This window comes from Xanthomonas sp. F1, from assembly GCF_014199855.1.
On record NZ_JACHOK010000014.1, the window covers coordinates 1 to 88,193 of the forward strand.

Annotated in this window: 68 protein-coding genes and 3 pseudogenes; 30 read left to right on the forward strand and 41 right to left on the reverse strand. The window is 70.0% G+C overall.

The window, feature by feature from the left end:
• Positions 1 to 340 precede the first annotated feature (340 nt).
• Positions 341 to 1,519: a benzoate/H(+) symporter BenE family transporter gene (locus GGR71_RS19910; RefSeq protein WP_160961969.1), complete on the forward strand. Its 1,179-nt coding sequence runs from the start codon at positions 341 to 343 to the stop codon at positions 1,517 to 1,519.
• A gap of 21 nt (positions 1,520 to 1,540) precedes the next feature.
• Here the strand turns inward: GGR71_RS19910 and bphP are convergent, their stop codons facing one another.
• The 6 genes and pseudogenes from bphP to GGR71_RS19935 form a co-directional block, all read right to left on the reverse strand.
• On the reverse strand, positions 1,541 to 3,451 hold the full coding sequence (gene bphP, locus GGR71_RS19915; RefSeq protein ID WP_160961971.1) for a bacteriophytochrome BphP: 1,911 nt from the start codon (positions 3,449 to 3,451) through the stop codon (positions 1,541 to 1,543).
• Positions 3,448 to 4,047 (reverse strand): biliverdin-producing heme oxygenase, encoded by a 600-nt coding sequence (locus GGR71_RS19920; protein WP_160961973.1) that lies wholly within the window; start codon positions 4,045 to 4,047, stop codon positions 3,448 to 3,450. Before GGR71_RS19920 ends, bphP begins: the two co-directional genes overlap by 4 nt.
• A gap of 157 nt (positions 4,048 to 4,204) precedes the next feature.
• The gene (locus GGR71_RS19925) at positions 4,205 to 5,455 is read right to left on the reverse strand and encodes an MFS transporter (protein WP_160961975.1); all 1,251 of its coding nucleotides are present in this window, start codon (positions 5,453 to 5,455) and stop codon (positions 4,205 to 4,207) included.
• 558 nt (positions 5,456 to 6,013) lie between these two features.
• Positions 6,014 to 6,949 (reverse strand): annotated as a pseudogene (locus tag GGR71_RS21245) (D-hexose-6-phosphate mutarotase); the annotation flags it as partial.
• Between the two features lie 150 nt (positions 6,950 to 7,099).
• Positions 7,100 to 8,305, reverse strand: a pseudogene (locus GGR71_RS21250) (lytic murein transglycosylase); the annotation flags it as partial.
• Between the two features lie 271 nt (positions 8,306 to 8,576).
• Positions 8,577 to 8,969 carry a YchJ family metal-binding protein gene (locus tag GGR71_RS19935; protein WP_160961976.1) on the reverse strand — a complete coding sequence of 131 codons (393 nt, stop codon included), beginning with the start codon at positions 8,967 to 8,969 and terminating at the stop codon, positions 8,577 to 8,579.
• A gap of 96 nt (positions 8,970 to 9,065) precedes the next feature.
• On the opposite strand from GGR71_RS19935, the gene GGR71_RS19940 reads away from it, so the two are divergent.
• Positions 9,066 to 9,839, forward strand: coding sequence for a TSUP family transporter (locus GGR71_RS19940; RefSeq protein WP_160961978.1), 774 nt, complete (start codon positions 9,066 to 9,068; stop codon positions 9,837 to 9,839).
• Positions 9,840 to 9,932: 93 nt separating this feature from the next.
• Here the strand turns inward: GGR71_RS19940 and GGR71_RS19945 are convergent, their stop codons facing one another.
• From GGR71_RS19945 to GGR71_RS21255, 6 genes and pseudogenes are all read right to left on the reverse strand, one after another.
• A complete protein-coding gene (locus tag GGR71_RS19945) occupies positions 9,933 to 13,754 on the reverse strand; it encodes an ATP-binding protein (protein WP_160961980.1) in 3,822 nt (1,273 codons plus the stop codon).
• 95 nt (positions 13,755 to 13,849) lie between these two features.
• Positions 13,850 to 14,539 (reverse strand): DUF4194 domain-containing protein, encoded by a 690-nt coding sequence (locus tag GGR71_RS19950; RefSeq protein ID WP_160961982.1) that lies wholly within the window; start codon positions 14,537 to 14,539, stop codon positions 13,850 to 13,852.
• Positions 14,526 to 15,995, reverse strand: coding sequence for a DUF3375 domain-containing protein (locus tag GGR71_RS19955; RefSeq protein ID WP_184452257.1), 1,470 nt, complete (start codon positions 15,993 to 15,995; stop codon positions 14,526 to 14,528). The genes GGR71_RS19950 and GGR71_RS19955 overlap by 14 nt, the downstream gene beginning before the upstream one ends.
• Positions 15,996 to 16,026: 31 nt before the next feature.
• Complete coding sequence (gene folE, locus GGR71_RS19960; RefSeq protein WP_160961986.1) at positions 16,027 to 16,626, reverse strand: GTP cyclohydrolase I FolE; 600 nt, start codon at positions 16,624 to 16,626, stop codon at positions 16,027 to 16,029.
• 169 nt (positions 16,627 to 16,795) lie between these two features.
• Positions 16,796 to 18,160, reverse strand: a complete 1,365-nt coding sequence (locus tag GGR71_RS19965) for an MFS transporter (RefSeq protein ID WP_160961988.1) — start codon at positions 18,158 to 18,160, stop codon at positions 16,796 to 16,798.
• A 97-nt stretch (positions 18,161 to 18,257) separates the two neighbouring features.
• A pseudogene (locus GGR71_RS21255) lies at positions 18,258 to 18,386 on the reverse strand (YdeI/OmpD-associated family protein); the annotation flags it as partial.
• Between the two features lie 447 nt (positions 18,387 to 18,833).
• Here GGR71_RS21255 and GGR71_RS19970 point away from each other — a divergent pair.
• The 4 genes from GGR71_RS19970 to GGR71_RS19985 all read left to right on the forward strand — a co-directional run bounded on the left by GGR71_RS19970 (position 18,834) and on the right by GGR71_RS19985 (position 25,070).
• Complete coding sequence (locus GGR71_RS19970; RefSeq protein WP_160961990.1) at positions 18,834 to 20,942, forward strand: methyl-accepting chemotaxis protein; 2,109 nt, start codon at positions 18,834 to 18,836, stop codon at positions 20,940 to 20,942.
• A gap of 232 nt (positions 20,943 to 21,174) precedes the next feature.
• Positions 21,175 to 22,080, forward strand: coding sequence for a type II toxin-antitoxin system RelE/ParE family toxin (locus tag GGR71_RS19975; RefSeq protein ID WP_184452259.1), 906 nt, complete (start codon positions 21,175 to 21,177; stop codon positions 22,078 to 22,080).
• Positions 22,081 to 22,752: 672 nt separating this feature from the next.
• Positions 22,753 to 23,208, forward strand: coding sequence for a hypothetical protein (locus GGR71_RS19980; RefSeq protein ID WP_160961994.1), 456 nt, complete (start codon positions 22,753 to 22,755; stop codon positions 23,206 to 23,208).
• Positions 23,209 to 23,807: 599 nt separating this feature from the next.
• Positions 23,808 to 25,070, forward strand: a complete 1,263-nt coding sequence (locus GGR71_RS19985) for an alpha/beta hydrolase (RefSeq protein ID WP_160961996.1) — start codon at positions 23,808 to 23,810, stop codon at positions 25,068 to 25,070.
• 292 nt (positions 25,071 to 25,362) lie between these two features.
• Here the strand turns inward: GGR71_RS19985 and GGR71_RS19990 are convergent, their stop codons facing one another.
• On the reverse strand, positions 25,363 to 26,064 hold the full coding sequence (locus GGR71_RS19990; protein WP_237474452.1) for a DUF2306 domain-containing protein: 702 nt from the start codon (positions 26,062 to 26,064) through the stop codon (positions 25,363 to 25,365).
• A 270-nt stretch (positions 26,065 to 26,334) separates the two neighbouring features.
• Here GGR71_RS19990 and GGR71_RS19995 point away from each other — a divergent pair, with 270 nt between their 5' ends.
• Together GGR71_RS19995 and GGR71_RS20000 are read left to right on the forward strand one after the other, a co-directional pair.
• Positions 26,335 to 27,159 carry a restriction endonuclease gene (locus GGR71_RS19995; RefSeq protein WP_160961998.1) on the forward strand — a complete coding sequence of 275 codons (825 nt, stop codon included), beginning with the start codon at positions 26,335 to 26,337 and terminating at the stop codon, positions 27,157 to 27,159.
• Between the two features lie 31 nt (positions 27,160 to 27,190).
• Positions 27,191 to 28,750 carry a TIGR04141 family sporadically distributed protein gene (locus GGR71_RS20000; RefSeq protein ID WP_160962000.1) on the forward strand — a complete coding sequence of 520 codons (1,560 nt, stop codon included), beginning with the start codon at positions 27,191 to 27,193 and terminating at the stop codon, positions 28,748 to 28,750.
• A gap of 247 nt (positions 28,751 to 28,997) precedes the next feature.
• On the opposite strand, the gene GGR71_RS20005 is transcribed toward GGR71_RS20000, so the two are convergent.
• Positions 28,998 to 29,321 (reverse strand): type II toxin-antitoxin system Phd/YefM family antitoxin, encoded by a 324-nt coding sequence (locus GGR71_RS20005; protein WP_456362645.1) that lies wholly within the window; start codon positions 29,319 to 29,321, stop codon positions 28,998 to 29,000.
• Between the two features lie 297 nt (positions 29,322 to 29,618).
• Here GGR71_RS20005 and GGR71_RS20010 point away from each other — a divergent pair, with 297 nt between their 5' ends.
• Positions 29,619 to 29,951 (forward strand): hypothetical protein, encoded by a 333-nt coding sequence (locus GGR71_RS20010; protein ID WP_152236469.1) that lies wholly within the window; start codon positions 29,619 to 29,621, stop codon positions 29,949 to 29,951.
• Between the two features lie 224 nt (positions 29,952 to 30,175).
• Here the strand turns inward: GGR71_RS20010 and GGR71_RS20015 are convergent, their stop codons facing one another.
• On the reverse strand, positions 30,176 to 30,742 hold the full coding sequence (locus GGR71_RS20015; protein WP_160962002.1) for a TetR/AcrR family transcriptional regulator: 567 nt from the start codon (positions 30,740 to 30,742) through the stop codon (positions 30,176 to 30,178).
• A gap of 85 nt (positions 30,743 to 30,827) precedes the next feature.
• On the opposite strand from GGR71_RS20015, the gene GGR71_RS20020 reads away from it, so the two are divergent.
• Positions 30,828 to 31,571: an SDR family NAD(P)-dependent oxidoreductase gene (locus GGR71_RS20020; RefSeq protein WP_160962004.1), complete on the forward strand. Its 744-nt coding sequence runs from the start codon at positions 30,828 to 30,830 to the stop codon at positions 31,569 to 31,571.
• Positions 31,572 to 31,871: 300 nt separating this feature from the next.
• Here the strand turns inward: GGR71_RS20020 and recD are convergent, their stop codons facing one another.
• From recD to recC, 3 genes are all read right to left on the reverse strand, one after another.
• Complete coding sequence (gene recD, locus GGR71_RS20025; RefSeq protein WP_184452262.1) at positions 31,872 to 33,860, reverse strand: exodeoxyribonuclease V subunit alpha; 1,989 nt, start codon at positions 33,858 to 33,860, stop codon at positions 31,872 to 31,874.
• 118 nt (positions 33,861 to 33,978) lie between these two features.
• Positions 33,979 to 37,824 (reverse strand): exodeoxyribonuclease V subunit beta, encoded by a 3,846-nt coding sequence (recB, locus tag GGR71_RS20030; RefSeq protein ID WP_160962008.1) that lies wholly within the window; start codon positions 37,822 to 37,824, stop codon positions 33,979 to 33,981.
• Entirely contained in the window at positions 37,821 to 41,228 is a 3,408-nt protein-coding gene (gene recC, locus GGR71_RS20035) for an exodeoxyribonuclease V subunit gamma (RefSeq protein WP_160962010.1), read from the reverse strand. Before recC ends, recB begins: the two co-directional genes overlap by 4 nt.
• 531 nt (positions 41,229 to 41,759) lie before the next feature.
• Between recC and GGR71_RS20040 the strand changes: the two genes are divergently transcribed.
• The 6 genes from GGR71_RS20040 to GGR71_RS20065 all read left to right on the forward strand — a co-directional run bounded on the left by GGR71_RS20040 (position 41,760) and on the right by GGR71_RS20065 (position 45,998).
• The gene (locus GGR71_RS20040; RefSeq protein WP_160962012.1) at positions 41,760 to 42,551 is read left to right on the forward strand and encodes an ABC transporter ATP-binding protein; all 792 of its coding nucleotides are present in this window, start codon (positions 41,760 to 41,762) and stop codon (positions 42,549 to 42,551) included.
• A complete protein-coding gene (locus GGR71_RS20045) occupies positions 42,551 to 43,300 on the forward strand; it encodes an MlaE family lipid ABC transporter permease subunit (RefSeq protein WP_160962015.1) in 750 nt (249 codons plus the stop codon). Before GGR71_RS20040 ends, GGR71_RS20045 begins: the two co-directional genes overlap by 1 nt.
• A 103-nt stretch (positions 43,301 to 43,403) precedes the next feature.
• Positions 43,404 to 43,943, forward strand: coding sequence for an outer membrane lipid asymmetry maintenance protein MlaD (gene mlaD, locus GGR71_RS20050; protein WP_017909944.1), 540 nt, complete (start codon positions 43,404 to 43,406; stop codon positions 43,941 to 43,943).
• Entirely contained in the window at positions 43,940 to 44,605 is a 666-nt protein-coding gene (locus tag GGR71_RS20055) for an MlaC/ttg2D family ABC transporter substrate-binding protein (protein ID WP_160962017.1), read from the forward strand. Before mlaD ends, GGR71_RS20055 begins: the two co-directional genes overlap by 4 nt.
• On the forward strand, positions 44,595 to 44,912 hold the full coding sequence (locus GGR71_RS20060; protein WP_160962019.1) for an STAS domain-containing protein: 318 nt from the start codon (positions 44,595 to 44,597) through the stop codon (positions 44,910 to 44,912). The genes GGR71_RS20055 and GGR71_RS20060 overlap by 11 nt, the downstream gene beginning before the upstream one ends.
• Positions 44,913 to 44,915: 3 nt before the next feature.
• Positions 44,916 to 45,998, forward strand: coding sequence for an MlaA family lipoprotein (locus GGR71_RS20065; RefSeq protein ID WP_160962021.1), 1,083 nt, complete (start codon positions 44,916 to 44,918; stop codon positions 45,996 to 45,998).
• Positions 45,999 to 46,782: 784 nt separating this feature from the next.
• On the opposite strand, the gene GGR71_RS20070 is transcribed toward GGR71_RS20065, so the two are convergent.
• Positions 46,783 to 47,325, reverse strand: coding sequence for a glutathione peroxidase (locus tag GGR71_RS20070; protein ID WP_160962023.1), 543 nt, complete (start codon positions 47,323 to 47,325; stop codon positions 46,783 to 46,785).
• Positions 47,326 to 47,827: 502 nt separating this feature from the next.
• Positions 47,828 to 49,417 (reverse strand): DNA recombination protein RmuC, encoded by a 1,590-nt coding sequence (rmuC, locus tag GGR71_RS20075; RefSeq protein WP_160962025.1) that lies wholly within the window; start codon positions 49,415 to 49,417, stop codon positions 47,828 to 47,830.
• Between the two features lie 383 nt (positions 49,418 to 49,800).
• Here rmuC and GGR71_RS20080 point away from each other — a divergent pair, with 383 nt between their 5' ends.
• The 6 genes from GGR71_RS20080 (at position 49,801) to GGR71_RS20105 (ending at position 55,151) form a co-directional block, all read left to right on the forward strand.
• The gene (locus tag GGR71_RS20080) at positions 49,801 to 50,127 is read left to right on the forward strand and encodes a hypothetical protein (protein ID WP_160962027.1); all 327 of its coding nucleotides are present in this window, start codon (positions 49,801 to 49,803) and stop codon (positions 50,125 to 50,127) included.
• A gap of 126 nt (positions 50,128 to 50,253) precedes the next feature.
• Positions 50,254 to 50,982 carry an MgtC/SapB family protein gene (locus GGR71_RS20085; protein WP_048491932.1) on the forward strand — a complete coding sequence of 243 codons (729 nt, stop codon included), beginning with the start codon at positions 50,254 to 50,256 and terminating at the stop codon, positions 50,980 to 50,982.
• A gap of 45 nt (positions 50,983 to 51,027) precedes the next feature.
• Positions 51,028 to 52,098 carry a sensor histidine kinase gene (locus GGR71_RS20090; RefSeq protein ID WP_160962029.1) on the forward strand — a complete coding sequence of 357 codons (1,071 nt, stop codon included), beginning with the start codon at positions 51,028 to 51,030 and terminating at the stop codon, positions 52,096 to 52,098.
• Complete coding sequence (locus tag GGR71_RS20095; protein WP_160962031.1) at positions 52,095 to 52,715, forward strand: response regulator transcription factor; 621 nt, start codon at positions 52,095 to 52,097, stop codon at positions 52,713 to 52,715. The genes GGR71_RS20090 and GGR71_RS20095 overlap by 4 nt, the downstream gene beginning before the upstream one ends.
• A gap of 265 nt (positions 52,716 to 52,980) precedes the next feature.
• The gene (locus tag GGR71_RS20100; RefSeq protein WP_184452265.1) at positions 52,981 to 54,426 is read left to right on the forward strand and encodes an amino acid permease; all 1,446 of its coding nucleotides are present in this window, start codon (positions 52,981 to 52,983) and stop codon (positions 54,424 to 54,426) included.
• Complete coding sequence (locus GGR71_RS20105) at positions 54,423 to 55,151, forward strand: DUF6882 domain-containing protein (protein ID WP_160962035.1); 729 nt, start codon at positions 54,423 to 54,425, stop codon at positions 55,149 to 55,151. The genes GGR71_RS20100 and GGR71_RS20105 overlap by 4 nt, the downstream gene beginning before the upstream one ends.
• A gap of 45 nt (positions 55,152 to 55,196) precedes the next feature.
• On the opposite strand, the gene GGR71_RS20110 is transcribed toward GGR71_RS20105, so the two are convergent.
• From GGR71_RS20110 to GGR71_RS20120, 3 genes are all read right to left on the reverse strand, one after another.
• Positions 55,197 to 55,598 carry a DUF2628 domain-containing protein gene (locus tag GGR71_RS20110; protein ID WP_160962037.1) on the reverse strand — a complete coding sequence of 134 codons (402 nt, stop codon included), beginning with the start codon at positions 55,596 to 55,598 and terminating at the stop codon, positions 55,197 to 55,199.
• A gap of 427 nt (positions 55,599 to 56,025) precedes the next feature.
• Complete coding sequence (locus tag GGR71_RS20115; protein WP_160962039.1) at positions 56,026 to 57,183, reverse strand: glycerate kinase; 1,158 nt, start codon at positions 57,181 to 57,183, stop codon at positions 56,026 to 56,028.
• 87 nt (positions 57,184 to 57,270) lie between these two features.
• The gene (locus GGR71_RS20120) at positions 57,271 to 58,452 is read right to left on the reverse strand and encodes a class I SAM-dependent rRNA methyltransferase (RefSeq protein WP_160962041.1); all 1,182 of its coding nucleotides are present in this window, start codon (positions 58,450 to 58,452) and stop codon (positions 57,271 to 57,273) included.
• 258 nt (positions 58,453 to 58,710) lie between these two features.
• Between GGR71_RS20120 and GGR71_RS20125 the strand changes: the two genes are divergently transcribed.
• The 5 genes from GGR71_RS20125 (at position 58,711) to GGR71_RS20145 (ending at position 64,226) form a co-directional block, all read left to right on the forward strand.
• A complete protein-coding gene (locus GGR71_RS20125) occupies positions 58,711 to 59,664 on the forward strand; it encodes a TerC family protein (protein ID WP_048491925.1) in 954 nt (317 codons plus the stop codon).
• A gap of 102 nt (positions 59,665 to 59,766) precedes the next feature.
• Positions 59,767 to 60,549, forward strand: a complete 783-nt coding sequence (locus tag GGR71_RS20130; RefSeq protein ID WP_160962043.1) for a rhomboid family intramembrane serine protease — start codon at positions 59,767 to 59,769, stop codon at positions 60,547 to 60,549.
• 417 nt (positions 60,550 to 60,966) lie between these two features.
• Positions 60,967 to 61,797: an acid phosphatase gene (locus GGR71_RS20135; RefSeq protein WP_160962045.1), complete on the forward strand. Its 831-nt coding sequence runs from the start codon at positions 60,967 to 60,969 to the stop codon at positions 61,795 to 61,797.
• Positions 61,798 to 61,968: 171 nt separating this feature from the next.
• A complete protein-coding gene (locus tag GGR71_RS20140; protein ID WP_160962047.1) occupies positions 61,969 to 62,982 on the forward strand; it encodes a TIGR00266 family protein in 1,014 nt (337 codons plus the stop codon).
• Positions 62,983 to 63,194: 212 nt separating this feature from the next.
• Positions 63,195 to 64,226 (forward strand): patatin-like phospholipase family protein, encoded by a 1,032-nt coding sequence (locus tag GGR71_RS20145; protein ID WP_160962049.1) that lies wholly within the window; start codon positions 63,195 to 63,197, stop codon positions 64,224 to 64,226.
• A 224-nt stretch (positions 64,227 to 64,450) separates the two neighbouring features.
• On the opposite strand, the gene GGR71_RS20150 is transcribed toward GGR71_RS20145, so the two are convergent.
• A complete protein-coding gene (locus GGR71_RS20150; protein ID WP_160962051.1) occupies positions 64,451 to 66,652 on the reverse strand; it encodes a TonB-dependent siderophore receptor in 2,202 nt (733 codons plus the stop codon).
• A gap of 232 nt (positions 66,653 to 66,884) precedes the next feature.
• Complete coding sequence (locus GGR71_RS20155) at positions 66,885 to 67,364, reverse strand: Lrp/AsnC family transcriptional regulator (protein ID WP_048491916.1); 480 nt, start codon at positions 67,362 to 67,364, stop codon at positions 66,885 to 66,887.
• A gap of 126 nt (positions 67,365 to 67,490) precedes the next feature.
• Here GGR71_RS20155 and phhA point away from each other — a divergent pair, with 126 nt between their 5' ends.
• Positions 67,491 to 68,381, forward strand: a complete 891-nt coding sequence (gene phhA / locus GGR71_RS20160; RefSeq protein WP_160962053.1) for a phenylalanine 4-monooxygenase — start codon at positions 67,491 to 67,493, stop codon at positions 68,379 to 68,381.
• Positions 68,382 to 68,444: 63 nt separating this feature from the next.
• Here the strand turns inward: phhA and GGR71_RS20165 are convergent, their stop codons facing one another.
• The 11 genes from GGR71_RS20165 to GGR71_RS20215 all read right to left on the reverse strand — a co-directional run bounded on the left by GGR71_RS20165 (position 68,445) and on the right by GGR71_RS20215 (position 78,765).
• On the reverse strand, positions 68,445 to 68,783 hold the full coding sequence (locus GGR71_RS20165; protein ID WP_160962055.1) for a hypothetical protein: 339 nt from the start codon (positions 68,781 to 68,783) through the stop codon (positions 68,445 to 68,447).
• Positions 68,784 to 69,031: 248 nt separating this feature from the next.
• Positions 69,032 to 70,108 carry a cupin domain-containing protein gene (locus GGR71_RS20170; protein WP_160962057.1) on the reverse strand — a complete coding sequence of 359 codons (1,077 nt, stop codon included), beginning with the start codon at positions 70,106 to 70,108 and terminating at the stop codon, positions 69,032 to 69,034.
• A gap of 155 nt (positions 70,109 to 70,263) precedes the next feature.
• On the reverse strand, positions 70,264 to 70,920 hold the full coding sequence (locus GGR71_RS20175; protein ID WP_160962059.1) for an RpiB/LacA/LacB family sugar-phosphate isomerase: 657 nt from the start codon (positions 70,918 to 70,920) through the stop codon (positions 70,264 to 70,266).
• A 131-nt stretch (positions 70,921 to 71,051) separates the two neighbouring features.
• Positions 71,052 to 71,807, reverse strand: a complete 756-nt coding sequence (kduD, locus tag GGR71_RS20180) for a 2-dehydro-3-deoxy-D-gluconate 5-dehydrogenase KduD (RefSeq protein WP_048491911.1) — start codon at positions 71,805 to 71,807, stop codon at positions 71,052 to 71,054.
• Positions 71,808 to 71,863: 56 nt separating this feature from the next.
• A complete protein-coding gene (gene kduI / locus GGR71_RS20185; protein WP_160962061.1) occupies positions 71,864 to 72,718 on the reverse strand; it encodes a 5-dehydro-4-deoxy-D-glucuronate isomerase in 855 nt (284 codons plus the stop codon).
• A gap of 151 nt (positions 72,719 to 72,869) precedes the next feature.
• Positions 72,870 to 73,259, reverse strand: coding sequence for a VOC family protein (locus GGR71_RS20190; protein WP_160962063.1), 390 nt, complete (start codon positions 73,257 to 73,259; stop codon positions 72,870 to 72,872).
• Positions 73,260 to 73,842: 583 nt separating this feature from the next.
• Positions 73,843 to 74,901 carry a LacI family DNA-binding transcriptional regulator gene (locus tag GGR71_RS20195; protein ID WP_010343057.1) on the reverse strand — a complete coding sequence of 353 codons (1,059 nt, stop codon included), beginning with the start codon at positions 74,899 to 74,901 and terminating at the stop codon, positions 73,843 to 73,845.
• A 194-nt stretch (positions 74,902 to 75,095) separates the two neighbouring features.
• The gene (locus tag GGR71_RS20200) at positions 75,096 to 76,379 is read right to left on the reverse strand and encodes a TRAP transporter large permease (protein ID WP_048491908.1); all 1,284 of its coding nucleotides are present in this window, start codon (positions 76,377 to 76,379) and stop codon (positions 75,096 to 75,098) included.
• A 2-nt stretch (positions 76,380 to 76,381) separates the two neighbouring features.
• Complete coding sequence (locus GGR71_RS20205; protein ID WP_048491947.1) at positions 76,382 to 76,900, reverse strand: TRAP transporter small permease; 519 nt, start codon at positions 76,898 to 76,900, stop codon at positions 76,382 to 76,384.
• A gap of 10 nt (positions 76,901 to 76,910) precedes the next feature.
• Positions 76,911 to 77,906: a TRAP transporter substrate-binding protein gene (locus tag GGR71_RS20210; protein WP_160962065.1), complete on the reverse strand. Its 996-nt coding sequence runs from the start codon at positions 77,904 to 77,906 to the stop codon at positions 76,911 to 76,913.
• A 34-nt stretch (positions 77,907 to 77,940) separates the two neighbouring features.
• Positions 77,941 to 78,765 carry a 2-keto-4-pentenoate hydratase gene (locus GGR71_RS20215; RefSeq protein WP_184452267.1) on the reverse strand — a complete coding sequence of 275 codons (825 nt, stop codon included), beginning with the start codon at positions 78,763 to 78,765 and terminating at the stop codon, positions 77,941 to 77,943.
• Positions 78,766 to 79,148: 383 nt separating this feature from the next.
• Between GGR71_RS20215 and GGR71_RS20220 the strand changes: the two genes are divergently transcribed.
• Both GGR71_RS20220 and GGR71_RS20225 read left to right on the forward strand, forming a co-directional pair.
• Positions 79,149 to 80,162 (forward strand): alpha/beta hydrolase, encoded by a 1,014-nt coding sequence (locus GGR71_RS20220; RefSeq protein ID WP_160962083.1) that lies wholly within the window; start codon positions 79,149 to 79,151, stop codon positions 80,160 to 80,162.
• A gap of 146 nt (positions 80,163 to 80,308) precedes the next feature.
• Complete coding sequence (locus GGR71_RS20225; RefSeq protein WP_184452268.1) at positions 80,309 to 81,964, forward strand: carboxylesterase family protein; 1,656 nt, start codon at positions 80,309 to 80,311, stop codon at positions 81,962 to 81,964.
• A gap of 170 nt (positions 81,965 to 82,134) precedes the next feature.
• Here the strand turns inward: GGR71_RS20225 and GGR71_RS20230 are convergent, their stop codons facing one another.
• The 5 genes from GGR71_RS20230 to GGR71_RS20250 form a co-directional block, all read right to left on the reverse strand.
• The gene (locus GGR71_RS20230; RefSeq protein WP_160962069.1) at positions 82,135 to 83,307 is read right to left on the reverse strand and encodes a GGDEF domain-containing protein; all 1,173 of its coding nucleotides are present in this window, start codon (positions 83,305 to 83,307) and stop codon (positions 82,135 to 82,137) included.
• 202 nt (positions 83,308 to 83,509) lie between these two features.
• Positions 83,510 to 85,057, reverse strand: coding sequence for a PepSY-associated TM helix domain-containing protein (locus GGR71_RS20235; RefSeq protein WP_160962071.1), 1,548 nt, complete (start codon positions 85,055 to 85,057; stop codon positions 83,510 to 83,512).
• On the reverse strand, positions 85,054 to 85,326 hold the full coding sequence (locus GGR71_RS20240) for a hypothetical protein (RefSeq protein ID WP_048492534.1): 273 nt from the start codon (positions 85,324 to 85,326) through the stop codon (positions 85,054 to 85,056). Before GGR71_RS20240 ends, GGR71_RS20235 begins: the two co-directional genes overlap by 4 nt.
• Positions 85,316 to 85,606 carry a hypothetical protein gene (locus GGR71_RS20245; protein ID WP_160962073.1) on the reverse strand — a complete coding sequence of 97 codons (291 nt, stop codon included), beginning with the start codon at positions 85,604 to 85,606 and terminating at the stop codon, positions 85,316 to 85,318. Before GGR71_RS20245 ends, GGR71_RS20240 begins: the two co-directional genes overlap by 11 nt.
• A complete protein-coding gene (locus GGR71_RS20250; protein WP_343160841.1) occupies positions 85,606 to 87,861 on the reverse strand; it encodes a TonB-dependent receptor in 2,256 nt (751 codons plus the stop codon). Before GGR71_RS20250 ends, GGR71_RS20245 begins: the two co-directional genes overlap by 1 nt.
• Positions 87,862 to 88,193: the final 332 nt, after the last annotated feature.

Sequence of the window (88,193 nt, forward strand, 5' to 3'; positions counted from 1 at the left end):
AACACCTTTTTGATCAGGTGGTTGACGCCGCTTCTTCGTCCAAACCCGTAGGCTTTTCCTCGAAGCGAGCCGGCCATATTAGCCGACTTTTTCACGCTGTCAACACCCGATATTCGCTAGGTGTTTCCGGCCCTGCCGGCCTCTGTCGTGCCGAAGCTCGGCAGTTGCGTAGCGGGCCGCGCAGTCTAACGGCACGGAAAAAAACGTCAACCGTTTTTTGCGGCTGCCTTGCGGCGCCCGTCCCCATCGCGCTCTTCTGTCTCCGTTAGTGCGGACACGGCACGGCCGATCGCCGGCATTTGGCCGAGAATGCAGCCTGCGCTCCACCACGGGATTCCGCATGACCGCTGCTGCACGCGCGCTCTGGCGCGACGCTTCGTTGCCTGCGTTGATCGCCGGCTTCGTCACCGTCCTGGTCGGCTTCACCAGTTCGGCGGCGATCGTGTTCCAGGCCGCGCGCAGCGTCGGCGCCTCGCAGGCACAGATCGCCTCGTGGATGTGGGCGCTGGGGTTGGGCATGGGCCTGACCTGCATCGGGCTGTCGCTGCGCTACCGGATGCCGGTGGTCACGGCCTGGTCCACGCCCGGTGCCGCGCTGCTGATCGGCAGCGGCGGCGGATTGCCGCTGTCCGATGCGATCGGCGCCTTCGTGGTGGTGGCGGTGTTGTCCACGCTCGCCGGCTTTTCCGGGCTGTTCGAACGCCTGCTGCGGCGCATCCCGCTGTCGCTGGCCTCGGCGATGCTGGCAGGCGTGCTGCTGCGCTTCGGCCTGGACGTGTTCGTGGCGATGCAACACCAGCTCGTCATGGCACTGGCGATGTTCGCCACCTACCTGCTCGGACGCCGCGCCTTTCCGCGTTACGCGGTGATCGCCACGCTGCTGGTCGGCATCGCCGTGGCGGCGGGCAACGGCACGCTGCATCCGGAAGCAGCACAGCTGCGCCTGGCGCAGCCGGTGTTGGTCTGGCCGACGCTGTCGTGGCCGGCGCTGTTCGGGATCGCGCTGCCACTGTTCGTGGTGACGATGACCTCGCAGAACCTGCCGGGCGTGGCGGCGATCCGCGCGTCCGGCTATGCGGTGCCGATCTCGCCGACCATCGGCTGGATCGGCGTGGTCAACACGGTGCTGGCGCCGTTCGGCGCCTACGGGCTGAACCTGGCGGCGATCACCGCGGCGATCTGCATGGGCCGCGAGGCGCAGGAAGATCCGCAGCGGCGCTACATGGCCGCGGTGTTCGCCGGGGTGTTCTATCTATTGATCGGTGTGTTCGGCGCCACCGTGGCCGCGCTGTTCGCCGCCTTTCCCAAGGAACTGGTGATGGCGATCGCCGGGATCGCGCTGTTCGGCACCATCGGCAACAGCCTGGCGTCGGCCTTGCGCGAGGAACACGAACGCGAGCCGGCGCTGATCGCGTTCCTGGTCACCGCCTCGGGACTGTCGCTGTTCGGCATCGGCGCGGCGCTGTGGGGCCTGCTGGCCGGCGCGGCGACGCTGGCGCTGTGGCGGCGCAGCCGCTGAGGCTGCGCCGCCGGACCGGACTCAGCGCGGGTCGCGCAACTGCAGCAGCCAGTGGCTGGGCACGCCGGAGGGATTGGGCAGCGGCTCGAAGTCGAATTGGCGGTGCACCGCGGCAGCGCCGTCCACGCGCAGCGGCAGGGTGACGTAGGCCGCGCGGCCCTGGCGCAGCAGGGTGTCGATGCGCTGGGTCTCCGCCAGTACCGCCTCGCTGGCGTACAGGCGCTCCAGGTCGCAGCCGATCAGGTCGGCGACCTCGCGCTCGTACAGCGCGGCGAAGGCCTCGTTGACGAAGGCCAGGCGGCTGGGCCGCGGGCCGTCGCCGCGCTCGACGATCGCCACCGGCTCGCGCAGCCGCGACAGCGAGGCTTCCAGCAGCGCGAAATCCTGCTGGAAGCGCTTGCGCTCCATCAACTCGATCAGCACCCGCAGGCTGCGCGCCGATTCCAGGCTGATCGGCGACCAGGGCCGCGCGCGACCGCGCACGGTCTCCTGCCAGAGGTCGAAGCTCTTGCGCGGCGACAGCCGCGAGCCGGCGATGTCCTGCAGCTTGGCCAGCTGCGGATTGCCAGCCCAGTTGACCGTGCGTATCTGTTCGCGGCGGGTCCACAGCAGCGCGCTGCGCGCCTGCGGCATCAGCGGCACGAAGATGAAGCCGGCCGCCAGCGGGGCCAGATCGGCCAGCGCCGGGAACGTCTCACCGATCTGGTCCGAATGAAGGGCGCCGACCGCGTCGTGGCGCAGCGCCTCGTGATGAGTGGACTCGATCTGCTCGCGGATCCGCGCCAGGTCCTCGGTCGCCGGCAGCATGCCGTGGCGGGTGACATGGTCGCCGTGGAACACCGCCACGCCGTCGGCATCGACCACGTCGAGCAGGTCCGAGGCCATCTCGTCGAGCATGGGCGCGGTCAGCATCTCGGCGTCGTTGAAGTTGGTGATCAGCTTTTCGCGCACGGTCAGCAGCACCGACTCGGTCCGCGCGCGCGCCACCGCGGTGATCGCGCCGATACGCCCGGCCAGCGCGCGGCTCAACGCATCGGCGACGTCGCGCATCTCGTGGTTGCAGAAGTACGGGCGGTAGTGGTGGCAGGCGATCAGGCCCCACAGCGCGTCGTTGACCACGATCGAGGTCACCAGGGTGGCGGTGACGCCCATGTTGGCCAGGTATTCCAGGTGCACCGGCGAGACGCTGCGCAGGCTGACGTCGCTCAGGTCCACCGGCGCGCGCAGGCGCGGATGCAGGGTGGGCTGGATCGGCGACGGCACGTAGCCGACGTTGGCGATCTGGCGCACGCGGTTGCGCAGGTACAGCGCGCGGGCCTGCGCCGGAATGTCGCTGGCCGGATAGTGCAGTCCGAGATACGGCTCCAGTTCCGCCGCGCGCGCCTCGGCGACCACGTCGCCGTTCCAGTCGTCGTCGAAGCGGTAGATCATCACCCGGTCGTAGCCGATCAGGCTGCGCAGGCTCTTGGCGGCGCGATGGCAGGCGTCCTCGATGCTGTGGTCGCTCTCCAGCCGACGCAGCACCGGCAGCGCTTCGCGCAGGGTGGCATCGGCCAGGGGCGCGTCGCGCGGCTCCAGTTCCAGCAGCCACTGCTCCGGATACAGGTGCCAGGCGCCGACCCAGCGCTGTGTCGCGGCCGCGGCCGCATGCTTGAGGCCGACTTCGACATAGGCCAGGTCGCTGCGCTCGGCCGCGTCCAACAGCCGCCGCGCGCGCGGATCCTCCAGCACGAGCAGGGCGTCGTAGCGCTGCCCCAGCAGATCGTCCAGCGGCCGGCCGAACAGGTCGGCGGCACTGGCGCTGGCCTGGACGATGCACCCGTCCCGCGGCTCGATCACCAGCAGCACGCCATGCGGTTGCACCGAGCCGGGGATATGGATCGGTTCGCGCGCGCATGCGTCCATGTCCAGGGGCACGACGATGTCGCTCATGCGGCGATCTCCAGAGCAAAGTGAGTATGGAAGTGCGCGAACATGGTGCGGGCGCCGTCGACCGCGGCCTGCTGCAGCGGCGCTGTCGGCAAGGCGCGCTCCAGGCGCTGCTGGAAGTGTCGCCAGCCGGTCGGGTCGGCGTGGCCGAGTTCGAAGTAGGACAGCGCCGGCGCGGCGCCGGGCAGGGTCTGGCGCAGGTGCCGGGCGATCACCCGGCCGCCCAGGCGTGAACCCTCGATCACGTAGAGCATGCCCCAGCGGGTACCGGCCTCGGCTGCCGGCGGCAGCGGTTGCGGCGCCGGCGGCGCTGCCTGCAGGGCGTGCAGATCCTGCGCCAGCAGCGGGGTGCGCGGCTGGTACTGCCACTGCCCATCGCCACAGTCGCGCAGCCAGGCCGCTTCGCACTGTTCCCAGCCGGCCAGCACCGCGTGATGGCGGCGCAGCACCTGCACATAGGCGGGCAGCGACAGCGCCGGGTCCATCAGCGCGCGCATCGCCGGCAGGTCTTCCACGGCCTGGTGCTGCTGCGCAGTGGCCTCGCGCAGCAAGCGCGCAGCGGTCAACGGCAGGGCGGTTCCGTCGGGAGGAGACATCATGCGGGCGACTGGTACAGCAGCCGGCCGGCCGCGACGAAAGAGAGGGCACAGCGTAACAATCGCGACCGCGCGGTGCCAGGCGCGGCCGCCCGGGCCACGCCGTCGATGCGCGCGCAAACTGAGCCGTTCATGCCGTCCGCGCCGCCTGCGTTGCGTCTCAGCCGCCGGTCACCGCGGCGGCCGGCACCCGCGCGCGGCGCCAGGCCACGATCCAGCCGCCGCCCAGCAACAGCGCCGCCAGCAGCCACGGCACGCCGGGGAAGTGCAGCAGCGCGCGCGGGCCGATGAAGGCGGCGAACACCCAGGCGTAGAGCAGCGGCCCGATCACCCCGGCCAGGCTGACCAGGCTCATCAGTGCGCCCTGGATGCGGCCCTGCGCATCGGCGCCCACGTGGCGGGTGACGATCGCCTGCGCCGCCGGCCCGGCCACCGCCCACAGCGCGCTGATCGGCACACCGAGCAGGAACAGCGCGCCACTGCCGGCCACGCTGTAGATGGCGAAGCCGATCACGCCGCAGCCCAGGCCGAACAGCAGCGCGCCGCGCTCGCCGAAGCGGCGCACCACCCGCGCCACCAGCACGGCGTTGACCACGATGCTGCACACGCCGACCAGGGCCAGCACCCAGCTGACCTGCTTGGGCCCCCAGCCGAAGCGGTAATCGGCGAACAGCACGAAGATGCTCGGGTAGACGTAGTGCGCCAGGTTGGCCAGGAAGATCACCGCGGCCAGCGCGAACACCTGCGGATAGCGCTGCAGCAGACGCAGCGCGCCGAACGGATTGGCGTGCGCCCAATCCACCCGCGCGGTGCGCCGCTCCGGCGCCAGCGATTCGGGCAACACCCACAGGCCGTAGAGAAAGTTGAGCAGGGCCAGCCCGGCGGCGAACCAGAATGGTGCGCGTAGGTGCAGGCTGCCGAGCCAGCCGCCGAGCAGCGGACCGACCACGAAGCCGACGCCGAACGCGGCGCCGATGATGCCGTAGGCCTGGGCGCGCTTGTCGGCCGGGGTGATGTCGGCGATGTAGGCGTTGGCCGAGCTGAAACTGGCCGAGAACACGCCGGAAACCATGCGCGCCAGCAGCAGCACGGGCAGGCTCTGCGCCAGCGCCATCACCATGAAATCCACGCCCAGCCCGAGGCAGGAGGCCAGGATCACCGGACGCCGGCCGTAGCGGTCGGACAGCGCGCCCTGCAGCGGCGAGCTGACGAACTGCAGCGCGGCGAACAGGAAGCCGAACCAGCCGACCCACCTGGCCGCGGCGGCGAAGTCGCCGCCGGTGAAGCCGCGCACCAGCGTGGGCAACACCGGGATGATGACGCCGAAGGACAGCACGTCGATCAGCAGGGTGACGAAGATGAAGGCGACCGCGGCGCGGCGTGAGCGGACAGCGGGAGTCGGAGCGTGCACGGCGGGCCTCCTGGCGGACGCGGCAGTGTAATCGGCGCACCTGGTGGGTGGCGCGCCTGCAGGTGCGGGAGGGACTGGATTGAGCGGGCGGCGTGCCCGCGACACCGTGGTGGCTTGGCTGTTCGTCGCATGAGCGGCTTCAACCGCGGCCGGTGGGGATCATGGCATCGGGACTGACGTCCCTCCCACAAAGCGCCGGGGCTGGCTGATTGCGAGTCGGGACTCAAACCCATCCTGCACCACCGGCGCGGCTCGACCGCCTGCCGTAGGAGCGGTTTCAACCGCCACCTGAGGGGCCGAGGCGTCGGGACTGAAGTCCCTCCCACAACAAGGTCGGGCGACATCGATTGCGTCTCGGCTGCACTTCACCCTGCACCGAGCGACTCCCCTCTCCCACCGGGAGAGGGGTCGGGGGTGAGGGTACGGCCCAAGCGACAGGGTGGTGAACTGCCGCGCGACATCCGCCACCGCGCACCAGCCGGTGGCGCGTTCAGCAGCGGGCCGGATCAGTTGTCCAACCATCGGGCCTCAGCACGCGGTGCCGCCGCCCGCCAGAGATCACAACGCCACGACGGAAATGGTCTGCTGCAACACGTGCTGGGCGCCCGGCGCCAGTTCGATCACTTCGGGTCCGGCGTTGGCCGCTTCCAGGCACACGAACTGGCGCCAGTGCGGGCCGACGTCGGCCATCTTCTGCGCGCCGGCCTCGCCTGGATTCCACGCTACCAGGGTGCGGCTGCCGGTGGTCGCGATCTCGATGCGGCGCTGCAGGCCCGGGTCCAGCAGGGTGTAGCGGCCGCCGGCGCCGGTGTAGATGCGGTCGCTGCGGCCCGGGTCGCGCGGATCCTGCAGGCTCCAGTCGCCGTGCTGGCGATGCGGCGTGGCGTAGTTCTCGAACTTGTCCAGGTAGTCCAGGCCGTCCAGGCCCTGCACGCGCACCTGGGTGGCGTCGGCGACGCGGAAGTAGTTGTGCAGCGCCTGGGTGAAACGGGCGGGCGCAGTGCCGACGTTGTCGGTGACCAGGCGCTGCTCCAGGGTGGCGCCGATGCGCAGTTGCATGCGCAGGCGCAGCGGCAGGTCGTCGAAGTCGGGCGGGGCCAGGGTCAGCACCAGGCTGCCGTCGGCCTCGCGCCGCGCGTCCTGCAACTGCCACGGCACGGTGCGCACGAAGCCGTGCGCGGGCACGGCGTCGCTCTGGCCCTGGCGACCGAAGTACGGCCAGCACACCGGGGTGCCGCCGCGGATCGGGGTGGGCGTGGGCTGCGCGCTCGGCGACAGCCACAGCGCGTCGGTACCGCCCTTGGGCACGAACGACAACACCTGGCCGCCGAACAGGCTGATGGCAGCGGTGGAGTGCGGGGTCTCCACCAGCAGCGAGGGGTAGCCGTGGAAGTCGCCTGTGCTCAGGCCGGGGACGTCGGACATGGGGTGGATGCTCCGTGGCGCGGGGGATTGGGCGAAGGCCGGGTAGGCGGCCGGCAACCGGAACGCGGTGGGCGGCGTGCCGCCGAACGGCGTCGGTGCGGGCGGCGTGGTGGGGGCCGGCGTCGATGCGGGTGCGGGTGCGGGCGAAGATGCAGGTGTGGGTGGCTGCTGCTGCGGCGGTGTCGGCGCCGGTGTCGCGGGCGCGCCGCCGGCCTCACGGCGCAGCGCGTCGAGAATGCGTTGCCCCGCGCGGCCGTCGGCCGGCTGCAGGCCCAGGCGCTGTTGCTCGGCCTGGATCGCGCGGCGGGTGGCGGTACCGATGGCGCCGTCGGCCTGGCCGATGGCGTGGCCGCGCGCCAGCAGCAGGGTCTGCAGTTCGCGCCGCTCGGGGCGGCCCAGGCCAGGGTCGTCGGTCGGCCAGGCGGCGACCAGCCCGGGCTTGCCGCGCAGCCGGTCGGACAGCAGCGCGATCGCCAGCGCATAGCTTTCGGCGGCGTTGTAGGCGTAGATCGCGTCGTAGTTGCGGAACACCAGGAACGCCGGGCCGTGCACGCCGGCCGGGATCAGCACCGCCGCCGGCGTCTGTGCGGCCAGCGCCGGCAGCGCGCCGCCATCGGCGGCGGTGAGGCCGCGCGCGCGCCAGTCCGACAACGGACGGCGCTGGGTGCGCCCGGCCAGCGCCGGGTCGAAGCCCGCCGGCAACTTCACTTCCAGCCCCCACGGCTGGCCGCTCTGCCAGCCGGCCAGCTTCAGATAGTTGGCGGTGGAGGCCAGCGCATCGGGAATGCTGGCGACCAGGTCGCGGCGGCCGTCGCCATCACCGTCCACGGCGACGCGGGCGTAGGTGCTGGGCATGAACTGGGTATGGCCGAAGGCGCCGGCCCAGGACCCGGTCAGGCCCTCGGGCCGCAGGTCGCCGGCCTGCAGCAGCTTCAGCAGCGCGAACAGTTCGCTGCGGAAGAACGGCTGGCGGCGGCCTTCGCAGGACAGGGTCAGCAGCGACACCAGCAGCGGACGCTTGCCGGCGATGCGGCCGTAGTCGCTCTCCACGCCCCACACCGCGACCACCGTCTCCGGGTCCACGCCGTAGTTCTGCGCCACTTGCGCGAGCAGGTCGCGGTGCGTGGTCAGCATGGCGCGGCCGTCGTCGATGCGCTGGCTGTCGACCAGGCCGGCCAGGTAGTCCCAGATCGGCGTGGTGAACTCGGGCTGGGCGTCGAGCAGCGGCAGCACGCTCGGATCCGGCTGCAGGCCGGCGGTGAAGCGGTCGAAGGAGGGCTCGGCGACGCCCGCCTTCGCCGCGGCCGTGCGCAGGCCGGCCACGCAGGTGGCGAAAGCCGGATCGGGCGCGGACGGCGCCGCCGCAGGCGGGGTCTGCGCGAGCGCGCAGGGCGCCGCCAGCAGCAGGATCCAGGCCAAACGCATCATCGCAACTTCCTCGCCGACGGCAGGGCCGACATCATAAACAACCGCCGCGTGTGCACTCCGCTCACGCGACGTTGGCGGCAGAGGACGCGCGAACGGCAGGTCACTGATCGCGGTGTGGTTGGCAGATCGCGCAACGCGACGCCGCGGCCGTGGCACACAAGGCGTTCGGCATCTATGGCGTTCGGTTCGATGCGCGACAGGAGCAGCCCCGCCTCGCCGACGACCGGCAGTGTTCGGCCAGGCGAGCGCCGGCGCTAGGCGCGCCGGTTCAATCCAGCGCGTCGAGGTAGTACCAGCGCCCATCCTCGCGCACGAAGCGGCTGTGCTCGGTCATGCGCACGGCGCTGCCGCCGCCGATGCGATAACGCGCCAGGAAGGCGACTTCGGCGTTGTCCGTGCCGGTCTGCAGCACGCGCTGCACGGTGAGGCCGAGCCAGACCGTGCGCGGGTCGATCTCCACCTGCGGTGGGCACGTCGAGGGATGCCAGCTCGCGCGCAGGTAGTCGGCATCGCGGCGCACGTAGGCGCTGTAGCGCGAACGCATCAGGCTTTCGGCATCCGGCGCGGCGGCGCCGGCATGGTACGGCCCGCAGCACTGCGCGTAGTCGCGCGGACGGCCGCAGGGGCAAGGATCGGCAAGGCGCGGGGCGGACGGGGGCATATGCCGATTGTGCCGGCTGCGGCGCCACGGCGCACGCCGCGCACGCGTCGCGGCCGGTGGCGGCTATGCTGGCGGCCCCTTGCGCGGAGCGCCGGCGTGCTCGAGTCGATCCCCACCGAACTGCCCTGGCTGCTGTGCATCGCCTTCGTCGCCGGGCTGGTGGACGCGGCGGTCGGCGGCGGCGGCCTGATCCAGTTGCCCGGGTTGTTCGCGACCTTGCCGCAGCAGGCGCCTGCGGTGATCCTGGGCACCAACAAGTTCAGTTCCATGGCCGGTACCGGCACCGCCGCCTGGCGCTACGCGCGCCACGTGCGCCTGCCGTGGCGGCCGGTGCTGTATGCGACCGCGGCCGCGTTCGTGTTCGCCTTTCTCGGCGCGACCGCGGTGAGCCATCTGCCCAAGCAGGCGGTGCGGCCACTGATCCTGGTGCTGCTGATCGCGATGCTGGGCTACACGCTGGTCAAGAAGGACTTCGGCGCGCTGCACCGCCCACGTCACGTCGGCCGCCGCGAACTGGCGATCGCGCTGGCGATCGGCGCGGCGATCGGCTTCTACGACGGCTTCTTCGGCCCGGGCACCGGCAGCTTCCTGATCTTCCTGTTCATCCGCTTCTTCGGCCTGGATTTCCTGCGCGCCTCGGCCGCATCGAAGGTGGTGAACCTGGCCACCAACCTGGCCGCGCTGTGCTTCTTCGTGCCCAGCGGCAAGGTCCTGCTGGCGGCGGCGGTGCCGATGGCCGCGGCCAACGTGGCCGGCGCGGTGACCGGCACGCGGCTGGCGCTGCGCGGCGGCACGCCGCTGATCCGGCAGTTGTTCCTGGTGCTGGTGGTGGTGCTGATCGGCAAGATGGGCTGGGATTTGCTGCACTGAGTGCAGCGCGCGGCGAGATCGCCGCGCATGCCTGCCCTCCCAACGGTGCTGCCGCGCCCGTGCCCGTGGGCACGCGCGGGCGCCAGCACCGACTCAGCCGTCGCGGCGCTTGGTCGCGTGAGGCGTCTTGCGCGCTGCCGCCTTGGCCGCTTTCGCAGGTTTGCTGGCGGTGGCGGCTTTTGCGGTCTTCGTCGAGGCCGACCGCGCGGCCGACCGCGTTGCCGTGGACGGAGGTGCAGCGGCGGCGGCCGCAGCGGACTTGCGTGCCTTTGCTGATGGGGTCTTGACCGAAGGCGTCGCGCCAGCAGTGCGTGCACGTTTGCCGGACGTCGCTGACGGCGTCTTGAGCGTGGTCGGCTGTTGCACACTGTTACCGCGGCCAGCGCGCGCCTTGCCGGACGCACGCGCCGGCGCGGCAATGGCATCTTCGACGGCATCCGTGGTTGCATCCGCTGCGTCAGCCACCAGCGGCGGCGGCGGTTCGGCGCCGGCCTGCTCCACCACCGCCACAGACGACGCCACCGCAGGCGTCGCCGCCTCGTTGCGGCTGCGCTCGGGCAGCTTCAGCCGGTGCGCCTGCGCGTCGTATTCGATCAGCAGCACGCCGGAGTTGTGGCGGCCGCTGATCTCGACGAAGCAGGCGCCGCCGATGAACGGCTCCAGCGTCATCACCGACTTCAGCGGCGTGGCCACCACCATCTGGAAGCCGAAGTTCTCGAAGATGTTCATCGCCAGCGCGGTGAACTCGTTGTCGGCCTTGTCGAAGGCTTCGTCCAGCACCACCGCGGCGTAGCGCGGCAGTTCGCCGTCCTCGCCGCCGAGCTGGTAGCGCAGCGCCGCGGCCAGGCAGGTGGTGGCCAGCTTCTGCCGCTGGCCGCCGGACTTGCCGGCGCCGCTGCGGTAGATCTCCACCTGCGCGCGGCTGTCGGCATCCAGTTCCACGCCGACGAACTCCACGTGCTGGCGTACGTCCAGCACCTGCTCGCGCCAGCGCCGCAGCTCCGGCTCCTGCGCGCCGAGCCGCTGCACCAGCCCGCGCAACATGGCGAACTGCGCCTCGGCCAGCGCGCGGTCCTCGGTCTGCTGGTGGCCAAGCACGGCACGCAACTGCTGCTGGAACTCCTGCACCTCGAGCAGGCGCCGGTCGCTGACCTCGATGGTCAGCAACGTGCCGCGGTTGAACGGCACCTGCTCCAGGCTGGCGTTGACCTCGTCCATGCGCTGCTTGATCGCCTTGTGCGCCTCCGCGGTGTAGCGCTGCAGGGCCAGCAGGTTGTTCTTGCTCTGGGTCTGCAGCAGGTCGAAGAAGCGGCCTTCGTGGCGCGGCAGGCCGTCGCTCTCCAGCCGCTGCAGGCGCGCCAGGAAATCGTCGGCGCTGGCCAGGCTGACGGTGAAGTCGCCGCTGTCCTCCGGCCACTGCTGGCAATAGCGGCGGAAGCAGTCCAGCACCTGCTGGCTCAGCCGCGCGTCCTGTGCCTGGCTCTGCGCCAGTTGCTCGCCGAGGCCGCGCTCGACGCTGCGCAGATGCGCTTCCAGGTTGTCCAGGCTCAGCGGCGGCAGCGCCGCCAGCCGCGCGTCCAGGCCCGCCACCTGCGCCGGACCGATCACCGCGGTGGCCACGCGCGCGGCGCAGGTCTCGCGTTGCGCTTCCAGGCGGGCGCGCTCGCGGCTCACCTGCGCGCGCTCCAGGCGCACGTCCTCGTAGGTACGGCGGGCCTGGTCGCGGCGCGCGCGGACGGTGGCGATCTGCTCGCCCAGCGCGCGCAGTGCGGTATCGCCCTCGCGCAGTTGCAGCAGTTGCTCGGCGATGTCGCTCAGGCGCTGCAGCTTGGGCGCGACGTCGATCTCGTCCCACTCGCGCTCGGCCAGGGTGTGCGCGGCCAGTTGCCGGCCCTGGTCCTGTTCGCGCTGCTTGCGCAGGGCGGCCACGTCGGCATCGCAGGCGGCGATGCGCTGCGCCAGGGCCTGCCCCTCGCGCTCGTAGACCTTGAGCTTGTCGCGGTTGTCGTGGCCGAGCAGCCAGCGCTTGCGGTCGCCGACCGCGTGGCGGTCGTCCTTCTCGTAGCGATCGCCGGGATGCTTGACCTGGCCTTCGCGGGTGATCGCGCGCTCGGCATCGCGCAACTGCGCGACGTTATCGACGCAGGTGTAATCGAAGCGTCTGGCCAGTTCCTGGCGCAGCCATGGCGCATAGGCGTGGTCGCGCAGCTCCAGCTTGCGCAGCAGCGACTTCGCCTCGGGCTCGCGCTGCTGCAGCGGTGCGTTGTGGCGCACCCGGAAGTACACCAAGCGGGTGCCGAGCTGGGTCTTGTTGACCCAGTCGGCGACGCTGGCGTAGTGGCGCTCGTCGACCAGCAGCGACTGCGCGAACCCGTGCAGCACGCGCTCGATCGCACCGCGCCAGGCGGCTTGGTCGGCCTCCACCTGCACCAGTTCGCCGACGAACGGCAGGGCCGCCTCGGACAGGCCGGTCTCGGCGCACAGCCGCGCGCGCAGCGCCTGCATCGGCGCGGGAATGCTCGAGGGCGCTTTCAGCAGCGCCTCGATCTCGGTGCGGATGACCGCGAAGCGGCGTTCGTCCTCGCGGCGCTCGGCCATGCGTTCGGCGATCGCTTCGTCCAGGCTGCTGGCCTCGCCGGCGACGCCGTCGCGCAGCGCGCGCGCCTGCGCCACCTGCTCGGCGAAGCCGCTGGCGCTGCCGGCCAGGCCCATGCCGAGCTGGCGGCAGGCCTGTTCGACCTGGCCGCGGCGGCGCATGCGCTCGTCGCGCTCGCGCTCGACGCGGCCGCGCTCGCGTTCCAGCGCCTCGACCTGTTCGCCGCCCTGCGCGCGCTGCTGCGTCTCCAGCTCGGCCAGGGTCTGCTCGTGGTTGTCCAGCGCTTCGCGACGCTGCCCTTCCTCGCCGGCCAGGCCGCGGTCCTGCGTGTCCAGCTCCTGCAGGCGCGCGTCCAGCAGGGCCAGGCGGCGCTGCTCGCGATAGCCGTCGATGCCCAGCTGCAGCTCGCGCAGCTCGCCGACGCCGCGCCGCAGCGCCAGCAGTTCGGCGTGGTAGTCGCGCGCCGGGGTCAGGGTTTCCACCTGACGCCGCGCGGTTACCACCGCGTGGTGGGCGCCGTCGAGTTCGGCGAAATCATCGACCAGGCGGTCGGCCGCCTCGAAGGTGCGCGGCTCGTCGAGCATGAAGCTGCGCAGGAAGGCGTTGAGGTCGCCCAGGTTCTTCGCCGACTGGGTCTTGTGCAGCAGCCGCAGCGCCATCTCGTTGCCGATGCCGAGCAGGTGGCGAAAGCGCTCGGCGTAGCCGGCGAAGCTGTCGAAGTGGTGCACGTCCTCGCCAAGACGCAGCTTGAGCCGGCGCAGGTCCAGGTCGAAGCCGTCCAGCTCGGCGGCCACGTCGAAGCCGCGCGGCACCACCATGTAGTGCTTGCGCACGTCGGCCGCGGCGGTGCCGCTGCCGGCGATCCAGAACAGCCGCACCAGGCTCACCGCCTGGCCCTGCGCGTTGCGGTACTCCAGCGCCAGCGCCGACCAGGTCGCGCCCTTGCGCAGGTACTGGGTGGCGATCTCGCCGGAGGCGCTGTCCTGCTGGTCGGCCCAGGCGCCGCGCACGTAGGACACCAGGCTGCGGTCGCGGCCACTGCGCTCGGCCTCGCGCGCGGCAGCGTTGAAGTCGACGATGCTCGGCGGCGTCAGCAGCGCCGACATCGCATCGAGCAGGGTCGACTTGCCCGAGCCGGAGCGGCCGACGAACAGGAAGCCCTTCTCGGCGATCGGCACGTCGGTCAGGCCGTTGAAGGTGCCCCAGTTGTGCACCTGCAGGCGGCGCATGCGGTACTGCTGCGCGCGTTGCTCGGCCAGGGTCTCGGCGAACAGGGACGGAGCGACGGGGACGGTGGACGATTCGGACAGGGACGTCATCGGGAACTCATCGGAAAACGGGGACGGCCACCATGGCGGCCAGCGCGCAGGGCCTGGTCGGCGCTAGGCGCGGGCGACGCGCGGGCGCAGGCCGGTCATGGCGCAGTTTCGGCCGCGCCATCGCGCAGGCCGCGGTAGGCCGCCGCCAGCGCCTGCACGTCCTCGGCCGAGAACAGCAGCTTCAGCGCGGGCGAGACTTCGTAGCGGTCCTCACTGCCGCGCAGCTTGGACAGCAGGTGGTTGTCGCGCATCTTGGCGATCGCCGCCAGTACCCGCCGGGCGAAGCCGGCACGGTCGGTGGACACGTTCTTCTCGTACACCGACAGCACTTCCAGCAACTGCGCCTCGTCCACCACCGCGCGCTCGCCGCGGGTGTCGGCCTCGGCCAGTTGCTGGCGCAGGAACAGCAGCAACACCGACTCGATGAAGGTCAGCGGCGCGGTGCGCAGCAATGCCGGGGTTTCCAGCTCGCCGGTGTCGGCCTGGCGCGCGAACGCCACGCCGCCGTCGCGGTCCAGCACCAGCTCCAGGAACAGCTCGCTCAGCACGCGGCGAATCGCGGCCTCGTGGCGCAGCAAGGCCTGCCACAGTGGACCGTGCCGGTAGGCATCGACACTGGGGCCGGACAGTAGCTGGCACAGCGCGCGCCGCGCTTCCAGCGGCAGGCTGCCGCTGTCGCCGGCGAACAGCGCGGTACCGGCATCGGCGGCGGCAGACGTGGCAGCGGCCGCGGCGGCGTCGCCGGCATCCGCATCGTGGCCGTGGAATTCGTCAGACCAGTTCATTGCGTTTTTCCTTGGTGAACCACACCAGCGGGATGCGTGCGCGCCGGACCTGGCCGTCGCCGCCCTCCCATTGCACCGCTTCCCATTCGCCGTCGACCACCACGCCGTGGCGGGTGCCCAGCGCCAGGTAGCCGATCACGCTGCCCAGGCCCTGCGCCGCCGGGCGCTGCCGCAGTGCCTCGGCGATGCTCAGCTGCGGCTGCCGGCCGAGCAGGTCGTGCAGATCGTTGCGCAGGCCGCGCAGGTCGATCTCCGACTGCGCCACCAGGTCGCCGACACTGTCCAGCGAGATCGTCGCCGCCTCGGCCGCCTGCACCCGCCCGTCCACCTGCTGGCTGCGCGGGTCGTGCAGGCGCCACTGCGACAGCGAGCGCAGCCGCGCACTGCTCAGCGGCAGCACGTAGCCGGTGGCGGCGGTGGCATGCAGGTGGTCGCGCAGCTGCAGCGCCTCGCCCTGGGCCTGCTTCAGCAGCTGGTTGAGCCGGCGCTGTTCGAGGTAGCCGCGGCTCTGCACGAAGCCGCGCAGGCTGCGCGCGAAATGCTGCATCACCTCGTGCACCTGGCCGCCGCGTTCGAGCAGGGTGCCGGTGAGCCCGCGCAGGAAGGCGCGTTCGTGGCGGTCCAGGCGGCGGGCGAAGCCGCGCGCCAGCAGCGCCTCCAGCGCCGCATCCAGCTGCACGCTCTGCTCGGCGTCGTTGAGCAGGCTCCAGAACGCCTGGAAACTACGCCCGGCCTCGCTCTCGCCGATCACGTCGATGCCGGCGAACAGCTTCTCCAGCACGTCGCCGCGCGCGCCCTCGTCGTCGATGATGCGCTCGCGGAACTCGCGGTTGAGCCGCTCGAAATCGTCGCGGACGCGGCGGAAATCCTCGGTCAGGTCGTCGGACAGGCGGATGATGTCGCGGGTGCGTTCCAGCGCGCGCTTGCCGTCCAGCGCGGCCAGCTTGCCGGCGGCCACGCGCTCGATCTCCACGTCCAGGCGCTCGCGCTCGGCGCGCAGCGCGGCCAGGCGCGCGTCCGGATCGGTCTCGGTCTGCCCGGCCAGTTGCACCAGCTGCTGGATCACCAGCGACAGCCGGCTCTCGGTGGCGACGCTGGCGCTGTCGCGCACGCCGGCGATGAAGCGGATGGCCTGCGCCGCCTGCCGCGACAGTTCGTATTCTTCCTGCGCATCGCCTTCGGGCAGGCGCCGCTCCAGCCAGCCCTGCGCCAGCCAGTGCGCCACGTAGGCCTGCGCGGTGCGCGGCAGGTCGCGCGACAGCTCGTCGTCCTTCAGCGCATCGAGCTGGCGCTGCAGGCGCTCGTGCAGCACGTCGGCCGGCAGCCGCCGCTGGGCGTCGCCCAGCAGCGTCTGCAGCAGGCCGATCAGCTCCGGGGCATGGTCGGCGGCGAGCAGCTTCCACAGCGGCTGTTCGCGCAACTGGCGATAGCCGGCGATCCGGACATGCGGCTTCATGCAGGAACCGACCGCCACCGCATCCGCAGACTCAGCGCACGCGCTCGATGAAGCGCAGGAACTCGGCGCGGGTACGCGCGTCCTCACGGAAGGTGCCGAGCATCTTCGAGGTGACCATGCTGACGCCGCGCTTGTGGATGCCGCGGGTGGTCATGCACTCGTGCGCGCCTTCCACCACCACGCCCACGCCCAGCGGCTGCAGCACGTCCTGGATGCACTGGGCGATCTGCGCCGTCATCTTCTCCTGCACCTGGAAGCGCCGCGCGTAGGCCTCGACCACGCGCGCCAGCTTGCTGATGCCCACCACCTTGCCGCGCGGCAGGTAGCCGACGTGGACCTTGCCGATGATCGGCGCCATGTGGTGTTCGCAGTGGCTTTCGTACTCGATGTCGCGCAGCACGATCAGTTCGTCGTAGCCGGCCACTTCCTCGAAGGTGCGCAGCAGGTACTCGCGCGGGTCGGCGCGATAGCCGCTGAACCAGTCGCCATAGGCCTCGGCCACGCGCCGCGGGGTGTCCAGCAGGCCCTCGCGGGTGGGGTCCTCGCCGGCCCAGCGCAGCAGGGTGCGCACTGCGTCTTCGGCCTGCGCCTGGGTCACCGGGGAAGTGGAGCTGTTGTCGGAATCGGCCATGGGGGGAACGCCCGTAAGGGGGCTGCATGGTACCCGAGTCGCCTGGCAGCCGCCGCATGCGCGGCGCCCGGGCGGCGGGGCGACCCGGCCGACACGGGGTGCGCCGTTCAGCGTCCGCCTGTGCCACGCCCGGGCGGCGCGTGCACCGCCCGGGCCGGCGCTGCGCCGATCAGCGCCGGCGCGCGTGCATCTCGCCCTCGTGGTCGAGCCAGTTGGACCCCTTGTTGGTCAGGAAGAACATGTACACCACCAGCGACACCGCGATCACCGCCGTGGCGTACCAGACGAAGGTGGTGACGTGGCCGGTCTTCAGCGAGGCCTGGTACAGCAGCGGCGCGGTGCCGCCGAAGGCCGAATTGGCCAACGCATAGCCCAGGCCCACGCCCAACGCGCGGATGTGGGTGGGGAACAGCTCGGCCTTCACCACCGCGTTGATCGAGGTGTAGCCGGTGAGGATGACGAAGCCGGCGGTGAGGATCGCGAACGCGCTCAGCCAGTCGCTCTGCTTGGGCAGTTCCAGCACCAGGAACCAGGTATAGAGCACGCCGCCGATGCCGAAGAACACCAGCAGGGTCTTGCGCCCGACCAGGTCCGACAGCCAGCCGCCCACCGGCTGCATCAGCATCAGCACGGTCAGCGCGACCAGGTTGATGATGGTGCCGGCCATCAGGTCGTCACCGGCGAAGGCGGTCTGGATCATCTTCGGCCCGGTCACCGAGTAGGTGTAGAACGCCACGGTGCCGCCGGCGGTGATCAGGAAGCACAGCAGCAGCGGGCGCCACTGGTGCACGAACAGCTCGCGCAGCGAGCCGGAGGACGTGTCCTTGCCCTGCTTGGCCGCGGCGATGGACTCTGAGGTCAGCGATTCGTCCATCGTGCGCCGCAGCCAGAACACCACCAGCGCGCCGATGCCGCCCAGGCCGAAGGCCACGCGCCAGCCCCATTCGGAAATCTGGCCCTTGTCGAAGAAGTGCAGCATGCCGAACAGCACCGCCTGCGCCAGCACGTGACCGCCAACCAGGGTGACGTAGTGGAACGAGGACAGGAAGCCGCGCCGCCCGGGAATCGCTGCCTCGGACATATAGGTGGCACTGGTGCCGTACTCACCGCCGGTGGCGAAGCCCTGCAGCAGGCGCGCCAGCAGCAGCACGATCGCCGCGGCACCGCCGATGCTGGCCACCGTCGGCGTCACCGCGATCAGGAACGAGCAGGCCGCCATCACCGACACCGACACAGTCAGCGCCAACCGGCGGCCGTAGCGGTCGGCGAAGCGGCCGAAGTACCAGGCGCCGATCGGCCGCATCAGGAAGGTCACCGCGAAGATCGCCCACACGTACAGCGTGGCGTTCTTGTCCTCCTTGGAAAAGAACTGCGACTCGAAGTAGGTGGCGAACACCGAGTAGACGTAGACGTCGTACCACTCCACCAGGTTGCCGGCCGAGCCCTTGAGCGTGTTGGACACCGAGCGGCGCAGGCTGCCCGGTGCGGCGGCGGCGTTCGGAGAGGCGGCGGTCGGAGAGGGAGATGCACTCATGCGGTGGGCCTCATGGATGGACGTCACGGAGTATAGGCAGGCCGTTGCGAGGATCTTGTCGCGACGCCGCATGCGCCAGGCGCACGCCCCACCGCCTTCATTGCGCCTGTGGCGCAGCGAAGGCCTTGCTATACAGGCCCGAGCGGTCGAAGCAGCAGACCCGCCGCTTGCCCACGGCAAGCATGTCGCAGGTGCTGGCGATGCGCTCGAACCGGGTCCGCACCTGCGCGGGGCACGGCGCCATCCGCGAGGCAGCACACGACTGCAGGGCGCCTCTAATAACTCGCTTTGCCGCGACTCGAGCGGACATGTCGTGCCACCTTCGTAGGAGCGGCTTCAGCCGCGACGGTAGCGCTTGTGCAGTTACTGGAGATGCCCAGCAGACGATCCCGCGGGTCACGCGTGGGCAGCGGGCAGCGGGCAGCGGGCAGCGATGCTCGGCCAGGTGCGCATCGCAACCACCATTGCCGTCGCAGACCTGTCCCACGTCACGTTCTGCGCATCCGGCATCGGGCCATGCAGCGCCGCACCTACAGTTCGCCTGCGTGTCGCCGCTATTTCCACGCCGACGCGGGGTGGCGCATGCCGAACGTGCGTAGCGGACACCGGCAACCCTCCGGCCCGTCCACCGTCACCCACCGTCGATCCTTCCACTGCCCCTCCCCCACCTCCAATGCACGTCTTCTCGCATCTGCGCATCGGCCAGCGCCTCGCGCTCGGCTTCCTCACCCTCATCGTGCTGATGGTCCTGCTCACCGTGGTCGGCATCCAGCGCGTGCACAGCATCGACCGGCGGCTCACCGCGATCAACGAGGTCAACAGCGTCAAGCAGCGCTACGCGATCAACTTCCGCGGCAGCGTCCACGACCGCGCCATCGCCCTGCGCGACGTGGTGCTGCTGGACGATGCGGCCAGCCGGCAGGCGACCGAACAGACCATCGACAAGCTGGCCGGGGACTACGCACGCGCCGCGCAGCCGCTCGACGCCCTGCTCGCCGCCTCCACCGACGCCCAGGAGAAGGCCATCCTGCAGCGCATCCAGGGCATCGAAGCGCGCACCATGCCGCTGATCGCACAGGTGCGGCGCCTGCGCGATGCCGGCAACACCGTGCAGGCGCAGGCGCTACTGCTGCAGCAGGCGCGCCCGGCCTTCGTCGACTGGCTGGCCAGCATCAACACCTTCATCGACCTGCAGGAAGCCAAGAACCGCCAGGCCGCCAAGCAGGCGATGGCCACCGCACGCGGCTTCGCCCTGCTGATGGTCGGCTGCACCGTGCTGGCGCTGCTGCTGGGCACGCTGATCGCCCTGCTGCTCACCCGCCGCGTGGTGCGGCCGCTGCGGCAGGCGCTGGGCCTGGCCGAGCGCATCGGCGCCGGCGACCTGAGCAGCCCGGACATGGCCACCACCCACGACGAGGCCGGGCAGTTGCTGCGCGCCATGCAGCAGATGCAACGGCGCCTGCACGAGGTGATTTCCGCGCAGCGCGAGATGGCCGCGCGCCACGATGCCGGCGCCATCAGCTACCGCATGGACGCGCAACGCTTCCCCGGCGAGTACGGGCGTATGGTCGCCGACACCAACGCCGTGGTCGATGCGCACGTGCAGACCCAGCTGCGCATCACCGAGGTGATGGGGCGCTACGCCATCGGTGACCTCCGCCAGGACATCGCCCACTACCCCGGCGAGAAGGCCGCGATCACCGCGGCGATGCAGCAGGTCAAGCAGAACCTGCACGCCATCAACGTGCAGATCCAGACCCTGGCCGAAGCCGCCTGCGCCGGCAACTTCGCCCACCGCGGCCAGCCGGAGAAGTTCGAGTACGCCTTCCGCAGCATGGTCGAGAACCTCGACACCATGATGGCCACCGCCGACGCCAACCTGGCCAAGTTCTCAGCGCTGTTGCGCTGCATCGCCGACGGCGACCTCACCGTGCGCATGAGCGGCAACTTCCACGGCGTGTTCGCCGCCATGCGCGACGACGCCAACAGCACCGTGCACCGCCTCACCGACATCGTCGCGCACATCCAGCGCACCACCAACAGCATCGGCTTCGCCGCCGAGGACATCGCCAGCGGCAACCAGGAACTGGCCAAGCGCAGCGAGCAGCAGGCCACCAGCCTGGAAGAGACCGCCGCCTCGATGGAGGAACTGACCTCCACCGTGAAGCAGAACGCCGAGCACGCCCTGCGCGCCAACCAGTTGGCGCTGGGCGCGGCCGGCGTGGCCAGCGAAGGCCGCGACGTGGTCGGCCAGGTGGTGGACACCATGACCGGCATCCAGGCCGCCTCCAAGCGCATCGCCGACATCATCGCGGTGATCGACGGCATCGCCTTCCAGACCAACATCCTCGCCCTCAACGCCGCGGTGGAAGCCGCGCGCGCCGGCGAGCAGGGCAAGGGCTTCGCGGTGGTGGCCGCGGAAGTCGGCACGCTCGCGCACCGTTCGGCCGGTGCCGCCAAGGAGATCAAGACCCTGATCGACGACTCGGTGCAACGCGTGGCCCACGGTGCCACGCTGGTGCACCAGGCCGGCGCCACCATGGACCAGGTGGTGGCGAGCGTGCAGCACGTCACCGACCTCATGGGTCAGATCTCCGCCGCCTCGCACGAACAGGCCAACGGCATCGCGCAGGTCAACCAGACCATCGCGCGCATGGACGAGACCACCCAGCAGAACGTGGCGCTGGTGGAAGAAGCCAGCACCGCGGCACGCTCGCTGGAAGAGCAGTCGGCGCAGCTCACCCAGGCGGTGGAAGTGTTCAAGGTCGGCGCCTACGTCTGACCTGCGGGAGCCGCGCCGCCGCGTTTCCCACGCCGGTTCGCGGCGCGGGCGAGCCGCGGCCGCCGCGGGCCGGCAGCGACCCAGCGCGTGAACGGCAGGTGTCGGCTGATGCCGGCCGTCGCACCGGCTGCCATGGCCAGCGCCGACACAGGCGGTACGATGGCGGCTTCCCACGTTCGCCCCCTCCCCGGAACCGCATGAAGGCTGGCCTCCCCGACGGCGCCGCGACGGCATGAGCCGCGCGTCGCACCGCGCGCCCGTCGCCGCCGAGACCCGCAGCGAGCGCTGGCAGCGCTGGATCGCCTGGCTGCTCAGCGCACTGCTGCACGTGCTGATGGCCCTGGCCCTGCTGTATGCGGCCAAGCCCACCATGTCCACGCCGCAGGGCGCGGCCGGCGGCAGCCGGATCCGCGTGGATTTCCTTGGCGAAAGCGACAAGCCGGCAAAGCCGCTGCCGCCCAAGCCCAGCCCGCCGCCGGCGTCCGCCACGCCCAAGCGCCACCACGCCACCACCACCGTGCAATCCACCCTGGTCGCGCAGTCCGACGACCCGGTGCCGCCGCCCGATCGCGCCGACACGCCGAAGGCGGCCGACACCCCGCGCACGGCCCCGGTACCGCAGCCGCGTCCGGCACCGCCGGCGCCCACCCCGCCCGCGGACGCCCCGGCGCCGAGTCCGGCGCAGACCGCCGACAGCAATCCGCCGCCGCCGACCGAGCGCCGTCCGCAGACCTGGACCGGGCGCCCGCCCGGCGCCCTCGACACCGACACCGCGCCGGACAACAGCGGCCTGGCTGCCGGCCCCGGCAGCCGCGGCAACCGCCATGACATGGACGCGGCCCAGCCCAGCCTGGAGGTCGGCGGCTACCTGGTCTATTACGACCTGGGCAGCGAGAGCCAGCTGCGCACCTGGCAGCAGCAGGGCATGAAAGAGATGTTCATCCTGCTGCCCGGCACCGAGTACCGCATGGTCTGCCCCCTGGAGATCGCCCTGACCCGCGGCTCCGGCAAGTGCCGCGCCCTGCCGCCGGATTCGCCGGAGCTGAAGAGCATCGGCGACGCCCGCCAAGTCATCACCATGCTGCAGGTCTACCACCAGGGCGAACTGGTCTGGCGCGGGCCGGGCCCGTATCGCTGAGCCTGTGCGCGGAGGCGGTGGGTGCGTCCAACCTCACTGCGTCGGGACTGAAGTCCCTCCCACAATGAGTGACCGGCCTTCAACGCTATCGTCAGGGCTTGCAAAAAAGCCCGGGCTGTCCGCCTGTAGGAGCGGCTTCAGCCGCGACGAGCGAAGCCATTGGCGCATCCGAGTTCACTGCAGCCGGGACTGAAGTCCCTCCCACAAGGAGCGACCAGCCTTCAGTGCTGGCGTCAGCACCTACACCGGGGCAAGGGTTCCGTGCCTGTGGGAGCGGCTTCAGCCGCGACGAGTGGAGCCATCGGCATATTCAACCTCACCGCGGTCGGGACCGAAGCCCCTCCTACAAGGATGACCCAGCGGTCAGCGCTTCAATCAGTACCTACACAGGAAGCAAAGGTTCCGCCCTTGTGGAAGCGGACTCAGCCGCGACGAGCCGGAGCCATCGGCCATCCGATCTCGTTGCAGTCGGGACTGAAGTCCCTCCCACAAGGAGAGACGAACGGTCGGCGCCCCGCGCACCCGACCACCACCGCCCAACGCCCTCACGCCCGCTTTGCATTCGCCGCCGACACGGTTGCTAGAGTCGGCCCGCGCCGCTGCGGCCGCCTGTCCCCCGCTTTGCAGGGTCCGCCGGGCCCGGTGTTTTTCCTCCATTGAAGGAGTCTCGACATGCCCTGGAAATTCCCCCTCGCACCACTCGCCCTCGCCGCCGTCGCCTTGCCCGCGCTGGCCCAGTCCGACCGGCAGGTGGCCGAGAACATGCTGACCCGCTCGGCCAACGTCTGCCCCGGCCACAGCACCGAGCGCACGTCGCCGACGGTGAAGGCCGTGCCGGTGGGCGCGTTGCGGGTGATGCTCGACCGCGGCCTGGTGATGTGCCCCGACCGGCGCCTGGATGCCGCCGCGCCGGCCGTGTTCTACGGCAGGCTCGGCGTCTTCGCCTGGAACCCCGAGGTCGCCGCCGGCTCCAGCGTGATCGTCAAGCAGATCGATGCAATGACCCGCAAGGACGAGTACCCGCCCGACACCCTGGTGTGGGACGCCAAGGGCACCCCGCTGAAGCAGCAAACGGTGCCCGCGTTCGAACCCAAGCCCGGCGCCACCGTGCTGTACCAGGTGCGCTGACGCTGTTCCGCTGGCTCGCGCGCGGGCCAGGACGGTCGATCGACGCCGGCGCGCCCGAAAGGTCCGCCGGCTTTTTTGTCCGGTGCTGCGGGCTCCATCGCGACCACGCATGGCGACGGACAAGACACAGCGCGACCTGCATGGCATCGACGGTGTCCTGCCCTTGTCCTGGCGGCGTCCACCAAATCCATGGTTTCGGACAATCATCGAAACATCCCACGCGATTATCTCCCGCCTATCTTCGATTATCTTAAAATCAAGATTATTAACTTCTGAAAATTCCGCTCCAGAAGCGTAGACAAATTCCTGCAACGTACACGCCATCAGCCGAAACAAGCGAATTCGGCTGGATTCACGCGAAACCATGCGGATGTTTCATCCTTTCCTCGTTGCCACTGTGGCGCAGCGCACGCCGCGGCATCGATGGATCGCGGATTTTTCCAGCGCGATATGTCGCGCAATGCCGTCGCATGCGATGCGAATCAATACCGCAGATAAACATTATCTCGCCGTGTCGTAAAAATAATGCGGACGACATAGTAGCGTCTGCGCCCTCCCCCACCCCCCGGGCGACCGGGATTCGACACGAGGATGTTTCCATGGTCACACAGCGGAATCGGCTGGCACTGCACGCACTGTCCCTCATCGGCCTCGCGGGCGCGTTGTTGCCTCTGGCCGCCACGGCGGCACCGGCGCGCGGCACCGTGCTCAAGAGCAATGTCCTGACCAGCTACACCCACCAGGCGATCGCCACGCTGCTGGCCAACGACCAATCCCCCGACCAGGCCAAGTGCGACGTGCGCGTGGCCGAGTTCACCTACGCCACCATCGGCGTCGATGGCGAACCCACCACCGCGTCGGCCGCGCTGCTGGTGCCGGGCGGCAGCCAGTGCCCCGGTCCGTTCCCGCTGGTGAGCTACAGCCAGGGCACAGAGTCGCAGCGCCGTGCCGAGCAGGCCAAGGAGATCCGCGACGACAAGGGCGACGACACCATGGTCACCCACCTCGCCACCCAGGGCTACGTGGTGGTGAGCAGCGACTACCTCGGTATCGGCCAGTCCACCTACGCGTTCCACCCCTACCTGCACGCCGCGTCCGAGGCCAGTTCCACCATCGACGCAATGCGCGCCGCGCGCCAGGTGCTGCAGCGGCTCAACACTCCGCTGTCGGGCAAGGTGATGCTGACCGGTTTCTCGCAGGGCGGGCATGCCGCCATGGCCACCCAGCGCGAGATCGAAGCGCACCTGTCCAACGAGTTCAACCTGGTCGCCAGTGCGCCGATCTCCGGCCCGTACGCGCTCAGCCAGACCTTCCGCGACAGCTGGAGCGGCCGCAACGCGGTGGGTGAGAACACCTTCGGCATCGTGCTGGCCAGCTACGCCATCGTCGGCATGCAGCACACCTACAAGAACCTCTACCTCGACCCGTCGCAGGTGTTCCAGGATCCGTGGGCCAAGAAAGTGGAGAAGCTGTTCCCCGGCAACCAGAGCCTGACCGACCTGGTGCTCGGCGACACCCTGCCGGGCGTGGACAAGATCCGCCAGTACTTCCAGCCCGGCTTCTACAAGGACTTCGCCAGCAACGCCAACGACCCGTTCCTACGCGACCTGGAGCGCAACGACCTGCTCGACTGGGCGCCACGCACCCCGACCCTGCTGTGCGGCTCGGACAACGACGCCACCGTCCCGCTGAAGAACGCCACCACCGCCATCGCCGCGTTCAAGGCCCGCGGCAGCAACCAGGCATCCGTGCTCGACCTGGGCACCGGCAAGCCCAGCGACAACAGCGCGCTGGAGCACCTGGCGACCGAAGACGCCTGCGCCATCGCCGTGCGCCAGCAACTGTTCGACAAGCTCCGCTGAGGTCGCGGCGGACGATAACGCAGGCGCATTCCTCCCCCGGCGCCTGCGATCGTCCGTCCCGCTGGCTGCCACGCCTGGGCGCAGGCGTGGCAGTGTTTTTCTGTGGGGTGCAGGCGCTGCACGATGCCGGCGCCGATGCTGGGACGACGATGACCGTACTTTGTGCGGAGCTGCGCGACAGCGCGTGCGCGAGCGCTGGCACACCTGACTCGGGATTGGATGACGGCAAGTCGGCGTGGCGATACCGGCAGCGGCAATCACCGGCCGGCACACGATTCCACACACCTGGCCATCATCCCGCGCCGAGACCGGCTCCACGCGGCACCATCGACATCAGCTTTCGTCGACCCCGCGCATCGGCGACCGCGCGACCCACGCCATACACCGACAATGGCACCACCCAACTGGCCCACAGCAGCAGCGCGATCAAGCCCGGCGAAGGCGTCAGGCCCAGGCCGATCGCCGACGGCAACGCCAAGCGGAACACCACCGGCGCCAGCGTCGCCAGATAAGCGCGCACCATCCAGCGCTGGTGCCGCAGCACCTGCCCGCGCCAGATCGCCACCAGCCCGACCGACCCGGTGACCAGCCACGCCAGCGCCGTGGCCGCGAATGCCACCCGGATCAAAGGCGGCGCCGGCGAGGTCGCGATCAGCCCGACCGCCCCGATCATCGCCACCACCATCCCCACGAAATACACCCGCCCCACCCAACGATGCAGCTGCGGCCAGCGCCGCCACCGCTGCGTCGCGAACTGCAGCGCCCCCAGCAACAGGCCGACCGCCCCGCCACCGAGATGGCACCACAGCCATTCGCGGCGGGTCATGAACATCGCATAGGCCGGCGACTGCAGCGACGCGTACTTCAGATAGACCGAATGGACGAACTCCGCGGCGAAAAGGGCCAGGGCGAACCAGAGTAGCCACCAGGCGAGTCGCACGACGAGCTTGGTGCGCGGTGCCGCAGTGTGGCGTCGCGTCGGCTCACTGTTCATCACTGTCCCACGCTGCGCCGGACCCTCGGCAGCGCGACGCTAGCATGGACGTCTCGGCGCCACGGAAGGCGGCGACGGGCGGCGGACAGGAGGGTCTGAGAACGCTGCCGCACACGTCGCTTCTCCGATCGCGCAGGCGATCCGGCTATCGATCGCGACGCCACCACCTAGCCGTAAATGCAACGTGTGTCTCGCTTCGTAGACGACGCAGTTAACAGTACAGACATCTGCCGCGCACAGGTCTATGGTCGATCCGGGGACGGGGGTCGCATGGGACGCAGACAGGGGAAAACCGGATTCGACGCGCTGGCGGCGTTGCCGTGGCCATCGGGAATCATGGCCGGCATCGCCGGCTTGCTCGCCGTGCGCGACGGCATCCCCTGGTGGTTCTCCCGCCACGACGGCGCGCTGTCGCAGGCCCTTGCCCAGCAAGCGGAAGGCGCATTCGCTCCGATGGCGTGGATCCTGCTGCTGCTCTGCTGGATGGCGGCGCTCGCCTCATTCCTCAAGACGCGGCATCGCCGCCGCCTGCTGGACACGCGCACCACCCTGGAAAGCCTGGCCGCCGGCGGCTGGCGCCAGTTCGAACTCCTGGTCGGCGAAGCCTTCTGCCGCCAGGGCTACGCGGTAGAAGAAACCGGCCTCGGCGGCGCCGACGGCGGCATCGACCTGATCCTGCGCAAGGACGGCCGCCGCACCCTGGTGCAATGCAAACAGTGGAAGCGCCAGCAGGTCGGCGTCAGCGTCGTGCGCGAGATGTTTGGATTGATGGCGCACCACCAGGCCGATGCGGTGAAGATTGTTTGTGTTGGCAGTTATACGAATGATGCCCGACGGTTTGCGCAAAGCAAGCCGATCGAACTGATTAGTGGTGAGCGGTTACTGAGGATGATTCAGGCAATGCGGCGAAACAGCGCAGCTGATTCCTCTTTCGTGCGTCATAGCGAGTCGGTTTTATCCCCTGCGATTGACGCTCAAAATGAAGCAACTGCTGCCTGCAGGCGATGTGGGAGCACGCTTGTACGACGAATCAATAGGCATGCAGGCGAAGCTTTCACTGGCTGCAGTCAATTCCCACGCTGCCGCGGAACATGACCCAATATTTCGTCTCCCGGGAGATTAAATCTTGCAAATTATCACTATAACCGTTTTCCTTATCAGGAAAAGTAGCTATCCTGATTTCCTTAGACTCCTTAAGGAACTAGGCAACGGATTTGTTTTGTCCGGCGGGCTTAATGGCTATTTTTATCCCATTGAGGATCATCAAAAAACCCCTGCCTGGGCGAATACTATATCGCAATCACTTGTACCAAGCCATGCAGTCTCCAACTTGAAGTCACAGAGTCCGGCTGGAATCATGTCGTGCAGGATCGGCAAGAAGCTTCTCGCAGTGACTTTCGGCCATGCTTGGATGAAGCTAAAAGGTGACTGGATAGAACATGACTTCGGTAGACGCGTCGCCCTTAATATTCTCGAAGAGGATGACCTCAAGCAAATTCGGTCCGAGCAAGTTCTTGCGAAAAGGCATCGATCAATAGAGAGATCTCCAAACAACGCCAAGCTTTACTCGTTTAACTACGAAAGCGACCGCGATCTAGTTTTTTCAATTGAGGGGATTGGTCGGAGAAAGTTACTTAACGGAAATATTAGAGGCGGAGCGGCGTTTCGATTTGATGCTGAAATCAGCAGCCTCGCTAGTTCATTGTATGAAACCACTAAACTTCTGGGTTACGGCTATCAAAATAAGTTCCCTGATATTGACAATCTTATCTCCGTAACCTCAAAAGACGAGATTATCGATTTAGAGAGTGAATTGGACATGGAAATAGCCAATGGCAACAAATCAAATAAAATAACGATGGCACCTCCTTCGTCACTGGAAACTTTTGACCAAGATATCTATTTCTCCCATGGCAGATGGGCAAAGAAGCATCATACAAAGTCGTGGTCACTGAACTATTCCGAATGGGTGTCATCATTAAAGGGAATTATACCGACACTCGAAATGGCGTCAAAAAGTTTCATAAATGTAGTGGATGCGTCCACGAGCATGCTTAAGACGAAAATTTCTGCCAAAGAATCTTTTTCTTTTGACATATCTCGCTCAAATGGACATTTTTTAATATTCTCAGGGAAATGGTATAAGGCGTCCCCCAACTTAGAGAAAAAGATATCATCATTTTTGAAAGAACTTCAACCACCATCTTATCCTCCGCCTGCATGGAATCAGAAAGATGATGAAAAAAATTACAACCTCAATGCTTGTGCTGTTGCCCCTCATCTATTGCATATGGATGCAAGGATAGTTCATTATGGCGGCAATCAGTCAAAGTTCGAATTTTGTGATTTCGCGGATCACACCCAAAAGATTCTCTATTTTGTAAAGAATCCGAGCTCCTCAGCTGGAATGAGCCACCTTTATGAACAAGCACGCAGAACAAGCGAGTTGTTTTTTGGAATCAACAAGGGCTACATAGAGGCCCTAACTTTAACAATGGCCAAGAATCATCCGGCAGCTGTTATTGATTGGATCAAAAATCCGCCCCGTAGCAGCGAATGGGAGATATGCTTGGTATCAATGGGAAAACCTGCTCACCTACTACCAATGTTCGCGAAGTGCGGATTAATGCGCTTACATCGCGAACTTTCCAAAAGATTCAAGACAGTAACTTATGCGATGGTTTAGCACGAAACCGACACAACCAGAGTAATTACGCATTCGGCGCCAAGTTTAGTAAAAAAGAAGTCCAATATTCTATCCACACAGACAATAAGCTCTCTTAAGCGCTCTGCCTAAAGCCGCTTACAAGTCGCGGATGACCCAGGCAGAAATCCTAAGCTGCCATTTTCATTCACCATCCCACAGCCCAGCGAAAACGTTTCGATCGCGTCGAGACACGTGAGGAAGCTCTCCGTTCGACGCGATGCAACGGTCAACCCTGCTTCTTGGCCGCGCGCTTGCCTCGGCTTACCTCGTCAGGTGTATTGATCGGCGCACGCCGCTGCTGCAGTTGGCCGATGGCCACGTCGGCATCGACCGTGCGACCGGCGGCGATGTCGGCCAGGCCGCGCTTCGCATCGTCGAGCAACAGCAGGTGGATGCGCTCGCGCTCGAGCCGGTGATAGTAGTCCAGCCGGTCGGCGTCGATCAGCGCGACGTAGCTCTCGCCGTTCTTGGTGATGATCTTCTCGGCGCCGGCCTTCGCCTGGTCGGCCAGTTCGGAGAGACCGGCGCGCGCCAGGGTGAAAGGCACCACGTCGTTGACGGAAAAGCCCAGGGCCGGCTCCTTTCACTATTGATTACAGGATTCTGTAGAGGCCGCCTGCATGGTGTTGTTGCGAGCGCACACGGAAGCGCATACGGGCAAAGCCCAATGCGTAGCAGAGCGATGGACAAGGCCGCAACAACGCAGGTTGCATCCCCCTCTTAAGCGCTGTGGGCGTTCCAGCCCGCCGACCGGATTTCTGCGGCTCCGTCCTTCCCCGGAATCTTGACCTCCCATACATCCAGCCCACCGCATCCTCGCCCCGATTCCAACACCGGAGGCGGGGACATGACGAAGTGGATGGGAGCGGCGCTGGCCGCGGCGATGCTGGTGACCGGCTGCGCCCGGGTGGAGGGCGAGAAGTTCGTCGGCCACTGGGTCAACGTGGAGTCGAAGGACGACACGATCGACATCGAGCGCAACGGGGAGTCGTTCATGGTGCGCAACACCACCCCGCGCTTCTTCACCCGCAAGCCCAAGACCGAGAGCTACCCGGCCATCTACAAGGACGGCGTGCTGCAGGTGAGCAACGACGGCGAGACGGTGAACTTCGCCATCGACGAGGCCGATGGGCACCTCAACACCGGCAGCGACGAGTACCAGCGGGTGCCGGCCAAGTAAACGCGTCACCGGCGTGTGTCGTCCCGGATGACGCTACGCCCACAGTGAGATCCGCACTGCGTGCTGCGCCAGCGCGGCGCGCAGCGTCGTCTTGCTTGCACTCGGGGCAGCGTCTGACGCGCACGAGCGCGGATCTCTGCGGTTCTTGCCGGCTTGCGGATGGACCTCACGCATAACACCGGCGGCATCGCTGAAGCCCTGCCCGCGCGCCGCGGGTCCACCGGCTAGGCCCGCGGCGCGGGCGCCGCAATGCCTTCCACGAACAGCCCGATCAGATGCGCGATGCGCGTCTTCGGCGAGCCGAGCTGCTCGGTGGCCAGCGAGGTCGCGGTGGCGACGACCACGAGATCGTCGAACGAGACGTCGCGCCGGACGACACCGGTCTTCTGCGCGCGCCGCAATAGCTGCTGGCCTTCCTTGCTGACGGCCTCGCAGCCCGGCGTGCCGCTCTGCAGTACCGCGCCGAGCGAGGCGGCAAGCCCGCGGTAGACGCTGGTATGCAGCGCCAACTCCTCCAGATACGCGCGCAGCGCGGCCAGCGCATCGAGCGTGCCAGCGCGCGCGTGGCTGGCCGCGGCGAGCGACAGGAAGCGTCCGCTGTAGGCCGCGGCGAACAAGGACTCGCGCGTGGGGAAGCGCCGATAGAGCGTGCCGATGCCCACGCCGGCGCGCTTGGCGACGTCCTCCATCGACGCCTCGGCGCCGCGCTCCAGGAACACCTCCTCGGCCGCCGCGAGCAGGCGCTCGCGGTTTCGTTGGGCATCGGCGCGCAGGGGGGTGTCGGCGGTCAACGGGGCTTTCCGGCGTGGCTTGTGGAAACGGAGGCTACCTCCGTATAGTAAGTGGAGCAATCCTCCACTTATCAAAGGAAGCGAGATGGACAAGCGATTCGAGGGCAAGGTGGTCGCGATCACCGGCGGCACCGACGGCATCGGCCTGGTGACGGCGAAAGCATTTGCGCGGGAAGGCGCGCAGGTCTACATCACCGGGCGCCGGCAGGACCGGCTGGACGCCGCCGTGGCGGAGATCGGTGGCGGCGCAGTCGGCGTGCAGGGCGATGTCGGCGTTCCCGAGGACATGGATCGGCTCTATGCGCGCATCCAGCAGGACCATGGCCGGCTGGACGTCGTCTTCGCCAACGCGGGCGTGTCCGAGTCGGCGGCGCTTGGCGAGATCGACGTCGCGCACCTGGAGCGCCTGCTGGCGACCAACATCAAGGGCACGGTCTTCACCGTGCAGAAGGCGCTGCCGCTGATGACGACCGGCGGCGCGGTGATCCTGGCGGGCTCGGTGGCGGGCAGCAAGGGAATCGGCGCGCTATCGGTGTACAGCGCGACGAAGGCGGCCATCCGCTCCTTCGCGCGCACCTGGACGACCGACCTGAAAAGCCGCGGTATCCGGGTGAACGTGGTGTCGCCCGGCATGGTCCACACGCCAGCCATGCAGACCTACCTGGAAGCGAATGCAGAGGCCGAGGCGGCGTTCAAGCAGATGATCCCGTTCGGCCGTCTCGGCGACGCGGAGGAGATCGCCGAAGCGGTGCTGTTCCTGGCCTCGGACGCGTCCAGCTTCATCGCGGGGCACGAACTGTTCATCGATGGTGGGGTCATGGCGATCTAGGCCTGCGTACGAGCGCGTGGTGGTGAGCGAGAACGCCCGCCTGCTCCATCGCTCGCGCGTGGCGGTTGGCGGCATTCTCGCCATCGTGCGTGGCGCGCGTGGCATGGCATGGATGCCTGCGCGCGGTGCGGGTCGGCCAAGCCGACAGCGTCACGGACGATCGAGCCAGAGATCTGCGCGCGCTTCTGTGCTGGCTCTTGTTCAGTGTGGCGCGCGGGCCGCACAGCGCCCGATAAGCGGCGTTTTCAAAGACATCTGCTGCAAACAAATCAGGGGCGCGTTGCAACGCGCCCGGAGCAGTCAGAACAAAGAGCCCTGGCTCGGGACTGGCTCATCCTTCGCTGGCGGCGGTGGTGGCGGTGGTTGCGGATCGACACTCAGTTCCGCCCCACCCAACCGCCACGCCAATCCCGAAATCCTCGCCGCATGCCGCGCCAGCGCGGCGCGCAGTACCGGTTCGCTGGCGGCGATGTGCAGCGCGCGGCGGGCGCGGGTGATGCCGGTGTAGACCAGTTCGCGGCTGAGCACGCGGGCGTCGCGGGTCGGCAGCTGCAGCCAGACTTCGTCGAATTCGCTGCCCTGGGCCTTGTGTACGGTCATGGCGAAGGCGCTCTCGTGCGCGGGCAGCGCGGCAGGGTGGAAGCCGCGGACCTGGCCGTCGCCGGCGCCGTCGAACCAGGCGACCAGCGTGCCCTGCGCGTCGCGCAGGCAGATGCCGACGTCGCCGTTGAACAGGCCGTGGCGGTAGCTGTTCTCGGTGATCAGCAGCAGGCGGCCGTGGAACCAGGGCGAGGCGGCGCCGAGGCGGCGCGCGCCGCTGGTGGTCTCGGCCAGCAACTGCTCGATGCGCGCGTTGAGCCCGCGCGCGCCCTGCGGGCCGGCGCGCACGGCGGTGAGCAGGCGCAGGCGCGCGGCGGTGCGCAGGGCTTGCGCCGGGTCGTCGGCGTCGCCGAGGGCGCGCCAGTGCGCGAGCAGGGCGTCGCCGCCGGCGGCGAGCGGGTCGTCGACGCCGTCGTGGTAATGCACGCCGGCGAGCTGGCCATCGCGCAACAGGCGCAATGCGCCATCGGCATCGCCGCTGCGCACCGCATCGGCCAGCGGCGCCAGGGCGAAATCCTGGGCCTGGCGGTAGCCGCGCAGCAGGTGCACGCGGTGTCCGGTCAGGCCGGCGTGGTCGTGCGCGACCGCGCTGTGGCCGAGCAGCGGCTGCAGCGCCTGCGCGTCGTCGGGCTGCAGCGCGTCGCCGGGGCCGGCGGCCTGCAGGATCGCGGCGAGCACGTCGCCGGCTTCCACCGAGGGCAACTGGTCGGCGTCGCCGAGCAGGATCAGTTGCGCGCCATCGGCCACGGCTTCGACCAGTTTGCACATCAGCGGCAGGTCGACCATGGAGGCTTCGTCGATCACGATCAGGTCGAACGGCAGCGGGTTGTCGGCGTCGTGGCGGAAGCGCGGCAGGTCGGGGATGACGCCGAGCAGGCGATGCAGGGTGCTGGCGCCGGCCGGCAGTGCCTCGGCCAGGGTGGGGTCGACGCCGTCGGCGAGCGCGCGCGCCACCGCGGCGCGCAGGCTCTCGGCCATGCGCTCGGCGGCGCGGCCGGTGGGCGCGGCCAAGGCGATGCGCGGCGGCGGCAGGCCGGCGGCGCGGGCCTGGGCGAGGCGCAGCAACAGCAGCCGGGCGATGGTGGTGGTCTTGCCGGTGCCTGGGCCGCCGGTGACCAGCAGCAGCGCGCGGCGCAGGGCCAGGGCGGCGGCTTGGGCTTGGCGGTCTGATGGGTCGGCGGCGGCCGTACCCTCACCCGCCCTGCGGGCACCCTCTCCCGGGGGGAGAGGGAAGAGCTGGGCGAACAGGGGGGCGAGGGCCGACGGGTCGCTGTGCGGCAGCGGCTGCGCGGCGAGGCGGCGCAGGCCCAGGGCCAGGCGTCGTTCGTATTCGCGATAGCGGCGCAGGTACAGCAGGCCGTGTTCGAGTACGAGTGGGCAGTCGGGGCTGGCGGCGTCCTCGGCGGCGGGTTGCGCGACCCAGCGCGAGGCGGCCAGCGCGCGGCTCCAGTCGTCCGCGGTGGGCAGCGCGGGGGCGGCGCCGTCGCGGGTGTCGAGCAGGAGGCTGGCGCGCGCCGGGTCGAGGCCGGCGTGGCCGCTGGCCACTGCCAGCGAGGCCAGGGCGGCGCCGGCCAGGACCAGGTCGGGGGTGTCGGGGTCGAGGCGGGCCAGGCTGTGCGCGAAGGCGTGGTCCAGCGTGCGCAGGGTGCCGGTGCGGTAGAGGGTGGCGAGGAGGTTGGATTGGCTCACGGGGTGGGGACTCCGTGAGCGGACGTACCCTCACCCCTACCCCTCTCCCGGGGGGAGAGGGGCTTGAGCGTGCGCAGGGTGCCGGTACGGTGGAGGGTGGCGAGGAGGTTGGATTGGCTCACGGGGTTGGGGCTCCGTGGGCGGACGGACCCTCACCCCAACCCCTCTCTCCCACGGGGACTTCCTGCGGTCGCCGGGGGGAGAGGGGCTCGGTCGGGGCACCGGCGAACAGGGTGTCGACGCCTTCGATCAGGTCCGGGTCGAAACGCCAGGCGTGCACGCCTGGCGATGGGTTGCGTGCGGCGTCGAGGCCGCGGCAGAACAGGTAGCGCACGCCGCCGAAGTCGCGGGCGTAGTCGTAGCCCTCGCCCAGGCGGAAACGCAGCCAGCGGTGCAGCGCCACGGTGTAGATCAGCGCCTGCAAGGTGTATTCGCTGTGCGCCATCGCCCGCGCCAGTGCGTCGGGGTCGTAGGCCGGCAGGCGGTTGGACTTGTAGTCGAGCACGTACCAGCGGCCATCGTGGTGGTAGGTCAGGTCGATCAGGCCGGTCATCAGCCCCTCCAGGCGCTGCCGCGCGCCGAACGCCTGGCGCTCGCCGGCCACGCCGAAGCGATGCAGCAGCGCCAGCAGCGCATCGACCCGGGTCGGGCGCATGGCGAAGTGGAACTCCATTTCGTTGCGCCGCTGCTCCTCCGGCACCGCGGCCAGGCAGGTGCCTTCGGGTAGCGCCACGGTGAGGGTGTTGCCGACGAGGGCGGTGAGCATGGCGGTGCCGTCTTCCAGTTCGTCCTCGGCGTAGCCGCCGCGCTGTAGCGCTTCGACGATGGCGCTGGCCTGCCCGGCCGGCGCCGGCTGGCCCGGACGCCAGCCGCGCCAGGCGGCGAAGTCGCAGCGCTCGAACACGTCGTGCATGGCCACGCCGAAGCGGTTGCCGACGAAGCGGCGGTCGACCATGTCCACCTCCACCGCGGCGCTGACCGGCTCGCTTGCGGCGGGCTCGTCGCTGCCGCCGCTGCTGGGCACGGTGGCGCTGGCCATCGGGTCGCTGCCGGCGTCGGCATTGGCCAGCTGGGTGAAGCTGTACACCCACCACTCCGGAAGCACCCGCCGCTGCGGCACGCGCGCCGGCGGCACTGGCGGTGCCGGCTCGGGCGGCAGCCGCGGCAGTTGTGCCGGCGGCGGCGTGGTGTCGAGGGCGACCGCGCCGACACCGGCGGTGGCCTGCAAGGCGTCGAGGTCGCGCAGCATCGGCTCGAGCGCGGTCGCGTCGTGCTTGAAGAAGTGGCCGGTGGCGATCCACAGCGCATGCTCGGCGCGGGTCAGGCCGACATAGAGTAGGCGCGCGTCCTCGGCATCTTGCGCTTCCCTCCATTCCTCCAACACCGCTTTCCATTCGGTGGAATCGAGCTGATCGGGCGGCCAGTGCAAACAACGTTTGCCGTCCCGGTGAATCGCCACGCGCTTTCCCGGCTTTTGTTCGGGCGATTTCCGACCTATACCGACATACGGCAAGAACACCAGCGGGTACTCCAGGCCCTTGCTCTTGTGCAGGGTGACGATCTGCACGCGGCGCGCGTCCGACTCCAGGCGCAACTGCTGCGTTTCGTCGCTGTCGTCGGCATTGGCGATGTGACGCGCCAGCCAGTCGACCAGGCCATGCGGGCCGAGCGCTCGGGTGTCGGCTTCCTGCAGCAGTTCGGCCAGCTGCAGGTAGTTGGTGAGGCGGCGCTCGCCATCGACCAATGCCAGCAGGCGCTGCCCGTGTGCGGCGCCGAGGTCGCCGATCAGGGCCAGCGGGCCGCCGCGCTGCCAGCGTTCGCGCCAGTCCAGCGCCTGTTGCTGCCAGCGGCGGTGGCGCTCGCCGTCGTGGTCGAGTGCGGCGATGGCCGCGGCGTCCTCGCCGATCAGCACGGTGGCCAGCGCCGCGCGCAGGCGGCCGTCGTCGCCGGGGTCGAGCAGCGCCTGCAGCAGCGCCAGCAGTTCCAGCGCCTCGTCGGTGGCGAACAGGCTGCGGCGGCCGGCGGCGACCGCGGGAATGCCGGCGGCGGCCAGCGCCTGCTGGATGCGCGTGGCCTCGCCGTGGCTGCGCACCAGCACCGCGATGTCGCCAGCCTGCACGGGTCGGCCGAGCAAGCTGGCGCTGCCCTCGCGGGCCTCGGCCAGCCAGCCACGAATCGCCGCCACGCAGGCGGCGGTGCACAACTCGCGGGCGCGGCCGGCGTTCCACGGCTTGGGCTTGCCCGGCCCCTTGGCGGTGGCCGGCGGCGGCGGCGGTTCCGGCGCGCGCCACACGGTCAGCGCCGGGGCCGGCACACCGCCGCGTTGCAGATCGGCATCGGCGCGCTTGCTGCCCGGCTGCACCGGGTGGAAGGCGATGCCGTCGGTGAGGAAGGCCTCGGCGTAGCCGGCCTGCGCGTACAGCGCGTCGATCGCCGCCAGCAGCGCCGGGCGCGAGCGGAAGTTGTGCGACAGCGGCGGCGCGCGTTCGGCGTCCGCGGCGGCGGCCAGATAGGTGCGCACGTCGCCGCCGCGGAAGCCGTAGATGGCCTGCTTGGGATCGCCGATCAGGGCCAGCAGCGGCGGCGTGTCATCCGGAGCGAGCAGCGATGACGCGATCGCATCGCCCTGCGCTGCGGCGGGGCCGGCCGTCTCTGCGGCGAACACCTTGCGGAAGATCGTCCACTGGCGGTCGTCGGTGTCCTGGAATTCGTCGACCAGGGCGACCGCGTACTGCGCGCGCAGCCGCTGCGCCAGTGCATCGCCGTGCGGGCCTTCCAGCGCGCGCGCCACGCCCTCGACCAGATCGTCGTAGGTCTGCACGCGGCGCTGGCGCTTGAGATACGCCAGCCGTTCCGCCGCGTCGGCACGCAGCGCGTGCAGCAGGCGGATGCGACGTTGCATCTGCCAATGGCGTACCTGTGCATCTGCCTGTCGCCAAGCATCCAATGCGGCGAACAACGGTGAGGACGGAACGCGGTCCTGCATTCCGTCCTTGCAAAATTCGCGCAATCGCGACGGCAACAGCTTGTCGAGGTGGCTCCGTTCGTCCAATACCCAGTGCGCCTCGGCACTGCCCATCCAGAGTTGCTCGAACGCCTTGTCGAAACTTGGACGGCGCGCACGGCGTCCATCGAACACCTTGCTGTCGAACGCGGCAGCGATGGCATCGTAGGCCTGGTCCGCGTGCGCATCCAGCGCGGCGACCAATTCACGTGCGGCCGCGTCGCGTGCGGCCGATGGATCCGGTACAGGCGCCGCCGCCGCCGGCAACAGCGTCGGATGCCGCACCAGTTCGCGCAGATCGATGGCCATGCCATCCGGCCCGCCCGGCCACAGCGCCACCAGGTCCTCGGCCATCGCCGGATCGGCCGCGCGTTGCCGCCACAGGTCGGCGGCGACGTCGCGCAGCAGTTCGCGGTCGTCGGTGAGCAATTGCGGTGCGGCGAAGGCCTGGCCGCTTTCCAGCGCATGCTCGCGCAGCACGCGCGCGCAGAAGCCGTGGATGGTGAAGATGGCGGCGAGGTCGATGTCCTCGGCGGCCTGCTGCAGGCGGCGGCGCAGGGCGGTCGGGGTTTCGGTGTTGGTGGCCAGGTGCGCGGCGAGGATGGCGCGGGTGAGGGCGACGTCGGGTGGGTCTTGTTGTAGGAGCGGCTTTAGCCGCGACGGGTCTTCTGCGATTTCTGTCGCGGCTGAAGCCGCTCCTACGAGGCTTCCATCGGCGTCCGGCACCAGCGTCGCCGCCAGCGCCAGGCGCTCGCGGATGCGCCGGCGCAGTTCCTGGGTGGCGGCCTCGGTGAAGGTGACGGCGAGGATCTGGCCCAGGCGCAGGCCGCGTTCGACCACCAGGCGGGTGAACAGGGTGGCCAAGGTGAAGGTCTTGCCGGTGCCGGCGCTGGCCTCGATCAGGCGCACGCCGTGCAGCGGCAGCTGCAGGTAGGGGTCGCGGTCGGGCATGGCGCTCATTCGGCGTCCTCCTGGGTGCCGCGCCAGCGCTGCCAACTCTCGTTGAGCCGTTCGGGATCGAGCGCGGGGCCGGCCTCGCCCTGTTCGAGCAGGCTGAACACGCGCTGGCTGGTGGCGGCGAAGTCGGCGAAGCGCTGCGCATCGGCGAACGGGTCGCGGCCGCGGCCGACCAGGCGCAGTTCCGGGCTGTCCGCCTCGCTCCAGCCGAAGCCGGCCTGCCACTGCGCGGCGGCGTCCTTGATCGCCTTGTCCAAATCACCGGCGCGCACGGCCTGGTAGTACTTCCAGCTGCTGTACGGCGCGAATGCCAGCGGCGCCTGGCGGCCGTGGCGATACAGCTGCAGCAGTTCGCCCAGCGCCTGCTGCGCCTGGGCGGCGGGCAGCGGTTCGCGGTCCATCGGATGCGGGCCGAGGCTGTCGTCGTGGTCGAAGAAGCGCACGTAGGGCACCTGTTCGCCGGCGGCACGCAGCAGCAGCCATTCCAGGCCGTGGCGGACCGCGCTGCGCCCGCTCAAGGTGCCCACCTGCACGCGCGCCACGCCGGGCGCGTACCAGCCCGGCAGGCGGCCGTGCAGTGCGGTGCCGTCGAGGTCCACCTGCAGCCGCGGCGCCAGCGGCGCGTCGTCGCTGCCGCGCCATTGCCGGAACGCCTCGGCGTACGGGCGCAACTGGCGCACGCGCTCGTCGAGCTGGCGCCGGCCCAACGGCCCGGACGGCAGCAGCGCGCGGGCGCGCAGGCGCTCGTACAGGGCCTCGGTGTCCTCGCGCAGCACCGCGTCGAACACCTGCTGCTGCAGGCCGTACTGGTCGAGCCCACGGCTGGGCGCCAGCAGCGGCTCCAGGTCGCTGTCGGCCTGCGCCGGATCGGGCAGGCGCAGGCCGAGGCGCTGGCGCAGGAACTGCCCGGCCGGATCGACCAGCAGCCGGCGCAGGTCATCGATGGACAGCTGCGCCGGCAGCGCGTCGTCGGCCGCGGCCGGCAAGGCGTCGATCCACGGCGCCAGCGGCTGGCGCTGGCCGACCAGGCTGTCCACCGCCGGCCGCCACTGTCGGCGGTAGCTGAAGCGGCGTGGATCGGCGTCCTCGGCACCGGTGGCGCCGAACGCGGCCGCGGCGAACGGCTGCAGCGGATGCCGCACCACCAGCGCCGCGGCCGCGGCCGGGTCGGCGTGGTACTGGGCGGCGCAGGCCAGCAGCTCGCCGACCAGCGGCGAGGGTTCGCGCACGCTGCCGTCGCGCGCGTCGGCGCCCAGGTAACTCAGGTAGAACACCTCTTGCGCCGAGGCGAACAGCTGCAGGAACAGGAAGCGGTCGTCCTCGCGGGTGGAACGGTCGCCGTGGCGGCGGCGCGTGGTGCCCAGTTCGGCGGTGAGGCGGTTGAGCCCGGCGGCCGGATCGCGGCGCGGGAAATCGCCGTCGTTCATGCCCAGCAGGCAGATCACCCGGAAAGGCAGCAGCCGCATCGGCACCATGCGGCCGAAGCTGATGCCACCGGTGAGCAGCGGCGCGCGCGTGTCCGATTCGCCCAGCACCGCGGCGAAGTGCGCGCGCACCACCTCGGCCGGCACCGCGTCGGCGTAGTCGGCACGGGCCGCGTCGCGCGCGAACTGGTCGATCAGCGCACGCAGCCGCTCCAGCGCCCGCTGCTGGCGCGGCGCAGACGGACTCTGCGGCAGCAGCGCCTCCAGCAGGCCCAGCAGCACTTCGCGCCACTGCGCCGGCGGCATCGGCTCGGCCAGCGCGGCCTGGTGGCGGTCGAGCACGCGCAGCAGGCGCAGCAGCGTGTCCAGCGCGGCCAGCGCGCTGCCTTCCAGCTGCGGCCACGGCGCGACGCCGTCGATGTCGTCCTCGGCACCGCTGGCGTGGCCGAGCAACAGCCGGTCCAGGGCGAAGCGCCAGGTATAGGCGTCGTCGGCCGGCGCCTGGTGGCGCTGCCGGTGCGCCGCGTCCAGGCCCCAGCGCGCGCCGGCGGCGTGCAGCCAGGCGCGCAGGCGTTCCAGCCCGGCCTCGTCCAGGCCGGCGGCCTCGGCGATCGGCGCGCTGGCGATCAGGTCCAGGATCTCGTGCAGGCCGAAGCGCGCGATCGGCAGGCCGAGCAGCGCCAGGAACACTTCGGCCAGCGGTTCGCTGGCCAGCGGGCTGGCGTCGGCCAGCGCGTAGGGCAAGGCGTCGTCGCCGGCATGGCCGCCGAACACCGCGTCCAGGTACGGCACGTAGGGGTCGATGTCCGGCGACAGCACCGCGATCTCGCGCGGCTGCAGCGGCGGCTCGAAGCGCGGGTCGTCCAGCAGCGCGCGCACCTGGTCGTGCAGCACCTGCAGTTCGCGCAGGCGGGTGTGACAGGCGTGCACCTGCACGCTGGGATCGTGCGGATCCACCGCGGCCAGCGGCGCCGGCCGGGCCGGCGCACGGCGGTGGAACAGGTCGCTCTGCATGCGCCGCAGCAGGCTGTCGCCGAGGCCGCCGCCGGCCAGCGCGCGCCGGCCCGACTCCAGCGGATCGGCATAGACCGCGATCTCGGCCAGCGGATGCACCACCTCGTAGTCGCCGATCAGCGCCATGAAGTCGCGCCCGGCCGCGCCCCAGGCCTGCAGCAGCGGATTCTCCTGCACCTGCTCGGCGAACAGGTCCACCGCCCCGCCCTCGCGGCGGCGCTGCCATAGGGTCTGCAGATCGCCCCAGTAGCCCTGCGCCGGGGTCGGCAAATAGAAGTGCAGCGTGCCGGCGCGCGCCTGCGTGGCCAGCACGCGCAGCACGTCCGGAGAGATGTTGAGCACCGCGAAGGCGAACAGGCGCCGCGGCAGGCCCTGCGGCAACGGCCCGTCCGGCCGCGCGTAGCGGTCCAGATACTGGCCGATGCGCCGTGCGCGGTAGGCGCGGCCGCTGGCGATGCGTCGCCACAGCCGCGCCTGCGGATCGTCCGGGTCGGCGCCGCCTTCCCAGCGCAGCAGCCAGTCGCGGCGCCAGGCCTGGTACTTCTCGAACACGTTGCTCAGCTCGCCAGCCAGGCTCCACGGCTTGAGCGCATCGCCGTCGGCCAGGTAGCCAGCCAGCGGCGCCAGTGCCGTATCGGTGCCCAGGTCGCCCTGCAGCGCCGCGTACAGGCGCCAGTGCATGGTCGCCATGTCCAGGTCGTCGGCGGCCGCGCCGAGATTGCGCTCCAGCGCGCGGGCGACGAACTCGCCGGGGGTGAGGAACTCCAGGTTCGCCGCCACCCCGTGCACCGCGGCCAGCGTCGACTGCAGCCAGCGCCGCATCGCCACCTGCGGGATCAGCACCACCTCCGGCGCCAGCAAGGGCTGCTCCGGCGGCGGCCGGCGCAGTTCTTCGGCGAGCAGGGCGGCCAGGGTATCCAGCGCGTTGGACGGATACAGCCGGAAATCGGGCGCGGACGGGGCGGGCATGTATTGGGCATTGTGCCGGATGCGCGCAAGCGGCGCCTTTGCGCGAGGCTCTTCCCTTCTCCCATCGGGCGAAGGTGCCCCGCAGGGGCGGATGAGGGTACGGGCACAGCCTCGTGCCCCAAACGGCGCGAGTCGCTTCGCGCCGCACCCTCACCCAACCCCTCTCCCGGCGGCAGGGGGCTAGCGCTCCCTTCTCCCATCGGGACCATGGCCCCCTTTTTGCGAGAAGGTGGCCCGAAGGGCCGGATGAGGGTACGGGCGCAGCCTCGTGCACCCAAACTGCGCGAGTCGCTTCGCGCCGCACCCTCACCCAACCCCTCTCCCGGCGAGAGAGGGGCTTGGACGTCGGTGCTTCTTCCCGACGAAGCCGCTTGCCTGACGCCGGCGCCAAGGGCCGCACACGCTGTTGCACGAACAGGGCGACGCCGGCGCGCACAGGGGCGTGAGCAGTGCCACAATACTGCACGGGCCAGTTCGGTTAAGTTCAGCCGAACGGATCGATCCTATGTTGTATTTTCGTTAAAGGCCGCAATGGCGTCTTCCGAATCCAATCTGGTGCAGTTGTCGGGCGTGCGCATCGACCGCGGCGGGCGGGCGATCCTGCGTGACGTGTCGCTGAGCGTGCCGCGCGGCAGCATCACCGCCGTGCTGGGCCCCTCCGGCAGCGGTAAGTCCACGCTGTTGGCGGCGCTGACCGGCGAACTGGTGCCGGCGGCGGGCACGCTGCAGGTGTTCGGCAAGCCGCTGCCGCGCGGCAGCCGTGCGTTGCGCGAGACGCGCAAGAGCATCGGCGTGCTGCTGCAGGGCAATGGCCTGCTCACCGATCTGAGCGTGGCCGAGAACGTGGCACTGCCGCTGCGCGCCCATACCCGTCTGCCCGAGCCGGTGCTGCAGCGGCTGGTGGCGCTGAAGCTGCACGCGGTGGGCCTGCTGGCCGCCGCCGATGCCTGGCCGCGCGAGTTGTCCGGCGGCATGGCGCGGCGCGTGGCGCTGGCGCGGGCGCTGGCCCTGGACCCGCCGCTGATGATCTACGACGAACCCCTGACCGGGCTGGACCCGATCGCCTCCGGCGTGATCATGAGCCTGATCCAGCGCCTCAACCACACCCTGGGCCTGACCAGCATCATCGTCAGCCACCACGTCCACGAGACCCTGCCGATCTGCGACCAGGCCGTGGCCATCGCCAACGGCGGCGTGGTCTTCGCCGGTACCCCGCAGGACCTGCAGGCCAGCACCGATCCGCTGCTGCAGCAGTTCCTGCACGGCCGGCCCGATGGCCCGATCCCGTTCGATGCGCCGCAGCGCGCGCGGAGCGCCGCCTGATGGCCATCGTCGCCCCGATCCGTTCCCTGGGCCGCGCCGGGCTGTTCTTCCTGACCGTGCTGCGCGGCTCGCTGCCGACCCGCGACCTGCTGGCCGAGCTGATCCGCGAGATCTACAAGGTCGGCGCGCGCTCGCTGCCGATCATCGCCGTGGGCGGCGCCTTCGTCGGCCTGGTGCTGACCCTGCAGGGCTACCGCACGCTGCAGACCTACGGCGCCTCCGATGCGCTGTCGACCCTGCTCGGCCTGTCGCTGTACCGCGAACTGGCGCCGGTGCTGACCGCATTGCTGTTCATCGGCCGCGCCGGCAGTTCCATCGCCGCGGAACTGGGCCTGATGCGCGCCACCGACCAGATCAAGGCGCTGGAGCTGATGGCGATCGACCCGGTGGCCAAGGCGGTGGCGCCGCGCTTCTGGGCGGCGGTGCTGACCGTGCCGCTGCTGACCGGCATCTTCTGCTCGCTGGCGATCAGCGCCAGCTACTTCGAGACGGTGGGCGCGCTTGGCCTGGACCGCGGCACGTTCTGGTCGGCGCTGTCGAGCAGCGTGGATTTCTGGGACGACTTCGGCGTGGCGATGCTGAAGTCGGCGGTATTCGGCGGCACCGCGGCGCTGGTCGCGGCCTATGTCGGCTTCCATGCCGAGCCGACCATCGAGGGCACCTCGGTGGCCACCACCCGCGCCGTGGTCAATGCCTCGCTGCTGGTGTTGATGTTCAATTTCGTCATGTCGGCGCTGCTGTTCCGCTGAGCGGCGCCAACGCGGGACCGGCCGGCGACGGCAGGCCCCGCGGCAACATCCCGGTCGCGGCACTGGCGCCGCGGCCACGCTGAATCAACAAGGTAGACACGTTATGGCTCTCCGTGGTCCCCGTCTCGAGTTCGCCGTCGGCGCCTTCCTGCTGCTGGGCCTGGCCTCGCTGCTGGTACTGGCGCTGGCGTCCACCAACCGCCAGTGGGGCTTCGGCGGCCACCGCTACGACCTGGTCGCACGCTTCTCGCAGATCGGCCAGTTGCGTGCGCAGGCGCCGGTGAAGATCGGCGGCGTCATCATCGGCCAGGTCGCCAAGATCGACCTGGACCCGACCAAGTTCGACTCGGTGGTCACCTTGTCCATCGACGACAAGTACAAGGACCTGCCGGCCGATACCTCGGCGGCGATCCTGACCAGCGGCCTGCTGGGCGAGAGCTACGTCGGCCTGCAGCCCGGCGGCGACCCGGATACGCTCAAGCCGGGCCAGGAAATCGCCTTCACCCAGCCGGCGGTGGACCTGATCCAGCTGGTCGGCAAGTACATGTTCGGCGGCGGCAGCGCCGGCGGCGACAAGAACGCAACGCCCGCTGCCGCACCCTCGGCCGACCCCACCACGCCCGCAACGGAACCCAAGCCATGACGATCAAACTGCTTTCCGCCGCTCTCGCCGCCGCGCTGGCCATGGCCGCGCCTTCCGCCGCGCTGGCCCAGGCCGCCGCGCCGGCCGCCGCCGCCCAGGCCGGTTCGGCCAGCAAGGTGGTGCTGGAGAACAGCACGCGCATCCTGACCACGCTGGAACAGCGCCGCAGCGAGTTCAAGAACAACCCCACCGCGCTGCGCCAGTTCATCGACAGCGAGATGAACAAGACCTTCGACCGCGACTACGCCGCCCGCCTGGTGCTGGGCGTGCACGGCCGCGGCGCTTCCGACGCCGACGTCAAGCTGTTCGGCGACGCGATGGCCGACAACCTGATGCAGCGCTACGGCACCTCGCTGCTGACCTTCGAAGGCAAGCCGCAGGTGCGGGTGAAGTCGGAAACCCCGCTGCCGGGCGGTCGCGGCGTCAAGGTTTCCACCGAACTGCTGCGCAGCGGCGGCGACCCGGTGCCGGTGGACTACCTGCTGCGCAATACCGGTGCGGGCTGGAAGATCTTCGACGTGATGGTCGAGGGCGTGTCCTACGTGCAGACCTTCCGCAACCAGTTCGACACTCCGCTGCGCAACAAGTCGATCGCCGAGGTGGCGGCCGATCTGCGCAACGGCACGCTGCAGGCGGCACCGGCGAGCAACAGTGGCAAGTGATGCGCCGCAGGTGCGCCGCGACGGCGACACGCTCGCGTTGAGCGGCGTGCTCGACCGTGCCGCGGCCACCGCGCTGTGGCCGGCAGCGCTGCGCGCGCTGCCGGGCGCACGCGCGCTGGACCTGCAGGCGGTGTCGCGGGTGGACAGCGCCGGTCTGGCGCTGCTCGCCGAACTCGCCGCACGCCTGCGCGCCCAGGGCCAGGCCGAGGTCGCCATCCATGGCGCCCCGGCTGGCCTGACCGACCTGAGTGCCGCCTACCGGCTGGCCTCGACCCTGGACTTCCACTCTCCCCCTGCGGCGAGCTGACACATGAACGTGCTGCGTATCCTCACCTCCCTGACCCTGGTGGCCGCGCTCGGCGCCTGCGCCGGCGCGCCCAAGCGCACGCCGCCACCGCCTCCGCCGCCGACGGCACAGACCGCACCGGCGGCCAGCGACAGCGCCGCCACCACCGATGCGAACGCCATGCCGACGGCGGACGCCGCAACCGGCATGGATGCCAGCGCCTCGCCGGCGCCGGCCAGCGCGGCTGCGGCACCGCCTCCGGCGAGCGCCACGGGCACGGCCGGCGCCAACGGCGCGCCGACCTCGGCCGAGGACGACTACGCCGCGCTGTACGGCGGCGATCCGTACAACCCGGTCGCCGATCCGACCCTGCCGGAGGGCGTGCAGGCACCGCAGAGCTACGACCCGTGGGAGAAGTACAACCGCAAGGTGCATGCCTTCAACAACGTGGTCGACCGCGCCGTGGCGCGACCGCTGGCGCGTGCCTACGTCAACGTGGTGCCGCGGCCGGTACGGCTGGGCGTGACCAACTTCTTCGACAACCTCAGTTCGCCGCTGACCATGGTCAACCAGTTGCTGCAGGGCCGTCCGCTGCAGGCGGGGCAGACCCTGAGCCGGTTCCTGATCAACAGCACGCTGGGCATCGGCGGCATCTTCGACCCGGCCACCGACGCCAACCTGCCGCGGCGCAGCGAGGACTTCGGCCAGACCCTGGGCGTGTGGGGCTGGCGCCGCTCGCGCTATCTGGAACTGCCGCTGTTCGGACCACGGACGGTGCGCGATACGTTCGGCCTGGTCGGCGACGCGCCGCTGTCGCCGCTGCAGCAGATCGAGGAAGACCGGGTACGCATCGGCCTGCAGGGCCTGCAACTGGTCGACACGCGCGCGCAGTTGCTGTCGCTGGACAGCTTGCGCGACCAGGCGCCGGACGAGTACCAGTTGACCCGCGATGCCTGGCTGCAGCGCCGCAACTATCAGATCGAGAGCGACATGCGCGGGCACAAGCGCCAGGACGACGACCTGCCGGCCTATCTGCGCGAGGAAGAAACCAACCCGACGGTGCCGGTGGACGCGATGCCGGTCCCGGAGTGGCGCGGCGGTCGCTGAGTCTGGCGGACTACGCACCTGCGAAGAACCCGGCTGAGGCCGGGTTTTTTGTGTCTGAAGCTTTTGCTGGTGTCATCTGTGGGTGCCGCGCGATGTGGGAATGCGCGCGCGGTTTTAAGTGGGTGAGCGAGTGTCGCGGCGGACTACAGGCTGCAGCCGGCTTTGCTGTTGCTCCTGCTGTTGCTGTTGATTTATCGGGGTCCTCTCGGCGCGGCAGCCACGGCGGGCGAATACCCGAAGGGCGACGCGCAGGATGCGCGTCGTTTTTCGCCGGCACATGGGTGAGCCGGATAAAGGCGAAGCACTGCTTCGCCCCGGCGAACGGGCTGGCGCCGTGAGGCGCCTGCCCCGGGCTTGGCCGCGTAGCGGACAAGTGCCGTCGAACCCTGCCTCGCGCCCTCCGCGCTGCGCGCTCCGGGTCCGCGTCCATCACGGGGATCCGCGGAAGGGGCATCCTGCCCCTGCCGCGGACGGCGCACATCCATGTACGCCGCCCTTCGGGTTTTTCCCCGTGCTGGCCGCCGCTTCGGAAGGGAACCCGGTAAATCAAAAGCCAGGGCAACAGCCAAAGCCGAAGCCAAGCAACAGCCAAGGCAGCGGCAACGGCAGCGACATCGGCTTCGATGCTGCACGCCTTACGTAGGAGCGGCTTCAGCCGCGACAAGCGACGCCAGACAACAAGAACATCGATGACCTCTCCCGCTCGGTCACCAGCTATCTAGAAGGCACAACAGCAGCTTCAGCTTGTCCAAGCACCGCCAGATACCTCGAGCGCAGCGCGCCGTTACCCCAACGCCGCGTCGATCGCCGCACGCAGGCGCGCATCCTCGGCGGTGACGTCCGGGGCGAAGCGACCCAGCACCTGGCCGTCGCGGCCGACCAGAAACTTCTCGAAGTTCCACAGCACACCCGGCGCCGGATTCGGCTCGATGCCGTAGCCGGCCAGCTTCTCGCGCATCGGGCCCTCGCCCTCGGTCTGCGGCTGCGCGGCGATCAGCGCGCGGTACAGCGGATGCGTGTCCTCGCCGGTGACGGCGATCTTGGCGAACATCGGGAAGGTCACGTCGTAGGTGAGCTGGCAGAACTGCTGGATCTCCGCCTCGCTGCCCGGCTCCTGGCCCTTGAAGTCGTTGGCCGGGAAACCGAGCACTTCCAGCCCGGCCGCCTGCTTCTCGCGGTACAGCGCTTCCAGGCCGGCGTACTGCGCGGTGAGACCGCACTTGGAAGCGACGTTGACGATCAGCAGCACCTTGCCGTCGAACGCGGCGAGGGTGGTCGGCTGGCCGTCGATGCGGGTCAGCGGGATGGCGGTCAGCGGTTCGGACATGGGGCACTACCTCGATCGAAAGGGAGCGCCAGCATAGTCGCTCCCGGCGCGGCGTGCGGAGTGGCGTGAGCGAGTGACGCAGCGCACCGACAGCTCACTTTTCTGGGCGCATTAACACCCTGCTTTGCAGCGGATCATGCGGTCCCGTAGGAGCGGATTCAGCCGCAACAGCCCTGCTGGAAAAGCCTCCTCGCGGCTATCCCAAAGGGCGACAAGAAGCGCCGCTATGCGGGTGCCTCTCCTTGTTATCAGAAGCGTCTGTATCGGCCCGCAGGCAAGCTGCTGAGACGGCAGCGAATACGCGGTGGCGGGATCGGATCGACACTGCAGGTGAGACCAGGCCGCCCGTCCGCTGCGCTATCGCCTGCACGCAGCGGCCGCGCTGGCCCATCAAGGTCGCTGCGCTACATCCAACATGGCGCCTATCGGTCGCACGCCATCCTGTGCCCACGCAATCGCCATGCCCCGCCATCCCGACGCGCCACCGCGTACCGCGCCGCCCTCACTCCCGGTCGTCGTCTGCCGCCTCTTCCGCCTCGGCATCATCCAACGGCAGCGACAGTTCCAGCAGCGGCGCGGCCTGCGCGTCGGCCAGGGTCTCGACGCCGCGCAGGCGGCGTTCGATGGTGCGGGTCTTGCGGCTTGCCTCGCCCAGGCTCTTGCCGACGGTGCTGATCTGCTTCTCGGCCTTTTCCAGGATGCCGGCGAACTTGCCGAACTCGCTCTTGACCGCGGCCAGCACGCCCCACACCTCGCTGGAGCGCTTCTCGATGGCCAGGGTGCGGAAGCCCATCTGCAGGCTGTTGAGCAACGCGGTGATCGTGGTCGGGCCGGCGACGACGATGCGGTGTTCGCGCTGCAGCAGGTCGGCCAGACCGGGGCGGCGCAGGGTCTCGGCGTACAAGCCTTCGGTGGGCAGGAACATCACCGCGAAATCGGTGGTGTGCGGCGGGGCGATGTACTTGTCGCCGATCGACTTGGCCTGTACCCGGATCGCACGCTCCAGCTGTGCACCCGTCGCCTGTACCAGCTCCGGATCGCCCTGCTCCTGCGCGTCGAGCAGGCGCTCGTAGTCCTCGCGCGGGAACTTGGCGTCGATCGGCAGCCACACCGGCGTGTCCTCGTGGCCACGGCCGGGCAGGCGCACCGCGAAGTCGACCATCTCGTTGCGCTCCGGGCGCACCCGCACGCCGCGCGCGTACTGCTCCTGGGTCAGGGTCTGCTCGAGGATGTTCTCCAGCTGCACCTCGCCCCAGCCGCCACGGTTCTTGACGTTGCTCAGCACGCGCTTGAGGTCGCCGACGCCGGTGGCCAGCTGCTGCATCTCGCCCAGGCCGCGCTGGACCTGCTCGAGCCGTTCGGAGACCAGCTTGAACGAGGCGTCCAGGCGCGTGTTGAGGGTGGTCTGCAGCTTCTCGTCGACGGTGCCGCGCATCTGCTCGAGCTTGGCCGCGTTGTCGGCCTGCAGTTCCTTCAGCCGCTCCTCCAGGGTGCCGCGCATCTCGCCCAGACGCTGCTCGTTGCGCTGGAGCAGTTCGCTCAGACGCAGGCCGAGCGTGTCGGCGAAGCGCTGCTGCGCGTCCGCGCCCTCCTGGCGGCCCTTGCGCGTGTCCTCGAGCAGGGCCTCGCGCAGCGCGCCCAGTTGCGTGTCGATGCGCGCGATCAGCTCGGCCTGTTGCTGGCCGAACTGGGCCATGCGCGCATCCTGCTGCTGGCCGAAGGCGTCGAGCTGGCCGCGGATCTCGACCAGGCGCTGGCTCAGCAACTCGGCCATGCGCTGCTGCGCGGCGCCGGCCTCGACCCGACCGCGCCGCGCGTCCTCGGTCAGCGCCTCGCGCAGCAGGTCCAGGCGCTGGTCGGTGCGGGTGGAAAGATCCGCCAGGTTGCGGGCGAAACCTTCGCTGCGCGCATCCTGCTGGCGGGCCAGGCTGTCGAGCTGCTCGCGCAGTTCGCCGCGGCCGCTGCGCTGCTCTTCGCGCAGGGCCGACTCCAGGGCGGCATGGTTGCCTCGCCGCAGCAGCACGGCCAGCAACAGGACGATGACGGCGCACAACAGGCCGGCGAGGATCAGGAAATGGGCATCGTTTTGCATGCGGCCAGTGTAGCCGGCCGCGTCTCAGTCGCTGCGCCAAGCGCCGGTAGGTGGACGGGCCGGGATATACCTTGGTATCGCCGCCATGGCCTCATGCAGGCTGGTGTGCCTATGTGCCCCATGCCAAGCTTTGCGGCATCCGCTCCTGGCTTGTCCAGTGGGCGGCGCCGCGGCATCAGGCCGCGCCAGGCCGTCGCGCACCGCGCGATCCGTTCCCCTGACACCGGAGGCGAGCATGGACCCCGATCCGCATCGACGCGGCGTCAGCGCCGCATTCCCCTGCCAATCCCCCCGCCTGGTCGCTGCCTGGCGCTGAGCCGGAAGACGCTCGCCGCCCGCAGGCCGCGACGTCCTTGCCGGCCACGCGCCGCAAGGAGGTCGTCATGTTCGCGTTCTCGCTGTTTTCCCGCCGTTTCCGTCTGCAGCGCGGCCTGCAGCGCGCGCTGCGCGCCGCGGTCGCCATGCGCCGCACCGAGGCGCTGCGGCATCTGCTCGCCGCCCACGGCCCGCGTGCCTTCGCCCTGGCGCTGTCCGCACAGTCGCCGCGGGTGATGGCCGATGCGCTGTCGCAGCTGCCGGTCGCCGACCGCATCCGGGTCCGTGCGCGCCTGCCGCATGCGGCGCAGCGGCGCCTGCACGAGGCCGGGGCGAGCGCCCCGGCTGCGCACTGGTTGCACGCCGCGCTGGCGTGGTGGCCCGGGGTGCGCTGAACCGCGCGCCTGCCGCCGCGATGCGGGCTGCCATCTTGCCCCGGCATCATGCGCACCCCGCATCCGCTCATTCCCCATTCCCGAAGCCGCCATGATCGCTCCCCTCGCCTACCGGAACGCGCCCTGATGGAAGCCCTGCGCCTGTTCAATCTCGGCTCGCTGCTCGACACCCTGGTGAGCCTCACCGCCGCCTTCGTGCTCGGCGCGATCATCGGCTTCGAGCGCCAGGTGCGCCAGCGCACCGCCGGGCTGCGCACCAACACCCTGGTCGCGGTCGGCGCGGCGATCTTCGTCTCGCTCGGCGATCGCCTGTTCGAAATCCACGGCGGCACCCAAGGCGCGGTGCAGGTGGTGGCCTACGTGGTCTCCGGCATCGGCTTCCTCGGCGCCGGCGCGATCATGAAGGAAGGCGCCAACGTCACCGGGCTCAACACCGCGGCCACGCTGTGGGGCTCGGGGGCGGTCGGCGCCTGCGCCGGTGCCGGGCTGGTCGCCGAGGCGGTGCTGGCGGCCATGTTCGTGCTGCTCAGCAACACGCTGCTGCGGCCGATGGTGAACCGCATCAACCGGCATCCGCTGAAGGAATCTTCGCTGGAAGCCACCTACATGTTCTATGCGATCTGCGCGCGCGAGGTGCATGGCGACGTGCGCGAGCGGCTGATCGAACTGCTGGAGGAGGCGCATTACCCGGCGCGCGAAGTCGAGCAGCATCCGTTCGGGCAGAAGGACGTGGAGATCGCCGCCACCCTGTACGCCACCGCGGTGCGCGCCGAGGAACTGGATGCGGTGGTGCAGCGCCTGGAGAGCGAACCGGGTGTACAACAGGCGTTCTGGAACGCCGGCGTCGAAGGCTGAGCCGGCCATGTCCAGCCTCGCATCCTCCCTCACCCTCCGCCGCCGATGATCGCCTGGTTCAAGCCGCTGCCGCCGCACCGCCGTCTGCTCGGCTTGGCCCTGCTGGGCCTGGTGCTGGGCGCCATCTTCGTCGCCGACACGGTCACCGATTACGCGGTGGCGGCGGCGCTGTTCTACACCGTGGCGATCCTCGGCGCAGTGCGCTTGCTGGCCCCGCCCGGGCTGGGCCTGCTCGCCGGGATCTGCGTGGTGCTGGTCGTGCTCAGTTTCCATTTGACGCATTCCGGCGCCTACCGGGTCGGCGTGATCAACTCGGCCATCAGCATCGTGGTGGTGGCGGTGACCGCGTCCATCGCGGTGCGCATGGAGCGTGCCAAGGCCGCCGCCCACGCGGCGCAGGCGCAGTTGCTGCGGCTGGCGCGGGTGCGCAGCCTGGGCAGCCTGACCGCCTCGATCGCGCACGAGGTCAACCAGCCGCTGGCGGCCATCGTCACCAGCGGCAACGCCTGCCAGCGCTGGCTCGACCAGCAGCCGCCGAACCTGGACAAGGCGCGCGCGGCGCTGGCGCGCATCCTCGCCGACGCCGAGCGTGCCGGCGAGGTGATCGCACGGGTGCGCAGCCTGACGCGCGGCGAGGCGCCGCAGCAGCGCGCCTTCGATCTCAACGCCGCAGTGAACGAGGTGCTGGCGCTGTCGCAGGGCGAACTGAAGCGCAGCGCGGTCAGCGTGCACACCGAGCTGTCGGCGCTGCTGCCGCCGGTGTCGGCCGATCCGGTGCAGATCCAGCAGGTGATCGGCAATCTGTTGCTCAACGCGATCGAGGCGATGGCCGCCACGGCGCCGGCGCAGCGCACGCTGCGCATCGTCACCGAGCGCGAGGACGCGCGTTCGGTGCGGCTGAGCGTGGCCGACAGCGGCGAAGGCCTCTCCGCGCAGGCGCAGGCGCACCTGTTCGATGCGTTCTGGACCACCAAGCAGGGCGGCATCGGCATCGGCCTGAGCATCAGCCGCAGCATCGTCGAGGCCGGCGGCGGGCGCATCTGGGCCGAACCCGGCCGGCCGCGCGGCGCGGTGTTCTGCGTGTGCCTGCCCATCGCCAGCGGAGCCCACCCATGAACGCCGACGCGACCGCACGCCCGGTGGTGTACCTGATCGACGACGACGCCTCGATCCGCGCCGCGCTGGAGGACCTGTTCGCCTCGGTGGACCTGCAGGTGCACGCCTTCGCCTCGACCCGCGAGTTCCTGGCGCATCCGCGCGCCGACGCGCCGAGCTGCCTGGTGCTGGACATCCGCATGCCCGGGCAGAGCGGCATGGACTTCCACCGCAATATGCACGAGGCCGGACTGGCGCTGCCGACCATCTTCATCACAGGTCACGGCGACATCCCGATGAGCGTGGAGGCCATGAAGAACGGCGCCATCGAGTTCCTGACCAAGCCGTTCCGCGACCAGGACCTGCTCGATGCGATCGGCCAGGGCATCGCCCGCGACCGCGCGCGGCGTGCCGCCGATGCAGCGCAGGCCGAACTGCAGGCACGCTGGGCGCGGCTGAGCGCCGGCGAACGCGAGGTGGTGGAACTGGTGGTGCAGGGCCTGTTGAACAAGCAGGTGGCGGCGCGGCTGCAGCTCAGCGAGATCACGGTGAAGGTGCGCCGCGGCAATGCGATGCGCAAGCTGGAGGTCGGCTCGCTGGCCGAACTGGTGCGGCTGGCGGAGCGGCTGGGGCGGTAGTCGGTTGCGAGAACCCACGCTTGCCGCGTGCGGCGGAACACGTCCTGACGCAACGACATTCCCTAGGCTGCAGCCGCGACGCGCGTCATCGGGAAAGCCCGTCGCGGCTGAAGCCGATCCTACGACAGCGCGATCGCAGCGCGAGAAAGCCCGACGCGCACTTCGCATCGACCCGCACAAGCGCCGTGCCACGCCGCAGGCATAGCTTTGCTGCACTGCGTTCGGCGACACTGCCGGGCTTGTCACTCCCGCACCCGAGGCCCGCATGTCGTTCCTGTTCCGGCGCAAGTCGCTCGACCTGGTCACCGTCCACGAGGCCGGCCGCCGGCTGGTGCCGTCGCTGAGCTGGCCGCATCTGGTGGCGCTGGGCATCGGCGCGATCGTCGGCACCGGCATCTACACCCTGATCGGGGTCGGCGCGCAACTGGCCGGGCCGGCGGTGCTGGTGTCGTTCGCAGTGGCCGGGGCGATCTGCGCCTGCGCCGCGCTGGCCTACGCGGAGATGGCGACGATGATGCCGGCCGCCGGCAGCGCCTACACCTACAGCTACGTCGCGCTCGGCGAGGCCATCGCCTGGGTGGTGGGCTGGAGCCTGATCCTGGAGTACTCGCTGGTGGTCAGCACGGTGGCGGTGGGCTGGTCGGGCTACTTCGTCGGCTTCCTGCACTGGGCCAGCGCGCAGAGCGGCATGGACCTGAACCTGCCGGCGGCGCTGACCGCCGGGCCGCACGCCGGCGGCATCGTCAACCTGCCGGCGGTGATGATCACCTTCGCCGTGGCCGGCCTGCTGATGGCCGGCACCAAGGAGAGCGCCACGCTCAACGCGGTGCTGGTGGTGCTGAAGCTGATCGCCCTGGGCATCTTCGTGGCGGTGGCGCTGCCGGCGTTCCAGAGCGCCAACCTGCACCCGTTCATGCCCTACGGCTTCCCCAAGACGGTCGGCGCCGACGGCGTCGCGCACGGGGTAATGGCCGCGGCGGCGATCATCTTCTTCGCCTTCTACGGCTTCGATGCGATCTCCACCGCCGCCGAGGAAACCAAGAACCCCAAGCGCGACCTGGCGATCGGCATCGTCGGTTCGATGATTGGCTGCACCCTGATCTACATCCTGGTCGCGCTGGCCGCGGTCGGCGCGATGCGCTACGACGTGTTCGGCGCCAGTGCCGAGCCGCTGGCGCTGATCCTGCGCGAGCTTGGCCACGGCAAGGCGGCGGCGGCGATCGGTGTGGTCGCGGTGATCGCGCTGCCGACCGTGCTGCTGGCGTTCCTGTACGGACAGAGCCGGATCTTCTTCGTGATGTCGCGCGACGGGCTGCTGCCGCGCGGGCTGTCCAAGGTCAACGCGCGCACCGGCACGCCGGTAGCGACTACCCTGTTCACCGCGGTGCTGGTGGCGGCGCTGGCCGGCGTGGCGCGGCTGGACGAGATCGCGGCGCTGGCCAATGCCGGCACCTTGGCCGCCTTCATCGCGGTGGCCGCGTGCATGCTGGTCCTGCGCCGCCGCGAACCCGGCCGCGCCCGCACCTTCCGCACGCCGCTGGCGTGGGTGGTCGGGCCGCTGGCGATCGGCGGCTGCCTGTACCTGTTCTGGAGCCTGCCGCATACCACGCAGATCTGGTTCGGGCTGTGGAACGCGCTGGGTGTGGTCGCCTACCTGCTGTACGGCCGCCGCAACAGCCTGCTGCAGCGCGCGCCGCAGACGCCGCGATGAGTCCGGAATTCCAGGCCGCCCTGGCACGGCACATCGGCAGCGCCTACGCCCGCCAGCAGGCGCTGGCCGACGTGCTGGACGAGGGCGACTGGCGCGTGGACCTGGGCGAAGGCCGGGTGCGCTTCGGCGAGGATCTGTCGTTTCCGCTGCAGCTGCTGGGCACTGCCGCCGAGGCCAGCGCCAGCTGGCTGTGGGCCTGGGCCAACACCGCCAGCCACCTGCCGCCGGCCCTCCTGACCGAAGCGGAAGCGCTGCGCATGCACGGCGAGCGCGAAGGCATCGCCGAGCTGGCTACGCCATCCTCGGCGCTGGGCGAGGATGGCGGCCATCACATCGCCCTGCTCGCCGGCGCCCTGCGCGGGCGCTGCTACTACCGCGCGCCGTACGACGGCGGCGCGCTGTTCTTCCTGCTCGATGACGTACCAGCCGCGGTCTTCGCGCCTTGCGACAACGCCCGCGTGCTGCGCCTGCTCGGGGAACTGCCGATGCAGTTCACGCTCGACCACCGCGTCATGAGCGAGGGCCTGCTGGGGGATCAGGGCTATGCGCTGCAGCGCGAGGCCGCGCAGACTGTGGCGACCCGCGGCAATACCCGCATCGTGCTGGCGTTCGATGCCCAGCAACGGCTGACCCGCGTGCAAGGCCAGTTGGCGCCGGCGCCGGCCGCCGCGGCGGTCACGCCGAAGCCGGTACCGGCCTGGCAATTCTGGAAGCGCAAGCGCTGAACGCGGCGGCGGCACGCCGAAGCTGCACGCCGCCGCGCCCGGCCATTACCACCAACGCACGCCTTCGAACGGGTTCCAGCTGACGCTGCCCTTGCGCTGGTCGAGGTAATAGGCGTAGTTGGCGGCCATGCCGACCAGCACCGAGTAGGCGAATCCCAGGCCGCGGCCAACTGCGTCAGGCAGGAACGCCGCGATGATGCCCACCGCCAGCGAGATGCCGATCAGCCCCAGCGCCTTGCGCCACATGCCGAGGATGAAGAAGTAGATGAAGCCGAAGAACAGGGCGAAGAAGTTCATGTTGATCTTCAACCGGTCCATGAACGGCAGCGCCTTGAACGCGGCCTTGTACTCGGGCGTGGATGGGGCGCCATACCGATCGAAGAAGTCGAAGCGGAACTGCCACTTGGGGCTGAGCGGCGCGCGTTGCGGGAGATTGGGGGTTTCCATGGCGAAAGCATCCGTGTTGTAAACGTTTTCAGTTTACCTGAATGGGCCAGCGCACGCCAAATGGGCGCGGCTGACGCACCAGTTTGGTGCTGGCCTGGGGAGTTGGGATTGGGGATTCGGGATTGGTCACAGCGGGCTGGCGCCGACCTCAGGCCTGGCTTCGGGACCGGTCTCCCCTCCCCGCTTGCGGCAACCACGGTCATCGCGTCGGGACTGAAGTCCCTCCCACAAGACTTGCTGCGCGTGGCGCATCCGCTGGCGAATACCCGCTTGTGGGAGCGGCTTCAGCCGCGACGCGTGGGTCAGCGGCCTCGCGTGGCCCTGCGGTAACCACCGGCCATCGGGTCGGGACTGAAGTCCCTCCTACACGGGATTCCCAACGCCGCGGCTTGCAGCGCGCCGCCAAGCCGAGCCGACGGCGAGGCCGCTATTGCGCCCGGGAACCGCCAAGGCGCTGGCCCAGCGCGATCGCTGCGGCCACGTTGCGCGCCGCCTGGCGCAGGGCGGCGGCGGCGTCGGCCAGCGCGGCTTCGCGGGTGGAGACCCGCTGCACCGCGCCGAACAGCGCGTCGATCCCCTGCGCCTGCAGGTCCGCCGCGCCCTCGCCCAGGCCGCCGGCGATGGCCAGCACCGGCACGCCATGGCGCCGGGCGATGCGGGCCAGGCCGACCGGGACCTTGCCCTGCGCGCTCTGCCCATCCAGGCGGCCCTCGCCGGTGACCAGCAGGTCGGCATCGACCAGATGCGCCTCCAGCCCCAGCGCCTGCGCGACGATCTCCACGCCCGGCCGCAGGCGCGCGCCGAGGAAGGCGACCAGGGCCGCGCCGATGCCGCCGCCGGCACCGGCCCCGGGCAACTGCGCCACGGCCACGCCCAGGGTGCGTTCGATCGCCTCGGCGTAGTGCTGCAAGCCGGCGTCGAGCTGGGCGACCATCGCCGATGTGGCGCCCTTCTGCGGCCCGAACACCGCCGAGGCGCCGGTCGGCCCGGTCAGCGGATTGTCGACATCGCAGGCGACCTCGATGAGGCAGTCGCGCAGCCGCGGATCCAGCCCGTCCATTTCGATGCGCGCCAGCGCGCTCAGCGCTGCGCCACCGGCTGCCAGGTCGCGGCCGTGCGCGTCCAGCAGGCGCACGCCCAGCGCCTGCACCATGCCGGCGCCGCCATCGTTGCTGGCGCTGCCGCCGATACCGATCAGCAGCCGGCGTGCGCCGGCATCCAGGGCGGCCAGGATCAGTTCGCCGACGCCGCGGGTGCCGGTCAGGCGTGGATCGCGCTGCGGCGGCGGCACCAGCATCAGCCCACTGGCCGCGGCCATCTCGATCAGCGCAGTGCCGCCGTCCTCGCTGAGGCCGAACTGCGCCGCGACCGGCGCGCCCAGCGGACCGGTCACCGTGCAGGCGACCCGGCACCCGCCACCGCCGGCGACCAGCGCATCCACGGTGCCCTCGCCGCCGTCGGCGAACGGCAGCAACACGTACTGCGCATCCGGGAACACGCTGCGGAATCCGCCGGCGATCTGCGCAGCCGCCTGCGCCGCGGACAGGCTTTCCTTGAACGCGTCCGGGGCGATGACGATCTTCATGCGCGGCGCCTGGTCGTCAGCGGCGCGCGCGCCCGGACCGATGCGACCCGCAGGACTCGCCGCTCGGCCTTGCGCATGCGCGGCCGGTCAGTACAGCACGCGGCAGAACACCGCCTTGAGGTAGCGCGATTCCTGCACGTGGGCCATGAACGGGTGGTCGGCGCCGGCGCCGGCCACCTTCAGGATCTGGATGGTACGGCCGGAGAAGTAGGCGGCGCGGCGCAGCATGTCCAGGAACTCGTGCTCGGCGACCAGGCCGGTGCAGGAAAAGGTGGCGAACAGCCCGCCCGGGGCGACCACGCCCAGCGCCAGCTTGTTCATGTCCAGGTACTTCTTCAGCGCCGGGATCACCTGGTCGCGGTCGCGGGTCATCTTCGCCGGGTCCAGGATCACCACGTCGTACTGGTCGCCGCGGGCGGCGGCATCGCGCAGGTACGGGAAGATGTCGGCCTGCACGAACTTGGGCCGCACGTCGTTGAGGCGGGCGTTGCCCTTGGCGATCTCGATCACGTCCTCGTCGATGTCCACGCCGACCACCTCGGTGGCGCCGCGGACCTTGGCGTAGACCGCGAAGCCGCCGGTGTTGCAGCACAGGTCAAGCACGCGCTTGCCCTCCACCTGCTGGCTCAGCCACTGCCGGTTCTCGCGCTGGTCGGCGAAGAAACCGGTCTTGTGCGCGCCGGCCGGGTCGGCACGGAAGCGCACGCCATACTCGCTGATGATCGCCGGCTCGGGGCGCTCGCCGCTGCTGGACACCGGGCGGTAGTCGAAGCTCTCCTGCTTCTGCACGTGCTCCTCGGCGAAGCTGTAGAAGCGCGCGCCGGGGAACTGCGCGCGCAGCGCGGCATAGATCCACTCGCGGTGGCGGAACATGCCGGCGCTGAAGAACTCCACCACCAGCAGGTCGCCGTAGCGGTCCACCACCAGGCCGGACAGGCCGTCGCCCTCGGCATGCACCACGCGCCAGGCGTCGGACACCGCGTCCAGCTTGAGCACGTCACGGCGCAGCGACACCGCCTCGGCGATCTTGCGCGCGAACCAGGACTCGTCGACGGCGATGTCGGGATTGGTCTCGAGGATGCGCACGGCGATGCGCGAGTGGCCGTTGTAGAAGCCGCGGCCGATCCAGTCGCCGTCCACCCCGACCACGTCCACCAGGGCGCCCGGCTTGGGCTTGGCGGCGGGTTTTTCGACCAGTTTCTGGAAGATCCAAGGATGGCTGGAGCGCCAGGCGTTCTTGAGGCGGACTACGGGCAGGGGACTATTCATGAATGCCATTGTAGCCGCCCCGATTGACGGCACCGCCGGCAGCGGCAAGAATGCGCGCAGAAGGGGAGTAGCTCCCGACGTTGTCGCCGTCAATTCGAGCCCGCGGGCTCCGGTGCAACGGCAGCCGGTCCATCGGCTGCGAGCGAGACCTTCGCCGCAGTGGCGAAGGCACCCTCTGGACGACATCCGTCGTCTCCGTCCGGAACGCCTCCGCCGCCGCGGCCCCGAGGTTCCCTGTTCACTGACGGAAAATTCCCAATGGAAACGATAGGCAACGTGTGGTTGTGGGGCGGTTTCGCGATCGTGGTGGTCGTGGCGCTGCTGGCGGACCTGGTGCTGATGCGCCACGGCGGCCCGCACAAGGTCACCTTCAAGGAAGCGCTGTGGTGGAGCATCGGCTGGATCGCGCTGGCGCTGGCGTTCAACGCCGGCCTGTGGTGGTACCTGCGCGAGACCATCGATGTGGCCACCGGCAATCGCCTGGGCCTGGAGTTTTTGACCGGCTACCTGGTCGAGAAGTCGCTGGCGGTCGACAACATCTTCGTGTTCCTGATGATCATGAGCTACTTCGCGGTGCCGGAGGAGCAGCGCCAGCGCGTGCTGGTGATCGGCGTGCTCGGCGCGATCGTGCTGCGCGCGGTGATGATCTTCGCCGGCTCGGTGCTGCTGACCAAGTTCCACTGGCTGCTGTACGTGTTCGGCGCGTTCCTGCTGCTGACCGGCATCAAGATGTGGTTCTCGGCGGGCAAGGAGCCTGACCTGGAAGCCAACCCGGTGCTGCGCTTCATGCGCAAGCATCTGCGCCTGACCCCGCAGTACCACGGCAACGCGCTGAGCGTGACCCAGGAAGGCAAGCGCTGGTTCACCCCGCTGTTCGCGGTGCTGATGCTGATCGCGATCACCGACGTGATCTTCGCTGTTGACAGCATCCCGGCGATCTTCGCGATCACCACCGACCCGTTCATCGTGCTGACCTCCAACGTGTTCGCGGTGCTGGGCCTGCGCGCGATGTTCTTCCTGCTGGCGGGCATGGCCGACCGCTTCCACCTGCTGCCCTACGGCCTGGCGATCGTGCTGGTGTTCATCGGCACCAAGATGCTGATCATCGACCTGTACAAGATCCCGGTGCTGGTGTCGCTGCTGGCGGTGGCGGTGGTGATCGGCGCGACCATCGTGCTGAGCCTGCTGCGCCCGGCCAAGCCGGCGCACTGACCCGGCGCGGGCACCGCGGCCGCGGATTGTCCCGCGGCCGCGGCCAGTCCCTCCCATCGGCGGCGCCTTGCCTTGGAGGCCGGGTGCCGCCATCCAGGGAGCATGGACACCTCTTCGCTTCCCACGCCCTTGCCCGAGCCCGATGCGCAGGGCCGCTTCGACCGCGCGCGGATCCTGCGTGCGTTCAATACCAGCCTGGCCTTCGTGGCGGTGCTGGTGGCGGTGTTCGCCAGCCAGGGCCTGTTCGACTGGCGGCCCTGGGCGGTCGCGCCGCACACGGCCGCCGGCCTGCTCGGCGTACTGACCGCGCCACTGCTGCACGGCTCGCCCGAGCACCTGGGCGCCAACGCCGGTGCGCTGCTGATCCTGGGCACCCTGGCCGGCAGCGTGTATCCGCGCGCCACCCTGGCCGGGCTGCCCTTGCTGTGGCTGGGCTCAGGCCTGGGCGCCTGGTGGTTGGGCGATCCCGGCAGTCATCATCTGGGCGCCAGCGGCGTCGCCCACGGACTGCTGTTCCTGGTGTTCGTGCTGGCGCTGTTGCGCCGCGACCGCGCTGCGATCGCCGCCAGCATGATCGCCTTCCTGTTCTACGGCGGCATGCTGGTGACGGTGCTGCCGCACGAGGACGGGGTGTCCTGGCAGTCGCACCTGGGCGGTGCGGTGGGCGGGGTGGTCGCGGCGCTGCTGCTGCGCCATCGCGATCCGCTGCCGCCACGCAAGCGCTACAGCTGGGAGGACGAGGAGGACATGGACGACGCCCTTGTCGCCGACGACGAACTGGAACCGCCGCCGCCGACCCAGGTGCCGGTGCTGTGGCAACCGCCACCGGCGCCGCGCGGGGTGGTGCTGCGCTTCCCGCCGCGCGAGGAGCGCGACGGGGGCTGAGGCCAAGCCGGGAGTAAAACCTGTGGGGGCGACCTCAGCCCCGACCTGGCCTCCTCGTGGAACGCCCGTCGCGACTGAAGGGGCCTCTAAACCTCGATTCAGAACATCGTGCATGAAGCCGATCCGCTATTTGCGAATGGCTTAGGGTCGATGTTTCGGGTTATTGGAGGTGGCCTGGAGTGCTTCCTACGACAAGCGGTCGAGCCGCGTCGGTGATGCGCAAGGGTTTCAGCCTCAATCCGCCATCGGCCCAGCCAGCCTCTTGTGGGAGGGACTTCAGTCCCGACGCCTCGGCCGCTCCGGTCGCGATTGAAATCGCTCCTGCACTGCATGGGACGCCTGACGCGTGGTGCTTCTGCCCCTGGCGCCCGCCACGCGCCGTACACTGGCCGGTCCGCCGTCGCTGTCCGAGTCCGCATGCCCGTGTCGCCCGCCCGTCGTGTCCGCTCCGTCGCCGTGGTGCTGGCGCTCGCCCTGGCCGCCTGCAGCGGCCCCGCGCTGCGTGCGCCCTCGCCTGCGCCGGACAAGGCGGTGGGCTATCTGCCGGCCGCGGCGGTCCCGAACAGTCTGCAACTGCTGCCGGCGCCGCCGGCGGCCGGCTCGCCCGGCGAGGCGCTGGACCTGGGGGTCAATCGCGAGGCACTGGCCCTGCGCGGCAGCGCGCGCTGGCAGCAGGCCGCGCGCGATGCCGATCTGAGCTTCCCGACCGGCGCCGGCCAGTTCGCCTGCGCGCTGGGCGTGGCGATCGACGCGCACCACACCCCGCACCTGTACACCCTGCTGGAGCGCAGCCGCATCGACGCCAGCACGGCCACCAAGGCGGCCAAGCGCCAGTACCAGCGCGCACGGCCATTCCTGCGCAACCAGCAGGCGGTGTGCACCCCGGGCGATCTCGACGACCTGCGCCAGAGCGGTTCCTATCCCTCGGGACACAGCGCCATCGGCTGGGCCTGGGCGCTGACCCTGAGCGAGATCGCACCCGAGCGCGCTGATGCGCTGATCGCGCGCGGCCGCAACTACGGCGAGAGCCGGCTGGTGTGCAACGTGCACTGGCAGAGCGACGTGCTGGCCGGCCGCTTCATGGGCGCGGCCACGGTAGCGCGGCTGCACGACGACCCGGGCTTCCGCGCCGACCTGGCCGCGGCACGTCGCGAGATCGCTGCCGCGCGCGCCGCCGGGCAAGCGCCGGCCAACGACTGCGCCGCGGAGGCCGATGTCCTGCAGGTGCGGCCGGCCAACGCGCTGTAGAAGAAACGGCGTTCTGGGTAACGCCTGTGCACGCCGCGCAGCGTGGCTGGCCATGGTCGAAGCTGCTCGGTATTCATCCTGCCAGGGACAGCCCCCTGTCTTTGGACAGATGCGAACGGTCCCAGACGGCAGGCTAGACTCGCCGCCACAACCCGCCAAGGACCTGCACCCATGACCCAGTGGTATTTCCTGACCGGCAGCGAACAGACCCGCTCCGGCCCGTTCGACGATGCCGATGCAGTCACCTTCGCCCGCAACAACCCCACGGCGCTGGCCTGGAGCCAGGGCCAGAACGGCTGGCTGCCGGTGGCGCAGATCGCGGCCCTGCAGGGCGGCGCGACGTTCCTGCCGCCGGGCCTGCCGCCGCCGCCGGCCGCCGGCGGCCGCGCCGACGAGATCGACTTCCGCATCGTCGGCCACGAGATGCAGTTCGTGGAGATCGAGCTGGACCCGGGCGAGAGCGCGGTGGCCGAGGCCGGCGCGCTGATGTTCAAGGACGCGGCGGTGCAGATGGACACCGTGTTCGGCGACGGCTCCGGCGGCAACCAGAGCGGCCTGATGGGCAAACTGCTGTCGGCCGGCAAGCGCATGGTCACCGGCGAGAGCCTGTTCACCACCGTGTTCACCCATCAGGGCCAGGGCAAGGCCAAGGTCGCCTTCGCCGCGCCCTACCCCGGCACGGTGCTGGCGATGAAGCTGGACCAGCACGGCGGCCGCCTGATCTGCCAGAAGGACAGCTTCCTGGCCGGCGCGCGCGGGGTGTCGCTGGGCATCCACTTCCAGCGCAAGATCATGACCGGCCTGTTCGGCGGCGAAGGCTTCATCATGCAGAAGCTCGAGGGCGACGGCTGGGTGTTCGTGCACGCCGGCGGCTGCGTGGTCGAGCGCGAACTGGCCGCCGGCGAGCGGCTGGACGTGGACACCGGCTGCGTGGTCGCCTTCCATTCCTCGGTGGACATGGACGTGCGCCCGGTCAGCGGCATCAAGAGCATGTTCTTCGGCGGCGAAGGCATGTTCCTGGCCACCCTCACCGGCCCCGGCAAGGTCTGGCTGCAATCGCTGCCGTTCTCGCGCCTGGCCGGGCGCATGTTCGCCGCCGCACCGCAGGGCGGCGGGCAGAACCGTGGCGAAGGCTCGGTGCTGGGCGGCTTCGGCCGGATCCTGGACGGCGACAACAACTTCTAAGGCAGCAAACTTTAAGCCCCTCTCCCCCCGGGAGAGGGGTTGGGGTGAGGGTACGGCACGCGAAGCGCCTCGCAGTATCAGGAGCACAGGCCCCCACACCTCCGGTGCAGCCCCCAGGCCCCCACAGCATGACCTCCAGTCGTGGGCGGTGCAGGAGGATGCGGCTATCCTCGCGCCGGCTCCTCCCTTCTTCCTCCTTCCGCGACGCATCCATGACCGTGCTCCGTTCCCCGCGCCTGCTGCTGTCCCTGTCCCTGTTCGGCCTGCTTGCCGCCTGCGGTGGCGAACCCAAGCCGGCACCGCCGGCCCCGGTGGTGAGCGGACCGGCACCGGTGCCCACGCCGGCAGCCCAACCGCTGCGCATCGGCATCGCCCTGGGCGGCGGCGCGGCCAAGGGCTTCGCCCACATCGGCGTGATCAAGATGCTGCAGGCCAACGGCCTGGAGCCGACGGTGGTGTCCGGCACCAGCGCCGGCAGCGTGGTCGGCGCGCTGTACGCCAGCGGCATGGACGCGTTCCAGATGCAGCAGGCGGCGGTGGCGCTGGACGAGAGCAGCATCCGCGACATGCGCCTGTTCTCCGGCGGCCTGGTGCAGGGCCAGGCGCTGCAGGACTACGTCAACGCCCAGCTCAAGGGCAAGCCGATCGAGAAGCTGGCCAAGCCGTTCGCGGCGGTCGCCACGCGGCTGGAGGACGGCGAGCGCACCGTGTTCGTGCGCGGCAACGCCGGCCAGGCGGTGCGCGCGTCCAGCAGCATTCCCGGCGTGTTCGAGCCGGTGACCATTGGCAAGTTCCACTACGTGGACGGCGGCGTGGTCAGCCCGGTACCGGTGGACGCCGCACGCCAGCTCGGCGCCGATTTCGTCATCGCCGTGGACATCTCCAGCAAGGCCAGTGGCAAGAACCCGGGCAGCATGCTCGGTACCGTCAACCAGTCGATCGCGATCATGGGCCAGCGCCTGGGCCAGCAGGAACTGGGCCGCGCCGACATCGTGATCCGGCCCAAGGTCAACGACATCGGCGCCGCCGATTTCGCCCAGCGCAACGCCGCGATCCTGGAAGGCGAGAAGGCCGCGCTGGCGGCGATGCCGCAGATCAAGGCCAAGCTGGCGCAACTGCAGCAGCAGCACGCGGCCGCCGCAGCCGCGGCGGCAAAGGCCGCGCAACCGGCGCCGCCGCCGTGCGAGCCGCAATCGCGGCTGGGCCGCCTGCTGCGCCGCGACGATCCCTGCAAGAAGGACTAAGGCTTGCTCCCCTCTCCCGGGAGAGGGGCCGGGGGTGAGGGTCCGACCACCAGCATCGTTCCCGGCGCAAGTAGTCCCGCACGCACTGCACCTAAGCTCAGAACCAACAGCGCAACGGCTGCGCCTACCGCTCCCCTCTCCCCCCGGAGAGGGGCCGGGGGTGAGAGTCCGACTGCTAGCGCCAGTTACTACTCGACGCAGTCCCACCGGCACTCCATCGCCACTCAGTACCGCCAGCGCAGAGTGAAACTCACGAAGCGCGGCTCGCCGTAGTTCTGGTAGTCCAGGTTGGCCCAGTACTTCTTGTTGAGCGCATTGGTCACCGCCAGCGTCGCGGTCCACTGCGTGCTGAGCTGGTAGTTGGCGTTGAAGTGCACCAGCGCGTAGGGATCCTGCACCACGGTGACCGGGCGCGTGGCGGCGCTGCCGTCGCCAACCGGGCGCTGGATGTTGTAGCCGCGTACCGCGCTCTGCCAGCTCACGCCGCCGCCCAGGCTCAGGCGCTGCCAGGCGCCTGGCAGGCGCACCTGGGTGGACAGCTGCAGATAGTCCTCCGGCAGGTTGGCGTAGATCGCGTCGGTGGGCGCGCGGGTGACCTTGGCGCGGGTGTAGCCGGCGTTGAGCGTCCAACCCGGGCGCAGTTCGCCGTTGTATTCCACTTCCCAGCCGCGGCTCTTGGTGCCGTCGACGCCGATGTAGGCCGAGCTGCCGTCGGGCAGCGAGGCTTCCGGCTGGGTCATGTCGCGCACTGCGTAGTTGTCCTGCTTGGCCTCGAACACCGCGGCGCTGAGCAGCGCGCGGCCGCCCTGCAGCTGTGCCTTGACGCCCGCTTCCAGGTTGGACCCCTGCACCGGCGCCAGCAGGTTGTTGTCCTTGTCCTTGTAGTTCTGCGGATTGAAGATCTCGGTGTAGCTGGCGTAGGTGGAGATGGCCGGGGTGATGGCGTAGACCAGGCCGACGTAGGGCGTGACCTCGTCGCTGACCCGGTAGCGGCCGCTGGTGCCGGTGTAGCGGCCGTCGGCCGCGAAGGCCTGGGTGCGGGTCTGCCAGGAACTCAGGCGCGCGCCGGCGATCAGCGACAGCGGCTCGGCCAGGCGCAGCCGGGTGGAGGCGTACACGCCGCGCTGGGTGGTGCGCGCCTCGCGCCGCGCGCCGGTGCGGGTGGCGCTGATCTGCCCCACCTCGCCTTGCCAGTCGTAGACGTTGGGGATGTAGTAGCAGCGCTCGCGGCCGCAGGTGGTCCAGTCGCCCGGATAGCGCAGCGCCATGGTCGGCGTGTTCGACTGCAGGTCCTGCCAGCTGCCGCCGAGAACCAGATCGTGGTCGCGGCCGAACAGCGGGAAGCTGCCGGACAGGTACACGTCCAGGCCGTCGCGGGTATCGGTGGCCTGCCCGGCGGCGGCGCGCAGGTAGATGCCGCTGCCGTCGCGCTTGGGATAGCCGCTGCCGTAGACGCGCAGGTTTTCGACCTCGCCCTCGGTGCGCGCCAGGTTGACCTTCAGCAGCCAGTGCTCGCCGAAGCGCTGTTCCAGGTTGGCGAAGGTGGTGCGGGTATTGCGCTGCCAGCGCGCCCACTTCGGCGCCAGGTTGGTGGACGTGGGCAGGTCGGCGAAGCTGCCGTCGGCGAAGAAGTACGGCACGGTGCCCCAGGTCGAGCCGACCGGATCGTTGTCCTGGCGCTGGTAGCCGACGGTGACCGTGGTGCTGTCGGTGAGGTCGCCTTCCAGCACGGCCATGCCGGACATCTTCTGCTCGGTGTAGTGGTCGTAGTAGTAGCCGCGGTCCTGCCAGGCGGCGACGAAGCGGCTGCGGAAGCGGCCGTCGGCGGTCAGCGGCGCGGTGACGTCGGCCTGCGTGCGGCGGAAGTCCCACGTGCCCAGCGAGGCCGCGAACGACGCATCGAAGGTCTTGCCGGGGCGCTTGCGCAGCAGGTTGACCGTGGCCGAGGGAATGCCGGCGCCGCTGAGCAGGCCGTTGGCGCCGCGGATCACCTCGACGCGGTCGTAGAAGACCATGTCGTATTCCTGGTTGGTGGAGCCGCTGTAGGTGGGCAGGCCGTCGACCTGGAAGTCGGTGATCTGGAAGCCGCGCGCGAAGTACAGCGGGCGCTGGGTGTCGTAGAAGGATACGTTGACGCCGGTGACGTTGCGCATGACGTCGTTGATGCTGAACAGCGATTCCTCTTCCAGCCGCTGCTGGCCCAGCACGCTCACCGACTGCGGCGTCTCCTGCAGCGTCAGCGGCAGGCGCGTGGTGGTGGACGGCTGCGCGCGGCTGGGGCTGCCGCTGACCTCGACCTTGTCCAGCGTGGTCGGCTGCGCGTCGGCCGCGGCCGAGGCCTCGGCGGCGAGCAACGGTACCGAGGCGGTGGAGAGCGCGGACAGCACGGCGAGGGACAGCAGGCGGCGTGGAGCGGAGCAAAGCATGGATCGATCTCGCGAGGGTTGGGCACGGGGCGACACGGTCGCGCCGCGGGTGACAGGAAAGGGACAGGCGCAGCCGCGCTCCACGGCGGGAAACCGGCGTGGCTGGCCCGGCAGGGCTGGCGCAGGGCTGTGGCCGTGGATGGCCGTCGCAGAACGCAAATGTAAATCGTTAGCAACAACTTAACAAGGGCTGCCATGCACCGACACGCGGCGGCACATCAGCATCGGGCCATTAGCCGCGCGGCAACGGCAGGCCGGCGAAGTCCTTGACGGTGCGCAGCACGAAGCTGGAATTGACGTCGGCGACGCCGGCGGCGTTGAGCAACTTGTCCAGCAGAAACGCGGAGAAGTGCGCCAGATCGCGGACGTAGACGTGTAGCAGGTAGTCCATGTCGCCGGTCAGCGCATGGCAGGCGACCACTTCGTCCCATCCCTGCACGCTGTCGGCGAAATGGGCGATGCCGCTCTGGCCGTGCTTCTCCAGCTGCACGCGAACGAAGGCCTGCAGGCCCAGGCCGATCGCCGCCGGCACCAGCCGCGCCGCGTAGCCGGCGACCACGCCCTCGGCCTCCAGCCGCTGCACCCGGCGCAGGCAGGCGGAGGGCGACAGGTTCACCTGCGCCGCCAGTTCGGCATTGCTGGCGCGGCCCTGCCGCTGCAGCAGGGCGAGCAGGCGCAGGTCGGTGCGGTCGAACGTGGGCGACTGAGTCATTTATTGCTCTGCAACATGGATTCTACGCAACAATCTTGCGCGCACAGCGCCGATCCCTGCAACTTCGCAAGCTCATTGCGCTCCCACGCGTCTACCATCGTGGCATCCCTTTCCGGAGCGTCGACCATGGACACCGCACCGCGCCGCGTCGAACACCAGCAGACCGACAAGGGCTATGTGCCGGTCTACACCACCGCGGTGGTGACCCAGCCATGGGACGACTACAGCGCCGACGACCACGCCACCTGGGGCACGCTGTACATGCGCCAGCGCGAGCTGCTGGTCGGCCGCGCCTGCGAGGAGTTCCTGCAGGCGCAGGACGCGATGGGCATGAGTCCGCAGGCGATCCCGCGCTTCGACGCACTCAACGCGGTGCTGCAGGCGACCACCGGCTGGACCCTGGTCGGCGTGGAAGGGCTGCTGCCGGAACTGGATTTCTTCGACCACCTGGCCAACCGTCGCTTCCCGGTGACCTGGTGGATCCGCCGTCCCGAGCAGATCGACTACATCGCCGAGCCGGATCTGTTCCACGACCTGTTCGGCCACGTGCCGCTGCTGATGAATCCGCTGTTCGCCGACTACATGCAGGCCTATGGCCGCGGCGGGGTGAAGGCGCATGCGATCGGCCCGGAGGCGCTGCAGAACCTGACCCGGCTGTACTGGTACACGGTGGAGTTCGGCCTGATCGACACCGCGGACGGCCTGCGCATCTACGGCGCCGGGATCGTGTCCTCCAAGGGCGAATCGCTGTATTCGCTGGAGTCGGACGCGCCCAACCGCATCGGCTTCGACCTGCAGCGGATCATGCGCACCCGCTACCGCATCGACACCTACCAGAAGACCTACTTCGTCATCGACAGCTTCGAACAGCTGATGCAGGCGACCTCGCCGGACTTCACCCCGATCTATGCGGCGCTGGCCGACCAGGCGCATCTGCCCGCCGGCCAGGTGCAGGCGCAGGACCGCGTGTTCCATGCCGGCAGCGGCGAAGGCTGGGCGGACGGCGGCGACGTCTGAGGGGCGCACGACGGCCGCGGCGGGCGTGCCCGCACGCGACCGTCGCCTGGCCGCACTGCGCGCTCAGTCGTCGCCCATGACGGCGATACCGGTCACGCTGGCCGGTTTCAGGTTGCAGCCGTTCAAGTAATTGTAGAGGGCGCTGTCGCTGACCTCTCTGCCACGGATCGGCGGCGTGGTCAGCTTGAACGGCCCCTGCGGACCCGCTGGCAGCGGCGCGCCGACGACGCTGCGCGCCGGCACGCAGCCGAGGATGTAGTTGCGCATGTTTGCGACGGTGGGTCGGCCACCGGCGTTCTGGAATTCGAATTCGAGGTCCCAGTTGCTGTTGGCCAGCGCCGGGGCGGCGCAGCAGAGCAGGCAGGCGGCGGCGAGGAACGAAAGGCGTTTGCTGGCGTGCATGGCATTCTCCCGAGTGGATGTCGCAGCGTGCGAAGCGGCTGCGTCCGCAAGCCTCGTCCCGCGCGGCGGGATCCGCACTCGGCCACCGCCTGAGATCGCATCGCGCGCCTGCCGATTGCGCAATGCAGGCGGCGCAGGCACGCCCTCTCCCGCCGGGAGAGGGGTTTGGGTGAGGGTCCGGGGCGCGAAGCGCGCGCCGAACATCAACCAGGTGCCGATGACATGCCGCGATCCGAGCGGTCACGCCGTCAGCGCGGATACACCAGCAACAGCACCAACGGCTCATCGCCCACCTGCTGCAACGCATGGGTGCTGCCGGCACGGGTCAGCAAGGCATGGCCGGCGCGCACGTCGTACTGGGTTCCGTCCAGCACGTAGCTGCCGCGGCCGCTGACGATGTAATAGATCTCGTCCTTGTGCTGCGGATGCAGGCCGATGCCGGCGCCCTTGTGCAACACGCGCTTCCGCAGCACGAATGGCAGGTTCTGCACCTCGGCGAAGAACGGATACGCCGTGGTCGGCCCTGCGCCGCCATGCGGGCCGGGCTGGTCGTGGGCCAGCGCGTCTTCGTGCAGTACCTGCGATTGCGCCGAGGCGTGGGCGGGGCGCACCACGTCGCAATCCAGATCGCGCACCAGCGCCGGGCGCAACGCGGGCAGCGCCTGCACCGCATCGCGCAGCGCCAGGCAGGCCAGGGCGTTTGCGCCGGCGATGCTGAAACGGCCGATAACGCCAGGGTCCTGTTCGGAAACGAACAGGTAAGGACGCGCACCCCGCTCGCCCAGCGCACGCAGCCAGGCGCGGCTGCTGGCGTCGAGGTCGATCAGCGCGACCTGCTGCGTGCTCGCCAGCCGTCGCAACGCCTGGATGTCCTGCGCGGGGGTATCCAGCAGCACACCCTCCATGAACAACGGTCGCGCCACCGGCGTGACCATCACGGGCGTGGCACCCTTGGCGCGTGCATGCATCAGCGCGCGGGCAACCGTTTGCTGCAGGTCGTCATCGCGGCTGGAGTCTTCGCGTTTGACGTCATCGTGGCCGAACTGGATCAGCACCACGTCGCCACGACGCAGTTCGCTGGCGATCGTGTCGAGCGGACCTTCGGCGGTGAAGCGGCGCGCGCTGCGCTCGTCCCCGGCGTGATTGCGCACCTGCCACACGTTCGGATCCAGGTAGCTCTGCAAGACTTGGCCCCAGCCGGCCTGCGGCGCGCGCGCGGGGCCGACCTCGGCAGCGACGGCATCGCCGACGATGAACATGCGCTGCGGTTCGGCGCAGGCGACGCCAGCGACGAACAACAGCAATGCGGACAGAAGCAGGCGCATGGGCACTCCGCTGCGCTGGGCTGCCTGGCACCCGCGTCGGTCGACGCAATCACGCCAGACAGACAGGGAGCAGCGCGGTAGGCATCGGCCGATCCTTCAGCCCTCACCCCAACCCCTCTCCCGCGGGAGAGGGGTTCGAGCATCGCACCGTGCGATCAGGCCGCGGCGGCGTCGGCCTTGCCCAGTACGCCGGCGACGAAGGCGCGCAGGTCGGCGTCCTTGGCGTTGTCGAAGAAGCACTGCTGGAAGCGCGCGCCGCCCACGGCCTGCTTGACCAGTTCCGGATCCAGCGCGCGCAGGCCGTCCAGGTAGGACTTGGCCAGGGCCTGCTTGACCTGGGTCAGGATGCCGGCGTTGGCCTGCTGCGATTCGCGGCGTTCGGCCGGGTAGCCCATGCCGCGCTCGCCGCTGAAGGCCTTCTCGAAGATGTAGCGCACGTTGATCTCCGCGCCCCAGCCGTAGCCCTTGGCGAAGGCCAGCGCCAGCGCGTTGCCGTTGTTGACCTGGGCGAACAGGTAGGCATCGGTCGGCTCGATGCAGTAGCCACAGAACACGCCCGGGTGCGCGTTGAGCGACATCATCGCGCCCTGCCCGGTGCCGCAGCCGGCAACCACGAAGTCCACCGCGCCGGCATTGAGCAGCAGGCCGGCGCAGATGCCGAGGTGGATGTAGGTCAGGCGGTGGTCGGCGTCGCCGTCCATGCCGACGTTGAACACGCTGTGGCCCTGCGCGGTGGCGACGTCGTTGAGCTGCTGCAGGATCACCGGGTTCTTGGCGGCCTGGCTGAACTCGTTCATTAGGGCGATTTTCATGGGGGGTCCTTTGGTGGGGGATTTGGGTGATGGGATGGAGCTGGGTGGAATGGGTCGGCGGCGGGCGTACCCCCATCCGCCCTGCGGGCACCTTCCCCCGATGGGGGAAGGGAGAAGCCCACGCGCTCTGGTCAGCGGGCGAGCCAGCCGCCGTCGACCGGGATCACGGTGCCGTTGACGTAGTCCGAGGCGCTGCTGGCCAGGAACACCGCGGTGCCGCCGAGGTCTTCCGGCACGCCCCAGCGGCCGGCCGGGATGCGGTCCAGGATCGCCTGGTTGCGCGCGGCATCGGCGCGCAGCTGCGCGGTGTTGTCGGTGGCCATGTAGCCCGGGGCGATGGCGTTGATGTTGACACCCTTGGCGCCCCACTCGTTGGCCAGCAGGCGGGTGATGCCGGCGATGCCGGACTTGCTGGCGGTGTACGAGGGCACGCGGATGCCGCCCTGGAACGACAGCATCGAGGCGATGTTGATGATCTTGCCGCTGCCCTGGGCGATGAAGTGGCGGCCGGCGGCCTGGCACATGAAGAAGGCGGACTTGATGTTGACGTTCATGACGTCGTCCCAGTCCTGCTCGCTGAAGTCCACCGCATCGGCGCGGCGGATCAGCCCGGCGTTGTTGACCAGGATGTCGAGACGGCCGAGCCCGGACAGGGTCTCGTCGAGGATGCGCTGCACCGGCTCGATGCTGATCAGGTTGGCTTCGATGGCGATGAAGCGGCGGCCCAGCGCGGTGACCTTGGCCTCGGTCTCGGTCGGCGCCTGGATGCCGGCGGCGGCGATGTCGGCGCCGGCCTGCGCCAGCGCCACGGCGATGCCTTGGCCGAGGCCGGTGTTGGCGCCGGTGACCAGGGCGACCTTGCCTTCGAGACTGAACGGATGGGTCATTGCGGGGGCTCCTAGAAGGGATGCGGATGGCAGGGACAGGGGCGAGTAACGGCGGCCTACTTGAGCTGGCAGATGTCCAGCACGTGCATGTCGGTGTAGTCGAGGTTCTCGCCGCCCATCGCCCAGATGAAGGCGTAGTTGGCGGTGCCGGCGCCCATGTGGATCGACCATGGCGGCGACACCACGGCCTCGTTGTTCTGCACCACGATGTGGCGCTGCGCGTCCGGCTCGCCCATGAAGTGGTAGACGCGGTCGTTGGCGCCGAGGTCGAAGTAGAAATAGACCTCGCTGCGGCGGTCGTGCAGGTGCGGCGGCATGGTGTTCCAGACGCTGCCCGGCTTGAGCACGGTCAGGCCCAGCAGCAACTGCGAGGACTGGCAGGTGGCCGGCACGATGTACTGGTAGATGGTGCGTTCGTTGCTGGTCTCCAGCGCGCCGCGGTCCAGCGCCACCGCCTCGGCGATCGACAGGCGCTTGGTGGCGAAGCGCGCGTGCGCCGGGGTCGAGGCCAGGTAGAACTGCGCCGGCGTGGCCGCGTCGTCGGAGGCGAACACCACCTCGGCGCTGCCCATCGCCACGTACAGGCCGTCCTTCGGTCCCAGCGGATACGCGGTGCCGTCGACGGTGACGGTGCCGCTGCCGGCGCCGACGTTGATCACGCCCAGCTCGCGCCGCTCCAGGAACGGGTGGCCGGCGGCCGAGGCCGGTTCGGTCTGCGCCGGCAGCGTCAGCGCCTGCGTGCGCGGCGCCGCGCCGCCGAGCACGAAGCGCTCGTAGTGGGTGTACTTCAGGGTCACCGCGTCGTCCACGAACAGGCCGTCGAGCAGGTACAGGTCGCGCAACTGGTCGTTGCTGGCGCCCTTGATCGCGTCGGGATGGGTGGCGTAGTGGGTCTTGCAGTACAGGGACATGGGCCTCTCCAGTGCAGGCGACGGCATGCGGCAGCCCGCCACGGAGGACAGTCTAGCGGACCTGGTAAACCGGTGTCATTCCGCAGTGCACGAACGGCGGGGATTGGGGATTGGGGATGGAAGGCACTGCGCCGCGTGGCGGCGCAGCGCCTCAGCGCGGCAGGGGTTGGCCGACGTCGATGCGGTTGCCGTCGGGGTCGGCGAAGACGAAGCAGCGCAGGCCGAAGTCGGCATCGCGGATCGCCTTGATGATGCGCACGCCCTGCGCCTGCAGGCGCTCGTGCAGCGCCGCCGCATCGTCGACCAGCAGGTGGGCCACGTTGCTGGTGCTGCCGCGGTGGCCGGGGCGCAGGGTCAGGTGCAGCTCGGCGGCGTCCTTCTTCAGGATCACGAAGCCGACCGGGCTGCCGTTCTGGAACACGCTGCGGAAACCCAGCCGTTCGGTGTAGAAGGCGACGGCGCGGGCGATGTCGGCAACGGGCACGGTCGGCGCCAGGCGGCCGAAACGGACCGCGGTGGCGGCAGGCACAGGGGACGACATGGCGAAGGCTCCTCGCAGGAAGGCCGCGTGGGTCCGCCCGGGCGGTGCCGGAACGGGGCGGGCCTTCGATGGGCGGAGCGGTGTCCGCACGGTCGGCCGCAGTGTAGACCGTTTGCAGCGGGTGGGGAGGCGGGGGCGGGACACGTGCCCTGGCCAAAATGTGGGTGCGACGCATGGATGGCGTTGAAACGCCCACGCCCCGCGGTCAGCGGGCGCTTCACTGCTGCTTGGGAACGGCTCCCGGTCCCCTGGGGATCGTTCGCCACGGCAGTTTCGTTCGTGCGCGTCGCGGCTGAGCCGCTCCCACAGGGATGCGCTGGACCTCCCTGTGGGAAGGACTTCAGTCCCGACGACGGAGGGTGTCAGTCGGCGTTCGGCCTCGCTTGTCGCGGCTGCATGACCGTCGACTCCCACAGAGGTGCCTGCCACCCGTATTGCAGGTCGCTGAAGCCGCTCCCGCAGCGACGGCTCGCGAATCACGGATCATGCCCGTCTCCGCTAGCGCCTGGCAGGCCAACACCTCCGCTCGCCACCACGCGCTCCGGCGTCGCGCGCGCGCCGGTAGCCCGCCGCGCCGCCGCGCTCAGTCTTCCGGCGGCTGGCAGGAGTCGCGCACGATCAGGTGCGGTCGCACGCTGGCCACCGCCAGCGACGGCGTGCCCTCGGGCTGGATCAGCATGGCCGCGGCGGTGCGGCCGGTGTCGCGGGTATGCCGGCGCACCGAGGTCAGCGACGGCCACAGCCGCGAGGCCAGCGGGCTGTCGTCGTAGCCGATGATCGACAGCTGGCGCGGGATGTTGATGTTGGCGCGCAGCGCGACCTTGTACACGCCGGCGGCCATTTCGTCGTTGCCGGTGAAGATCGCGCTGGGCCGCTGCTTGCCCAGCAGCAGCTTTTCCGCCGCGGCCACGCCCGATTCGAAGGTGTAGCCGGCCTCGACGATGCGCGCCGGTGGCAATTCGATGCCGCGCCGGGTCAGCGCGTCGATGAAGCCGGCGGTGCGCTCGTGTGCGGAGCGGTAGGCGCTGGGACCGGTGATCAGGGCGATGTCGCGGTGGCCCAGCGACAGCAGGTAGTCGGCGGCCTCGGCGGCGCCGTCGCGGTCGTGGGTGACCACCATCTGCGAGGTGTCGTCCAGCGGCAGCGAGGCGATGCGGGTGTAGCGCACGCCGATGCCGGCGAGCATGTCCGCCAGCGCCTGGTCCTCGGAGGCGCGCGGCACCAGGATCACCCCGTGCAGCTTCTGCTGCTGCACGAAGCGGCGCACACCCTCGATGTAGCCGGGGCTGCGGCTGTCGCAGGGGTGCACCACCAGTTCGAAGCTGGAGCCGCGCAGCGCGTCCAGCGCGCCGTACTGCATGTCCACGATGTATTGCGCGGTGGGGTTGTCGTAGACCATGCCGATCAGGAACGAGCGCCGGAACGCCAGCCCGCGCGCCAGCGGGTCCGGCGCGTAGCCGACCTCGCGCATCAGCGCCTCGACCTTCTCGCGGGTGTCTTTGCGCACCAGCGGCGAGTTGTTGATGATCCGCGACACGGTCTTCTTCGACACCCCGGACAGGCGCGCGATGTCGTTGATCGTCGCGGCCTTGCCGTGGGCGGAAGCGGGAGCATCGGCGGGACGGGGCTTGTTCGGCGCCATGGACGGAAAACCGGACGAAAGAGAGGGGATTCTACTGGGTGTCATGCTCGCTCCAGCGCACGGTCATGGAAGCGGTGTGAGCGCACCATGCCGGGACCCGGGACCCGGGACCCGAGGGCCTGCGCCGGCAGCGGCGATCGGCGTGCACGGCCCGCGGTCACCCGCCTGGCGCGAACCGGCGCCGCCGGGCCGGCTCAGGCGCGCAGCGCGCGCGGCAGCCACAGCGACAGTTCCGGGAAGAACGCCACGATCAGCAGCACGCACAGCGCCGCCAGCCAGAACGGCCAGATGGTGCGCATGCTCTGGGCGACGGTGATCTGTCCGATCGAGGTGCCGATGAACAGGACCGAGCCCACCGGCGGGGTAATCAGGCCGATGCCGCCGGCCAGCACCATCACCAGGCCGAAGTGGATCGGGTCGATGCCGTAGGCCTTGGCCACCGGCAGGAAGATCGGCGTGCAGATCAGGATCTTCGGCGCCAGATCCATGAACATGCCCAGCAACAGCAGCATCACCACGATCATCAGCAGCACCGTGTGCTGGCTGTGGGCGATGGACTGCAGGAAGTGCACCGCCGCCGCCGGCACCTGCAGGTAGGCCAGCAACCAGCCGAACACCGCCGCGGTGGCGATCACGAACAGGATCACCCCGGTGGTGCGCGCGGCATGCGTCACCGCGGCGAAGAACTCGGCCCAGCGCAGCTGCCGGTACAGCAGCGCGGTGACCAGCAGCGCATACACCACCGCGATCGCCGCGCTCTCCACCGCGGTGAAGATGCCGGCGCGGATGCCGACGAAGATCAGCGCGACCAGGCCCAGGCCCGGCAGCGCGCCGACCAAGCGCAACGCCACCGCGCGCCAGCCCGGGAACGCCTCGGTGCCATAGCCGCGCGAGCGCGCCACCGCATAGCCGGTGATCATCATCGCCGCGGTCATCAGCAGCGCCGGCACGATGCCGGCGGCGAACAGGTCGGCGATCGACAGGCCGCCGCCGGCCGCGGCCGAGAACAGGATCAGGTTGTGCGAGGGCGGCACCAGCAGCGCCACCAGCGCCGCGGTCATGCTGACGTTGACCGCGTAGTCGCGGTCGTAGCCGCGGTTGATCATCTGCGGAATCATGGTGCCGCCGACCGCCGAGACGTCGGCGATGGCCGAGCCGGACACGCCGCCGAAGAACAGCGAGGACAGCACGCTGACCTGGCCCAGGCCGCCGCGCATGCGCCCGACCAGCGAGGACGCCAGCGCGATCAGGCGGTCGGAGATGCCGCCGCGCAGCATCAGTTCGCCGGCGAAGATGAACAACGGGATCGCGATCAGCGACGCCGAGCCGCTGCCTGCGGAGATCTGCTGCACCAGCACCACCGCCGGCAGGTCCAGATACAGCAGCGTGGCCAGTGCCGCCGCGCCCAGCGCATACGCCACCGGCACGCCGATCAACAGCAGCACCACGAACAATCCCAGCAGGATGGCGATGGCCATGCTCAGTTCCTCCCCATGGTGGTGCCCGGGCGCAGCACCCGCCAGGCCTGGTACAGCGCGAACACGCTCATCAGCGCGCCGCCGATCGACAGCGGCAGGTAGTTGATGCTCTGCGGCATCTGCGCGCCGGCCATCTTGATGTCCAGCCCGTCCAGCAGCAGCACCGCACCCCACCATGCGATCACCGCGCCGATGGCGGCCACCAGCAGCGGGCGCAGCAGGTCGATGACGCGGCGCAGATTGGCGTGCAGCGTCTCGGCCAGCAGGAAGAAGCCGAAGTGGCGGCGGGTGTGCACGCCGGCGGCCGCGCCCAGGCTCATCGCCGTGCTCAGCAGCAGCAGCGTCACCGGCTCGGTCCAGCTCGGCGAGTCGTTGAGCACGTAGCGGGTGAACACCTGCCAGCCCTGCACCACCACCAGCCCGAGCAGGGCGGCGGCAGCGGTGCCGATGGCGAGGTTGGCGATCCGGTCCAGCAGCCGCTGCAGCGGCGGCACCGGGAGGGCGGGGTCGTGGTCGGTCATCGGCATGGGCTCAGGCGAAATCGCGGATGCGGCGGTAGAGGGCTTCGATCTCCGGCTGCTGCCGGTATTCGGCCAGCAGCGGCGCGGCGGCCTTGCGGAAGGCGGGCATGTCCACCTCGTTGATGGCCACGCCGTAGTCGATCACCTGCTGCCGCGCCTGCGCCTCGGAGGCATCCCACAGCCGGCGCATCACCGTCACCGACTGCCGCGCGGTCTCCAGCACCAGCGCGCGCTCGTCCGGCCCCAGCGTCTCGAAGCTGCGCCTGGACATCACCAGCACGTCCGGCGCGTAGGAGTGATCGCTCTGCGACCAGTAGTGCGCGGCCTCGAAGTGGCGGCTGGACTGGAAGCTGCGCATGTTGTTCTCGGCGCCGTCGATCATGTGCGTCTCCATCGCCGAGAAGGTCTCGCCCAGCGACATCGGCGTCGGGTTGGCGCCGAGCATGCGCATCAGCTTGAGGAAGATGTCCGAGGACGCCACGCGCAGCTTGAGCCCGTGCAGATCCTTGGGCTGCCGCAGCGGATGCTTGGTGTTGTAGAAGCAGCGCGCGCCGGAGTCGTAGATCGCCAGCCCGACCAGGTCGCGCTGTTCGAAACTGCGCAGGATGCTGTCGCCGACGTGACCGTCGATCGCCCGGCGCAGGTGCGCCACCGAGTCGAACACGTACGGCAGGCACAGCGCCTGGGTCAGCGGGAAGGTGTTGTTGAGCGCGCCGGAGTACACGCGGGTGATGTCGATGGCGCCGAAGCGGGCCATGTCGATCGCCTCCGCCTCGCGGCCGAGCTGGCCGGAGTGGTACTGGCGCAGGCGCAGGCGGCCGCCGGTCTTCTGCTCCAGGGTCTGGCCGAACCAGCGCACCGCCTCCACGGTGGGATAGTCGGCCACGTGCACGTCGGTGGCGGTGAGCAGGCGGGTGTCGCCGCGCTGCGCCAGCGCGCCCAGCGGCACGCCGGCCGCCGCCGCGGCGGTGAGTCCCGCACCCAGGAATCGTCTACGAGTGATCATGCTGCGCCCTCCCGCGCGTCATCGCCGTCGCAGCCTAGGCCGCGACCGCCCTGCAGTGAAGTTCGCCGTAGCCGTCGAAGCGGATCGTCGCCTGCTGGCCGATGGCGATGTCGTGGATGCCGGTGGCGTTGCCGGTGGCGATCAGCTCGCCGCGGCGCAGCGGCCGCCCGCGCTTGGCCGACCGCGCCAGCGCGAACGCGAACGCCGCGCGCAGCCCGCCCGGCAGCAGCGTGGCGCCGCCGGTGCCCACGCATTGGCCCTCGATCCAGGTCTCGGCGCGCAGTGCGGTCTCGTCCAGCGTGGTCCAGCCCGGCACCTGCGGCCCCAGCAGCAGGCCGTTGTTGTTGCCGAAATCGGAGATCACCACGCGCGGCCCCAGCTGGTTGATCGTGGCCAGCGGACTGCTCGCCACCTCGACGCCGACGAACAGCGTCGCCGGCACCTGCGCGGCCTGCTCCGGGGTCCAGTGCAACTGGTCGGCCGGCACGTCCGCGTCCAGGCGCAGCACGTACTCGGCCTCGACCGCGCCGAAGCCGCCGTCGAACACCGGGATGTCCGTTGTTCCACCGGTAGCATTCCACAGCGCAGCGGCGAAGATCGGGCCCAGCAGGCGCTCGTCCCCGGAGTGGTCGCGGCGCTCGGGAGCGATGTAGCCGACCTTCCAGCCGACCACGCGGTCCGGCCATTGCGCGATCGCCAGGTCCTGCACGCGGTAGGCGGTCTCCAGATCGTCGGGGATGACGCCGGGGAAATCGGGCAGCGCCCGGCCCTGGCGGCGGGCCTGGACGAAGCGGGCCGCGATGTCGGCCAACGCGGGCGGTGGCGTCTGCGACGGGCCGGAAGGAAGGCTCAAGGGCATCTCCGCAAGGAATGTGGGGGGATCGGAATTGCTGCGCCGCGCATCGACAGCGCGCTGCGCCGTTGTATATGGTAAACCGGTGTCATTGGCAATGTGCGGTGCGGCAAAGAGCTGGGAATCGGGAATCGGGAATCGGGAATCGGGAATCGGCAACAGCAACAGCAACAGCAACAGCAACAGCAACAGCAACACAGCGTCATGCGTTGGCGCAGGCCATGCGCACACTGGGGCCATCCGCCCTCGTCGGCCACGCGCCGCGCGGGTTTCTTTCATCCACGACGGAGATCTCGACGATGTCGGCCCTGCTGCTCCCCATCCGTCTACGGCTCACCGAACCGCTGCCCCCACGCTACGGCAGGCGCCGGTGCCGCACTGGCATCTCGTTGCTGGCGGCGTTGGCCCTGTTGCTGGGCGCGCCCGGCGCGGCCGTGGCGGCCGAGCGGCCGGCCAGCGAGAGCGCTGCCGAACTGGCGGCGCGGCTGCCGCTGTGGCCCGGGCCGGCGCCGGGGTCGACCGCCGGCCCCGAACAGCCGCACCTGGTCGAGCGCAGCGACGACCCGGCGCTGCCCGACCGTGCGCTCAGCGGCCGCTACCAGCCCTACCTGGTGGTGTACCGGCCGAAGCACCCGAACGGCAGCGCGCTGCTGGTGGCGCCCGGCGGCGGTTACGCGCGCGTGGTGCTGGACAAGGAAGGCACGGCGCTGGTGCCGATCTTCGCCGAACAGGCCGGCATCACCCTGTTCGTCCTGCGCTACCGGTTGCCCGATGCGGCCACCGACGGCGCCGCCGCGCGCGACCAGCCGCTGGCCGATGCGCAGCGCGCGCTGCGCCTGATCCGCGCGCATGCCACCGACTACGGCGTGGATCCGCAGCGCATCGGCGCGATCGGCTTCTCCGCCGGCGGCCATGTCGCCGCCAGCCTCGGCACCCGCTATGACGATGCGGTGTATCCGGCGCGCGATGCGATCGACCGGGTCAGCGCGCGGCCGGACTTCCTGTTGTTGCTGTACCCGGTCATCGACATGGGCAGCGGCACCGCGGCGCACACCGGCTCGCGGCTGCGGCTGCTTGGCCGCCACCCGGACGCGGCGACCATGGCCGCCTACTCGCTGCAGAACCGGGTGCATGCCGGGATGCCGCCGACCTTCCTGGTGCACGCGCAGGACGACCCGGTGGTGCCGGAGGAGAACAGCCTGCTGTTCTACCAGGCGCTGCGCCAGGCCGGGGTGCCGGCCGAGCTGCACCTGTTCGCGCACGGCGGCCATGGCTTCGGCACCCGCGGCATCGCTGGCCTGCCGCTGGCGGCATGGCCGCAGCTGGCGCTGGGTTGGATGCGCAACGTGCAGGACGATCCGCGCGCCCGCGCGCCGATCGCGCCGCCGGCGGGCGCGCCGTGAGCCTCGCCGTGAGCGACCTCTCCGCCACGCGGCGGTGCCCGCCGCGCCTGTCCCAGGCACGCGGCCGGATCGCCGGCAGTCGCAAACGCGGCCCCGCCGCCACACCGTCCGCGTCCCCGATCGCCTAGCCAGGACACCGTCCACGCATGACCGCCCGCCCTCGCCTGCCCGCCCCGCTCCCCACCGCGTCCGACGCAGCCGCCCCCGACGACCATGGCCGCCGCCGCTTCCTGCGCGACGGCGCACTCGGCGCCCTGGCCTTGAGCGGCGCGCTGCCCGGTCTGGCGACCGCAGCGCTGCCGACGCCGGCGGCGCCGCTGGCACGCACCCGCAGCGGTCGCATCCGCGGCGTGCGCAATGAGGGCGTGTGCGTATTCAAGGGCATTCCCTACGGTGCCGACACCGCGCCGCGTCGCTTCCAGCCGGCGCTGCAGGAAAAGCCCTGGCCCGGCGTGCGCGACTGCAGCGCCTACGCCGCGTCGGCGCCGCAACGCGGGTCCGAGCCGGTCAGCGAGGACTGCCTGTTCCTCAACGTGTGGACCCCGGGCCTGCGCGACGGCGCGAAGCGTCCGATCCTGTTCTACATCCACGGCGGCGCCTACAACAACGGCTCCGGCAGCGACCCGCTGTACGACGGCGTGCGCCTGTGCCAGCGCGGCGATGTGGTGGTGGTCAGCGTCAATCACCGCCTCAACGCCTTCGGCTATCTGTACCTGGCGCCGTTCGGCGGCGACGCCTATGCCGCCTCGGGCAACGTCGGCCAGCTCGACCTGGTGCAGGCGCTGCAGTGGGTACGCGCGCATGCGGCCGAGTTCGGCGGCGATGCCGGCAACGTCACCGTGTTCGGCCAGTCCGGCGGCGGCGCCAAGATCGCCACGCTGATGGCGATGCCGGCCGCGCAGGGCCTGTTCCACCGCGCCTGGACCATGAGCGGGCAGCAGGTGACCGCCGCCGGGCCGCGTGCGGCCAGCCAGCGCGCGCAGTTGCTGCTGCAGGCCCTGCAGTTGGCGCCGTCGCAACTGGACGCGCTGCGCACGCTGCCGCTGCAGCGCGTGCTCGACGCCACCCGCATGCCCGACCCGTCGCGCGCCGAGACCACCGCGCTGTACCTGGGCCCGGTGCTGGATGCGCAAGTGCTGCACCGGCATCCGTTCTGGCCGGACGCGCCGCCGCAGTCGGCGCGCATCCCGATGGTGATCGGCAACACCCGCGACGAGACCCGCGCCTTCCTCGGCCACGATCCGGCCAACTTCGCGTTGAGCTGGGACGCCCTGCCGGACAAGCTGGCGCAGGAGCAGTACGTGGACCTGTCGCCGCAGGTGGTGATCGCCGAGTACCGGCGGCTGTATCCGCAGTACACGCCGAGCGAGGTGTTCTTCGCCGCCACCACCGCCGGCCGTTCCTGGCGCGGCGCGGTCGAGGAAGCCGAGGCGCGCGCGCGGCAGGGCGCACCAACCTGGGTCTACCAACTGGACTGGGGCTCGCCGCTGGACGGCGGCAAGTTCGGCGCCTTCCACACCCTGGACATCCCGCTGGTGTTCGACAATATCCGCCAGCCCGGATCGCGCACCGGCGACGGCGCCGACGCGCAGCGCATGGCCGATGCGATGAGCGCGGCGTTGCTGGCCTTCGCCCGCCATGGCGACCCCAACCACGCCGGCCTGCCGCGCTGGGAACCGTATTCGCTGGCCCAGCGCGAGACCCTGCTGTTCGACACCGACAGCCGCCTGGCGCACGACCCACGCGGCGGCGAACGCCGGCTCTACGCGCAGGTGCCGTTCGTGCAGCGCGGGACGTTCTGAGGCGGTGCGCGGCGTTCGCGGCCGTGGGCGAAGTACGCGTGCGCGCCCGTCGAAAGCAGAGGCGCGCTTCCCAGGCCGGTTGGTGTGCTGCGTCGGGACTGAAGTCCCTCCCACAATGGCTGCGGCGGTGTCGGCGTCAGTCGCGAGGGCTGGTGCGCCGGCTCACCGCGCTACCAGCCGGTGTCCTCGGCCAGCACCACGCGGTTGCCGACGGCGCGCGCGGAATCCAGCAGCGCCTCGGCGCGCTGCATCAGCGTGGCCGGCGTGTCGTCGGGCGCGGCCAGCAGCGCACCGACGCTGACCGTCAGCGGCTGCGCGTCCGCCGCGTCCTGCACGATCGCCATCACCTCGACCATGTCGCGCAGCGCCGGCGCCACCTGGCGCAGGTGTGCGCCGCTGGCGTCGTACAGCACCAGCGCGAAGCGGCCCGCGCCGATGCGCATGGCCACGTCCAGCGGCCGCAGCAGGCACTGCATGGCCTCGGCCACCTCCAATACCGCGCGGTCGGCAGCGACGCCGTGGCGGCCGGCGAACGTCGCGAAGCCGTCCAGTTCGACCAGGATCAGCGCCAGGCCGCGCTGCAGGCGCCCGCGCTCGGCCAGCGCCACCGCCAGGTGCTCGTCGAAGCGGCGGCGGTCGCCCAGGCCGGTGAGCGCGTCGCGCAAGGCCTCGTCGTCGCGCACCCGGCGCTGCAGGAAGCCTTCGCGGCGCGAGTGTTCGCGCAGGTAACCGCCGACCGCACCGACCGGTACCGCGGTCCACAGCAGCCACTGCAGGCGCAGGTAGGCATCGTGCGCCGCGCCGTCCAGCAGCAGGTGGCCGGACACGGCGCTGATCGCGCACAGCAGCAGCGCCACCGCCACGCTCTGCCACAGCGCCAGGCCCAGCGGAAAGAACCCGGCCACGATCACCAGGGTCATCACTGCGGCCGCATAACGCAACTCCTGCGGCGGGTAGCCGATGCTCGACAGCACCAGCCCGGTGCCGCCGACCAGCAACAGCAGCGCAGCGCGGCCGGGCCCATGCGTATCGGCACGGTGGATCGCGGCCGCCACCCACAGCAGCGCCAGCAGGGTCGCTGCGCGCACCGCCACCGCATAGCCGAGCAGGCCACCGCCGCGCCAGCCGAAATGCAGCGCGTCCCACCCCAGCAGCAGCAGCGCGATCAACACGCCCAGCGAGGCCGCCACGCGCTGCGCGAAGCCCAGCGTGGCGGCGGTGTAGTGGCGGTACGCCCGTTCCAGCGGAGGATCGAAACGCAGCGCGGCGAATCCCTTGCGCAACTGCGCCGCGTAGGCCTCGCCCGGCGGCGCGTCGTTTGGCTCCTGGTAACGCTCGTGCATGCAGTCCCCTGTCGACGGCAACGCGGCGCGAAGTGGGGAGCAGGTCACATCAGATCGTGCAACCCCACTCCATTTCGTGCGAACGCTGCGGTGCCCACGTCGAGACCATGAAAAAGCACCGGCGCGTGATTGTCCACTTTCGGGACGATCGGTTGCGTGACAGCAGCACCCTACTGCGCCGCATGGCGCGGCAGGCGGTGCGTCAACGCGGCTGCGGGAATGCCCACACGCTGTGCGGATCGCCGCCTTGCCCGCGCCGGTACGCCGCGCGCGCCATCTGCCAGTAGGCCCAGGCCAGCGCCAGCGCGCAGGCGTCGATCGCCAGCAGCGTGCCGCTGCTCCACGGCGCCACCCAGCCGGCGGCGTCGCGCAACCCGGCCAGCGGCACCAGCGTGGTGAGCGCCGCGCAGGCCAGCAGCAGTTCGTAGGCACCGCGCGCGGTCGGCCGCAGCAGTGCCCAGGCCACGCCGAGCGCGAACACCGCGTAGTAGGCGCCGCGCTCCATGCCGGGCGGCAGCAGGCGCGCGGCCACGAACAACGCCGACACCCCGGCCACGCAGCCCAGGCAGACGCCGGTGGTCAGCCGTGCCATGACGTGGGTGCGCAGCGGCTGCGCGTGCTGGCGGCGCTTGCGCCGCGCTTCCACCCACAGCAGGTTGCCGCTGTAGAACAGGAACGCACCACCCAGCCCGAGCAGGAAGTACAGCCACTGCAGCGGCCAGCGCCCGTAGTTGCCGAAGTGCAGGGTCTGCAGGCCGCGCAGCGCCGCCACGCCCGGCGACATGGTCTGCGGCGACAGCACCCGCAGCACCTTGCCGTCTGCCGCGCGCAGCGCCACCCCGGCGAGATTGTTGAGCCGACGCTGATCCTGGTGGCCATAGAGTTCCACCTGCGCGTTGGCGTCGCCGGCATCGTGGAAGGACAGGCTCTCCGGCACGAAGCCGGGATTGGCCGCGCGCGCCCGCGCCACCAGTTCGGCCACCGGCAGCATCGGCGCAGGCACGTGCGCAGGCTGCACGTGCGGGGCCAGTTCGAAGTCCGGCTGCAGCACCTGCATCAGCTTGCCGTCGAACACCAGAGCCTGGAACGGCGCCAGCAGCAGCACGCCCAGGGTCAGCACCGCGCCGGACCAGGCGAAGATCACGTGGAACGGCAGGGACAACATGCCGATGGCGTTGTGCGCGTCCTGCCACAGGCGCTTGACGTTGCGGCCGCGGCGCAGCGCGAACAGGTCCTTGAGCAACACCGGCGCGTACAACACCACGCCGCTGACCAGGGCCAGCCCGTACAGCAGGCAGACCACGCCGAACAGGTAGGTGCCGAAGGTGCGCGGCAGGCCGGCGGTGAAGTGCAGGTCGTACAGGAAGTCGACGAAGCCGCTGCGCTGCGGCAGTTGCAGCGGCTGCCCGTCGGCGCCCGGCTGGAACTGCACGATGCCACCGAAGGCCTGCTGCGCGGCCGGCCCGAACGCGTAGAACTGTGGCAGCGCGCGGCCCTCGCCGGGCAGCATCAGCGTGTAGGACTCGGCCAGCGCCGGATGCCGCGCCAGCACCGCATCGGCCAGCGCCTGCGCGGCCTGTTGCGGCGGCAGCGTCGGGGCCTGCGCCGCCGCTGGCCGTGGCCACTGCTCCAGGTCGTGGGTGAACACGTTGATCGCCCCGGCGTAGAAGGCGATGAACAAGGCCATGCCGGCGAGCAGGCCCATCCAGCTGTGCGCCGACAGGAACTGGCGCAGGGTCGCGGCCTTCATGCGCTCACCTGCACGAGGTGGGTGGCCTTGAGCAGGAACAGCGCCACGTAGCACAGCGCGGTCGCCGCGCCCAACCACAGCCACGCGCGCGCGCCACTGCGAAACACGAAGGCCAGCGACATCGCGCCGACCCACGCCGGGAACACCAGCAACAGCCACGGCAATGTGTGCACCTGCAGATCGCCCGGCCACAGCAGCACGCACAAGCCGATGACACCCACCGCCAGCGGCAGGCCCAGCACGATCGCCGCCAGCCACCTAGCCCACATCGGCATCGCCTCCCTGCAGTTGCCGCCACGCATCCAGGTATGGCAAGGCCACCGCCGTCAGCATCGTCGCGCTCAGCGCGGCGAAGACACCGGCCCACACGCCCAACGCGACGATCGCTGCAACCAACGCAGCCACGCAGAGCAGCGTGCCGGCCACGCGCAGCGCGCGCGCATGCCGGCGCCACGCCGGACGCAGCCGCTGGTGCGCGGTGGCCAGGTAGAACGCCAGCGCCGCCGACGCGGCGGCGAGCAGATAGGCAGCGGTGGCCAAGGCGGACATCACCAGCGCGCCTCGAAGCCGATGCCGACCACGCGTGGCGCGCCCAGCAGCGCGATCGGGTCGCTGGCCCAGCGGTACTGCACGTAGTGCCGGTCCAACAGGTTGTTGGCGAAGATCCACGCGCTCCAGTCCAAGGTTTCGTAACCGAGCTTGGCGTTGACCAGGGTACGCGAGGCCAGCTGCGCCGCGCCGGCGCCGACGTCGGTGTAGACGCGGTCGCGGAAGCTGGCGTTGAGATTGGCCAGCCAGCCGTCGGCGAAGCGCCAGTTGGCGCCCAGCGCGGCGGTCCAGCGCGGCGCGTAGGCGAACTCGCTGCCGGCATAGTCGGTGACGTCGGCGCCGACGATGGTGGCGAAGCTGTCGTAGCGGGTGCGCGAGAAACCCAGCGAGCCGTACCAGTCGAAGGCGTCATCGAGGCGATGGCTCAGCTCCAGCTCGCCGCCGTACAGGTGCGCGCGGCCGGCGTTGACGGTGTTGTAGTCGTAGCTGTTGAGGCCGAAGTAGGCGGTGGCCTGCTTGTCCTTCCAGTCGATGTAGTAGGCGTTGGCGTTGAGGGTCAGGCGCCGGTCCAGCCACTGCGAGCGCAGCGAGGCCTCGTAGTTCCAGGTGTATTCCGGGTCGTAGGCGAAGGCCTGGCTGCGCGCGACGTTGAAACTGGAGCCGCCGGAGCGGTAGCCGCGCTGCACCACCAGGCTCGCCGACAGGTCCGGGTTCCACTCGTAGCGCGCGCCCAGCTTGGGCAACAGCGCATCGAAGTCGCGCGTGTTCCATGCCACCTCGCCGCTGGCCGAACGCACGATGCCGGCCACGCCCTGATTGATCGCGGCGACCGCCCGGTACAGCGCGGTGCCGCTGGCGGCGAATGTGGCCGGATCCGGATACTGGCCGGCGAACGTCGCAGCGGTGTCCGAGGCCATGGCGTAGCGCTGGCGGTCGTAGCGCAGGCCGCCCAGCAGCGAGAAGCCGCCGGCGATGCGCCACTGCCCGTCGGCGAACAGCGCGCGGTTGCTCGAGCGGCTGGGATTGGCGGCACTGTAGTCCACCGGAATCACCGGCAGCACCTGCGCATAGCGCGCGGCGATGGCACTGGCGCTGGCGGCCGGGAAGCCGGCGCTGCCCAGCAGCCGCGCGATCGTCGCGGTCGGGGTGGCGACGTTGGTCAGCGAGCGCGCATCGTTGTCTTCCACGTGTCGCGCCCAGTACGCACCGACCAGGCCCTGCAGCGCCGTGCCTTCGTAGCGCAGGCGCAGTTCCTGCGAGGCGGTGGTGGTGGAGATCTGCCGCTGCGAATAGGCCGTGTTGGCCGGGCCGCGGTCCAGGTCCCAGGTACTGAACGAATCCACCTTGTTCCAGGCGCTGACCGAGGACAACGACCAGGCCTCGGCGAGTGCGTAATCGGCCTGCAGGGTGACGATATCGCTGTCGGTGCGGTTGCGGTCCGGGGTGTTGTTGGTGGTGTAACGGTGCTCGAAATAGTCGGGCAGGTCGGTGCGCACGTAGCTGTACATGTACGGCCCGGTGCGGTGCGCACGGGTGTAGCCGAACTGCACCTTGAGCCCGGGCAGCGCCGACGGCGTCCACAGCAGCTTGCCGCGGTAGATCGCCGAGACCAGCGCGTCGTCGGCGGCCTGGCGGGTGAGGTTCCAGTTGTAGCCTTCGAAACTGCGCTGCTCGACCGAGACCCGGAACGCCAGTTCGTCGGCGATGATGGGTCCGCCGACCGCGCCGGCCAGGCTGCGGTCGGACGGATCGGAGGCGAGCACGCGCAGCTTGCCCTGCCAGTCCATGGTCGGCTCGGCGGTGCGCAGGATCACCGCGCCGGCCAGCGCGTTCTCGCCCTGCAGGGTGGATTGCGGGCCGCGCAGGATCTCCACCTGCTGCAGGTCCCACAGGCTCAGCGGCGCCCAGCTGATCGCGGTCTGCGGCAGCGCCGCGCCATCCAGGTAGATGGTGGCCAGCGGCGCATCGCCGCCGCCGTCGATGTCGCGGATGCCGCGGATGCTGAAGCCGGCATCGCCGTAGGTCTGCGCCACGTTGGCAGTGCGGTTGAACACCTCGTAGACGCTCTGCAGGTTTTCCTGCTCGATGCGCGCCTCGGTGGTGACGGCGACCGAACTGGTCGTGTCCTGCACGCTGCGGCCGCTCTTTTCGCCGGTGACGACGATCTGGTCGAGGGTGGTGGGATCAGGGGGAGGCGCGGCGTCGCCGCTTGCCGCACGCGTTGGCGGCGCCAAGCCGATCAGTACGGACACCACAGACAAGGACAACACCGACCGCGCGATGCGCATGCACCATTCCCCCGATACTCACGGATGAAGGCATGGCGGCGGCTGTGCCCGGCTGCCGGACGTGGCAGCGCTGGGCGCGGACTTTAGCAGAGCGGGGGCTGGGTCGCCATGGGATTTGGGATGGGCGGCAGGTTTGCCGCGGGTCTTGGGGTTGGGTCTTGGGGTTGGGCCTCGGGGTCGCGGGGGGCGCGGGGCGCGAGCGGTCGTAGATACCGTCTTACCCCCTAGCAGGCAAGGGCCCTTTTCGGGTCGAACGCGGTGCCCGATTTGAGGACGCCGTAGGCGAGGTGCAGGAGCTT

Excerpts from the sequence above, each read along its gene's own strand:
- GGR71_RS20010 (WP_152236469.1), top strand. The coding sequence starts at position 29,619 with ATGACGAAGTGGATGGGAGCGGCGCTGGCCGCGGCGATGCTGGTGACC.
- GGR71_RS20150 (WP_160962051.1), bottom strand. The coding sequence starts at position 66,652 with ATGCTTTGCTCCGCTCCACGCCGCCTGCTGTCCCTCGCCGTGCTGTCC.
- GGR71_RS20080 (WP_160962027.1), top strand. The coding sequence starts at position 49,801 with ATGTTCGCGTTCTCGCTGTTTTCCCGCCGTTTCCGTCTGCAGCGCGGC.
- GGR71_RS20095 (WP_160962031.1), top strand. The coding sequence starts at position 52,095 with ATGAACGCCGACGCGACCGCACGCCCGGTGGTGTACCTGATCGACGAC.
- GGR71_RS20195 (WP_010343057.1), bottom strand. The coding sequence starts at position 74,901 with ATGGCGCCGAACAAGCCCCGTCCCGCCGATGCTCCCGCTTCCGCCCAC.
- GGR71_RS20215 (WP_184452267.1), bottom strand. The coding sequence starts at position 78,765 with ATGCCCTTGAGCCTTCCTTCCGGCCCGTCGCAGACGCCACCGCCCGCG.
- GGR71_RS19980 (WP_160961994.1), top strand. The coding sequence starts at position 22,753 with ATGCCCTGGAAATTCCCCCTCGCACCACTCGCCCTCGCCGCCGTCGCC.
- kduI (WP_160962061.1), bottom strand. The coding sequence starts at position 72,718 with ATGTCCCTGTACTGCAAGACCCACTACGCCACCCATCCCGACGCGATC.
- rmuC (WP_160962025.1), bottom strand. The coding sequence starts at position 49,417 with ATGCAAAACGATGCCCATTTCCTGATCCTCGCCGGCCTGTTGTGCGCC.
- GGR71_RS20045 (WP_160962015.1), top strand. The coding sequence starts at position 42,551 with ATGGCCATCGTCGCCCCGATCCGTTCCCTGGGCCGCGCCGGGCTGTTC.
- GGR71_RS20155 (WP_048491916.1), bottom strand. The coding sequence starts at position 67,364 with ATGACTCAGTCGCCCACGTTCGACCGCACCGACCTGCGCCTGCTCGCC.
- GGR71_RS19910 (WP_160961969.1), top strand. The coding sequence starts at position 341 with ATGACCGCTGCTGCACGCGCGCTCTGGCGCGACGCTTCGTTGCCTGCG.
- folE (WP_160961986.1), bottom strand. The coding sequence starts at position 16,626 with ATGGCCGATTCCGACAACAGCTCCACTTCCCCGGTGACCCAGGCGCAG.
- GGR71_RS20120 (WP_160962041.1), bottom strand. The coding sequence starts at position 58,452 with ATGAATAGTCCCCTGCCCGTAGTCCGCCTCAAGAACGCCTGGCGCTCC.
- GGR71_RS20140 (WP_160962047.1), top strand. The coding sequence starts at position 61,969 with ATGACCCAGTGGTATTTCCTGACCGGCAGCGAACAGACCCGCTCCGGC.
- GGR71_RS19945 (WP_160961980.1), bottom strand. The coding sequence starts at position 13,754 with ATGACGTCCCTGTCCGAATCGTCCACCGTCCCCGTCGCTCCGTCCCTG.
- GGR71_RS20175 (WP_160962059.1), bottom strand. The coding sequence starts at position 70,920 with ATGAAAATCGCCCTAATGAACGAGTTCAGCCAGGCCGCCAAGAACCCG.
- GGR71_RS19990 (WP_237474452.1), bottom strand. The coding sequence starts at position 26,064 with ATGAACAGTGAGCCGACGCGACGCCACACTGCGGCACCGCGCACCAAG.
- GGR71_RS19965 (WP_160961988.1), bottom strand. The coding sequence starts at position 18,160 with ATGAGTGCATCTCCCTCTCCGACCGCCGCCTCTCCGAACGCCGCCGCC.
- GGR71_RS20105 (WP_160962035.1), top strand. The coding sequence starts at position 54,423 with ATGAGTCCGGAATTCCAGGCCGCCCTGGCACGGCACATCGGCAGCGCC.
- GGR71_RS20040 (WP_160962012.1), top strand. The coding sequence starts at position 41,760 with ATGGCGTCTTCCGAATCCAATCTGGTGCAGTTGTCGGGCGTGCGCATC.
- GGR71_RS20065 (WP_160962021.1), top strand. The coding sequence starts at position 44,916 with ATGAACGTGCTGCGTATCCTCACCTCCCTGACCCTGGTGGCCGCGCTC.
- GGR71_RS20210 (WP_160962065.1), bottom strand. The coding sequence starts at position 77,906 with ATGATCACTCGTAGACGATTCCTGGGTGCGGGACTCACCGCCGCGGCG.
- GGR71_RS20115 (WP_160962039.1), bottom strand. The coding sequence starts at position 57,183 with ATGAAGATCGTCATCGCCCCGGACGCGTTCAAGGAAAGCCTGTCCGCG.
- GGR71_RS20200 (WP_048491908.1), bottom strand. The coding sequence starts at position 76,379 with ATGGCCATCGCCATCCTGCTGGGATTGTTCGTGGTGCTGCTGTTGATC.
- kduD (WP_048491911.1), bottom strand. The coding sequence starts at position 71,807 with ATGACCCATCCGTTCAGTCTCGAAGGCAAGGTCGCCCTGGTCACCGGC.
- GGR71_RS19995 (WP_160961998.1), top strand. The coding sequence starts at position 26,335 with ATGGGACGCAGACAGGGGAAAACCGGATTCGACGCGCTGGCGGCGTTG.
- GGR71_RS19970 (WP_160961990.1), top strand. The coding sequence starts at position 18,834 with ATGCACGTCTTCTCGCATCTGCGCATCGGCCAGCGCCTCGCGCTCGGC.
- GGR71_RS19950 (WP_160961982.1), bottom strand. The coding sequence starts at position 14,539 with ATGAACTGGTCTGACGAATTCCACGGCCACGATGCGGATGCCGGCGAC.
- GGR71_RS20190 (WP_160962063.1), bottom strand. The coding sequence starts at position 73,259 with ATGTCGTCCCCTGTGCCTGCCGCCACCGCGGTCCGTTTCGGCCGCCTG.
- GGR71_RS20230 (WP_160962069.1), bottom strand. The coding sequence starts at position 83,307 with ATGCACGAGCGTTACCAGGAGCCAAACGACGCGCCGCCGGGCGAGGCC.
- GGR71_RS20055 (WP_160962017.1), top strand. The coding sequence starts at position 43,940 with ATGACGATCAAACTGCTTTCCGCCGCTCTCGCCGCCGCGCTGGCCATG.
- phhA (WP_160962053.1), top strand. The coding sequence starts at position 67,491 with ATGGACACCGCACCGCGCCGCGTCGAACACCAGCAGACCGACAAGGGC.
- GGR71_RS20225 (WP_184452268.1), top strand. The coding sequence starts at position 80,309 with ATGACCGCCCGCCCTCGCCTGCCCGCCCCGCTCCCCACCGCGTCCGAC.
- GGR71_RS20170 (WP_160962057.1), bottom strand. The coding sequence starts at position 70,108 with ATGCGCCTGCTTCTGTCCGCATTGCTGTTGTTCGTCGCTGGCGTCGCC.
- GGR71_RS19975 (WP_184452259.1), top strand. The coding sequence starts at position 21,175 with ATGAGCCGCGCGTCGCACCGCGCGCCCGTCGCCGCCGAGACCCGCAGC.
- GGR71_RS19935 (WP_160961976.1), bottom strand. The coding sequence starts at position 8,969 with ATGCCCCCGTCCGCCCCGCGCCTTGCCGATCCTTGCCCCTGCGGCCGT.
- bphP (WP_160961971.1), bottom strand. The coding sequence starts at position 3,451 with ATGAGCGACATCGTCGTGCCCCTGGACATGGACGCATGCGCGCGCGAA.
- GGR71_RS20100 (WP_184452265.1), top strand. The coding sequence starts at position 52,981 with ATGTCGTTCCTGTTCCGGCGCAAGTCGCTCGACCTGGTCACCGTCCAC.
- GGR71_RS20145 (WP_160962049.1), top strand. The coding sequence starts at position 63,195 with ATGACCGTGCTCCGTTCCCCGCGCCTGCTGCTGTCCCTGTCCCTGTTC.
- GGR71_RS20135 (WP_160962045.1), top strand. The coding sequence starts at position 60,967 with ATGCCCGTGTCGCCCGCCCGTCGTGTCCGCTCCGTCGCCGTGGTGCTG.
- GGR71_RS20085 (WP_048491932.1), top strand. The coding sequence starts at position 50,254 with ATGGAAGCCCTGCGCCTGTTCAATCTCGGCTCGCTGCTCGACACCCTG.
- GGR71_RS20125 (WP_048491925.1), top strand. The coding sequence starts at position 58,711 with ATGGAAACGATAGGCAACGTGTGGTTGTGGGGCGGTTTCGCGATCGTG.
- GGR71_RS20020 (WP_160962004.1), top strand. The coding sequence starts at position 30,828 with ATGGACAAGCGATTCGAGGGCAAGGTGGTCGCGATCACCGGCGGCACC.
- recB (WP_160962008.1), bottom strand. The coding sequence starts at position 37,824 with ATGAGCGCCATGCCCGACCGCGACCCCTACCTGCAGCTGCCGCTGCAC.
- GGR71_RS19955 (WP_184452257.1), bottom strand. The coding sequence starts at position 15,995 with ATGAAGCCGCATGTCCGGATCGCCGGCTATCGCCAGTTGCGCGAACAG.
- GGR71_RS20070 (WP_160962023.1), bottom strand. The coding sequence starts at position 47,325 with ATGTCCGAACCGCTGACCGCCATCCCGCTGACCCGCATCGACGGCCAG.
- GGR71_RS20110 (WP_160962037.1), bottom strand. The coding sequence starts at position 55,598 with ATGGAAACCCCCAATCTCCCGCAACGCGCGCCGCTCAGCCCCAAGTGG.
- mlaD (WP_017909944.1), top strand. The coding sequence starts at position 43,404 with ATGGCTCTCCGTGGTCCCCGTCTCGAGTTCGCCGTCGGCGCCTTCCTG.
- GGR71_RS19920 (WP_160961973.1), bottom strand. The coding sequence starts at position 4,047 with ATGATGTCTCCTCCCGACGGAACCGCCCTGCCGTTGACCGCTGCGCGC.
- GGR71_RS19985 (WP_160961996.1), top strand. The coding sequence starts at position 23,808 with ATGGTCACACAGCGGAATCGGCTGGCACTGCACGCACTGTCCCTCATC.
- GGR71_RS20205 (WP_048491947.1), bottom strand. The coding sequence starts at position 76,900 with ATGACCGACCACGACCCCGCCCTCCCGGTGCCGCCGCTGCAGCGGCTG.
- GGR71_RS20245 (WP_160962073.1), bottom strand. The coding sequence starts at position 85,606 with ATGTCCGCCTTGGCCACCGCTGCCTATCTGCTCGCCGCCGCGTCGGCG.
- GGR71_RS20165 (WP_160962055.1), bottom strand. The coding sequence starts at position 68,783 with ATGCACGCCAGCAAACGCCTTTCGTTCCTCGCCGCCGCCTGCCTGCTC.
- GGR71_RS20090 (WP_160962029.1), top strand. The coding sequence starts at position 51,028 with ATGATCGCCTGGTTCAAGCCGCTGCCGCCGCACCGCCGTCTGCTCGGC.
- GGR71_RS20130 (WP_160962043.1), top strand. The coding sequence starts at position 59,767 with ATGGACACCTCTTCGCTTCCCACGCCCTTGCCCGAGCCCGATGCGCAG.
- recC (WP_160962010.1), bottom strand. The coding sequence starts at position 41,228 with ATGCCCGCCCCGTCCGCGCCCGATTTCCGGCTGTATCCGTCCAACGCG.
- GGR71_RS20235 (WP_160962071.1), bottom strand. The coding sequence starts at position 85,057 with ATGAAGGCCGCGACCCTGCGCCAGTTCCTGTCGGCGCACAGCTGGATG.
- GGR71_RS20240 (WP_048492534.1), bottom strand. The coding sequence starts at position 85,326 with ATGTGGGCTAGGTGGCTGGCGGCGATCGTGCTGGGCCTGCCGCTGGCG.